Below are 111,474 nucleotides of genomic sequence, written 5' to 3' on the forward strand. Positions count from 1 at the left end.
ACGTTGGCCGATGCGCTCAAGCAGCTTGCCGACGAGGCGGTGTCGCCCGACCGCAAACGCCGCGCGGCCTGAGCGTCGATATCTCGCACGACATGGCGGTGGAGCGATCCACCGCCATTTTCACATGCCTGTCACGCCAAACCTGTAACGAGCCATCCATGCTCAAGCTGAAGATGCGGGAAAGACCGTTTCCCGAGCTCTCCTATGCCAATGCCAGCCAGCCGGCGCTGACGCGCTGGTTCATCCACTCCATCGAAGGCCTGTCCGGCCGCGACCGGTATGCTGCGCTTTATGATTTCTGGCGCCGCCAGGTGGTGCCGAGCGGCGAGCGCGTGTTCAGCCGCATGCTGGAACTGATCGACGTCAAGGTGCGCAGCGCCGATCAGTGGCCGCCGGCGAAGCTGCCTGACACGCCGCTGGTGATTGTCGCCAACCATCCGTTTGGCATCGGCGACGGCATTGCCGTCTTGTCGTTGGCCGAGCAGCTCGGGCGTCCGTTCCGCGTCATGATCCACAAGGATCTGCTCAGGATCCGCGAGATGGAACCGTATTCGCTGCCGATCGACTTTTCGGAAACCAAGGATGCGCTGAAGAACAACATGGCTGTGCGGCACGAGGCCGTGCGCCTGTTGAAGGAAGGGGTCACCATCGTGATCTTTCCCGCCGGTGGTGTCGCCACGGCGCCCAAGGTTTTCGGCCGCGCCATTGACCTTCCGTGGAAGATGTTTCCGGCCAAGCTCGTCCAGGAGGCCAAGGCCTCGGTTATCCCAATGCATTTTTCCGGCCAGAACGGTCGCCTGTTCCATCTCGTCAGCGGCCCGATGAATATGGCCGAGCGTGACAACCGCTTGGCCAAGCTGATCGGCAAGGCATCGTTGACGCTGCGGCTTTCCCTGCTTGTCCGCGAGTTCGCGCGGCTGTCGGGCAAGGCCATCGAGGTGCGTGTCGGCGATGTGCTGCGTTGGGACGAGCTTGCCCCGTTGCGCGACCGCAAGGCGGTGCTCGACCGCCTGTACCGATCGGTGTTCGACCTCTCGACGCCAAGAGCCCAGCGCGGACGCGTGCCTTTCCTGCCAAAACGGATGCGCAAGGCGGCCTGAGGCAGCGCGGTTGCCGGCGATATTGAACCGAAACCCGCCGTTTGACCGCGCCACCTTTGCGCCGGTCAGTCGGCGCCTTCCTCGGGGTCGATGGCCGACGCCTCTGTAGCCAGGACCTCGATCTCCTGGTTCTGTCCGGCGACGACGGTGAAATCCTTCTGGTAGATGCGGTCGCGGTTCTTGGCGATGATGGTGTACTGACCTTCGGCCAGCACCATAGAGGCGAAGGCGCCGACGGCTTCCTTGATCGGGTCGCCGGATTCGTTGAGCAGCGACCAGGATGTATCGGCGATGGCCTCGCCGCCGGTCTCGCGCACCAGCTTCATGGTCATCTCCGCCGCACGGTGCTCGACCGTGGCTTCGGTCAGTTTTCCGGCCTCGACGCGGATGTCGGAGCGGATGACGGCATTCACCGCGCCATAGGTGGAGACGACATGATAGACGCCGGCGTTGAGCCGCACGACGCTGTTCGGTTCGACATCGGGGATGATCAAGGCGCGGTCGCCATTGGCTTCGGCAGTGCCCTCATAGATGGAAAAACGCAGCTTTTTCGACGGAATGCGCACGCCGCCCGACAGCACCGCGTCTAGTTTCAGGCCCCCGGCATCGAGCGCCAGGCTCTCGCGCTTGGCGTCCTTGCCGACGGTGATGCGCTTGGTGGCGCCGGCGCGCCCGTAGGACGCATGGACGAGATAGCTGCCGGGTTGGAGCTGGAATACGGCGGTGCCGCCATGCGCCGAAGCGACCATCGGCAGCTTGCCGTCGCTGGAGGCTTCGGGCTTGAAGACGCGCCAGACGATGCCGCGCGTGATGTCGGCGCCCTTGTCGGTGAGCTGGGCCGAGAGCGTGATGGCGCCACCGCCACCGAGCGCCAGCGACGTATCGTTCCTGGGCGTGGCATAGCTCGAAATGTCGGGGAGTTTAAGATTGGAGATGCCGTCGGCATTCTGCGCCATGGCCATTGAAGCCGGCACCATCAACAGCGCGGCGGCGAGCCAAATCAGGAAAAGGCGCAATGTCCCCTCAAACATGCCTTGCGTTGAAGCCCAAGGCGGTGGCAATTTCAAGGCTTAAGAGTCCGATCCGCCTTGGCACCTGGCTCTTTCGTTCGGCGCGTCCGCGCCGATGCCAGAGCCGCCCCGATCCGCAACGGCGCGCTTCAGCTCAAAATCGAGTGCTTTAGGAGACTAGGCCCCCATGGTGTCGCCGATCATCGACTTCCTGCTGACCCGAAACTCAGCACCGATTCCTGAATTGAAGGAACCCGCGCCAAGCGATGCCGATATCGCGACGATGATCGCCGCCGCGACGCGGGTGCCCGACCATGGCCGGCTGGAGCCTTGGCGCTTCATCCTCTATCGTGGCGAGGCGCGCGTCGAAATCGGGAGGAAGCTGGCCGCCCTTGCCGAGCAGCGCGAAGGGCCGCTGCCGGAAAATCGCCGCAACCAGGAACTGGCGCGGTTTTCGCGCGCGCCCTTGGTGATCGGCGTGGTCTCCAGCCCGAAAGAAAACCCGAAAATCCCGCAGTGGGAAATGTTCCTGTCAGGCGGCATGGCGGCGATGAACCTGATGATCGCGGCCAATGCGCTGGGCTATGGCACCAACATGATAAGCAACTGGTATTCCGACGTGCCGGAGGCCAGGGTGATGCTGGGCCTGGCGCCGCAGGAACGCGTCGTCGGTTTCATCCATATCGGTTCCTACCAGGGGCCGGCGCCGGAACGGCCGCGGCCCGATCCGGCAAAGCTCTATGCCGATTATGCGGGGCCATGGAACGGCTGAACGGCCTGCGGGCGCGTGCCGTCGTGAGCCGGCGTATCCGCGCCGATGAGCGGCCGTTGGGCGGCTTCACACTCAACGGGATTAAGCAGAAACGCCCGCAGCGCCGGCCCGGGCCAGAAGCCGCTCGGCCAGCCGAAGATGCGGCCGGTCGTACATCTTGCCGTCAATGCCGACCACGCCGGGATTTCCGGCAGCTTCGAACGCTGCGACGATGGCCTGCGATCGTTCAATCGCCTCGGCCGACGGTGTGAAAGCGGCATTGATGACCGGCACTTGCGCCGGGTGGATCGCCATCTTGCCGGTAAAGCCGTCGCGCTCGGCTTCGATGCATTCCGCTTCGAAGGCGGCCACGTTACGGAAGGCCGGGAAGACCGTGTCGATCGCCGCGACTTCGGCCGCGCCGGCGGCGAGGATGGTCATGGTGCGGGCGAAGCGGAAGGTATCGGTGTAGCGGCCGTTGTCGTCGCGCGCCGCGCGCGCGCCGATCGCCGCCGACAGATCCTCAGCGCCCCAGGTGAGGCCGGCAAGCCGGGCGCTTGCCCCGGCATAGGTCGCGGCGGCAAGCACCCCGGCAGCCGTTTCAGTGATGATCGGCAGGATTTTTATGCCACCGTCCGGCAATCCGTTTTCGGCTTCGTGCACGCGAAGCTTTGCGGAGAGCTGCTGCACGTCCTGGCCGCTGTTCGACTTCGGCAGCATGATGCCGTCGGGTTTGACTGCCACCAGCACTGCCAGATCGTCGTCGGTCAATCCGGTCGAGAGATCGTTGACGCGGATATAAATGGCGGAGCTTGTCTGCTGTCTGTTGCCGGCAATGAAGCGTGCCGCGATCTCGCGCGCCGCCGCCTTGTGTTGTGGCGCAACGGAATCCTCAAGATCGACGATGACCACGTCGGCGCCGGCGCCAAAGCCTTTCTCCAGCTTCTTTTCGGAATCGCCGGGCACAAACAGCAGCGAGCGCATCAGGCCGCCTTTTTCATCATCATCGCCTGGCGCGTGCATTTGGCGACGAGCACGTCGTTCTGATTGTAGGCGCGATGCTCGAACTCGACGATGCCGCGGTCCGGCTTCGATTTCGAGTCCCTGACCGAGAGCACCGTCGTCTCGACACGGATGGTGTCACCGTGGAAGACCGGGTGCGGGAACACCGTCTCCCTCATGCCGAGATTGGCGACCGTAGTGCCAACGGTGATGTCATTGACAGAGATGCCGATCATCAGGCCGAGCGTGAACAGTGAATTGACCAGCGGCTTGCCCCACTCGCTTTTGGCGGCGAAATCGAAGTCGATATGCAGCGGCTGCGGGTTCAGGGTCATCACCGAGAACAGCATGTTGTCGCTTTCGGTGACGGTCTTGCGCAGCGTGTGCCGGAAGACATGGCCGACGACGAACTCTTCGAGATAAAGCCCGGCCATCATCGTCCTCCTCTGCTGCCTGAAGGTTGATAGGCGCTGCCCAAGCCACCCGCAAGCCAGTTAATAAACATGGTGAACCGTTCGTAAACCTTTTCTGTCTAGGGTCATTCCTGGGGCCGGAAGCTTTCCGGCCAGGGGCGTAAGCAGGCAGTATGGTTGTCTCGCATTTTCTCAAATGGATCTACACGGCGAGGGTTTCGGAGCGTGCCGCGGCGGCGAGTGCGCTGGCCCGCGCCTATATCAATTCCGATCTGCCTTTCGAGGACCGCTGCGCCGCCGAGGCGGCGCTGACGCTGCTGCTCGACGACGCCTCGTCGAAGGTTCGGCAGGCGCTGGCCGAGGCGCTGTCGATGAGCCACCATGCCCCGCTGCAGATTATCTGCGCGCTCGCCTCCGACCAGCCCGAAGTGGCAGCCCTGGTGCTGGCGCGCTCGCCGCTGCTCACCGATGCCGACCTGATCGACCGTGTTGCGGCCGGCCACAAGGCGACGCAAAAACTCATCGCTGACCGGCCGGTCGTCTCGATGGCGGTTGCCGCGGCCATCGCCGAGATCGGCGAACCAGAAGCATGTGCTGCGCTGCTCGCCAACGACGGTGCCGATATCGCATCGCTCAGCTTTCGCCGCATGGCCGAGCGGCATGGCCATATCGCGCATTTGCGCGAGGCTATGGTTACCGATGTCAGGCTGCCTGCCGACTGCCGGCACATGCTGCTGGTCAAGCTCGGCGAAACGCTGAAGGGTTCACCGCTGGTGATGGCGCTGATGGGGGCGGCCAGAGCCGAGCGCGTCACGCGCGATGCCTGCGTAAAGGCTTCGGTTCGGCTGGTCGAAGGCACGCGCACCGAGGAACATGCCGCGCTCATCGAGCATCTGCGTCTGCGCGGCGACCTGACCGCAAGCTTCATCATCCGCACGATTGCCCATGGCAAGGTCGACTTCTTCGGCTCGACGCTGGTCGCGCTCAGCCAGCAGTCGGAGCAGCGGGTGCGGGCGCTGCTTGCCGGCGGACAGGACGTTGCACTGCAGGCGCTGTTTCGCGGTGCCGGCCTTGCCGCGCCCACCCATGGCATCATCCTGCGGGCGCTCAAGATCTGGCGCGAGGTTGCTAATGGCAAGCGCGTCGCCGGCGTGCAGGAAGTTAGCTGGCTGATGCTGAAGGAGCTCGGCGGCCAGTCCACCGAGGGCGATCTCGCCGGCCTCGTCAAGTCGATCCATCTCGACGCGCTGCGCGAAAACGCGCGTGGCCACGCGCTTGCGATCGCAGCGGCCTGACATCCTAACCCCGATCTTTTGCGAAAAAATCCGGGAAATCCTCGATCGCGGCGGCGATGATGCGCAGCGAGGCTGCGATCTGCAGCGTGTCGGCACTGCCGCTGCGCTCGCTCAGGCCGGCTGCATATTGCCGGGCGACAGCGACGGTCGCCGTCTGCGGGTCGCCGGGTGCGCGAAACAGCAGTTCACGCGCCAGGCCGCGCAGGAAATTGCTGATCGAAAGCGCGGTTTCGGAAGGAATGGTCGGGCTCAGCTGCGCGGCGCGCAACCGCAGGATTTCGAGCCCGACGGTGACGGCGGCGACGCCGCCGCCCAGGATGGCATCGCCTTTCCTGCCGGCATTCTGCAACAGCGGCATCAGCTGATTGATCCGGTCATAGGCCAGGCTCTCGAAGGCCGAGCGCCGCGGCACCCGCTCATGCAGGCAAAGCCGGGCCAAATCCTCGCGCATGGCGCGCACGATGCGGTTGGCCGCGAGCCATGGGTCGGCGGGCAGCACGACGATGAAGACGCCGATCGCCAGCAGGATACCGACCAGCACCGACGCCGAGCCGGCCAAGAACGGGCCTGGAGCATAGGTCATCGCCTGGTGCGGGCTGAGGAAGGCGAGGAAATTGATGGCAAAGGCCGTCGCCACGCCGACAGTCCGCGGATTGGCCATGCCTAGCGCCGTCGGTATCAGGATCGGTACGACAAACAGCGTGAACCAGCCGAAGCCGGGCAGCGCAGGCAGCGCGACCTGGCCGACAAGGAAGGCAAAGGGCAAAGCGAGGAGCGTTCCCTTGAAGAAGCCCCAGGACACCTGCACGGGGTCTGGCCGCGCAGCGAAAAGACTGGAGACGACGGCAACGAGAATGACGGTGCCGGCGGCGTCGGACCATTTCGTCGTCAGCCAGAAGGCGGCAACCGCCAGCGTGGCAAGAGCGGCGCGGATGGCATTGCGCGAAGCGCCGGGGTAGTCGCGATGCACCACCAGCGCTGGCGGCTGCCTGTTGCCCCGATCTGGGCGCGTCACTGGCGCGCGCAAAGCGTCGAGACCGCGCAGCACCTGCTTGAAGGCTTCGGCGAAATCGGCGGCGATGGTGAGGCGCGTTATGGTGCCGACCCGGTCGCTGCCTTGATCGGTCGAGGCGTCGGGCATTTGCCGGGCCTTGCCGGCGATCGCATCGAGCCGCGTCACCCAGGGCGACGTATCGTCGAGCGCTTCGGGCGTGGCTGCCAGTTCGCTGACCAGCGACTGCAGTTCGGAGCGCACCGGAATGAGCGCGGCGTTTTTCGGCGCGGCGTGCGAATGCAGCGCGCGTGCCGCCGACAGCGCCGACAGAAGCTGGCCGATGGTGCGGCGCACCGGATGGGCGCGGGTGGCGAAGCTCGGCGCTTCGAGCCGGGCATAGGTGCGCATCTCGGCCAGCGTCTGGGCGTCAGCAATCAGCTTGCGGTGCAGGCCGGCCAGGGTCGCGGGGTCACCGCCTGAGAAAGCGCCGCCGGCATAGATGGCAAGGTCGAGGATGCTACGCTTCAGTCGCGAAATGATCGCGTCGGCCGCCAGCTTGGGCAGGATCAGCCGGCTGGTCAGCCCGGCGCAGACGATGCCGAGCACGATCTCGGCGCAGCGCGCGACAGCGAGATCGACGATCACATGCGGCTGGCCGAAGGCAGGGAGCCCAATGATCATCGCGGTATAGCCGGCTAGCGCTGCGCCATAGGCTTCCGGGTTGCGCAGCAGCGACGAAACCAGCGTGCACAGCCCTATCCAGACGGACAGCGCCGTGACCAGAAGCCAGGGACTGGCACCGAAAACCGAGGTGATGCCGATCGCCGCAAGCCCACCGGCCAGAGTGCCGAGCAGCCGGTAAAAACCTTTCGCCAGCACCATGCCGGCGACCGGCTGGGCGACGATGAAAACCGTCATCATCGCCCATTGCGGGTGGTCGAGTTTCAGCGCGTAGGCAACGAGAAGCGCGATCAGACCGGCCGAAACGGTGCGCAGCGCGAAAATCCAGTCCGAGCGTGTCGGCTGCGTCAGGCCAGCCAAACTGGTTTCGAAGTAGCTCCTCAGCCGCGCCCAGATCACAAGCTGGTCTCCGTATCGGAAGCGCAGGCTAGACCGGCCGGCGCCTAGATATCCAGCACTTCCGTCTCGGCGAATTCGGCGCGTTCCTGAATGAAGCGGAAGCGTGCCTCAGGCTTGGTACCCATCAGCGCGTCGACCGTATCCTTTGTCGCGGCCACGGCATCGATCACGTCGACCCTGAGCAGGGTACGCTTCCTCGGATCCATGGTGGTTTCCTTGAGCTGCGAGGCCATCATCTCGCCCAGACCCTTGAAGCGACCGATTTCCACCTTGGCGCGGCCGGTGAATTCGGTGCGCAAGAGCTCGTCCTTGTGGGCATCGTCACGGGCATAGGCGACCTTGCCGCCCTGCCGGATCGAATAGAGCGGCGGCACCGCCAGATAGAGATGGCCACCATTCACCAGGTTTGGCATCTCTTGGTAGAAGAAGGTTATCAGCAGTGATGCGATGTGGGCGCCGTCGACATCGGCGTCCGTCATGATGATCACGCGGTCGTAGCGCAAATCCTCGTCGCGGTATTTTGAGCGCGTGCCGCAGCCGAGCGCCTGGATCAGGTCCGAAATCTGCTGGTTGGCGGCCAGCTTGTCGTTGCCGGCGCTGGCGACGTTGAGGATTTTGCCGCGCAGCGGCAGCACCGCCTGGCTGGCGCGGTCGCGCGCCTGCTTGGCCGAGCCGCCGGCCGAGTCGCCTTCGACGATGAACAGTTCGGCGCCCGCGGCGGCATTCTGCGTGCAGTCGGCGAGCTTGCCGGGCAGCCTGAGCTTGCGCACCGCGCTCTTGCGCGACACTTCCTTTTCCTGGCGCCGGCGCACCCGTTCGTCGGCGCGCGCGATCACCCATTCGAGCAGCTTCGACGCTTCCTGCGGATTGTCGGCCAGCCAGTGGTCGAACGGATCGCGGATGGCGGTCTCGACAATGCGAATGGCCTCGATCGTCGCCAGCCGGTCCTTGGTCTGGCCGACGAATTCCGGCTCGCGGATGAACACCGACAACATGCCCGCCGCCGAGATCATGACGTCTTCGGAGGTGACGATCGAGGCGCGCTTGTTGCCGACGAGGTCGGCATAGGCGCGAAGCCCGCGCGTCAGCACGTTGCGGAAGCCGGCCTCATGCGTGCCCCCTTCACCGGTCGGGATGGTGTTGCAGTAAGAGTTGATGAAGCCGTCGCCGCCGAACCAGGTCACCGCCCATTCGAGCGAGCCATGGCCGCCCTGTTTCTCGCTCTTGCCGGCGAAGATTTCGCGCGTCACCTGGAAGTCGTCGCCGAGCGATGCCTTGAGGTAGTCCTTCAGGCCGCCCGGAAAATGGAACTCCGCCTTGGCCGGCGTCTGATCCTTTTCCTTGATCAGCGACGGATCGCAGCTCCAGCGGATTTCGACGCCGCCGAACAGATAGGCTTTCGAGCGCGTCATGCGGTAAAGCCGCGCCGGCTCGAAGGCGGCGCCCTTGCCAAAAATCTGCTCGTCGGGATGGAAGCGGATCCTGGTGCCGCGCCGGTTGTGCACTTCGCCGAGTTGCTGCAGCCCGCTCACCGGAACGCCACGGGAGAATCTTTGGCGGTAGAGCTGGCGACCTCGAGCGACTTCGACCTCGAGATGGTCCGACAGCGCATTGACGACGGAGACGCCGACGCCGTGCAGGCCGCCCGAGGTCTCATAAACCTTGGAGTCGAATTTGCCGCCCGAATGCAGCGTCGTCATGATGACTTCGAGCGCCGGCTTCTTGAATTTCGGATGCGGATCGACCGGGATGCCGCGGCCATTGTCGGTAACGGTCAGAAACCCGTCGGCCGAAAGCTCGACATCGATGAAGGTGGCATGGCCGGCGACCGCCTCGTCCATCGAATTGTCGATGACCTCGGCGAACAGATGGTGCATCGCCTTGTCGTCGGTGCCGCCAATATACATGCCGGGACGGCGCCGGACCGGCTCCAGCCCTTCCAGCACCTCGATGTCGGCGGCGCTATAACCTTCGCTGCCATCCTTGGTCGCAACAGCACGTTTCGTGGCCTGCATCAGCGGATCAGCCGGGCGCGCTGTTGTCCGGGTCGGCTGCGGCTGCTTTTCCAGATTGCCGAAAAGATCGTTGTTGTCGTCCATGCCTGCCATTGAATCCGGTGCCGCGAATCACCCGTCGATACTGCCACGCTTTTCAGCGCCAAGCGACGGAAGTTCCTGTTACGTTCGGGGATTTAACCCCTTCTTATCCTAAAACCTTTCGATAACCAAGCCGGCAGAAATAGGTCCGTTCGGACCGGCCGGGATTCCTGAATCTTTAACTATGCGGCCTAGCGTGGGCCTCAACAAACAAAAGACCACATGCGTCAGGGGTTTAGTTGTGAGGGGCAAGGCCATAACGATGATCGGCATCGCCGCCGTTTTCGGCGCGATCTCGATCTTTGCCGCGGATTTCTGGGTCAAGAGCCAGGCCAAGGCCGATGCCGAGGAAAAGACGGCATCGATCCCGGCGCCCGTGACCCCCAAGGTCGAGTTCAAGACCATCGTCGTGGCCAACGCGCCGCTGCGTTACGGCATGCAACTCGACCGCGCACAGCTCACCGAAATCCCGTGGTCGGAAGAATCCGTGCCGCAGGGCGCCTTCACCACCATCAATGCATTGCTCGCCGATGGCAGCCGTGTGGTGTTGTCGCCGATCGAGATCAACGAGCCGGTGCTGCTCAGCAAGCTGTCAGGCCCGAACGGCCGCGCGACGCTGTCCAACATGATGACGCCCGGAATGCGGGCGGTGACCATCCGCACCGACGAGATCGCTGGTGTCGGCGGCTTCGTAACGCCGGGCGATCGGGTCGACGTGGTGCTGACGCGCGACGCCGGCGAAATCCAGGAAGTGGCCAAGAATGCGCAAGGCGCGGCCGGCTCGACCGTTACCTCCGAGATCGTCGTCTCCGACGCCAAGGTGCTGACCGTCGGGCAGGGCGCCGACGAGCGCCAGACCACGCCGCAGATCGCCAACTCCGTAACCATCGAGGTGACAACCGAAGGGGCGCAGAAAGTGGCGCTTGCCCGCACCGTCGGCACCTTGTCGCTGTCGCTCCGCTCGGCCGCCGATGGCGGTGCCGCAAAGGACGGGGTCACCACCATCTCATCCTTCGGCGGCTCGGTCGCCTCCGGTGTCCAGGCGGCAGCCGGCGCGCTGTTCAGCGCCGCGGAGGAGCCGGAGAAGCCGAAATTCAAGACGGTCATCGTGACGCGCGGCACGCAGGCCGAGGAATACCAGGTTCCTGCGCGGGACCAGAAATAACTGCCGGTGGGGACCGGGCGAGGGACGGGACAATGTCTGACTTGAGTGCATATCGGATGACGACACGCGTGCGCCCCATGCGAGCGCTGGCCGTGGCGGCTTGTCTGGCCGCGGCCGGAATGCTCGGCTTCAGCGCGCCGGCCCGGGCAGACAACGACATCGTCTATGTGTCGTCGACCAAGAATGCGTCGATCAAGGTTGCCAAGGGCAAGCCGAAGACGATCATGACCAATGCCGCCTTCTACCAGATCGTCATCGGCGATCCGGAGATCGCCAACGTCAATCCGCTGACCGACAAATCCTTCTATGTGCTGGGCAACAATCTCGGCACCACCGGCATCGCACTGTTCGACGAGAACAAGCAGCTGGTCGGCACCGTCGACATCGAGGTGACGCTGGACACCGACCAGCTGGCCAGCACCATTCGCGCCAGCGTGCCGGACGCCAAGATCAAGGTCGGTTCGGCCAACGGCCGCGTCGTTCTGTCGGGCGAGGCGGACGACGCGGTCGCGGCCGAGAAGGCAAGCAAGATCGCCAGCCGCTTCTCCGGCAATGAGGAAGTGATCAATTCGGTCAACATCTCTTCTTCGCAGCAGGTTCAGCTCAACGTCCGCTTCGTCGAGATCAACCGCCAGGCCGGACAGGATCTCGGCGCCAAATACAGCGCCAATTTCGCTTACGGCCTTGGCGGGCGCGACGTCACCATCGAGCCTGGCGCGGTCCCGGCGGCCGGCAATGGCGAGATCATCGGCCGGCTGCTGTCGAACGGCCTGTCGATCGACGTCGCCATCAAGGCGCTGGAGGAACGCGGTCTCGCCAGACGGCTGGCCGAGCCGAACCTGATCGCCCGTTCGGGCCAGACGGCAAGCTTCCTCGCCGGTGGCGAGTTCCCGATCCCGGTCTCCGAGGACAATGGCAAGATTTCCGTCAGCTACAAGAAATACGGCGTCAGCCTGGATTTCACGCCGACCGTGCTGAAGGACGGGCTGGTGAGCCTCGACATCGCGCCGGAAGTATCTTCGATCGATGCCTCGGCCTCCTACAATATCGGTGAGATTTCGGTGCCGGGCTTTATCGTGCGCCGCGCCAGGACCTCGGTTGACCTGAAGAACGGCCAGAGCTTCATGATCGCCGGTCTGCTGCAATCGCAGAACGACATCACCACGTCGCGTCTTCCCGGCCTCGGCAAGCTGCCGGTGCTCGGCTCGCTGTTCTCCTCGAAATCCTATCAGCGGCGCGAGACGGATCTGGTGATCATCGTCACCCCCTACCTGGTCAAGCCGGTCGATCCGTCGAAGAAGTTGCTCGAGCCGACCGACGGCACGCAGCCGGCCAGCAATGTCGACTATTTTCTCAACAACACCGAGGAAGTGAAAGCGTCCGATGCCAACCGTGCAGTGGCCATGGCCGGCGGCAGCACGGCGCAGCCGGCCCCGGTCACCACGGTCGGGCATTTCCTCGACCTGCCGAAGGATTGAAGCCATGCGGGTTGGACCATGCACTGCCCTGCTGCTCGCCGGCCTCGCCAGCGGTTGCACCAGCGATGACTATATCCGCAGCGAGGGGCCGACGACCGCCGCCGGCAATGCGCAAGCTGCCAATACGGCGATGCAGATGGTCGATCCCTGGAAGTACGGCGTCCAGAACACAAGGCTGCTGGTGCCGGCGCAGCGCAGCGAGGCGGCGGTGAACGCCGCCGATCAGGCGGCCGACGCCAAGGCCGTGCAACCAACGTCGACAACCGATTGATCTGCCTGGTGATTTTGACCGGGAATGACCTGACAGGCTGACAAAATGGCAAGCGGTATCAAGACCAAGAAAATCCTGCTGGTGTCCAGCGACCGGACCTTTGTGCAGGATACGCGCACCGCCTTCGCGGCCTCGGAGGTGATCCAGCTTTCGACCGTCGAGAAGAACATTTCCGAACTGCGCGGCGAGGTCCAGGAAGCCGATTTCGGCGCGCTCATCGTCGACATGGATGCGGCCAAGCTCGAAGAGATCGAGTCGCTGCAGCGCATCATGCGCCGGCTCGAAGGCCGCGTTCCGGTCGTCGTCGTCACCCAGGAGTTCAACGCCGCCGCGGTGCGCATCCTGGTGCAGCTCCAGGTCGCCGATTTCCTGGTCAAGCCGATCACCACGGCCGATCTGGTGCGTTCGGTCGTGCGCGCCCTGCAAGGGCCGGGGCGCGAGGAAAACACCGAGTCGCAGATCTACACCTTCATGCCGGCCGCAGGCGGCGTCGGCACCACGACGCTGGCGCTGCAGACCGCCTTCCAGCTGCATCATTCGGTGACGCGCGGCGCGTCGACCTGCGTGGTCGATCTCAATTTCCAGCAGGGCGCCTGCGCCGAATATCTCGACCTCGAACCGCGCTTCGACATCACCGAAATCGAGAACCAGCCCGAGCGCCTCGACCGGCAGCTGCTGGATGTGATGCTGTCCAAGCATGCGAGCGGGCTCTGTGTGCTGGCCGCACCCACGCGTCCGTCCGAAATGCGGTCATTCAAGACCGATGTCGTGGTGCGCATGCTCGATCTTGTCTCGGCCTATTTCGACAATGTCGTCATCGACATGCCGCGCACCTGGTTCCCGTGGACGGAGACGGTGCTGCTCGGCTCGAACAAGCTCTACATCGTCGCCGAAATGACGGTGCCGTGCCTGCGCCATACGCAGCGGCTGATCCAAGCGGTCTACGAGACGGCCGGCAAGGAAGTGAAGCCGAATGTCATCGTCAACCGGTTCGAGCAGAAGATGTTCGACAACGGCATCAAGCAGGCGGATGTCCAGGAAATCCTTGGCGAGCATTTCGTCGGCGGCATCTCCAACAACTACCGGCTGGTGCGTGAAGCGGTCGACCGCGGCGTGCCGCTGCACGAGATCGACCCGAACGCCAATGTCGTCAACGATCTGAAGAAGATCATCCTGCCCGAAGAAGCCGTCGCGACGCCGGAGAAATCACGCTCGCTGTTCGGCATCGGCAGGGGCCTCCTGAAGAGGAAAGCCGGATGACCAGCCGCTTCTCGACCCTGCAGAACCGTGACGCCCGCCCGCTCAAGCCGGCAGAAGCGCCGGTCGCGCATCATGCGGTGGTCATTCCGACGATCCGCAAGGCCTTGCCGCCGAAGTCAGATACAACACCGGGAAAAAGCGCCAACAAGGTGCTCGACGCCCGCGTGCGCATCCACCGTCTGCTGCTCGAAGAGATCAACCTTGTCGCGCTGGAGCGCCTGCCCAAGGATGAAATGCGCCGGCAGGTGCAGGAATTCGTGTCGGAAAAGACCCGCCAGGAGCGGATGGCGATCAACACCGTCGAGCTCGAGTCGCTGGTCGACGACATCGTCGACGAGATGGTCGGCCTCGGTCCGCTGGAGCCGTTGCTCAAGGACCCCGACATCAACGATATCCTGATCAATGGCCACCAGAACTGCTTCGTCGAAAAGCGCGGCAAGCTGCAGCAGGTCCATATTCCGTTCAAGGACGAGGCGCACCTGTTGCGCATCATCAACAAGATCGTTGCCGCCGTCGGTCGTCGTGTCGACGAATCGCAGCCGATGGTCGATGCCCGCATGCTCGACGGCTCACGCTTCAATGCCGCCATCCGGCCGGTGGGCGTCGACGGGCCGCTGGTGTCGATCCGCAAGTTTTCCAAGAACAAGCTCGGCCTGCACAAGCTGGTCGAGTTCGGAGCCATCACGCAGAATATGGCCGAGGTGCTGGCCGCCGCCGTGCACGCCCGCAAGACCACCATCATCTCGGGCGGCACCGGCACCGGCAAGACGACGATGCTCAACGCATTGTCGGCCTTCATTCCCGAAGACGAACGGCTGATCACCATCGAGGACGCGGCCGAACTGCAATTGCAGCAGCCGCATGTCGCGCGCATGGAAACGCGCCCCGCCAACATTGAAGGTCATGGCGAGCTGAAGCAGCGCGACCTGGTCAAGAACGCACTGCGCATGCGCCCCGACCGCGTCATCCTCGGCGAGTGCCGCGGCGAGGAGGCCTTCGACATGCTGCAGGCGATGAACACCGGCCATGAAGGTTCGATGGCGACCATCCACGCCAACACGCCGCGCGACGCAATTTCACGCCTCGAGCAGATGCTGGGCATGACCGGCATGCCGATGACAGTGCAGTCGATCCGTAGCCAGATCGCCAGCGCGCTCGACCTTATCGTCCAGCTGACGCGTCTGTCCGACGGCAAGCGCAAGGTGACCAGCGTCGCCGAGGTGACCGGCATGGAAGGCGACGTCATCCAGATGCAGGAGATATTCCGCTTCGTGCGCACCGGCATGGAAGCCGACGGCACCATCCTCGGTCATTACGAGGCGACCGGCATTCGCCCGCGCTTTCTTGAGGATCTGCGCAATATGGGCATCGAATTCCCCGGCAAATATTTCGAACCCGGCCGGCCGCAGGAGTAGGCTTGTGTTCGAGAGTTTCAGCCCGATCTATGTCGTCTATGCCGCGGCAGCGCTGACCGGCATCATGATCGCCGAAGGCTGCTTTCTGCTTTATGCCGGACGGAGCGACAAGCGCTTGGCCATCAACCGGCGCATGAAGCTGCAGGAAAACAAGATCAGCCAGGAACAGGTGCTGATCCAGTTGCGCAAGGAGCGCGGCCTGGACGCCGGCACGTCGCTGTTCTCGCCCGACCGCTTCCGCGCACTGCGCACGCAGTCGGGCATGGTGATGCCGTTGCCGAAGTTCCTGACGATCACCACGGGCGTGGCGCTGGCGATGATGCTCACCGCGCTCTGGTACGGCCTGCCGCTGCTGCTTGCCATCTTGCTGTTTGTGATGCTCGCGCCGCTGCTGCCGGTGCTGGTGCTGCGTTCCAAGCGTAACCGGCGGGTGAAACGGTTCGGTGTGCAGTTACCGGAGGCGCTGGAGCTGATCACGCGTGGCCTCAAGGCCGGGCATCCGGTTCCGGTGGCCATCTCCATGGTGTCGCGCGAGATGCCCGATCCGATCGGTACCGAGTTCGGCGTTGTCTCAGACGAGGTGACCTATGGCTCCGACCTGGTCTCGGCGCTGAATTCGCTGTTCGACCGGGTCGGCCAGGAGGATCTTCCGCTATTCGTCACCGCGGTGTCGATCCAGACGAGTTCGGGCGGCAATCTGCGCGAGATCCTCGACGGGCTGTCGACGACCATCCGCGAACGCGGCAAGCTGCGCCGCAAGGTGCGCGCCATTTCGACCGAGGGCCGTATGTCGGCCTATATCCTGACGGCGGTTCCGGCGCTTTTGTTCGCCGCCATCATGGTGATGATGCCGCAATTCTATCAAAGCGTCTGGGACGTGCCGAAGACCTGGTATCTGCTGGGCGGCTCGCTGACATGGCTGATGCTGGGCAACATCATCATGTTCAAGATGTCGAACTTCCGGTTCTAAGATGGAACAGGTGATCCAGTTTCTCGCCTCGCTGGCGCCGACGTCGCTGATGCCGGTGGCTGCGCTGCTCCTGGCATTGGGCGGTAGCGCGGTGGCATGGCCGTTGGTGGTGGCCAAAGGCGACCGCAACGATCTCAAGCGCCGGCTCAAGGTTGACGACAGCAAGGCTCCCGAACAGGTCGAGGCGGCGCCGAAGAAAAGCCAGAGCGTCGTGCGCGAGAAGGCGGTGAAGCGGGCGCAGGAGTTCTACGCCAAGAGCGATCCGGAAAATGTCGCCCGGCTGCGCATGAAGCTGATCCAGGCGGGCTATATGGAGCCGCGCGCCGTCGGCACGTTCTTCCTGATCCGCTTCGCCTGCCTCGTCGGCGCAGCGATCGCCGCGTTCCTGGTCAATCAGTGGATGGCGAGCGCCGATTCCACCGCGACCAGCCGCTGGGCCTTCATCATCCTGTCGGGAGCCGCCGGCTATTTCGTGCCCGGCCTGGTGCTTGGCCAGAAGGTGCGGGAAAAGATGCGCGAATACCGCAACGGCTTTCCCGACTTCATGGATTTGATGATCGTCTGCTCCGATGCCGGCATGAGCATGGAAGCCGGCATCGAGCGGGTCTCGAAGGAACTGGCCAAGACCTATCCGTCTCTCAGCCAGAACCTGCAACTGGTCTCGCTGGAACTGAGGGCTGGCCGCAGCCTCGACGATGCCTTGAAGGCGCTCGCCGATCGCCTCAGCCTGGACGAGGTGCGCTCGTTCGCAACGCTGCTGCAGCAGTCCAAGGAACTCGGCACCAGCCTCGCCGGGGCGTTGCGTGTGTTCTCCGACGAAATGCGCCACAAGCGCATGTCACTGGCGGAGGAAAAGGCACACGCCTTGCCAGCCAAGATGTCGGTGCCGGTGGTGGTGTGCATCCTGCCGGTGGTGCTGATGATCGCCGTCATCCCGATCATCGTCAAAATGACTGCCACGCAGTAGGATATTTCGATATTTGGAGGCGAACTCCTGCCGATGCGTCGCGTAGCGAGCGCCACCGCAATTTAGAACACATCGAAGGGCTGGTGGTTAATGGCTGGTATGCGGGAAACCAAATTTTCAGCGCATTTCAGCACCGAAGCTTAATCGCTCTCCTGTACACATGATTCCCAGAGAATGACCCGGTAAATCGGGCGATTGGGGCCAGGGGCATGCGTCACAGAAGTTTCACGGCAATGGCCGCGCTAGCGGCCGTCCTGGTGGTCAGCGGCTGTACGACCGAGAACGTCGACAAGACCAAGACCACTTCGATCCAACCAACGGCGAAGGACGTCAGCACGTCCGACCTGGCGCAAGGCAAGGCACAGTTCCGCGAGGCCAATTATGGCCTTGCCGAACAGCATTTCCGGAAGGCGGTGGAGCTGAAGGCCGACAGCGCCGAGGGATGGATGGGGCTCGCCGCCTCCTATGATGAGCTCGGCCGCTTCGACTTCGCCGACCGTGCCTACGACCAGCTGTTGAAGGTTGCCGGCCGCAAGCCGCAGATCGTCAACAATATGGGCTATTCGCAGCTGTTGCGCGGCAACAAGAAGAAGGCGAGGGCCTTGCTTATGGAAGCCAGGGCCGGCATGGCCGACCCGACCGTGGTCAACGCCAATCTGGCGCTGCTCAACAAGGGGTGAGGCTCCGCAACCGGGGTTTGCGGTATCGGCCGCGATCAATCGACGGTTTGTAAACCCTGTCGGAAAGTTGCACTGGAAGCCTGGCCAAAAACGGTATCTCGACGCGACCTCTCGCCTATGATGCGGCGCAACCGACGATCCCTGAAGGCTGTCGTTCACCCATGCTTGATTTCAGTTCGCTCCTGCTGGCAGCCGCGCTGTCAGGCACATGCCTGAGCATTACCATGTTTGGGATCTGGTTCACGGCGCCGCGCGCACGCTTCGTGTTGACGGTAGCGTGCGGCATTCTGGTGCTTGTCGCCCACGTCATCGTCTTTTGGCGCTACACCAGGGAGCCCAGCCCCTTGCTTTGCCAGGCGGCGCTGGCGCTGCTCAGCCTCGGTTTCCTGACCCTCTCGCTTTCGGCCATGCAGTATCTCGGCGTGCGCAATCACAGTCGCGCCGTCCTGCCGACCCTGCTTGCAATGGCGGTCTGCGCAGGCGTGACCTATCTCGGCCTCGACGGTGTCGGCTTCATCCTCACCTATACGACGGTGACAGGGCTGCTCGCCTCGATTGGAGTGATGTTCTGGATCAAGGGCGGTCATGATCGCGGCATTCTGCTGGTCGTTTCGGCCTTGAGCGGCGTCTGTGGTCTGTCCTTCGGGCTCTGCGGCGCGGTGCTTCTGGTCAAGGGCCAGTGGGTGCTTGGCGTTGCGCCCGACAATTGGGCCGAGCGATTGAATTCCGTCGTCGCGGTCGCCTGCATGACGGCGCTCGGCGCGCTGACGCTGTCGCTGCACCATTTGCAGGCGCAGATCGAGTTGAAGGCCGAGACCTTGACCGACCCGCTGACCGGCCTGATGAACCGGCGGGCCTTGAATTCGCTCTATGGCGAGCGCGTCTTCGGTCCGTTCATGTCGGTCGCCATGTTCGACCTCGATCATTTCAAGCGGACCAACGATGTCTATGGCCATCCGGTCGGCGACCGGGTGCTGTGCCGTTTCGCCGCAATCATCAGGAAGTATGACAGGGGCGGCGTCGACGCCTTCCGGCTGGGCGGCGAGGAGTTTGCGCTGGTCATGTCGCGGATGACTGAGGACAAGGCCTACGATCTCGCCAGCAAGATCGGCGTCGCTTTCGGTACGGAAGTGGTGCCTACGCCGCGCGGTCCCCTGCGCAGCAGCGTCAGCGGCGGCATCGGCTTCGGCGAAGAGGGCGGCAGCAGCCTCGACGACGTGCTGGCCGAGGCCGACAAGGCGCTATACGCCGCCAAGCACGCTGGGCGAAACCGCGTGCTTGTCCACGACCGTGTGAGCAAGGCCGACGGACCGGCCTTGCGTTCTGCCTGACAAGCCAGAGTGTTACTCGGCGGCGCCGAGATATTCCGACAGCGGCGGGCAGGAGCAGACGAGGTTGCGGTCGCCAGCGACATTGTCGATGCGGGAGACCGGCGGCCAGTATTTGGCTGCGGTATCGACGTCACCGGCGGGGTAGGCCGCTTCCAGCCGTGAATAGGGGTGGGTCCACTGGCCGGCCAGCGTTTCGGCCGCCGTGTGCGGGGCATTGACCAGCGGGTTGTCCTCGAGCGGCCATTCACCCTTCGCCACCTTCGCGGCCTCGCCGGCAATGGCAATCATCGCCTCGCAGAACCGGTCCAGCTCGCGCTTGGGTTCGGACTCGGTCGGCTCGACCATCAGCGTGCCAGCGACCGGGAACGACATGGTCGGCGCATGGAAGCCGTAGTCGATCAGGCGCTTGGCGATATCATCGACACTGATGCCGGCGCTCTCCTTGAGCACGCGGGTGTCGAGGATGCATTCATGCGCGATGCGATCGTGCCTGCCCTTGTAGAGAAGCGGGAAATACGGCGCGAGGCGCGTCGCCACGTAGTTGGCCGAGATGATGGCCGTCTCCGTCGCCTGCTTCAGGCCGGCGGCGCCCATCATGCGAATGTACATCCAGGTGATCGGCAGGATGGAAGCGCTGCCGAACGGTGCTGCCGACACGGCATGCGCCGAACCTTCGGTGACATGGCCCGGCAGATAGGGCTGGAGATGCGCCTTGACGCCGATCGGGCCGACGCCCGGACCGCCACCGCCATGCGGGATGCAGAAGGTCTTGTGCAGGTTCATGTGGCAGACATCCGCGCCGATGTCGGCAGGCCGCGCCAGCGCGACCAGCGCGTTGAGGTTGGCGCCATCGAAATAGACCTGGCCGCCATGCTCATGGATGAGGGCGCACAGGTGCCGCGCGCCTTCCTCGTAGACGCCATGCGTCGAGGGATAGGTGAACATCAGCGCCGCGAGGTTCTTCGAATGCTCGTTGGCCTTGGCCCGCATATCGTCCATGTCGATATTGCCGTCCTCCAGGCAGCGCACGACGACCACGCTCATGCCGGCCATGGCCGCACTCGCCGGATTGGTGCCATGCGCGGACTGCGGGATCAGGCAGATGGTGCGATGGCCTTCGCCGCGCGCGCGGTGATAGGCGCGGATGGCGAGCAAGCCGGCATATTCGCCTTGGCTGCCGGCATTGGGCTGCAGGCTGACGGCGTCGAAGCCGGTGATCTCCGACAGCCATCCCTCGAGTTCGCCGACCATGGCGCGATAACCGGCCGAATGGCTGGCCGGCGCGAAGGGGTGCAGGTTGGCGACGCTCGGCCAGCTCACCGGCATCATTTCAGCCGCGGCGTTGAGCTTCATGGTGCAGGATCCCAGCGGGATCATGGCGCGGTCGAGCGCCAAATCCTTGTCGGCCAGCCGGCGCAGCAGGCGCATCATGTCGGTCTCGGAGTGGTTCTCGCGGAAAACCGGCTGGGTCAAAAACGCCTTGCCGCGTGGCTTGCCGGGCATCGAGCCGGCGTCGGCAGCAGCTGGCTTGGCCCCGAACAGGTCGGCGATCGCCTCGAGGTCCGCCTCGGTCGAGGTCTCGTCGAAGGCGATGCAGATGCGGTCGGCATCGATGACACGCAGCAGCCGGCCACCCTTTTCGGCCGAGGTCGCGATCGAAGCTGCCTTGCCCTTCACCTCGGCCGTTACCGTGTCGAAGCGGCTGGAGCCGAGCACGGAAACACCTGATGCCTTCAGTCCCGCGGCGAGGCGGCCGGCGAGTTCATGGATGCGCGCTGCGATCGCTTGCAGTCCGGCGGGGCCATGCCAGATCGCATAGGCCGTCGCCATGTTGGCGAGCAGAGCCTGCGCGGTGCAGATGTTGGAGGTCGCCTTGTCGCGGCGGATATGCTGTTCGCGTGTCTGCAGGGCGAGACGATAGCCCGGGCGGCCCTGGCTGTCGGTGGACTGGCCGACGAGGCGGCCAGGCATCAGCCGGGTCAATTTGTCCGAGACGGCGCAATAGGCGGCATGCGGGCCGCCAAAGCCCATCGGCACGCCAAAGCGCTGCATCGGGCCGACGGCGATATCGGCGCCGAGCTTGCCTGGCGCATCGGTCAGCGTGAGAGCAAGCGGATCGGCGATGAAGACGACCACCGCGCCGGTGGCGCGGGCCTTGTCGATCGCCGCCTTGTGGTCGCCATAGACACCAAACGTGTCCGGCCAGGAGACAAGCAGAGCAGCAGTGTTGTCGTCGATGGTTTCGCCGTCGATCTCGATGCCGAGCGGCTCGGCGCGGGTGCGCACCACGTCCAGCGTCTGTGGGTGCGGCGTACCGGCCAGCGCCACTTTGGTGCGCTTGTCGCGGTGATAGCGCAAGGCGATGCCGACCGCTTCGGCGACCGCAGTCGCTTCATCGAGCAGCGAGGCCGATGCCACCGGCAGGCCGGTCAGTTCGGTGACCAGGGTCTGGAAGTTGAACAGCATTTCCAGCCGTCCCTGGCTGATCTCGGCCTGATAGGGCGTGTAGGCGGTGTACCAGGCCGGGTTCTCGAACAGATTGCGCTGGATGACCGGCGGCACGTGGACACCGTGGTAACCGGCGCCGATGAAGCTCTTCAGCACTGTGTTTTTTGCCATTGTCGCCGACAATTCGGCCAGCGCTTCGGCTTCGCTGGCCGGCGCGGGCAGGGTCAACGGCAGGTCGAGGCGGATCGACTGTGGCACAGCCTGGCTGATCAGCGTCTCGACTGAGGGAACGCCGATCACGGCAAGCATGGCTCTGACATCATTGACATCAGGACCGATGTGGCGGGCCGAGAAGGGGATAAGTGCTGCGGTCATGGCAATAGGTCCTGATATCAACCGATATGGGCTTTGTAGGCGGCCTCATCCATGAGGCCGGCGAGCTGGCCTTCGTCGGCGAGCTTCATCTTCCACAACCAGCCGTCGCCGGTCGCTGCCGAGTTGACCAGCGACGGGTCGGACGACAGCGTGCCGTTGGCGTCGGTGATCTCGCCATCGACCGGGGCATAGACGTCGGAGGCCGCCTTGACGGATTCGACGACCACGGCGGTATCGCCCTTTCTCAGCTTCGTGCCGATTTGAGGCAGTTCGACGAAGACGAGATCGCCGAGCTGTTCCTGCGCATAGTCAGTGATCCCGACGGTGGCGATGCCGCCCTCGACGCTCAGCCATTCATGATCTGCGGTGAAATAGGTTTTTGCCATCGGGATTATCCTTTGCGGTAGCGATGAGGAGTGAAGGGCAAGGAACTGATATCAATCGGGATTTTTGTCCCGCGAACATCGGCGAAGAGTTTCGTGCCAGGCTTGGCCAATGCCGTTGTGGCATAGCCCATGGCGACGGGATGGCTCGCCGAAGGGCCGAAGCCGCCCGAGGTGACGTGGCCGGCCGGATTGCCATCGGCATCGAACAGGGCAGCACCGGCGCGCACCGGCTGACGGCCGTCCGGCTTCAGGCCGACGCGCTTTTGCGACGGGCCACGCTCGAGGACTGCCCGCAAGGCATCGGCGCCGATGAAGGAACCGGTCGCTCTGATATCCCTAGGGATTGCCCACATCAGGCCGGCGCTGGCCGGATCGATCTCCGGCGTGATGTCCTGGCCATGCAGGCAGAGGCCGGCTTCCAGCCGCAGCGAGTCGCGGGCGGCGAGGCCGATCCACAGCACGCGCTCATCCTCGACCAGTTTCGCGACCAAGGCGCGCGCATCCGCTTCCGGCAGGCCGATCTCGAAGCCGTCCTCGCCGGTATAGCCGGAGCGGCTCATGAACCAGTTCTGCTTCGGCTCGATGCCGTGCATGAACAGCAGCGAGCCGGTCTCGATGCCGGCGCGGGAGAGGGCGGCCCAGGCTTCCGGCCCCTGGATGGCGAGAAAGACGCGGTCGAGCGCATCGACCGTCACATCGAAATCCGCCGCCAGCGTGCGCAGATGCTTTTCGTCCTCGATAGCATTGCCGGCATTGGCGACCACCATGAACCTGGCATCGCCGAGGCGGGTGACGATCAGATCGTCGATGATCCCGGCGGCCTCATTGAGGAAAAAAGTGTATTTGGACTGGGAAATGTCGAGCGCGCCGGCATCGAGCGGGCAGGCGCGGTTGAGAAGTGCCGCAGCGCCCGGTCCGCTGACCTCGAACAGCTTCATGTGCGAAATATCGAACAGGCCGGCATGTTCGCGGGCGTGAAGGTGCTCCTTCATGACGCCGGCCGGATAGGTCAGCGGCATCGACCAGCCGGCAAAGGCGCCAAAGCGCGCGCCGGCGGCGGTGTGCAGATCCTCGAGGGGAAGGTGTTTGGTGTCGTCGCCCGTCATGTTATCTCCAGAGTCGCACGCAATCGGCCGCTGATGCGACCAGTCCGTGCCCCTCTGTCTGAAGCCTGAGAGACTCGCGCAACCGGAACTCTGTCGGCGACGCTTACACCTTCGGCGCGGGGGCAAGCCCCGACTTTCCAGAGTGTCTTTCCCGTCTACGGTTCTTTTGCCTGAGAGATTTCGGGCGATTTCCCCTTCGGCGGCAGCTCGCGCTGCTCTCTCCCGCAAACAGGTAGGACTCAGAACTGAGCCCTCGACGCGCCATCCATAGCTTGTTGGCGACACCTTGTCACCTGTCAGCGACAAGTCTTCGCTAACCACGCCGTTTGCCGGTTTTTCAAGACAATGCTGATAGCTTGGCCGGCAATTGTGTTGGGCACAGCGGACGGGGACTGACAGATGGGCGAACGGATTGGGAGCGCGCCGGTGGCGGGGCTGGCCTCGAAGGACCGCATCTCAGCGGAAGACGTCGTCATGCTGCGTCGCGAAGTGTTTTCCGATGGCGTGGTGACACGCGGCGAGGCCGGAGCGCTGTTCGCGCTCGACGCAGCGGCGACGGACAAATGCCAGGAATGGCCTGAATTTTTCGTCGAGGCCGTCACCGATTACATCGTCCACCAGGAAAAGCCGGCCGGCTATATCTCGGAGGACAATGCCAACTGGCTGGTGAGCACCATCTCGCGCGACGGCATGGTCGACAGCCTGACCGAGCTGGAGCTTCTGGTGCATGTGCTGGAGAGGGCGAAATCGTCGCCTGGCTGGCTCTCCGCCTTCGCGCTGGAGCAGGTCGCCCATGCGGTGGTCGACGGCAAGGGGCCGCTGATTTCAGGCGGCGCGCTGGTTCCCGGGCTGGTCGCCAAGGCCGAGGTCGACCTGTTGCGCCGCATCCTCTATGCCTATGGCGGCGACGGCAACATCGCCATCACCCGCGCCGAGGCCGAAGTGCTGTTCAGGATCAACGAGCAGACGGCGGCGGGCGACAATGATCCGTCCTGGAACGAGCTGTTCGTCAAGGCGCTCGCCAATTTCGTCATGTGTTCGGCCGGCTACGAAGCGCCGACGCGCGAGGTTGCCTTGCGCCGTGACAGTTTCTTCGAACAGGCCGAGCCTGAGATTGGCGGCTTTTTCAGCCGCATGGTGTCGGGCGGGCTCGCCGGCATCATGGAAGCCTATCGCTCGCCCGGTGATATCGAGGCCGAGTGGGAATCGAAGAACCGGGCCGCCGAGGCGCTCGCCCGCCGCGCCGAGACGATCGATCTCGGCGAGGCGAAATGGCTGGCCGAGCGCATCGGCACCGGCCGTCCGCTGCATGACAGTGAGCGTGCGTTGCTGACGCTGATCAAGCACGCTTCGCCGGAGATCCATCCGGCGCTGAAGCCGCTGCTCGACAAGGTTGCCTGACCGGGAAGCGCCGTCGCTGGATTTTGGCAGACCGGAATATACCTATCTGTTTCCAAAGGGTCCGGTCGGCTCGTGGCCTTCCTCGGCCGATCGGCATTTGCGGCGTGACGTTCAGATACCGCCATACCAGTCGTAGCCATTGTCTTCCCAGTAGCCGCCGCGGCCGCCACCGACATTGGCGAAACTGTCGACCAACTCGATCTTGTATAGGTATTTCGGCATCTTGTAGCCGAGCTGGCGTTCGACGCGGACGCGCAGCGGCGCGCCGTTCTCGACCGGCAGCGGCTTGCCGTTGACGCCGTAGGCCAGAATCGTCTGCGGATGGCGAGCATCGATCAGGTCGATGGTGCCGTAATATTTGATCTCGCCGGAGAGAGAACGGTCGATCGTGTCGAGGCAGTGGAACATGACGTAGCGCGCCTCAGGCTTGACCACCGCCTGGTCGAGAACCAGCGACAGCGGCGTTCCGGTCCATTTGGCAATGCAGCTCCAGCCTTCGACGCAATCATGCCTGGTGATCTGGGTGCGGCTCGGCATGTTCTGCAGCTGCTCGCGGCTCAGCGACAACGGCTTTTCGACCAAGCCCGTCACCTCCAGCCGCCAGTCCGCGAAATTGTTGGCGAGCAGGCCTTTGTAGGTGTCGTCGTCGGGAGCGGTGACGCCGTTCGGGCGCTGCGGCTGACGAATGTCAGCCTCGGTGAATTCCGGCGCCAGCGCGTCGCGGCCGGCAAGCCAGCGCTGCGCGCGATAGGTCAGGCCGTTGGCATTTTCGAGGAAGCTGCGCAGGCCGTCGCCCATGCCGAGCTGGCTGTCGAACGCATCGCAGCCCGACAGAATGATGCCGGAAACGCCGAGGCTGGCGCCGGTCAGGAACTTTCTGCGGCTGATCTGGAATTTGGCCATGTCAGGCGCTCCTCTTCGAGGCTTCGTTGCCGTGCGCCGGCGGGTCGGTGCGGTACCAGCCGGTGATGATCGAGCGCAGTTCGTTGATGGGGCCGGCAGCGAGGATCATCAGCATGTGGATGATGAAAAACCCGACCAGCAGCACCATCACCGTGAAATGGATGGTGCGCGCCGTCTGCCGGCCGCCGAGCACCTCGTTGAGCCAGGGCAGTACCGAATTCATGCTTGGCGACATGGCAAGGCCGGTGATGATCATCAGCGGCAACAGCACGAACAGCACACCGCCATAGGCCATTTTCTGCAGCGTGTTGTATTCGCGCGTGTGGTGGAACCTGAGCTTGGCGTGGTCGATAATGTCCTTCGGCAGCCGCTTGAGATCGTCCAGTCGCGGCGCCAGATCGCGGCGCAGATGGCCGTTGACCAGGCTGGCGACCAGCCAGACGACCAAAGTGGTGGTCAGTATCCAGGCGAAGAAGAAATGCACGACGCGGGCGGTGCCGAGGTCGTAGTAGGACGGGATCGTCGCCCAGGACGGGAAGGCGCGCGAGGTTTCCTGACCGGCCGGGCCCGACCAGCCGAGCACGCCGGTGGTGTCGAAGCGATGGCCGAAGATTTCGGTGTAGCCGCGCGGCCCGGTCGCGGTGTTCTCGGCGCCGATGGCAAAGACGGTGTTGTTGTAGCCGAAGCCCGACTGTTCACCGATATAGAGCTGCGGGCGGGCGCCGAAGATCTGCAGGCCGGACAAGAGCATGAAGAACAGCGAAATCGCCCACAGCCAGTGCGTCAGACGCGTCCAGCGCGATTGCCGATAGATGAGCGTCGTGTCCTTCGGAGCGGCGCTATCGGCGCCAGTCTGGCTCATGGCAACGGTATTCATCCTTTTCCTTGCCTTTCGTCTGCGCGATCCTGGCATGGCCGCGTTCGTCCTTGTCCTTCCAATACGTCGCTATCGAAAGCGATGTTTCATGCGATCACGTTTTTATTACGGGCGCGGATTGCTAAGGGTTGCCGAGACTGACCGCGAGATTGACGACGGCAGCGACGATGACCGTGTTGAAGAAGAACGACAGAATCGAGTGGACAAGCACGACGCGGCGCATGTGCGAGGTCGTGATCGCCGTGTCTGCGGTCTGTGCCGTCATGCCGATCACCGTGGCGAAATAGAGGAAATCCCAGCCCTCTGGCCGTTTGCTGCCGGGAAAATCGAGGCCGCCGACCGGCATTTTCTTCCTGGTTTCGGTATCGATTGCGTCGCCGTCCATCCAATAGACGTGGGCGTAGTGAAGTGCGGCCATGGCATGGATAGTGAACCAGCCAAGCGGGACAGACAGCATCGCGATACCCAGCTCGATGGGGTCGCGGTCCTTGTGGTTGATCAGCAGGAACAACAGGATGATGGCGATGCCGACGACGCCGAGCGTGATGGCAAAGATGCCCAGCACCGGCAGGTCGACCTCGCGCGCGTTCTTGCTGAGATAGCGGCCAGACAGCAGCGGCATCTTGGCGATGACCAGCGCAATGAAGACGACGAAGAAGGCGTCGGCGGCAATCGAAATCGAATAGGCAAGCGGTGCGCCCGCGATCAGCGCGATCGCCAGCGCCGGCAGGCCGACACAGGCCGATACCAGGAATTGCTTGTGCCGGTGCAGCGGGTTAGTGATGGGGATATCTGTCGCCATAGTCCGGCCCCTGGTGCCGTTTCTAGCCCGGTGTGACGGATTTCAGCGCGCGCCGCAAGATGCGGTCGAGCTCGCCCAGGAAGCGCGAACGGTCCTGCGGCGCGAAGCTGGCATTGTAGCCCTTGCTCTCGCCGGTCTCGCGCAAATGCTGCTTCAAATCGCGCATCGCCACGGCCATGCCGATGGTTTCGGGCGTGAACGGCCGCCCGGTGGGGCCGAGCACATGCGCACCGAGCGACACCGCGCGGGCGGCAAGCGGGATGTCGGCTGTGATCACGATGTCGTTGGATTTCGCGTTGTCGACAATCCAGTCGTCAGCGGCGTCGGCTCCCTTGGAGACGACGACGTTGCGGATCATCGGATCGCGAGAGGGGCGCAGCCCGCCATTGGAGACGTATGTGACGACGACGCCATGGCGCTCGGCTACCTTTTCGACCTCGGCTTTCACCGGGCAGGCGTCGGCGTCAACGTAGATGGCGGGTGCAGGCATTGTCTCTCCGAAACGAACATGGGGCCGGCATATTGGCCGGCCCCATGCCAGAAATCTCTTACTGTCAGGCCGGCAAGGCGCCGGACTTCTTGGCCGTCCAGGTGGCGATGTAGTCCATCAGGCCGGGATTGAGGCAGTCGTAGGGTTCGAGCCCGATCGACTTCAGTTGCGCGCGGATGCCGTCCATGCGCTTCGGATCGACGCCGGATTCGATGATCGACGAGACAAAAGCGGTGAAGCCTGGCGGTGACCAGCCATCTTCCTCAAAACGCTCGGGATGGATGAAGGACAGGCCCTTGAAGGGATGGTCGCGTTCGACCGGGCCGTGCATGTGGACGCCGCAGCCGGTGCAGGCATGACGCTGGATAAGCGCCGAGGGGTCGACCACTTTCAGCTTGTCGCCGTTCTCGGTGACGGTGACATCGCCGGTGCCGGCGACTGCCACGACCGAGAACACAGCGCCCTCAGGCTTCCAGCACTTGGTGCAGCCGCATGCATGGTTGTGGGCGATCTGGCCCTTGACCTTCACCTTCACCGGCTTGCTGGTGCAAGCGCAGACCAGCGTGCCGCCGGCAAAGCTTGCGCTTTCCTTTGGCAGCCCATTGTCGATTTTCGGATGCAGTTTTTCTGGCATTTCATTCCTCCCTGTTTTGTCATCTCAACTAGGTCTCGATGACTACCTCATTTTCCATGAAGTGCACCTTCAGCAGACGATGCACTTCGGTCAGGCTCCTCCTTAGAAACTGTCCTTGCACGAGGTAAGCGACCTGATCTTGCGCACGGTCAATCTCCTCCAGACTGATCGTGACGCGCTTTTCTTCGCGAAAGCTGCGCCAAAGATCCTCGCCAAAGTTCCGTATTCGATGGATCGTCGACTTCTCGGGGTCGACGAAGCGAATTCGAACCTCCTTCAATAGACGACCACGCTTCTGATCGACTTGCCCTCATGCATGAGGTCGAAGCCTTTGTTGATGTCTTCCAGCTTCAGCAAATGGGTGATCATCGGGTCGATCTGGATCTTGCCGTCCATGTACCAGTCGACGATTTTCGGCACGTCGGTGCGGCCACGTGCGCCGCCGAAGGCGGTGCCCATCCAGGTTCGTCCGGTGACCAGCTGGAACGGCCGGGTCGAAATTTCCTGCCCAGCGCCGGCGACGCCGATGATGACCGACTTGCCCCAGCCGCGATGCGAGGCTTCCAGCGCCTGGCGCATCACCTTGGTGTTGCCGGTGCAGTCGAATGTGTAGTCGGCGCCGCCGATCTGGTCGGCGCCGCGCTTGGTCATGTTTACGAGGTGAGGGACGATGTCGCCGTCGACCTCCTTCGGGTTGACGAAATGCGTCATGCCGAAGCGCTCGCCCCATGCCTTCTTGTCGTTGTTGAGATCAACGCCGATGATCATGTCGGCGCCGGCCAGCTTCAGGCCCTGGATGACGTTCAAGCCGATGCCGCCGAGACCGAAGACAACGGCGGTCGCACCTTGCTCGACCTTGGCGGTGTTGATGACAGCGCCGATGCCGGTGGTGACGCCGCAGCCGATGTAGCAGATCTTGTCGAAGGGGGCGTCCGGGTTGACCTTGGCCACCGCGATCTCGGGCAGCACGGTGAAGTTGGAGAAGGTCGAGCACCCCATATAGTGAAAAATCTTGTCCTTGCCGATCGAGAAGCGCGACGAACCGTCCGGCATCAAGCCTTGGCCCTGGGTGGCGCGGATGGCGGTGCAGAGGTTGGTCTTGCGCGACAGGCAGGACGGGCACTGCCGGCATTCGGGCGTGTAGAGCGGGATGACATGGTCGCCCTTTTTGACCGAAGTGACGCCCTTGCCGACATCGACGACGATGCCGGCGCCTTCATGGCCGAGGATCGCCGGGAACAGGCCTTCAGGGTCGGCGCCCGAGAGTGTGAACTCGTCGGTGTGGCAAATGCCGGTCGCCTTGATCTCTACCAGCACCTCGCCTTCGCGCGGTCCGTCGAGGTCGACCTCCATGATCTCCAGCGGCTTTCCGGCAGCGACAGCGACAGCGGCGCGAGTTTTCATCGGACAGATCCCTCCCAAAGCAATGTGTAAGTGTCAGGTTACGCCAGTCTTGTTCGGCTTGCCTGGCAAGGCGAGACGCCAGTCTGCCGTTTGTTATGAGCCCACGGCCACCTTACCGGGTTCGGGGATGGCGGCCAACTTTTCTTGCGACGTTTTTCGGCGCAGGGGCCACAATCAGGCCGGACGGCAACAAACGTCCACCCCTTGAGACAAGGCTGGATAGTCCATAGAACAGGATGGCTTCGCCGGAGGAACGACGTCTGCATGTTCACGAAAATCCTGATCGCCAATCGCGGCGAGATCGCTTGCCGCGTGATCAAGACGGCGCGCAAGATGGGCATTGCCACCGTCGCGGTCTATTCCGACGCCGATCGTGACGCCGTGCATGTCGAAATGGCTGACCAAGCCGTGCATATCGGGCCTTCGCCAGCCGCGCAGAGCTATCTCCTGCCGGAAAAGATCATCGCCGCGTGCAAGGAAACAGGGGCTCAGGCCGTGCATCCCGGCTACGGCTTTCTCTCGGAGCGTGCGGCCTTCTGCGAGGCGCTGGAGGCTGAGGGCATTGTCTTCATCGGCCCCAAGCCCAAGGCGATCAAGGCGATGGGCGACAAGATCGAATCGAAGAAGTTTGCCAATGCTGCCAAGGTTTCCACGGTGCCCGGCTGGCTTGGCGTCATCGAGAATGCCGACCATGCCGAAAGAATAGCCGGTGAGATCGGTTATCCCGTGATGATCAAGGCTTCGGCCGGTGGAGGCGGCAAGGGCATGCGCATCGCCTGGAGCCAATCGGAAGTGCGCGACGGTTTCGACCGGGCGCGTTCCGAAGCCAAAAGCTCGTTCGGCGACGACCGCGTCTTCATCGAGAAATTCGTCGTCGATCCGCGCCATATCGAGATCCAGGTACTGGCCGACGCACATGGCACCGCGCTCTATCTCGGCGAGCGCGAATGCTCGATCCAGCGCCGCAACCAGAAGGTCGCCGAAGAGGCGCCATCGCCGTTTCTCGATGCCAAGACCAGGAAGGCCATGGGCGAGCAGGCAGTCGCGCTGGCTCGGGCGGTCGACTATCAGAGCGCCGGCACCGTCGAGTTCATCGTCGACGCTGAAAAGAACTTCTATTTTCTTGAAATGAATACGAGATTGCAGGTCGAGCACCCGGTGACGGAGCTCGTCACCGGTATCGATCTGGTCGAGCAGATGATCCGCGTCGCCGCCGGCGAAAAGCTCGCGATAAAGCAGAGCGACGTCAAGCTGAACGGCTGGGCGGTGGAAAGCCGCCTCTATGCCGAAGATCCCTATCGCAATTTCCTGCCGTCGATCGGCCGGTTGACGCGCTACCGGCCGCCAGAGGAGGGCACGTTCGGCGACATCGTCATCCGAAACGACACCGGCGTCACCGAAGGCTCCGAGATTTCTTTGTTTTATGACCCGATGGTGGCCAAGCTCTGCACCTGGGCGCCGACGCGGCTGGCGGCGATCGACGCCATGTCGGAAGCGTTGGACAGTTTCGTCGTCGACGGTATCGAGCACAACATTCCGTTCCTGGCAGCGCTGATGCAGCATCCGCGCTGGCGCGAAGGGCGGATATCGACGGGCTTCATTGCTGAGGAATATCCGGACGGTTTCGCGCCGATCGTTCCGGACGCTGACGAAAAGGCGGTGCTGGCGGCGATCGCCACGGCGGTCGAACTTTTGCGCCGCGACCGGCTCGATCGCTTAAGCGGGCGACTGGCGCCGCATTCGGGGGCGCTCAAGCGTGACTGGGTGGTGAAGGTCGGCGAGGACTATCTCCAGGCTTCGATGACCGAGGGCATGATCTCCATTCCGATGGAAATCGACCTGTCGGTCGATGGCGGCAAGGCGCTGACGGTGACGTCCGACTGGCGGCCGGGCGATCTGATCTGGCGCGGTCAGGTGGGCGCCCGCAAGGTCACGGCGCAGATCAGGCCGCTGCCGAACGGTCTGCGCATCGCCTGGAAGGGCATGTCGGTGATGGCACGCGCCATGTTGCCGCGCACGGCTGAGCTGGAAAAGCTGATGCCGGAAAAGGTGGCGCCGGACACGTCCAAGCTGCTGCTTTGCCCGATGCCGGGGCTGGTCGTGTCGATTGCGGTCCTTGAGGGCCAGGAGGTCAAGGCCGGCGAGACGCTGGCCGTGGTCGAGGCAATGAAAATGGAAAACGTGCTGCGCGCCGACCGTGATCTTGTCGTGTCGAAACTCAACGCCAAACCGGGCGACAGCTTGGCGGTGGACGCGGTGATCATGGAATTCGCCTAGAGATTGTTTGGAAATTCTACTCCGGCGGCCATCTGAAGGCGTTTTCTGCGCTTCCGGTGCTCACGGACCCAAAAGTCCGCTGCGCGCCGGTTCTCGAAACCACCATCATATGACTCGCCGGAGCGAATTTCGAACCAATCTCTGAGTTGAGCTGGCGCGGGCACGGAAGCCTGTGGTCGGTGGTCGTTTGTGCTGGACTGGCATAGCCCGGTCCGGGACAATACATCTCCATCGACTCAAAGCCTTAGGCGCGATAAATCATGGCGGATGACAAACTTCCACGCGACCCCCTGAAGCGCGAAGCAGCGATTGCTGCCGCGCGCCCGGAGACGCCGGCGCGTCCGTTCATCCATCTGCGCGTGCATTCGGCCTACTCGCTGCTCGAAGGCGCCTTGCAGGTCGCCGCCATTGTCGGCCATGCCGTCAAGGACGAGTGCCCGGCAATCGCCGTCACCGACACCAACAATCTGTTCGGCGCGCTGGAATTCGCCCAGAAGGCGGTGAAGGAGGGTATCCAGCCGATCATTGGCTGCCAGGTCGATCTCGCTTTTTCCGGCGAGACGAGCGACGCGCAGCGCGACCGCCGCCGTCATGGTCCGGAGATGCATGCCGTGGTGCTGCTGGCCGCCACCGAGGCCGGTTATGGCAATCTGGTCAGGCTGGTCAGCCAGGTCTATCTGGAGACGCCGCCGGGCGAGCCCGTGCATCTGACGTCAGCAATGCTGGAGGGCCATAGCGATGGCCTGATCTGCCTCAGCGGCGGGCCGCGCGGTCCGATCGGCCGAGCGCTGAAGGAAGACCGCCGCGACCTCGCCGAAGCGAGGTTGCTGGCGCTCAAGGCGCTGTTTGGCGACCGGCTCTATGTCGAGCTGGACCGCGTGTCCGGCTATGACCGCGCCATCGAGAAATCATCGGTCGATCTTGCCTATATCCATGACCTGCCGCTGGTCGCCACCAATGAGGCGTTCTTTTCCGCGCGCGACGACTATGACGCGCATGACGCGCTGATCGCCATTGCCGAAGGTTCGGTCGTTGCCGCCGACAACCGCCGCAGGCTGACATCGGACAATTTCCTGCGCAGCCAGGCCGATATGGCACGACTGTTCGCCGATCTGCCGGAAGCGATCGACAACACCGTCGAGATCGCGCTGCGCTGCTCCTATTATCCGAAGAACCGCAACCCGATCCTGCCGCGCTTTACCGGCGGCGATGTCGCCGACAATGAGGTGGCGCTGAAGGCCGAGGCAGACGAATTGCGCCGCCAGGCCCATGAAGGGCTCGACGCGCGGCTGGCGGCCCATGGACCCACTGCCGGCTATACCGCCGAGCAGTATCGCGAGCGGCTCGATTTCGAGCTTTCCATCATCGAGAAGATGAAGTTCCCCGGCTACTTCCTGATCGTTGCCGACTTCATCAAATGGGCGAAGGCGCAAGGCATTCCGGTCGGGCCCGGCCGCGGTTCGGGCGCCGGATCGTTGGTCGCCTATTCCACCACCATCACCGACATCGACCCTTTGCGCTTCTCGCTGCTGTTTGAGCGCTTCCTCAATCCCGACCGCGTGTCGATGCCCGACTTCGATATCGACTTCTGCCAGGACCGGCGCGAAGAGGTGATCCGCTACGTCCAGCAGAAATACGGCCGCGACCAGGTGGGGCAGATCATCACCTTCGGTACGCTGCAGGCGCGCGCCGTGCTGCGCGACGTCGGCCGCGTGCTGCAGATGCCTTACGGCCAGGTCGACAAGCTGTCCAAAATGGTGCCGCAGAACCCGGCCAATCCGGTCAAGCTGGCGGACGCCATCGCCAACGAGCCGCGTTTTGCCGAAGAGGCCGAGAAGGAGCCGATCGTCCAGACGCTGCTCGATATGGCGCAGAAACTCGAAGGGCTCTACCGCCACGCCTCGACGCATGCCGCCGGCATCGTCATAGGCGACCGGCCGTTGTCGGAGCTGGTGCCGATGTACCGCGATCCGCGCTCGGACATGCCGGTCACCCAGTTCAACATGAAATATGTCGAGCAGGCAGGGCTGGTGAAATTCGACTTCCTCGGCCTCAAGACGCTGACGGTGCTGGAGACGGCGGTGAAGCTGATCCGCCGCCGCGGCATCGAGATCGACCTGGCGACGATCCCGCTCGACGATCCTGAAACCTACGCCATGCTGTCGCGCGGCGAAGTGGTCGGTGTGTTCCAGGTGGAAAGTGCCGGCATGCGCAAGGCGCTGATCGGCATGCGGCCCGACTGCATCGAGGACATCATCGCGCTGGTGGCGCTCTACCGCCCCGGCCCGATGGAGAACATCCCGACCTACAATGCCAGAAAGCATGGCGAGGAGGAGATGGCCTCGATCCATCCCAAGATCGACCATCTGGTGAAGGAGACGCAAGGCGTCATCGTCTACCAGGAACAGGTCATGCAGATCGCGCAGGAGCTTTCCGGCTACTCGCTCGGCGAAGCCGACCTTCTGCGCCGCGCCATGGGCAAGAAGATCCGCGCCGAGATGGACAAACAGCGCGAGCGTTTCGTCACCGGCGCCGTCGAGCGCGGCGTCGGCAAGCCGCAGGCCGACTTCATCTTCGACCTTCTTGCCAAGTTCGCCGACTACGGCTTCAACAAATCGCATGCCGCGGCCTACGCCGTGGTTTCCTACCAGACCGCCTATCTCAAGGCGCATTATCCGGTGGAATTCCTGGCCGCGTCGATGACGCTCGACATGGGCAACACCGACAAGCTCGCCGATTTCCGCCAGGATGCGCTGCGCCTCGGCATCGAGGTGGTGGCGCCTTCGGTGATGTCGAGTTTTCGCGACTTCGAGGTCGGCGAAAACCGGATCTATTACTCGCTGGCGGCGCTCAAGGGCGTCGGCGACGCGGCAGTCGAGCACATCGTCGCGATGCGTGGCGAAAAGCCGTTCAAGAACCTTGCCGACTTCTGCGAGCGAGTCGATCCGAAGATCGTCGGCAAGCGCGTCTTCGAAAGCCTGATCATGGCCGGCGCGCTCGACTGTTTCGGTCATGACCGCGCCCAGATGATGGCCGGCGTCGAACGGATGATGGGACTGGCCTCGCTGGCGCAGCAGAATGCGATTTCGGGCCAGCACGACATTTTCGGTGCGTCGCTCGGCGCGCAGTCGCAGGCGCTCAATCTGCCCCAGACCGATCCCTGGCTTGCCGCCGACCGGCTGCACCGCGAATTCCAGGTGGTCGGCTTTTATCTCTCGGCGCATCCGCTCGACGAGTACAAGGCTGCTTTGCAGAAGATGCGGGTGCAGAACTGGGGCGAATTCTCGGCCGCGGTGAAGCGCGGTGCCGCTGCCGGGCGGCTTGCCGGCACCGTCACCACCAAGCAGGAGCGCAAGACCCGCACCGGCAACAAGATGGGCGTCATCACCTTTTCCGACACATCTGGCCAGTATGAAGCCGTGCTGTTTTCCGAGGGGCTGGCGCAATATCGCGATCTGCTTGAGCCCGGCCGTTCGGTGGTAATCACCGTGTCGGCGGAGGACAGGCCCGAAGGCGTCAATCTTCGCATCCAGACGGTGCAGTCGCTGGAAGACGAGGCAAGCCGCATCCAGAAGGCGCTGCGCATCTTTGTGCGTGACGCGGCTCCGATCAACATGCTGGCTGGCCAGTTGGCGGTGAAGGGCGAAGGGCAGATCAGCTTCGTGCTGATCAAGGAAGCCGGGCAGGGCGAGGTCGAGATCGAATTGCCCAACCGCTACCGCATCTCGCCGCAGATCGCGTCGGCCATGCGGGCCGTGCCGGGTGTGGTGGAAGTGGAACTCGTTTAGCCGATCTTCAGGCCACCCGTGACGCAATTCCGAACGGAAAACCGTTTCACACTTTTCCTGGAATTGCCCTGAAGAACGTCAAAGGAACGCACAATCATGCCCAGCCGCGAACGCGTCGAAGCTTTCCTCAAGGAAGTGGTCGAAGGCAGCCACGTCAAGGCGATCGCCGACTTCTACCATGACGATGCGACCATGCAGGAGAATCTTGGCGTGCCGCGGCGTGGCATCGAAACGCTGATGGCGCATGAGCAGGCCGCGCTCGACCGGATCGAGAGGATGCAGACGCATCCGGTCCAGACATTCCTGGTCGATGGCGACAATGTCGCCATCCGCTGGACCTTCGACAGGATCGACAAGACGGGCACTGTGCGCCGACTGGAAGAGGTGGCCCTGCAGCGCTGGCGCGGCGACCGGATCGCCGAGGAGCGGTTCGTCTACGACACCGCCACGGCCTGGCGCCTTGTCGGGCCCGACGGCGCGGTGGTGCAGAGCTGAGCAATCTCCGGCCTCAACCCATCGGAACGGTTCTTTGTCTGTCGCTATCCCGAGGCCGCGACCTCCGCCGGCCGCTCCGCTTTCCGCTGCAGATTGAGCAGGTTGCCCATCAGGATCAGGAGGGCGCCGGCGGCGGTAAAAATGTCGATTTGCTCGCGATAGAGCAGCCAGCCGATCAGCGCCGATAGCGGCACGCGCAGGAAATCCATCGGCGAGATAACGGTTGCGTCTGCATAGACAAGCGCGCGGGCCATGCAGAAATGCGACGACATACCGGTGAAGGCGATCAGGATGATCCACGGCCACAGTTCGAGCGGCGGATTGCGCCACTCGTAGAGCGCGGGCAGAAGGCCGACCACGGACTGGATGACCAGCATCCAGAAGATGATGCGCACGACGCTGTCGGTCCGCGTCAGCGACTTGACCATGACCACCGAGATGCCGAAACAGACAGCGGCGCCTAGCACGACAATGTGTCCGGGATCGACAGATCCGACGCAGGGGCGCACGATGACCACCACGCCGATCAGGCCGAGCACAATCGCCGCCAGCCTTGGCCGCGACAGTTTTTCGCCAAGGAAGCTGACGGCCAGGATGGCGGTCCAGATCGGCGTGGTGAACTCGATCGAGATCAGCACCGCAAGCGGGATCAGCGTCAGCGCATAGAGCCAGGCTGCCTGGCCGGTATAGTGGATGACATTGCGGGCAATATGGGCAAGCGGCCGCTTCGTGCGCATCGCCGAGAAACCGCCTGATATCATCACCAGCGGCAAAAGAATGAAAAAGCCGATCACCGAGCGCAGTTCGAGCACCTGGAAGACGTTGAGCTCAGCGGTGGTTGCACGGCCGGCGACCGACATCGCCAGGAACGAGGCGATCGACAGCGCCATCCAGAAGGCGGCTTTGGGGATCGAGGGAGCAGGGACCATGGGCGCTATGTCGCAAGACGGCGGTCGCGCCGCAACCGTTAGTCGAGGCATTCGACTGGGCCAGCGGGCGGTGCAAAAACGGTTGTAAAAAAACGGTCACGTCGAAGGCCGAACCTGCTGGCGGGGCGCTCGTTTGATTCCAGCGTCGGCCAGATCCCGGGGGAGTCGCCACCTTTGTGATCGCAAGAGGGGATTCTGGATGAAATCAGTCGTCGGGTTGCTGATTGCCGTCTGCCTGTTGTCAGCGCCAGCGGCACATGCCGACGAAGCGGGCTTTCTGAGTTCGTTGCAGGGAAAATTTGCCGGCAAAGGAACTGTCAGAATCAGGACGAATTCACCTGTCATGAATATTTCCTGCATCTTCAAATCGGATATCACGGATACCTCGCTCTCGCTGGACGGCACCTGCCGTGCCATGATGATCATGACGCGCGAAATCCGCGCCGACCTGACGATCAGTGGGGCGACCTACAGCGGCACCTATGTCGGCTCCAAAAGTGGACCGGCGGCGCTCAGCGGCAGCCGCACCGGCGATGCAATCAACCTCGACATCCGCTGGGCAAAGATCGTCAACGGCGATCGCGACGCCCAGATGATTGTCGAAAAGATCGGCGCCGACGCCATGCGCCTTACCGTGATCGATGTCGATCCCAAGACTGGCAAGACGGTTGTGACAAGCCGCATTGATCTCAACCGCACCTAGGTTTGCTTCCGCCGCAACCGCTAGCGACGCATTCGAACGGGCCAGCCCCTGGGTCGATTAGATCCGACGTTAGAAACAGTCTTATTGAAGCGGAACCCGTTTTGCGGGCAGGCGTTCTAAGTCTGCGTGGTGCCGGTTTCCGCTGGACGCGCAGCATCTCCAACACGTCTCGGGGAGGGTATGATGAAATCACTTGCATGCTTTGTCCTTGCCGGTTGCTTGATGGCTGCGGCGGACGCTCGTGCTGACGAGGCTGATTTCCTGAGTTCCTTGCAGGGGAATTTCTCCGGCAAGGGAACGGTCAAGGTCACCACCGACGCGCCGACGGTGAATGTCTCCTGTACTTTCAATTCCGACGCGACCTCGACCTCATTGTCGCTTGATGGCAACTGCCGTGGTCTTGTCGTGGTGACGCGGGCCATCAGCGCGGATCTGAAGGCCAGCGGGGCGAAATACACCGGCGTCTATGTTGGATCGCGCACCGGACCGGCACAGCTCGCCGGCAGCCGATCGGGCAACGCGATCAATCTCGGCATTAGCTGGGCGACGGAGGTCAATGGCGACCGCAAGGCGCGGTTGACCGTCGAGAAAACCATCGGCGACGGAATGCGGTTGACCGTTACCGACGTCGATCCGAAAACCGGCAAGAGCGTGGTGACGAGCCGCATCGATCTGCGGCGCATCTAGCCGTATTACTCCTCGATCGGCTCGGGCGGGTTGGCGCTGTGGCCCTTGCCGAAGGTGTAGCCTGTTTCCACCGCCTTCTTGCCGAATTTGTCGCGCAGCGTGTCGATTGCGCTTTCGGCCATGGCGCGCTTGCGCGAGCCGACATCGACAAGATCGGGCGGATCGGCCTTCTGGTCATCCGAGAGATCGCTGACACCGATGCCGAGCAGCCGGTATTTCGTCCCGTCCGCTTCCTTGCGCAGGAGGTCGAGGCCGGTCTGGAAGATGCGGTCGGCCAGCCTTGTCGGGTCGCCGAGCTGGCGGTTGCGGGTGCGCAGCTTGAAGTCCTGCGTCTTCAGCTTCAGCACCACGGTGCGCCCGGCAATGCCTGACTTCTTCAGCCTGGCTGAAACCTTTTCTGACAACCCCCGCAGCACCGGGACCAGTTCGTCCATCTCAGCTATATCTGTGTCGAAAGTGGTTTCGGCCGAGACGCTTTTTGCATCCTGATCGGGGTCGACACGGCGGTCATCCTGGCCGCGTGACAGATGGTAAAGCCTTGTGCCCATCACGCCATAGCGGCGCATCAGATCGGCGCGCTCCATGCGCTGCAACTGGGCAATGCTGCGGATGCCGTCACGTTCCAGCGTAGCGGCAAAAGCCTTGCCGACGCCCCAGATCAACGTCACCGGCTGCTCGGCGAGGAAACCCAGCGCTTCGGCCTCGCCGATCACCGAAAAGCCGCGAGGCTTGCGGAAATCGGACGCAACCTTGGCCAGGAACTTGCAGTAGGAGAGGCCGGCCGAAACGGTGATGCCGATTTCCTTTTCCACGGTCAGCGCGAAGCGCGCCAGCACCACCGCCGGCGGCATGCCGTGCAGGCGCTCGGTGCCGGCAAGGTCGAGAAACGCCTCGTCGATGGAGAGCGGCTCGACCAGCGGCGTCAGCGCCTGCATCAGCGCGCGCACCTCGCGGCCGACGCGGACATATTTTTCCATGTTGGGCGGGATGACGATCGCTTCCGGGCAGGCTTCGAGCGCCTTGAACATCGGCATCGCCGAGCGCACGCCCTTGATGCGGGCGATGTAGCAGGCGGTGGAGACGACGCCACGCTTGCCGCCGCCAATGATCAGCGGCTTGTCCTTGAGCGCCGGGTTGTCGCGCTTTTCGATCGCCGCATAAAAGGCATCGCAATCGACATGGGCAAGATGCAGCCGGTAGAGTTCGGGATGGCGGGCAAGCCGCGGGCTGCCGCAGCGCTCGCAGCGTCTGACATCGCTGCGCTGAAGGGTTAGGCAGTCGCGGCAAAAACCGTGCTCGGGATTGTTGACAGGGGCCGCCATCGCTGCGAACATAAAGAGAACAAATGCAATGGTACGTCAGGACGGGAGCCGCCACAAGCGGTTAGCCGGGAGAGAGCTCATGAGCACGACCATAGCGCCGCTGGCGCCCGACCTATGGGCGGATTTCGAGGATCTTTTCGGCAAGCAGGGCGCCTGTTACGGCTGCTGGTGCACCTATTTCAGGCAAGCCCCGGCGGCGCGGCGCGCCAGCGATAAGCAGCGCAACAAAGATCTTATCAAGGCGCGGATCGAGGCCGGGCCGCCGCCGGGGCTTTTGGCCTTCGAGGACGGCGTAGCGGTCGGCTGGATGCAGATCGGCCCACGCGCCGACGTGCCCGAATGGAACAATCGGGGCAGGGGCTCGGCGCCGGTCGATCCGTCGGACGCCGCCGATCCCGGCGTCTGGGCGATCTCCTGCTTCTTCATTCGCGCCAGTGCACGCGGCAAGGGCATCAGCCACCGTCTGGTCGAGGGCGGCATCGCCTTTGCGCGCCAGAACAAGGCGCGGCTGGTCGAGGCCTGCCCGATCGATGTGTCACGCGATTCGCGTTCGATCGGTCTGTTCGTCGGCTCGTCGCGTGTGTTCGAAAAGGCCGGCTTCGAGCGGCTTGTCGAACGCAAGGCCGGCCGGCCGCTTATGCGGCTGGTGCTGTAGCCGCCAGCAATCCAGAGGTCTTGTCTTGCGGCTGTGATGGTATTTCCCTACCAGTGGCAGAAACGGTTTTGACGGCTGTAATAAAGTGGAGGATCGATATGAAGCGCGTTTTGCCAGTTGTTTTGCTTCTAGCCTGCAGTGCACCGGCGTTTGGCCAGACGGTCGACAGCGAGGGCGCCAAGCAGCTTACCGACGATCTGGCGCGTTATTTCAGCAAGAAGCCGTTCGAGATCGGATTTTTGAAGGTTTCGGTCGAAGGCGACGCCTACAAGCTCGCATTCGATTTCAAGCCGCTCGTGGAACTCTTGGCAAAACAGGATGGCCTGAAGCTTGATCTCACCCCTTATGCGCTGTTGACCAAACCACGCAGCGATGGCGCGTGGGATGTCTCAGGCAATCTGGCACCGGAAGGGTCGATGGAGTTCGACGGCCCTCAGGGTCCGCAAAGGATGAAGATGTCGATCAAGGGCGGCAAGTTTGTCGGCGTCTACGATCCTGAACTCGCGGCTTTCAGCAGCGGGACGTCGTCGCTGGAAGGCATGACGATGACGTCGCAGGATGCCAGGCAGCGCACGGATATGAGTTCCGGCGCGGGAGCGGCCACAATAAGCGCCGCCAAGGGTGCGAATGGTGGTGTCGATTTCAACATGGTTCAGACTATCGCCGATTTTGCAGAGTCGGTCACGACCGACAATCCTAGCAACGGTCAGAAACTCCTGCTGACGTTCAAGTCGCCGGCGTTGTCCGTGGATGCAAAAGGCAAAGGGCTGCGCACGAAGCCTCTTCTGGACTTGTTGGCCTTCGCCGTAGCCAATGAGGATGAGGCAAAACTGAAGGCCAACCAGGCCGAACTCAAGTCGCGTCTCCTGTCCGCGCTGCCATTATGGGAGCGGATCGATGGAACCTACAGTTTCAAGGATATCAGCGTCGGCAGCCCGGTCGGCAGTTTCGGCGCGGCAAAACTCGGCATCGCCTTCGGCATGGACGGTGTCGCGCGCAACGGGACGATCAGCTACGGGATCAAGGCATCGGGGCTCTCGATGCCGCAACACCTTGTTCCCGCATGGGGTGTCGCGCTTTTACCCACCGACATCGACCTCAATTTCGGCGGCGCCAACATCGATCTCGACACAATGGCAAAGAAGGCTATCGAAGCCTTCGATCTCAACAAAATGCCGGCGCTATTGCCTGAATTCGGTGACGAGCTCAAGGCGGGTTTCCTGGCAAACGGTCCCAAGGTCGTCATCGGCCACAGCACTATCAAGAATGGCGCCGCGGAAATCGCGTTGGAAGGCGACATGACTTTTCCCGATGGCGAGAAGCCCGATGCCAACGTAACCATCGACGTCACCGGCTATGACAAGATCGTCGCAACCCTGCAGGAAGCTGCCAAGACCGACCCGCAGGCCTCGCAAGCTTTTACCGGCGCGCTGGTGATCAAGGGATTTGCCAAGACGCTGCCGGACGGCCGCATCGAATGGGTGATCAACGCCAGGCACGATGGGTCGGTGACGGTCAACGGCGCCATGCTCAAGGGCCCTGATCCGGTCGTGGAAGACGGCACCGATCAAGGCGCCATCCCTGGCGAGGGCAATAGCGGCGGGGCAGGGGCGAAGCTGCAGCCGTGATCCCAGGCTTGAAAGCGCTTGGGCTTAAAGTCCCAGCGCGCTGGCGATCTTCGGCGCCGCCTCATGCCAATCCTCGACAGAGATGATGTCGTCGGGCACCGGCGGCATGAAGGCGCGCAACGAATTGTCGGCCATCAGATGGAACAGGTGCGCATCGGCGACGGAATTGCGCGCCGAGATGAGGTTGGACGGCTGGTCGTCGACAAAGGCCACCGGCCGCCCTTTGCTGCCGCGCAGTTTCGCAACCGCCGGTCCCTTGGCCATTTCGGTGGTCAACAGCGGATAGGGAAGTCCGAGCGCATCGAGATGGGCGCGGCGCGCCGCGCGATGGCGGTGCGGCATGGCGGTCAAAAGAACGATTTCGGCGCGGTCGCCGAGGCTGGCAAGCGCTTGTTCGGCGCCGTCGGTAACGCTTTGCCAGTCAGCCTGCGCGTCGAAGAAATCGCCAAGCAGTGCCGTCACCTCCGGCTGTTCGATCAGCCGGCCGCTCGCCGTTTCGGCGATGTTGCCGGTGAGGCGGAAGGAGGCCAGCGTGAGGCCAAAACCGCGCGATTTCAGGAAATGCGGAAAAGGCCGGATGAATTCGAGCACGACATCGTCGACGTCGAGGATCAGCAGAGGCCGGTCGTCGGCTGCAAGTTCGGCGATCTGGCGCGCCGTCTCGGGATCGTCGCTCATATCGAACGCTCATGGTCGTCGCCGCCGAGCGGCAGCGCGCGCAAGGCCTTGCCGACTGAGGCCGGCGGGGTGCCGGTTTCCTCGGCAAAGCGCAGCAAGGTTGGCTCGTGGGCGAGGATGAACTGTAGGACGCCGGCAAGGAATCCCGGTTCGGCTGCGGCGCGCCGAATGGCAGAGGCCTCTATGCCCGTGATTGCCAGAAAGCGCGGCAGGAGTTCCGGGTCTGCGGCGACGAAGCCCAGTGCCCTCACGGCAATGGTTTCCGCCTCCTCGCGCATTGACGCTGCGTTTGCCATCATTACCTTCTGGTTTGCGGAAATGAGTCTCTTTTCCGCAGTAATCGCAAGCGTCGCTTGCGGCAAGCCACCGCCCCAATCCGATGTGGTTTTCGAGGTGGAATCCGAATGGCCTTTACAGCTGCGGGTTTCCGTTTCGTCAATCATATTGCCCTAGAGTGAAGGAGGGTTTGGTGTGCTCCGACAGGACGCATGACGGCAGGCTTCGGGCGAAGCCCGGCCGGGACGGGAAATCGATGCCTAAGAAGGTAATGATCGTCGAGGACAATGAGCTCAATATGAAGCTCTTTCGGGACCTCATCGAAGCCAGCGGTTACGAGACGGTGCGCACGCGCAACGGCCTCGAGGCGCTCGATCTGGCACGCCAGCACCGGCCGGACCTGATCCTGATGGATATCCAGCTGCCGGAAGTATCAGGCCTGGAAGTGACGAAATGGCTGAAGGAGGACGACGACCTCCATTCCATTCCCGTGATCGCCGTCACCGCCTTCGCCATGAAGGGCGACGAGGAACGCATTCGCCAAGGGGGCTGCGAAGCCTACATCTCCAAGCCGATCTCGGTGCCGCGTTTCATCGAAACCATCAAATCCTATCTGGGTGATGCCTGATGTCAGCACCGATTCCAGCCGGAGCCTTGTGAAATGACTGCACGGATCCTCGTCGTCGACGACATCCCTGCCAATGTCCGACTGCTCGAGGTTCGGCTGCTGGCCGAATATTTCGAGGTGCTGACCGCCTCCAACGGGCCGGATGCGATTGAGACCTGCGAAAACGGCAAGGTCGATGTCGTGCTGCTCGACGTGATGATGCCCGACATGGACGGGTTCGAGGTCTGCAAGCGGTTGAAAAGCGATCCGGCGACATCGCACATACCGGTGGTCATGATCACCGCGCTCGACCAGGTTGCCGACCGGGTGCGCGGCCTCGAGGCCGGTGCCGACGATTTCCTGACCAAGCCGGTCAATGATTTGCAGCTGATGACGCGGGTGAAGAGTCTGGTCAGGCTGAAGTCGCTGACCGATGAGTTGCGTCTGCGCGCCTCGACCACCCGTAACATCGGCATCGAGGCGCTGTTGAGCCGTACCTTCGCGAGCGACGAGGTGACGCCGAAGGTGCTCTTGATCGACGAGCGCAAACCCTCCTTCGGACGCATCCAGAAGATGCTGCGGGGCAGCGCCGAACTCGACATTGCCACCGATCCGCATACCGGTTTCTTCCAGGCTGCCGAGGCGCCGTATGAATGCGTGCTGATCTCGACCGGTTTTGCCGATTTCGATCCGCTGCGGCTATGTTCGCAATTGCGTTCGCTCGATCGCACCCGCTTCCTGCCGATCATCCTGCTTGCCGAAGAAGGCGAGGAGGGCCGCATCATCCGCGGCCTCGAACTCGGCATCAACGACTATCTGATGCGGCCGATCGATCAGCAGGAGCTGATGGCACGGCTGCGCACGCAGGTGCGCCGCAAGCGCTACAACGACCAGCTCCGCGCCAGCGTCACACAGACCATCGAGATGGCGGTGACCGATGGGCTGACTGGTCTGCACAACCGCCGCTACCTGGACAGCCATCTGCAGACGCTGTTCGACCGTGCCGTGGCGCGGCGGCGACCCTTGTCGGTGATGATCACCGATCTCGACCGGTTCAAGACCGTCAATGACGCGCATGGCCATGACGGCGGCGACGACGTGCTGCGCGAATTCGCCCGGCGGTTGCGCAAAAATGTCAGGGGTATCGACCTGGCCTGCCGCTTCGGCGGCGAGGAATTCGTGGTTGTGATGCCGGACACGGACGCAGCGGTAGCGGCAAAGGTTGCGGAACGCATTCGCGCCGAAATCGCCCAACTGCCGTTTGCCATCGGTCAAGAAGGCAAGACGATCGAAGTCACGGTCAGCGTGGGCGTGTCGTCGGTGCTGAACGGCGCGGATACGGTCGCGGCGTTGATGAAGCGCGCCGACGTCGCTCTTTACGAAGCCAAGAGCGGTGGCCGCAACCGCGTCGTCGCCAAGGCCGCGTAGGTCCGACGCCGAATTATCCAGTCAACCCGATAGGGTTAGGAATTTACCTTAATCCAAGCGATTCCCGAGCCTTGGTTAAGAAACTGTTGATTTTCATACGTTGTTGCGCAAATGTGCAGGGCAAGAACCAAGGCGATGCGGGCACGAGGGTAGACAGCCGTATCGCTCCGAATACCCCATGATGCTCAGGTCCGCCGCATCTCCTGGGTCCGTGGGGTCGGCCGGCCGGCCTTGGCACATAGTGGCCTCCTCGTACCGCTGCCATACGCCGACCGGCCCCCTTTTTTCCAAAAATCACAAGGAGCTTTCCTCGCCAGGGCGCGGAAGGTCTCCGGCTTTCAGAGCCTGCAAAACAAAAACGCCGCCCGAAAGGGCGGCGTTTTTACAGAGCGTGCAGAAACCAGATTACTTGATCTTGGTTTCCTTGAACTCGACGTGCTTCTTGGCGACCGGATCGTACTTGCGGAACGACAGCTTGTCCGTCTTGGTACGGCTGTTCTTGCTGGTCACGTAGAAGAAACCGGTGTCGGCGGTCGACAGAAGCTTGATCTTGATGTTTGCGGCTTTGGCCATTGTATCAGTCCGTTATGTTCGTGGGGTTTTGGCCGCTGGAGCGGGGGAAAACACCCGGACGCGGGAAACTTGGCGCGACACATAAAGAACGTGCCCGGAAAGTCAAGCCCGGCGCGCCAGCTGTGACCAAGTGCAGCCGCCCTTTGGCTTGAAATCACACGGTTTGCGCTACCGGCGCAGCTGCTTTCTTCCAGTCGCCGGTGGTGTTCCACCAGCGATTCGGATTGGCGCGGTCGTCCAGGCCCTTGGAGCGGCTGGCCAGGATCGGCTGAATGCGGATCACCGGCTCCTGGTAGGAATGCGCCTGGAAAATCGCCTCGGCGACGCGGGCGGCGAGCAACTGGTCATCGGGCAATTCGAACGAGACCTCGACCGTGCCGGGACGGCGACGCAAGTCGGCCTCGGCGCCGGCGGCAGCACCTTCGAGCGGCCGGTAGCGTTCGATGCCGTGCGCGGACTGGTAGGCGTTGCGGTCATACTTGCCCATGGCGAGCGGGGCGATCACGACCACGGCATCCATGATGCGGTCGACATCGGCGGCCGGGGCCTGGAAGCTGACAAGCAGCAGGAGCGTCATGCGTAACGATGTGGTTTCAAAGCCGCTGTCGATCATGGCAGTATCCTCGATCTCGGGTGTTTTGGGACACCCTTTTAGCTGAGGCCTCCTGACACGGTTCTGTCAGCAGCCGTGTCTTTGCGTCGTGAAAAAGCGCTTGCCGTCGCCGGCTACAACAGGAGTTTGCGGATCAGCCTGACGCTGACCAGGGCGATGTAGGTACCGAAGAACAGGCCGAGCGACCAGCCGAAGCCGGAGGGCCCGAAGGCATCCATGCCAATGCCGATCGCCTGCGGGCCGAGCACCATGCCGACACCGTAGCAGAGCACGAAGGCGGCGTTGGCCGAGGCCAGTTCGTGGCCGGAAAGCTGGGAGCCGAGATGGGCAAGGCCGATCGTGTACATGGCGGCGACCACACCGCCCCAGACGAACAGGAGCGCTGCCATGAGGTGCCAATTCCCGGCGAAGAACGGCATGAAGATGGTGCCGGCAAGCCCGACAGTGGCGCAGGCTAAAAGCAGGTAGCGGCGGTCGCTGACGCGATCGCTGATCATGCCGATCGGAATCTGCAGCAGTACGTTGCCGAGGCCGATCATGGTCAAGAGAAGGGCCGCGTCGGCCTCGGAGTAGCCTATGCGGTTGCCATAGACAGGAAACAGCGCAAAACCGCCGGTCTCGACGGCGCCGAACACCAGCACGGCGGCGGTCGCCGTCGGCACCAGCCAGATGTAGCGAAGGAAGTTGCTGGTCTCACCGTCGACCACGATGGTGGGGCTTTCGTTCCGCGCGGCCAGCACCGGTACCGCGGCCAGGGCCACCAGGACAATAATGACGCCGAACGGCCTGAAGCCGGCGCTGCCGATATGGGCGAAGATCCACGGCCCGGCGGCAAAACCGAGCGACAGCACGGTGGCGTAGATGCCGAGCACCAGGCCGCGCCGGCGCGGCGGCGCCGAGGTGCTGATCCAGAATTCCGACAGGATGAACAGCACCGTGAGCGCGATGTGCAGCACGATGCGCAGCGGGAACCACATCCAGAAGTCGGGTGCGAAATGGAAGCCGACAAAGGCGAGCGCACCGGCGACGATCATGCCGATCATCGTCCAGGCGACGCCGAAGCGCATGGCCAGTGGCGTGGCCAGCGGGGCGCCGGCGATCGAGGCAAGGCCGGCGACCGCGGTGTTGAGGCCGATCATCGAGGCCGAATGGCCGCGCGTCTCGAGGATGACGCTGAGCAGCGGCATGCCGAGGCCGATGGCGATGCCGACGACGCTGATGGACGAGATCGCGGCGATCATCGGTAGCCAATGGACGCGTTCGTCCCCCTCTTGCTGGGTATCGACCGTCATGGGATGCCTGAATACTCGATGCTAGAGAACTTCGCGAACGAAGCGGTTGCGGACAAGCCGGTAGAACGGCACGGACCCACCGGGTCGCAGGCGTGGATCGTCGGCAAGCCGCTTCTCCAGGTCCTGCAGGATCGTTCGGGTGATATCGGGGATGTCGGCCTCTCTGGCCTTGGCAAGCGGCAGCCAGACCAGTTCTTCCAGCTCATTGGTCGGGCCGCCACCTGGCAACTCGACGACGACGTCGCTGCGCCAGGCGCTGAAGAAGCGGGTGTCGAAACGACGCACCCGATTGGGTGGCGTAATGGCACGGGCGATGAAGCGAAGCGGCGCCAGCGAGGGCTGGACGCCGTGCTCGACAAAGCCATGCCAGTCGCGTTTGTCCGTTGCGAAGGCGCCTTTGGAGCCGATGAGCAGGCCGGCTTCCTCATAGGTCTCGCGGATGGCCGAGAGCGCAATGGCGCGGGCCCGCGACGGGCTGATGCGGCCGACGCTGGCGGTCAGCTTGGCTTCTTCCGCTGGCAGCAGCGGGGTGGCAACGGCAATGCGGCTGTCGGCCGGATCGGTGCGGCCGCCGGGAAAGACGAATTTGCCGGGCATGAAGGCATGGCCGGCATGACGCCGGCCCATCAGCACCAGGACGTCGTCGCCCTTGCGTTCGAGCAGGATCAGGGTGGCGGCGTCGCGCGGACGCATGGGCTGGCCGCCATGGGCGGCCGCGCCACGGTCCATCCTGTCGACTTCCGCCTTGGTCATACCTTCCATGCGCAGGACCTAGCGGAAACTTCTGGCAAGCGAAAGTGGCCTTTCACGGTCGGCATGTTGCGTCAGGCAGCATTGCCCGATGAGCGTCAGGTTCCTGGACGTGACTCGGTTCCGTCCTTTTCGCCGCCGAATCCGTGCATATAGAGCGCCCATTGCAGTCCTATGACGGCGCCCTTGACCGGTTGAAGCAGAGCGACGGACAGCACGATGGTCAGCGGCACCCAGATGGCGATGTGCTGCCACATGGAGAGCGTCGAGGTCGCCTCGACACCCATGAAGGCGCCAAGAACAATGTGGCCGACGATGACGATGACGAGATAGGCGGGCAGGTCGTCGGCGCGGTGGTGGTCAAGCTCTTCGCCACAGACGCTGCATTTGTCGACGCTCTTGGTGAAGCCGGCAAACAATTTGCCTTCGCCGCAATGCGGGCAGCGGCCAAGCGCGCCGCGCTTCATCGCCGTCCACAGCGGACGGGCGGCGCGGCCCGAATGATGTTCGCCGCCGAAAACCTGTTCCTGGATACCCAATTCGCTTGCCATCATCGTCTCCTGCCGCGCGAACCCGGGCGCGATTGCGACGCGCGGGCGCGGCCTTTTGCCTTGTGAAACGACCGCTTGGAGCCGGGCAGGGGCTTCGGGTCGGTCAGCATTTCGAAACGCATCGCGCCGGCCATGGGCGCCACCTCGATCAGGCGAACCTCGACGCGGTCGGCAAGCTGGTAACCCTTGCCGGTGCGTTCTCCGAACAGCGATCGCGCGGTTTCGTCGTATATATAGTAATCGCCGTTCAGACTTGACACCGGGATGAAACCATCTGCGCCAAACTGCGGCAATTGGACAAATAGTCCTGATTTGGTGACGCCGGAGATGCGGGCGTCGAAACGGTCGTCGATGCGCTCGGCGAGATAGGCCGCGATCAGCCGGTCGACCGTGTCGCGCTCAGCCGCCATCGCGCGGCGCTCGGTGGCGGAGATCAGCACCGCCACGTCTTCCAGCCGCGCCGCCTCATCCTGCGTCAGCCCGCCTGGGCCAAGCCCCAGTGCGGCAATCAGCCCGCGATGCACGATCAGATCGGCATAGCGGCGGATCGGTGAGGTGAAATGCGCATAGCGCCTGAGATTGAGACCGAAATGGCCGATGTTCTTGGGCGCGTATTCGGCCTGGCTCTGCGAACGCAGCACCACTTCGTTGACCAGCCCTTCATTGTCGGCGCCGCGCACGCGATCGAGAATGCCGTTGAACTGGGCGGGCCGCATCTGCGCGCCGCGCGCCAGCGACAGGCCGAGTGTTTGCAGGAACTCGCGCAGCGATTCCTGCTTGGCCAGCGACGGCGCGTCGTGGACGCGGTAGACCAGCGCCTGCTTCTTTGCCTCCAGCGTCTCGGCGGCGGCGACATTCGCCTGGATCATGAATTCTTCGATCAGCTTGTGCGCGTCGAGCCGTTCCGGAACGATGACGCGGTCGACAGTGCCGTCCGGCTTGAGCATGATCTTGCGCTCGGGCAAATCGAGCTCGAGCGGCTGGCGGCCGTCGCGGCCGCGCTTCAGGATCGCGTAGGCGTCCCACAGCGGCCTCAGCACCGTGTCGAGGATCGGCCCGGTCTTGTCGTCGATCACGCCGTCGATCGCAGCCTGTGCCTGCGGGTAGGCGAGTTTGGCCGCCGACTTCATCATGACGCGGTGGAAAGAATGGCGCAGCTTGCGGCCATCGGCCGAAAAGGTCATGCGCACGGCGAGCGCCGGCCGGTCCTGGCCTTCGCGCAGCGAACAGAGGTCGTTGGAGATGCGCTCGGGCAACATCGGCACGACTCGGTCGGGAAAATAGACCGAATTGCCGCGCTTCTGCGCCTCGCGGTCGAGTGCGGTGTTATAGCGGACATAGGCCGCGACATCGGCAATCGCCACCGTGGCGATCACGCCACCGGGATTCTTCTCGTCGAGGTCGGGCGTGGCAAACACCGCATCGTCATGGTCCTTGGCATCGGCGGGGTCGATGGTGACCAGCGGCAGGTCGCGCCAGTCCTCGCGGTGATCCATCGTCGCCGGTTTCACCGCTTCGGATTCGGCGATGACGTCGGCCGGGAAGATGTGCGGGATGTCGTGCGCGTGGATGGCGATCATCGAGATCGCCTTTTCGCCGGTCAGCGAGCCCAATACCGCCAGCACTTTCGCGCGCGGCAGACCGTAACGGGAGGCTCGCGCCGGCTCGACCTCGACCAGGTCGCCGTTTTTGGCGCCGTTCTGAAATTCCTTGTCGACGATCAGCTCGGGCTGGCGCCGTTCGACCGGCTCGATGCGGAAAGTGCCGTCCTTGAGGATGCGGAAGATGCCGAGCACGGCATCGGTCCGCTTCTCGAAAATCTTCATCACGCGGCCCGTATAGGCAGGCCCGGTCGGCTCATCGGTGGGGAAGGTCTTGGCCAGCACGCGGTCGCCAATGCCCGGTTGCGGGCCATTGCCGCCGCGCGAGACGCGGATCGAGACGACGGGCGGCTCGCCGGTGCCGACGGCCTCGGCCGGATGCGCCAGCAGGATGCCGTCGCCGTCGCGGCCGAAAATGTCGAGCACTGCGACATGGGGCAAGGCGCCGACGCGGGCCAGCCGCTTGCGCTCCTTGGTCAGGACGCCTTCGTCCTGCAGGTCGCGCAGAATGTCCTTCAGCCAGATGCGGTCGTCGCCGCGCAGCGCAAACGCCTTGGCGATGTCGCGTTTGCCGGCACGGTCGGGATTTTCAGCGATGTAGCGCAGGATCTCGTCACGCGAGGGCCGGTAGTCGTCCTTGACCTTGGCCCTGGTGTCGGCGGTGCGCGGATCGCCGTGGCTTCTACCGGTGATCCTGCGCGCCACGCTTTTATCCCTTTTTCTTCGCCGCCGGCTTTTTGGCTGCCGGCTTCTTGGCTGTGGTTTTCGTGGCCGCCGGGGCCTTGGCTGCTGCCGCCTTGCGGAACGGCTTCTTGCCGCCGCCGCCCTTGGCTTCCTTCTCGGCAATCAGCGCCAGCGCGTCCTCGACGGTCACCGACTGCGGGTCCTTGCCCTTGGGCAGGGTCGCATTGACCTTGCCGTAGTTGACGTAAGGCCCGTATTTGCCGTCGCGCACGACGATCTTGCCGCCGCCATCGGGATGGTCGCCGAGCTCCTTCAGTGCAGCGGCCGTGCCGCCATTGCGGCCGCCCTTGCCCTTCAACTGCTTCTCGGCGATCACCGACACGGCGCGGTTAAGGCCGATCGAGAACACGTCCTCGATGCTGTCGACATTGGCGTAGGTGCCGTCATGCAGCACGAACGGACCGTAGCGGCCGAGCCCGGCCGAGATCATCTTGCCGCTCTCGGGATGCTTGCCGACATCGCGCGGAAGCGACAGCAGAGCAAGCGCCTTCTCATGGTCGATCGATTCTGGCGTCCAGCCCTTGGGCAGGCTGGAGCGCTTGGCTTCCTTGCCGTCGCCGCGCTGGATGTAGGGGCCGAAGCGGCCTGAGCGCAGCGTGATTTCCTCTGAGGTGTAGGGGTCTTTGCCCAGCACCTTGGTGCCGTCCTCGCCGCCGCCATTCTCGCCATTCGGGTTGGCGGCGTCGCCGAGCTGGCGGGTGAAGGAACATTCCGGATAGTTGGAGCAGCCGACGAAGGCGCCGAATTTGCCGAGCTTCAGCGACAGGTTGCCGGTGCCGCATTTCGGGCAGATGCGCGGGTTGGAGCCGTCTTCGCGCGTGGGGAACACAAGCGGCGCCAGTTCCTCGTTCAGCGCGTCGAGCACGTCGGTGACGCGCAGTTCCTTGATGTCGGCGACAGCGCCGGAAAAATCCTTCCAGAAGTCGCGCAACACGTCTTTCCAGGCGAGCTTGCCGTCGGAAATCTCGTCGAGCTTTTCCTCAAGCGAAGCGGTGAAATCGTATTCGACATAGCGCTCGAAGAAGCTTTCGAGGAAGGCCGACAGCAGCCTGCCCTTGGCCTGCGGCACCAGCCGGCGCTTGTCGATGGTGACGTAGTCGCGGTCTTCCAGCGTCTTCAGGATCGCCGTGTAGGTCGAGGGACGGCCGATGCCTAGTTCTTCCAGCTTCTTGATCAGCGACGCCTCGGAATAGCGCGGCGGCGGCTCGGTGGTGTGCTGGGTGGCGTTGATTGCGTCGCGCCTGAGCTGCTCGCCGGCGCGGATCTCGGGCAGGCGGCGGTTTTCCTCGTCTTCCGCGTCATCGTCCTTCTGGTCGGTGTAGGCGGCGATGAAACCGTCGAAGCGGACGACCGAGCCGACAGCGCGCAGTTCCGCGGTGCGGGGGCCGTTGACCGCCTCGATCTCGACCGTGGTCCTTTCGATCTCGGCCGATTGCATCTGGCTGGCGATGGCGCGCTTCCAGATCAACTCGTAAAGCCGTAGCTGGTCGGAATCGAGGTACTGCCTGACCGAAGCCGGGGCGCGAATGAAGTCGGTCGGACGGATCGCCTCGTGCGCTTCCTGGGCGTTCTTGGCCTTGGTCGTGTACTGACGTGGCTTTTCAGGCAGGTATCTTGGGCCGAATTCCTTGGCGATGGCGTCGCGTGCAGCATCGATCGCCTCGGGCGCCATCTGCACGCCGTCGGTTCGCATATAGGTGATCAGGCCGGTGGTCTCGCCACCGATCTCCATACCTTCATAGAGGCGCTGCGCCACCTGCATGGTGCGCGTCGCCGAAAAGCCGAGGCCCGACGACGCGGCCTGCTGCAGCGTAGAGGTGGTGAAGGGTGGGCCGGGATTGCGCCGGGTCGGCTTGGCTTCCACCGACAGGGCCTTGAAGGTCGCACCCTCGAGCATGCCCTTGATATCGTCGGCCTGCGCCTTGTTGGCGATGTCGAGCTTTTGCAGCTTCTTGCGCTCGAAAGCGGTCAGCCGTGCCTCGAAAGTCTCGTTGCGCGGCGTGCCAAGGAGAGCGGCGATCTGCCAGTATTCCTCGCGGATGAAGCGTTCGATTTCGGATTCGCGGTCGCAGACCAGGCGCAGCGCCACCGACTGGACGCGGCCGGCCGAACGGGCGCCCGGCAGCTTGCGCCACAGTACCGGCGACAGGGTGAAGCCGACGAGATAGTCGAGCGCCCGGCGGGCGAGATAGGCATCGACCAGCGGCGCGTCGATCTGGCGCGGATTGGCCATCGCTTCCAGCACCGACGATTTGGTGATGGCGTTGAAGACGACGCGGCTGACCGGCTTGTCCTTCAACGCGCGCTTCTGCTTCAGAACTTCCAGGACGTGCCAGGAAATGGCTTCGCCCTCGCGGTCCGGGTCGGTGGCGAGGATCAGGCCGTCGGCATCCTTGACCGCCTTGGCGATGTCGGCGAGGCGCTTGCCCGACGCGGTGTCGACCGCCCAGGACATGGCGAAATCCTCGTCCGGACGCACCGAGCCATCCTTGGCCGGCAAATCGCGGACATGGCCGAACGAGGCCAGAACCTTATAGTTCTTGCCGAGGTATTTGTTGATTGTCTTTGCCTTGGCCGGCGATTCGACGACGACGACGTCCATGAGTTCTCATATCAGCTGTGGTGCGGCAGGAGGATTCCGCTGCGCGCGACGAAATCTCGTTCTATTTGCCGCTCACATGGCCGCGCTTTTGCATCCGGTCAAGGGGAGGCGGCCAAATTGCCGGCGTGGCCGCAGCAATACACTCTAAGAGTGTATGGAGAAAATCACAGAATTCGAGGACGTCCGGTTTGGGCGTCAAGTCTTGAACAGACGACTCAGAAGCGGCGGCTGGTCCGTCCTTCGAGCTGCCGCAAAACGAAACTGGCCGCCGGGTCGCCTGGAGCCGGCAGCCAGCTTGGTCCCGCCGATCGGCGGGGTAGAGGTTCGAAAGATCAGTCGGCCTTGACGATATGCCAGACTTCGCCGACGCCGTCGCCGGTCGTGTCGCCGGCCTTCTTGTCCTTGATGAAGGTGTAGACCGGCTTGCCGTCATAGGCCCACATCTTAGTGCCGTCGGTGCGGTCGACGATGCTCCATTCGTCGTCCGCCTTGGCGCCGGCCTCGGCCTTCAGCGGCGGCCAGTTGGTGGCGCATTTGTCGTAGCAGTTGGTCTTGCCCTTCTCATCCTTGTCATAGGTATAGAGCGTCATGCCCTTGGCATCGGTGTAGATCTTGGTGCCGTTGACTTCGGCTTCCTTCCACGCTTCGGCAGCGAAGGATGCGGCGGTGCTGAGCAAAAGGGCCGCGAGCCCGACAGTGATCGTTTTCATGGAAATCTCCCTGGGTATTCGAAGAAGCGCGCAGAAATCGCGGGCCTCGCTCTGTCAACGCCTGGCGAGGGGCGTTTCTTCCCCGGCTTGGTCATCTGACGATCGGCCGGTAACAATTCCTCCGGCCAGGCCGTACCTGTAGCCAAAAGCCACACGATGGTGATTGGCGAACATGGTTTTGCGTCGCTATATCGGCGCCAGCGAATCTGGAGTTTCGGAATGGCATTGGACATCGGCTATGTCAGCGCGGTCGGGGCGGGGGCGATCTCGTTCCTGTCGCCTTGCGTGCTGCCGCTGGTGCCGCCCTATCTCTGCTACATGGCCGGCGTGTCGGTCGACGACTTTCGCGGCGGCGGTGCCGGCGTCACGGCCAAAGCCGGTGCGCGCGGCGCATTGCTCTATTCCTCGATCGCCTTCGTGCTCGGTTTCTCCACCGTGTTCGTCGCACTTGGCGCCGGCGCGTCGACCATTGGCCACTGGCTACGCGTCTGGCAGGAGCCGCTGGCGATGGCCGCGGGCGTACTGATCATCCTGATGGGGCTGAATTTCCTCGGCATCTTGCGCATCCCGCTTTTGTCGCGCGAGGCGCGCTTCCAGTCGCAGGGCAAGCCGGCCAGCATGGTCGCCGCCTATGTCATGGGTCTGGCCTTCGCCTTCGGCTGGACGCCGTGCATCGGCCCGGTGCTGGGGCCGATCCTGACGCTGGCCGGCGGTCGCGAGACGGTCGGCGAAGGCGCGCTGCTGCTCGCCGCCTATTCGCTGGGCCTCGGCATACCGTTCCTGATCGCGGCCTTGTTCTCCGGCGCCTTCATGCGCTTCCTAGGCAAATTCCGCGTCCATCTCGGCCGCGTTGAAAAGGCAATAGGCGCGCTGCTGGTCGTCGCCGGTGTGTTCTTCCTTACCGGTGGTGTGCAGACGGTGTCCTACTGGCTCCTGGAGAATTTTCCGGTGCTGGGACGGCTTGGATAGGCTGGCCAGCGGGAACTGTTCGTTTGCCGATCGCGGTCGCTATCCCCGGATCTCCTCTGGAATCAGAAATGCGGCTCCACGCGCTGGAAGACGCAGACGCGTTTGAAGCCGTCCATTTGTGGCTGAACCAGGATAGCCGTCGGGCGCTGGTCCCAATTGGTCGGCTGTGCCAAAAAGTAAAGCTGCCCGTCGATGCGTTGCGTGTCGAAGTGAACGTAACGCCAGCTTACACCGGGGTAGATACCTGGCATGTTTCCGGCGATGACAACCCAACCCGAAGGTAGTTTGTCCGCAGGAGAATTGTTCGTATCGTCTTCAAGCATGCTTTCATTCAGCATTGCCGCAGGGTCGTCTGTAACGGGGGCAAACATCATCAGATCGCCGTCGAAATAGTGGTTTGTCCTGCTCCAACGGACAAGCTTGCGGTTTACGCCAGGAGACACTTCGATCGTTGCGACATCGAGACCATAGTTCACGCTTTGCGCAGGGAAGACGTTGGCGGTGTCGTTGATATCGCCAGCAGACGGAATGCCCTTTGGCCGAAGGCGCAGAAACTTTCGACAAAGGCGCGGTTCCGTCGTCCCTCGCGCCAGAAAAATTCTCCCGACAGGCGGTCGGCTATTTTTCGGCGCATATTCGATGCGGTCGACCTTGTGACGCTCCAGCTGGAGTGGTTCGTCATGGCATGTGACAGGCCCGATCGCGGACTCTGTGTAGTTATGCGGTGCATAGCAATAGCTCAACCTGTCCGGTCGAATGACGACACCGACCATTCGAGGATTGTCACCCAACGCGTAGCCTGGCTTCCATTCCTTGCGTGACAGGACTTTTCGCTTTGCGATCCACAGACTGAAGAAGGCCGGCGGATTCGCGCCGCCCTGCCCATGTGCGAAGGCCTGCCCCTGTCCGTCGCGAATGCGGATCGTCCAGCCATTGGCGATGGTGCAATCGGACCGGCTTAGGGTGGGCGTCGCCGACAAGCCTTCGTCGACTTCGGCAGGCAGTTGCCGATATACAACCGGATCGTCGTTCCAAGTCAGCGTAAACCTGACCAGCGCAATGCTTGAGCCGCGTTTGCAAACAAGCTCGGCGTGTGGGGTGACTTCGTCGGCCTGAGCTGTGTCGGGGCAGATCAGTATCGAAATAAAAAGCAGCAATGCGGCAAGGGTATGCAGCTCACGGTTCAACATTTGCAGCCTCCCTTTTCAGAGCACGTCAGGGCCGATATCCGGCGCGAGCCGAGCAACGAAAGCACTATTCAGCACGAATTTCCCGGAAACTTTTTGCAATACCAAGACCCGCTGATTAAGAGTCAGCTGCTCTCCGCCATCTCACCGGAATTTAACCGCATTGGTGCAGCATGCCGCCGCTGCTATCCTGCCTTGATTCCCAACCCTTTTCATATGGTTGTCCGTCTATGAGCCAGAGATCCTGCCTGTCCGTCATTCTCGCCGCCGGCGAAGGCACGCGCATGAAGAGCGCGTTGCCGAAGGTGCTGCACCAGGTCGCCGGCCTGCCAATGGTCGCCCATGTGGTGAAGGCGGCTGAAGCAGCGGGCGCCGGCAGCCAGGCGCTAGTGATCGGCCATGGCGCCGACGAGATGCGCAAGGCGGCAGCGAAATTCGCACCGAAAGCCGAGACCTTCGTGCAGGAAAAGCGCTTGGGCACCGCGCATGCGGTGCTGGCCGCGCGCGATGCGATTTCAAAGGGTTATGACGATGTCCTCGTGATGTTCGGCGACACGCCGCTGATCGATGCCGAAGCGCTCGCCAATGCGCGGCAAAAGCTGGCCGACGGGGCTGCCGTCGTAGTCGTCGGCTTTCGCCCGCCCAACCCGACCGGTTATGGCCGGCTGATCGAAAAAGGCGGCAAGCTCACCGCCATCCGCGAAGAGAAGGACTGCTCGGCGGAAGAGAAAAAGATCGGCTTCTGTAATGCCGGCATGATGGCGGTTGCCGGCAAGCATGCGCTGAGCCTGCTCGATCGGGTCGGCAACAGGAACGCCAAGGGTGAGTATTATCTGACCGACATCGTCGAGATCGCCAGCGCCAAAGGCCTCGATGTCGTCGCCACCGAAGCCAGCTTCGAGAGTGCGCTCGGCATCAACAACCGGGCCGAGCTGGCCGAGGCGGAAGCGATCTGGCAGCAGCGCAAGCGGCGTGAGGCCATGCTGTCGGGCGTGACGCTGATTGCCCCGGAAACCGTGTATTTCTCGCACGACACGGAGATTGGGGCCGATACTATCGTTGAACCTAATGTCTGGTTCGGTCCGGGCGTGAAGATCGCCGGCGGCGCCAAGATCCACGCCTTCAGCCATATCGAAGGCGCGACCATTGCGTCCAACTGCGATGTCGGGCCGTTCGCGCGGCTCAGGCCAGGCGCCGATCTGAGGACCAAGGCGAAGGTCGGCAATTTCTGCGAGGTCAAGCAGGCGGTTGTCGAGGAAGGCGCCAAGGTCAACCATCTGACCTATATCGGCGATGCAAGGGTGGGCGCGGGGGCCAACGTCGGCGCCGGCACCATCACCTGCAATTATGACGGCTACTCAAAGTTCTTCACCGACATCGGCGAGGGCGCCTTCATCGGCTCGAATTCGTCGCTGGTGGCGCCGGTCACCATCGGCAAGGGCGGCTACATCGCTTCGGGCAGCGTGATCACCGAAAGCGTGCCCGACGACGCGCTGGCCTTCGGCCGCGCCCGCCAGAAGACGATCCCAGGCAAGGGCAAGGAATTGCGCGAGCGGTTTGCCTCGGCCGCGGCAGCGAAAAAGAAAGCCGGTGCCGACCACTAGGGTCAAAACCAATCAGCCGGTTGCCGCCAACGGGCGAGGTGGTGGAAAATGGTCGCGCGCGGGGAACGGCCTAAGTAGCCTCATCTGCCAACAGGGCGACCATTGCGGATCAAGGACGGCGCTATGACGCGCGCTTGCTCGCCCAGGCCTATGGGCGTCCCGGGGGCTGCTCCTGCGGAAACTTGTCTTCATGGATGATTGCCACGGCCCGCTCAAGGTTGCCTCTCACCTCGAAACCGATCCAGTGGCCATACATCAGGTGCGTTTGTCTCGGGCAGGCGAGGAAATAGCTCCCGGCCTGCTGCGCAACAAAGTTGAGTTGTCTCCGCTCATTAATTTTGATCCCATCCAGCGGAGTGGTGTACGCTCCCCAGATCGCGTCCGAAGCCCTCAACTTCACTGGCATCTCCGACTGACCATAGACCCTGGTCAGCATCAGGCCGTGCCAGAAATTCGAGGAGCCGTTAATGAATTCGATCTGTACCGACCATTGCTCTGGCACGATGATCGAGAGGTTGCCGCCCCAGTAGCCGTTGAAGTCGATAATGTCGGTCCGGATGTTGTCCCTGCGGTACCGCTCGATTTGGTTCCAATCGGCAACGATCTCAATAGCCACCTTCCTGGCTGCGGGATCGTTTTTGATCCAGCTCGGGACGAAAGGCTCTCCAGCCAGCGCAATTCCAGGCAACAATCCCAAGGCGAGAGTGAGGACAACGTGGGCAAAGCGTGCCATCGCAAATCAGAGGCTCCTCCGAGGCGGGTTGGCCGAGTGCAATCGACCGCAATCGTGGTCGACTGGGCCATTCCTTTAAGCAGAAACTAATATCACAATTGGAACCCGGGTCACAGCGTCACATGGATGGGTGCTCGGCTGGGTCTGCGATGGTCGAACTCCGTCGTTCAGAGTGATTGGTTCTGACCCTAGCGGTCAGCCGGCAGGCTCCGCATCCTCGCCGAAAGCGGCGGTCACTTCGATCCTGCCGACGATCGCCTTGTTGAAGTCGGCGAGGTCTTCGGCCGGGATCCAGTATTCCAGATGCGCCTTGCTGCCGGCATGTTCGACATGATAGCGATCGAGAAAGCTTTTCAGCACATCGAACCGGGTAACGAAGCCTGCGCCGCTGGCCGGCACGTTCCAGTCGCGGGCGATCTGCGTCGCATAGGCCTCGGTCAAAACCGGATAGAAAATCGGCTGATCGGGCAGGCGCGGCGGGAATTCCCGCATCCCTGACGCCTTGATCAGTTCCAGTTCCTTCGGTCCGACGGGACGCCAGAGTGTGACGGTGGCTTGGCTCATCATGGTCGGACCTTAGCCAGATATTGCGAAAACGAGAACCGGACGCCTCGAAAAATCGAGCAATTGCAGTAACCGGATTGCAAGAGCGATCTGCGATGGTGCATCGGGTTGACAAGCGTTCCGTTACACCAGACGAAACGCAAAGTGACTTTCGCGGCAGGCCGGCAATCCCTAGATAGCGCTGGTTTTCCATCGGGAATCGGGGGCAGGCGTCATGTGCGGTATCGTCGGAATTGTCGGCCAGCAGCAGGTTGCGCCGCTCATTGTCGATGCTTTGAAACGGTTGGAGTATCGCGGCTATGACTCGGCCGGCGTCGCCACCGTCGAGAAAGGCGCGCTCCGCCGCCGCCGTGCCGAAGGCAAGCTGATCAACCTCGAACGCCGGTTGAAGGACGAGCCGCTCGATGGCACGATCGGCATCGGCCATACGCGCTGGGCAACGCATGGCGTGCCGAACGAGACCAACGCGCATCCGCATTTTTCCGACGGCGTCGCCATCGTTCACAACGGCATCATCGAGAATTTCGCCGAACTGCGCGACGAGCTCATTCGCGACGGCTATGCCTTCTCGTCGCAGACCGACACCGAAGTCGTCGCGCATCTGGTGGCGCGCGAACTGGCCAGGGGGCTGAAGCCAGTCGAGGCGGCGCACGCGGCGCTGAAGCGGCTGGAGGGCGCCTTTGCACTGGCCATCATGTTCACGGGCGACGAGGACCTCATCGTCGGCGCTCGCAACGGCCCGCCTCTGGCCGTCGGCCATGGCGACGGCGAGATGTTTTTGGGCTCCGACGCCATTGCGCTCGCGCCCTTCACCAATTCGATCACCTATCTGGAGGACGGCGACTGGGCGGTGGTGCGCCGCGGCGGCGTCACCATCTTCGACATCGACGGCAAGAAGGTTGCCCGCAAGCGCCAGCAGTCGCTGTCGACCAGCTTCATGGTCGACAAGGGCAATCGCCGCCACTTCATGGAAAAGGAAATCCAAGAGCAGCCGGAGGTGATCTCGCACACGCTGGCTCACTATGTCGATTTCGTCTCGGGTGTTTCGAAGCCACTGGATCTGCCGTTCGACTTCGCCAAGATCGGCCGGCTGGCAATCTCGGCCTGCGGCACCGCCTATCTCGCCGGCCTGATCTCGAAATACTGGTTCGAGCGCTATGCACGGCTGCCGGTCGACATCGATGTCGCCTCGGAGTTCCGCTACCGCGAAATGCCGCTGTCGGCTGATGACGCCGCCTTTTTCATATCGCAGTCGGGTGAGACGGCCGACACGCTTGCCTCGCTGCGCTATTGCCGCAAGGCCGGCATGAAGATCGGCGCCATCGTCAATGTGCGGGAATCGACCATGGCGCGCGAATCCGATGTCGTGCTGCCGACATTGGCCGGACCGGAAATCGGCGTCGCCTCGACCAAGGCGTTCACCTGTCAGCTCTCGGTGCTGGCGTCGCTGGCGGTGCGCGCCGGCGTGGCGCGCGGCACGATCTCGAAGGATGAGGAAAAGACGCTGGTTCGCGCGCTTTCGGAGGCGCCGCGCTATGCCAACCAGGTGCTGAAGCTCGAGGAGCAGATCGAGCGCATCGCGCGCGAAATCTCGCGCTACAAGGACGTGCTCTATCTCGGCCGCGACACCAATTTCCCGCTGGCCATGGAAGGCGCGCTGAAGCTCAAGGAAATCTCCTACATCCATGCCGAGGGCTACGCCGCGGGCGAGCTGAAACACGGGCCGATCGCGCTGATCGACGAGAACATGCCGGTGATCGTCATCGCACCGCACGACCGCATCTTCGAAAAGACGGTGTCCAACATGCAGGAAGTGGCGGCGCGCGGCGGCAAGATCATCCTGATTACCGATGCCAAGGGGGCGGCGCAGGTCAGTGTGAAGACGATGGAAACGATCATCCTGCCCGACGTGCCGGAAATCATTTCGCCGATCATCTACGCGCTGCCGATCCAGATGCTGGCCTACTACGCCGCCGTCTTCATGGGCACCGACGTCGACCAGCCGCGTAATCTGGCGAAATCGGTGACGGTGGAGTAGCCAGCGCTCATTGGCGGTCTTAAAAACTTCGCAGTTCCAAAGCGCCGTCTGCTTCACTAATGTTGCGCTGCAACGCGCGCGTCCGGTGAACCATGTCCGATGCTCCCAGAACTTCCGGCATGACCCGGCTGAGGAACTATTTCCTCACAGGCTTCATCGTCTGCGCGCCTCTGGCGATCACCGCCTATATCGCCTGGTCGTTCATCGGCTGGGTCGACTCTTGGGTAAAACCCTACATTCCGGCGCGCTACAGCCCCGACACCTATCTGCCGTTTCCGGTTCCGGGTTTCGGCCTGATCGTTGCGCTGGTCCTGATTACGCTGATCGGCTTCATGACCGCCAACATCGTTGGCCGGGCCATCGTCAATTTCGGCGAGCGACTGCTCGGCCGCATGCCGCTGGTGCGCGGCATCTACGGCTCGCTGAAACAGATTTTCCAGACGGTGCTGTCGAACAAGGGCGACATGTTTCGCCAGGTCGGGCTGGTCGAGTATCCGCGAAAGGGGGTCTGGTCGCTGGTCTTCGTCGCCAGCGAGAAGGAAACCGAGATCAACCAGAAGCTCGACCAGGAAGGCGACCCGATGATCGCCGTCTTCATGCCGTGCACGCCCAACCCGACCACCGGTTTCCTGATGTATGTGCTGAAATCCGACATCGTGCTGCTCGACATGACGATCGAGGACGGCGCCAGACTGATCGTTTCGGCCGGCCTGGTAGCGCCCGAGGTCAAGACCAGGCTCGTCGACCTCAACGGTGAGCCGCTCGAGAGCGCACTTGCCAACCCGTCGGTGGCCGCCCTGGCTCAGCCGGCGCGCAAAAGCCGCACCGCCTCGTCGCGGCCGAACAAATAGAGCAACAGCCTCAGCGCCTCGCCGCGTTCGGATTGCAGTTCCGGATCGCGTGACAGGATCAGCCGCGCATCGTCGCGGGCGGCTTCCAAAAGGTCGGCATGCGCCTCGATGCGCGCCACCTGGAAACCCGGCGTGCCGGATTGGCGGGTGCCCAGCAGCTCGCCTTCGCCGCGCAGTTTCAGATCCTCCTCGGCGATCAAAAAACCGTCCTCGGTCTCGCGCATCACCGACAGCCTACGCTTTGCCGTCTCGCCGAGCGGGTCCTTGTAGAGCAATACGCAAGAGGAGGGCTTGTCGCCGCGCCCGACGCGGCCGCGCAGTTGGTGCAGTTGCGCCAGGCCAAAGCGCTCGGCGTGCTCGATGACCATGATCGTGGCGTCGGGTACGTCGACGCCGACCTCGATGACGGTGGTGGCGATCAGGATGCGGGTTTCGCCGACCTTGAAGGCGCGCATCGCCTCGTCCTTTTCGGCGCCCTTCATGCGTCCGTGAACGAGGCCGATGCGGTCGCCGAACAAGGGTTGCAGCGAGGCGAAACGGTCCTCGGCGGACATCAGCTTGATCTCTTCGGATTCCTCGACCAGCGGGCAGATCCAGTAGATTTTCTGGCCGTCGGCGACGGCGTCGAGCATGCGGCCGACCAACTCGTCCAACCGCTCCAGCGGCAGCGTGACGGTGCGGATCGGCTGGCGGCCGACCGGCTTCTCCGTCAGCTTGGAGACGTCCATGTCGCCGAAGGCGGTCAGCACCAAAGTGCGCGGGATTGGCGTTGCCGTCATCACCAGCATGTCGGGCGCATCGCCCTTGGCGGTGATGGCAAGCCGCTGGTGGACGCCGAAGCGGTGCTGCTCGTCGACGACGGCAAAGACGAGGTCGTGGTAAGTCACCGTTTCCTGGAACAAAGCATGAGTGCCGACGACGATGTCGATGTCGCCGCTGGCGAGACCTGCCAGCGTCTCAGCGCGCTCGCGGCCCTTCTCACGGCCGGTCAGAATCGCGACGCGCAGGCCGGCTTTTTCGGCCAAAGGCGTGATCGTTGCCAGATGCTGGCGCGCCAGGATTTCGGTCGGCGCCATCAACGCCGCCTGGCCGCCGGCCTCGACGGCGCGCGCCATGGCAAGCAGCGCCACCACCGTCTTGCCGGAGCCGACATCGCCCTGCAGCAGGCGCAGCATGCGTTCCGGATCGGCGAGATCGGCGTTGATTTCGGCGAGCGCGAATTCCTGGCTGCCTGTCAATGAATAGGGCAGGGCCGCGCGCAGTTTCTCGACAATGCGGCCGTCGCCGATCAGCGGCCGGCCCGACAGGCGGCGCACTTTTGTCCGCACCAGCGCCAGCGAGACCTGGCCGGCGAGAAACTCGTCATAGGCAAGCCGCCGCCATGCCGAGGCCTCGATGGCGACATCGATCGGGTCCGCGGGATAATGTATGCGGGCGAGTGCATCGGCGAAGGCGGGAAAGGTCTGCTTGCGCATGAAGGCACCGTCCTGCCATTCCGGCAATTCCGGCAGCCGGCCGAGCGCCTGGCCGATGGCGCGGCGCAGCACCTTGCCCGACAGGCCAGCGGTCAGCGGATAGACCGGCTCGACCAGCGGTAGGGTTTCCGCCTCGCTGACCAGCGCGATATGGTCGGGATGGACCATGGTCGGGCGGCCATTAAACCACTCCATACGGCCGGAGACGATGACATGTTCGCCCACCGGCATCGCCTTTTCGAGATAGGCGGCATGGGCGTGAAAAAAGGTCAGCCCGATCTCGCCAGTGTCGTCATGGGCATAGACGCGGTAGGGCACCGACCGGTTGCCGCGTGGCGGTGGCTGGTGGCGGTCGATGCGCACGTCGAGCGTGACGATGGCGCCGGCAGGCGCGAGCGCGATGCCGGGGCGATTGCGGCGGTCGATCACGGTGTGAGGCAGCACGAAAAGAAGGTCGCCGGCGCGTGCCGGCCGTTCGCCGAGATCGGCCGCGACCACCTTCTCGATCAGCCCGCCGACCTTCGGCCCAACGCCGGCAAGCGAGGTGATCGGGACGAATAGGGGATCGAGGAGGGAAGGGCGCATCAGGGCTGCGCCGTAGTTGGAGTGAGAAAAGCTGAGTTCCCTGCCGGACATCTCCCCCGCAAGGGGGGAGATTGGCAGCTCTTGCGCCGGCCCACTCTCTCGACCTTGCAGGTTATCGAAAGCCGAGATGACATCCGATCTCCCCCCTTGCGGGGGAGATGGCCGGCAGGCCAGAGGGGGGTGTGAAAGAATGCAATCATTTCAGATTGATTGTCGGGTGTCTCACTTTGCCTTGCAAGGCTGACACCGCCCTCTATCCACGCTATATGCGCCGCACCACGTAAGGATGCGGCACGATGACCGGGACGAAACGATCAAGCGAGGGGCTGGATACCCGCCGCCGCAAGCTGTTGTTCCGATCCTGGCATCGCGGCATGCGCGAGATGGACCTGATCCTCGGCACCTTTGCCGACAACGAGATCGGCGCCTTGACCGGCGACGAAATCGACCAATATGAAAGGCTCCTCGACATTCCCGACACCGAATTCCTGCCCATGGTCACCGGCGAACGCCCGGTTCCCGGGGATGTCGACTGTGCCGTCCTGCAAAAGATTCTGGCATCGCGCCGGACCATGACTTTCTGAAACACGTGCAATCATGAGCCTCATCCCTAAAATCGGTCTGCCGAAAGGCCGCGCCGGCCAGTTCATCGTCGACGGCGTCGCCGACGGCTACGAAGCCTTTGCGCTGGTGCAGGCGATCCATGAGATCGCGCCGGACAAGCCTGTGCTGTTCGTCGCGCGCGACGGCCAGCGCCTGCCGGCGATCACGGAGGCGCTGACCTTTGCTTCGCCCGGCCTGCCGGTGCTGGAACTGCCGGCCTGGGACTGCCTGCCCTACGACCGCGTCTCGCCCGGTTCGGACGCCGCCGCCAAGCGGCTCGATGCGCTGACGGCGATGATCGCGCTGGCGAAGAAGCCGCATCGCGCCGTCATCCTGACCACCGCCAATGCCTTGCTGCAGCGCATCCCGCCGGCCGATCTGGTCGAAGCGCAGACTTTTCACGCCAGACCCGGCAACCAGATCGACATGAATGCGCTGGTGTCGCGGCTGGAGATTTCCGGCTTCGAACGGGTGCCGACCGTGCGCGGCGTCGGCGAATTCGCGGTGCGTGGCGGCATTCTCGACCTCTACGCGCCCGGCTGGACCGAAGCGCTCAGGCTCGATTTCTTCGGCGAGACGCTGGAATCGATCCGCGTCTTCGACGCCGCCACGCAGCGCACCACCGGTCAGCGCAAGTCGATGGCGCTGCAGGCGATGAGCGAAGTGGCGCTGACGCCGGAAACCATCAGCCGCTTCCGCCGCTCCTATATCGAGGCCTTTGGCGCGCCGCAGCGCGACGACGGGCTTTATGCGGCGGTGAGCGAGGGTCGGCGATTCGCCGGCATGGAACACTGGCTGCCTCTGTTCTACGAGCGGCTGGAGACGGTGTTCGACTATCTGCCTGATGCGCCAGTGATCTTCGACCATCTGGCGCATGAGGCGCTGGCCGAGCGCCATACGCTGATCCTCGACCACTACGAAGCGCGCCGCAAGCAAGCCGACGCCGCCTTGAAGGACGCCGTCCCCTACAAGCCGGTGGCGCCGGACCTGCTCTACCTTTCGCCGGAAAACCTCAAAGCGTCGCTCGGGTCGCGCGAAGACATAGATTTCACTGTGTTCGATGCGCCCGATGTCGGCGCCAAGAAAGTCTTCCATGGCGGTTCGCGCCATGGCCGCAGCTTTGCCGAGGAGCGCGCCGACCCCAACGCCAATGTCTTCGATGTCGTCGTGAAGCACATCGCAAACGAGCGCGCTGCACGGCGCCGCGTCATTGTCGCCGGCTGGACCGAAGGCTCGCTCGACCGGCTCGGCCAGATCCTCGCCGAACATCATCTCGGCAATCTCGTGCCTGTGGCGACGCTCAGTGAAGTGGAAAAGCTGGAACCGGGGCAGGCCGCCCTTGCGGTGCTGCCGCTGGAATCCGGCTTCGAGACCGAACATCTGGTCGTCGTTGCCGAACAGGACATTCTCGGCGACCGGCTGATCCGCCGCTCGAAGCGCAAGAAGCGGGCCTCCGATTTCATCGCCGAGGCCTCGTCGTTGTCGGCCGGTGACATTGTCGTCCATGCCGATCACGGCATTGGCCGCTTCATCGGCCTGCGCACCATCGAGGCGGTCGGCGCGCCGCACGACTGCCTGGAAATCCATTATGCCGGCGATGACCGGCTGTTCCTGCCCGTCGAAAACATCGAGCTTCTGTCGCGCTATGGTTCGGATTCGGCCGAAGCCTCACTCGACAAGCTCGGCGGCGGCGCCTGGCAGTCGCGCAAGGCGCGGCTGAAGAAGCGCCTGCTCGACATGGCCGGCCAACTGATCCGCATCGCCGCCGAGCGGCAGATGCGCTCGGCTCCCACGATGGTGCCGGCGGAAGGACTGTACGGCGAATTCTCGGCGCGCTTCCCTTATGAGGAGACCGACGACCAGCAGGGCGCGATCGATTCCGTCATGGACGATCTCGGCGCCGGCAAGCCGATGGACCGGCTGATTTGCGGCGATGTCGGCTTCGGCAAGACGGAAGTGGCGCTGCGCGCCGCCTTCATCGCGGCGATGGAAGGGTTCCAGGTGGCCGTGGTGGTGCCGACGACGCTGTTGTCGCGCCAGCATTTCAAGACGTTTTCGCAGCGCTTCTCCGGCCTGCCGATCCGCGTCGCCCAAGCCTCGCGGCTGGTCGGCGCCAAGGAACTGGCCGAAACCAAGAAAGGCATCGCCGAGGGCCAGGTCGACATCGTCATCGGCACCCATGCGCTGCTCGGGTCCGCGATCTCGTTCAAGAATCTCGGCCTCTTGATCATCGACGAGGAGCAGCACTTTGGCGTCAAGCACAAGGAGCGGCTGAAGGATTTGAAGACTGACGTTCACGTGCTGACGCTGTCTGCAACGCCGATCCCGCGCACCTTGCAGCTTGCCTTGACCGGCGTGCGCGAACTGTCGTTGATCGCCACGCCGCCGGTTGACCGCATGGCGGTGCGCACCTTCATCTCGCCCTTCGATCCGCTGGTCATCCGCGAAACGCTGCTCAGGGAGCGCTATCGCGGCGGCCATTCCTTCTATGTCGTGCCGCGCATCAGCGATCTCGCCGAAATTCATGATTTCCTGAGGGAATCCGTGCCTGAGCTGAAGGTTGCGGTGGCGCATGGCCAGATGCCGCCCGGCGAACTCGACGACATCATGAACGCCTTCTATGACGGCCAGTACGATGTGCTGTTGTCGACCACCATCGTGGAATCCGGGCTGGATATTCCGACCGCCAACACGCTGATCATCCATCGCGCCGACATGTTCGGCTTGTCGCAGCTCTATCAGTTGCGCGGCCGCGTCGGCCGCTCCAAAGTGCGCGCCTACGCGTTGTTCACGCTGCCGGCCAACAGAAAACTCACCGATACGGCCGAACGCCGGCTGAAAGTGCTGCAGTCGCTGGACACGCTCGGCGCCGGCTTCCAGCTCGCCAGCCACGACCTTGATATCAGGGGCGCCGGCAATCTTCTGGGCGAAGAGCAGTCCGGCCACATCAAGGAGGTCGGCTTCGAGCTTTACCAGCAGATGCTGGAAGAGGCGGTGGCCGAGGTGAAGGATTCCGGCGAAGTGCAGGATGGCGGCTGGTCGCCGCAGATCGCCGTGGGCACGGCCGTCATGATCCCGGAAAGCTATGTGCCGGACCTGCAGCTCAGGCTGGCGCTTTATCGCCGCCTTGGCGACCTCGAAAACACCGAGGAGATCGATGCCTTCGGTGCCGAGCTGATCGATCGCTTCGGGCCGCTGCCGGAGGAGGTGAAGCATCTGCTCAAGATCGTTTTCATCAAGGCGCTCTGCCGCAAGGCCAATGTCGAAAAGCTTGATGCCGGGCCGAAGGGCGTTGTCATCCACTTCCGCAAGCGCGAGTTCTCCAACCCGGTCGGGCTGGTCAAGTACATTGGCGAACAGGGTTCGCTGGCGAAGATCCGGGCCGACCACAGCGTTGTCTTCATCCGCGATTGGCCAACGGCCGAGAAGCGCCTGGCGGGTTCGGCTGTCGTCATGACGCAGCTGGCAAAGCTGGTGGAGAAGGCGGCTTAAGCCGCCCGCCATCATTCGCCAGCGCCTAAATTCCGGTCTAGAATAGGAAATCGGCTTCGTGTATGGAGCCGCGATCCCCATATGGGGCGGGACATGGCGGGCAAAGGCCCCGCTGGAAAGAGCGTTTGGGTGTTGCGATGACGAAATGGTCGCCGAATTCTTGGAGAGCAAAGCCGATCAAGCAGGTTCCTGCCTATCCGGACCTTGCTGCGCTGAAGAACACGGAAGCCCAGCTCGCTACCTTTCCGCCGCTGGTTTTTGCAGGTGAGGCGCGCAAGCTCAAGAAGCAGCTGGCGAGCGTCGCAGCCGGTGATGCATTCCTTCTCCAGGGCGGCGATTGCGCCGAAAGTTTCGCCGAGCATGGCGCCGACAACATCCGCGACTTCTTCCGCGTCTTCCTGCAGATGTCGGTGGTGCTGACGTTTGCAGGTGCGCAGCCGGTGATCAAGGTCGGCCGCGTCGCCGGCCAGTTCGCCAAGCCGCGCTCGTCCGACAATGAGACCAAGAGTGGCGTGACGCTACCGAGCTATCGCGGCGACATCATCAACGGCATCGAGTTCGACCAGAAGTCGCGCATCCCAGATCCGGCCCGCCAGGAGATGGCCTACCGCCAGTCTGCGGCGACGCTCAACCTGTTGCGCGCCTTCGCCCAGGGCGGTTATGCCAGCCTGGAGAATGTCCATCGCTGGATGCTCGGTTTCGTTTCCGACAGTCCGCAGGGCGAGAAATACGGCGCGCTGGCCAACCGCATCACCGAGACGATGGACTTCATGAAGGCCGTCGGCATCACCTCGGAAACCAACTACGCGCTGCGCGAGACCGATTTCTACACCAGCCACGAGGCGCTGCTGCTCGGCTACGAAGAGGCGCTGACCCGCGTCGATTCGACCTCGGGCGACTGGTACGCCACGTCGGGCCATATGATCTGGATCGGCGACCGCACCCGCCAGCCCGACCATGCGCATGTTGAATATTGCCGCGGCATCAAGAACCCGCTCGGCCTCAAATGCGGTCCGTCGCTGACGCCGGACGGTTTGATGGAGCTGATCGACCTGCTCAATCCGGAGAACGAGCCGGGCCGGCTGACGCTGATCGCCCGCTTCGGCTCCGACAAGGTCGCCGACCATCTGCCGAAGCTGGTGCGGGCGGTGCAGAAGGAAGGCCGCAGCGTTGTCTGGTCGTCCGACCCGATGCACGGCAACACCATCGAGGCCGCCGGCTACAAGACGCGGCCGTTCGATCGCATCCTCAAGGAAGTGCAGACCTTCTTCGAGGTGCATCGCGCCGAAGGCACGCATCCTGGCGGCATCCATGTCGAGATGACCGGAAAGAATGTCACCGAATGCACGGGCGGCGCCCGTGCCATCACCGCCGAGGAATTGCAGGACCGCTATCACACCCATTGCGACCCGCGCCTCAATGCCGACCAGGCGATCGAGCTGGCCTTCCTGGTGTCGGATCTCTTGAAGAAGAGCCATCCGGTGCAGCACAAGCAGGCAGCCAACGGCTGAACCTGTCGCAGGTTGAAGAGAAAAGTGCCGGCGAAGTCCGGCGCTTTGTCGTTTTGATCAGCGGCCGCGTTCCCAGCGCAATCCGTCGAGCCGGGGATCATTGGCGAAGGCGGTTCTGGAAAACTCGATCCGCTTCTCCGGGAATTCGCAGATCGCCTGCACGCCGAACGAGCCGAGACGGATGCGCCAGGTATGCGGCTCCAGCGGCCTGGACTTGGTGAAGCCGCGGCACGTCAGCAGCGCTATATTGGCGCCCTTCGGATCGCGCGCCGAGCGGTAGCGGATCGCCTCCAACCCAGCCTCACGCGCGACATCGGCAATCCCCTGGCAGGCGGCATAGTCGGTCGGATGCGTCCACTCAGCCTCATCGCTGTCGAGCGGCGGCCGCGTCAGGTCGACGGCCTTGTCGGTGCGGATCGCGGCGGCGAAGGCAGTGTATTCGGCGGCGTCGTGCGGCCACGGCGTGTCGGGCGAATCGGCAAAGAACAGCAGGCGGTAGAAGGCCATTTCGGCGACCGCCGTCATGATCGTCTCCGCGGCATAATAGACACCGAGGGTGCGGCCGGCGCGGCGGAAGCGCGAGCCGTAGGGATAGATCGAGCCGTAACGGAAGGGGGTCGCCAGGAGGTAGTGGAGATGCCGGCATTCCATGGGGATCTGCGGCTTGGTCTCCTCGATCAAATCCTCGAGCAACGCCTGTTCGTCCAGCGTGTCGACGACTTTCAGCGTCGAGACCCGGTGCTGCGCCTCGACCATGCGCCAATATTTGCCGTCGAGCCGTGCGGCTTCAGACGAGAGCGCGTCGGGAGTCCAGATAGGCAATGACATCGACAAGCCCGGTGATGGTGAGGATCTTTTCAAGCGGGCTGCCGTCGAACGCCGTGTTGGGGTTCTTCAGCCATGCCTTGGCGATCGCCTCGTCACCGCCGACAATGGCGTCGAGCGAACGGAACAACCGCACGAACAACACCGCGAGTTCGAACGGCTTGGTGCCGCGCTCCAGCAGGAATTCCTGCCTGCGCATGCGCGAAACCGTGGCTTCCGAGACGCCGATGATCGACGCCAGCATCCTTGCGGTTATATCCAGAAGCTCGGCAGCACGCAGCGTGGCCTTGGTCAGGACCGCGTTTTCGGCCGTCTTGGCGGCAGCATTGCGTTGTGTAACAGGCATGGTCTCTCTCTTTCCATGGAAAATATAGTCCACGAAAATTCATATGGAAAGAGGTGGTGTCCGATAAATTTGCCTATACCCGCGAACTGGCTGTACGCCGAAGCGTCAGTCTTTCTTGTAGAGCAGCCAGTTCTTGCCGGTACGGCCGGCCATTGTCGAATGCCGGGTGACGCGATTGCGTCCGCCGACCTTAGAGCGATAGAGCGCCCGGTCGGCCTTGGTGTAGAGATCCTCCGGGCTTTCGGCCTCGGAAGCCATGCAGATGCCCATGGAAACGGTCACCGTGCCGTAATTGGTTCCGGTCTGGCTGCTGGTGAACGGCGTCTGTTCGATCAGCACGCGGATGCGTTCGGCGATCTCGTAGGTGGTATCCTCGCTGGCGCCCTCGATGATCAACGCGAATTCCTCGCCGCCGGTGCGGGCAACGAACATGTCTTCGCGGATACTGGTCTGGAAGATTTCGGCGACGATCTGGATGATCTTATCACCGACCGGGTGGCCGTAGCGATCGTTGATGTCCTTGAAACGGTCGATGTCGGCAAGGATCAGCGCGTTGAACAGGATGCCCTTGTTGGAGGTGTAAATCCTTGTGATTTCCTTGTCGAAGGCGCGGCGGTTCCAGATATGCGTCAAGGGATCGGTGTCGGCGAGCCGCTTGTACTCCTCGAGCTTCGACTTGACACTCTCCAGCTCCGCCGTCTTGTCGCTGAGCGTGCTGGCGACCTGCCTGCCATGGTCGAGGGTCGAATTGGTGGCCACCGCCATTGCATTGGCAACCTTCTGCAGCAAATCCTGTGAAAGCAGGCTGCGGTTGGCCAGTCCGCTCGACGTCTCGTCGAGGATCTTGCCGTATTTCTCAATATGGCTGCGTTCGCTTCGCAGCAGCAAGGCGATATCCTCCAGTTCCCTGGCCAACACGTCGCGCGCCTGCTCGACGATGCCGGGACCATGATGCTGGGCAAAGAAGGCGCGACCGATGCGGTCGAGATCGTCCTGCGTCGGCCGGTTGCCGAGCGCGACGACGGCAAGGCTGAGTTCGCGATCGGTGCCTTTCAGCGCTTCGTAGAAGATCTCGTAATTGCGCGGCAGGCCAAGCACGCCGAGCTGGCGCATGGTCGTCACAACAGCTGTTGCAATGTCGCTGTTTCGGTCGGTCTGGGCGGCTGCCGGCTGCATGTTCTGCTCACTCTACCCCTGGGAACCATCGCAGACTTGCGCGTGCGAGATGTCGCCGACCGGGGGAGAACCAGCCGTATTTTGGATCATCTTGCGAAGGACGCGTCCCCAATCGCGACCTTCGCCTGGCACCGACCATAGATGCGCCGGCGCTAAAGTTTCCTTAACGTGCCGCTAGGTAACGCGACTATTCTACCTCAGGCTGCAGCAACGCCCTGCGATGATCCTGAGGAGGAAGTCCGAACACGTCCATGTCGTGTCGCATTTGCTCGTGCCTGGCTCTCGCAAAACTGAAATCCTCTCCGTGGCGGCGAAGCCGTGAACGATGGCCGTTGGAGGGCAGGGATGAGCAACAACCACAGCGGATCTTGCCTGTGCGGAGCAGTGCGTTTCCAGACGCAAGGGCCGTTGCGCGGCGTGATCTATTGTCACTGCTCGCAATGCCGCAAGCAGAGCGGGCATTTCTATGCCGCGACCAATGTCGCGGACGGCGACATCACCATAACCGGCACCGACAACATCAGCTGGTACGAAGCGTCTTCCTTTGCCAAACGCGGCTTTTGCAAGATCTGCGGCTCGGTGCTGTTCTGGAAGCCTGGCCAGGATGCCTATGTCTCGGTTCTCGCCGGGTCGTTCGACGCGCCGACCGGGCTCGAGGGCGAATGCCACATCTTCGTCGGCGACAAGGGCGACTACTACACGATCGACGATGGGTTGCCACAGTTCGAGAAGTCGACGCCGGCGATCAAGGTTGCGGACGAGTGATTTTTGCCGCTGCTGCCTTATTCCCTTGATCCAGCCATTGCGTTATCCCCTGCCGGTGATTCGAAGGGGATGCGGGCCATGCAGCGGCTGATCGATGCTTTCTTCAATTCGGTGCGGGCTTTCCGCAAGCTCGCCGCCAGCGAAAAGGCGTTCCAGCAGGAGTTGATGCTGTTGGTGCTGGCGCTGCCGCTCGGCTGGTTCGTCTCGGTGTCGTGGCGCGGCTACGCGCTCTTGATCGGCGCCGTGTTGCTGTTGATCATGGTCGAAGTGCTGAACACCGGCATTGAGGCTGCCTGCGACGCCTTCAGCCGCGAGTTCAACGTCGACATCCAGCTCGCCAAGGATTGTGGTTCGCTGGCGGTGCTGATTTCGGTTGTGATCGTCGCCGGTGTCTGGGGCATCGCCATCATCGAGCGCATCACAGGGCTACCGATCTAGCGGCTGCGTTCCTATCTGTCGGTTACTAAAGGAGACCGACATGACCGCGCCCGCGAATTCCCTGTTGCTTGAACGTCCCGGCCTTCCGGACGATCTGCGCTGGCTGGTGCAAAAATATCCGCGCGAAAACTGGCAGGGTCACGCCAACATCCATGGCCTTGCCAATATGTGGCTGCAGCGGCACGACATGTTCCGCGAGTTCGGCGGCATGCTCACCAACGGCATTGCCGACTATCGCGAAGGTCGGCTGACGGCGCCGGATTTCGCGCGCTGGTTCGCGCCGCGGCTCAACCATTTCCTCGGAAATCTCGATGGCCACCACAATGTCGAGGACTACCAATACTTTCCGGCTTTCGCCAAGGCCGAGCCGCGCCTGAAGCGCGGCTTCGAGATTCTCGATGCCGATCACCACACCATCCATGAGGGGCTGGAGCGCAACGCCGAAGCTGCGAATGCCTTCATCCGCACGCTTGAGGAGAGCGAGGACAAACAGCGCTTTGCCGCCGATGCCTATGCCGACGAGAACAGCCGGCTGATCGCCATGCTGAAGCGGCATCTTGCCGACGAGGAGGATCTCATCATCCCGCTGATCCTCGACCGCGGCGACCGCGCTCTGGTCGAGGACGACGACTGACCCTTACGACGCGGCTTCGCTGTCGCGGGCGTCCTTGGCGCGTTCCTTGCCGGCGACAGTGCGGGCAATGAGCCAGGCAAGAAGCGCGACGGCGAGCCCAATGGCAAGCGCGATCAGCAGCCGTTCATGATGGAGCAGTGCCTTGCCGATCATCTGCTCGGCGCCGAGGCCGAAAATATAGCCGATACCGCAGAACAAGGCTGCCCAGACCAGCGACGATATGGCGTTGAGGATGACGAAGCGCGGCATCGAAATGCTGGCAAAGCCCGCCGCGATGCCGCCGACCAGGCGCAGGCCATAGATGTAGCGGTTGGACAGCACGAAGATGTTGGGGTGGGACGAGACAAGGCGGTAGGCGTGGTTGAAGCCGGGCCTCGCCTTCAGTTTCAGAACCCTGGGATGGTCGGCAAAGCTGCGGCCGAGGACGAAGAAAAACGTGTCGCCGACGAAGGCGCCAATGGCGGCCGCGAGGAAAGCCTGCCAAGGGACGAAGACATGCTGGTGGGCGAAGAAGCCGCCGAGGATCGCGGCACTTTCGCCTTCGGCGACACAGCCCAGGAAAACCGCGATCAGCCCATATTGCTCGATGAGGTGGTGGACGATCCCGGTCATTGAGATGTTTGCCGGCCCGACAGTCTTTCGTCAATGCGGCTCACCTGCTCAGTCAGGCGGGCTATGTCCTCGCGCACGCCGATGATCTGGCTGTGGCGCAACTCGTCCAGCTTCTCATGCAACGCCATGATCTCGATCTCGGCCTTGAGGTTGACCTCATAGTCGTGCGCGGCATCGATGCGGTCGCGCGCGGCCTGGCGGTTCTGCGACATCATGATCACCGGTGCTTGCAAGGCGGCGATCATCGACAGCACAAGATTGAGGAAGATGAAGGGGTAGGGATCGAACGAGTCCCGTCCCAGCAGCCACCAATTGGCGCCGATCCACAGGACCAGAAAAGCGATGAAGGACAGGATAAACGTCCACGAGCCGCCGACGCGGGCGATAGCATCGGCGATGCGGTCGCCAGCCCCCTGAAGACCGGCGAGACTGTCGTTGATGTCCTGAGAGATCGGCTTGCGGTCGACGGTGCTCTGCAACACCCGCCGCTCGAGCTCGCTGAGGGTCTCAGGTGTTCGCCTCAGCCAGCGGTTGGCCAGTTCTGGCACGGTCTTGTGCATGGTCGCCTCCATGGTCAGCGTCTGGTCTAGACCTAGAGACTACCGGCGCGAACGGGAAGTGGTAGATTGCGCGTCCACCGACAGTGAATCAGGGTGCCAATGGCCGACTTCCAGAGGATTCATGCCCGTGCCGCAAAGCGCAAAGGCGGCGATGCGGTGCTGACGTCGCTGCTCGGTCCTTTGCCCGACAACGCCGCCGTGGCCAGAATCACCGACGACCGCATCCTGTCGACGATGGCCGAGCGCGTGTTTGCCGCCGGCTTCGTCTGGCGCGTCATCGAGCAGAAATGGCCGGGATTCGAGGAAGCCTTCCTCCACTTCGAGCCGAAGCGGCTGTTGTTCCAGCCCGACGATTTCTGGCACGATCTGACGGCCGACAAGCGCATCGTGCGCAATCCGCAGAAGATCAAGTCGGTGCGCGACAACGCCGCCTTTGTCGAGCGCGTGTCGAAGGAGCATGGCAGCTTCGGCAAATTCCTGGCTGAGTGGCCGGCCGACGACCAGGTCGGGCTGATGGCGTATCTCGGCAAGAATGGCAGCCGGCTCGGCGGCAACACCGGCCAGTATTTCCTGCGCTGGCTGGAATGGGACGCCTTCGTCATCTCGGCCGATATGGCCGCTGCCTTGCGCGATGCCGGCCTCGACATCGCCGAAAGCCCGACGTCGAAGAGGGATCTCGACAAGATCCAGGCGCAGATCAACCGATGGGCTGAAGAGACCGGCCTGCCGCGCCGGCACATTTCGCGCATCCTGGCCATGTCGATCGGCGAGAACCATTCGCCGCAGGCGCTGCGCGAATATATGGGCGACGACTGATCACCGAATTGGTCCAAGCGAACGCCATTGCCCGGGCAATTCTGCCGCGCTAAACCGCAGGCATGACCAACAAGACCGCTCCCGATATTCTGCGCATCGCCATTGCCCAGCTCAACCCGACGGTCGGCGATGTCGCCGGCAATCTTGCCAAGGCGCGTGAGGCAAGGGCGGATGCCGCCCGCCAGGGCGCCGACATCGTGCTCTACACCGAGCTTTTCCTGGCCGGCTATCCGCCCGAGGATCTGGTGCTGAAGCCGGCCTTCCTGAAGATCTGCGAAAAGGCCGCGCAGGATTTTGCTGCGGACACCGCAGATGGCGGGCCTGGCGTCATCATCGGCACGCCGCTGAAGCGCAAGAGCGGCACCCACAATTCCATCATCTTCGCCGATGGCGGCAAGATTCTCGCCGAGCGCTACAAGCTCGATCTGCCAAACTATGGCGAGTTCGACGAAAAGCGCGTCTTCCAGGCCGGACCCGAGGCTCAGGGACCCGTCAATTTCCGTGGTGTGCGCATCGGAATTCCGATCTGCGAGGACATCTGGGGCGACGTCGGCATCTGTGAAACCCTGGCCGAAAGCGGCGCCGAAATCCTCCTGGTGCCGAACGGCTCGCCCTACTATCGCGCCAAGATGGACGTCCGCCACCAGGTCGTTATCCGGCAGGTCATCGAAACCGGCTTGCCGATGATCTATGCCAATCAGATCGGCGGCCAGGATGAGTTGATCTTCGACGGCGCCTCTTTTGCGATCGGCGCCGACAAAAGCCTGGCTTTCCAGATGAGCCAGTTCGAGGAGACTGTCGACGTCACCACCTGGAAGCGAACAGATGCCGGCTGGGTCTGCTCGGAAGGGCCGATGTCGAAAATCCCCGAGCGCGAGGAGGCTGATTACCGCGCCTGCATGCTGGGACTGCGCGACTACGTCAACAAGAACGGCTTCAAGAACGTGGTGCTCGGCCTTTCCGGCGGCATCGACTCGGCGATATGCGCCGCCTTGGCCGTCGACGCGCTCGGCGAGGAGCGGTTGCGCGCGGTGATGATGCCCTATCGCTACACCTCGAAAGATTCGCTGAAGGATGCGGAGGACTGCGCCCGCGCGCTCGGCTGCCGCTATGACATCGTGCCGATCTTCGAGCCGGTCGAGGGGTTTTTGCACGCGCTGACGCAGATGTTCGAAGGCACCAAGGAAGGCATCACCGAGGAAAATCTGCAAAGCCGCGCGCGCGGCACCATCCTGATGGCGATCTCCAACAAGTTCGGATCGATGGTCGTCACCACCGGCAACAAGAGCGAGATGTCGGTCGGCTATGCCACGCTCTATGGTGACATGAATGGCGGCTTCAATCCGATCAAGGATCTCTACAAGATGCAGGTCTATGCGCTGTCGCGCTGGCGCAACTCCCATGTGCCGCCAGGCGCGCTCGGCCCTTCCGGCGAGGTGATCCCGAAGAACATCATCGACAAGGCGCCGTCGGCGGAACTACGCGAGAACCAGACCGACCAGGATTCGCTGCCGCCCTATCCGGTGCTGGACGACATTCTGGAATGCCTGGTCGAGAACGAGATGGGCGTCGACGACATCGTCGCACGCGGCCACGACCGGGCGACTGTAACGCGCGTCGAACATTTGCTCTACATTGCCGAATACAAACGCCGGCAGGCGGCGCCCGGCGTGAAGATCACCCGGAAGAATTTTGGCCGCGACCGCCGCTATCCCATTACCAACCGTTTCAGGGATCGCGGCTAAAGCGCAGTTCGCCGTTGTTGCAAAATAACCTCACTGGTTGGACCAGATAGGCTTTGCAGCGCGCTCGCTCTTGGCGATCCGATGGAGCGTCTCTATAAGGACGCCTCCGCAATTGTCTTGCGGGAGGTCCGAATGGCAGTAGTCAACATGGTAATGCGAGGCCGCGAAGCCTAGGTCTCTACCGGCGTCCGGCGAAGGTTTGCCCTTCGCGCCGATGCCGGGTCGAGTACAGGCTTCTGCCGATGCCGGTCGCCGCCCGATATCCAGGGCGCGCCGCCACCTATGCCGAACCTCCGCAGCCCCGGGCGAATTGCCCAGCGCGGTTTTCAATTTTCGACCTTACCGGGACCGGGCATTTTTGCGCCCGGATGACATCATGGCTCGTTTTCGAATCGATCTGCGCGCAAGCGCGTTTCGCAGCGTTCTTGGATTTACGTTCAGCCATTGGCGGCGCCAGCCGTGGCGGCTTTCGCTGGTCATGGGCGGCTTCCTGCTGGCGACCATAGCCGACGTCCTGACGCCGCTCTATTCGGGGCGGCTGGTCGATGCCGTCGCCAGTGGTGCCGCGGCCGACGACATCGCCTGGAATGCGGCGGTAGCGGCTTTCTTTGCGCTCATTGGCCTGGCGCTGGCTGGGCTGGTGGTGCGCAACCTCGCTTTCATGGGCCTGGTCGACCTGACGCTGAAGATGATGGCCGACATCGCCGCCGACGCGTTCCACCGTGTCCAGCGCTTCTCGACCGACTGGCACGCCAACAGCTTTGCCGGATCGACGGTGCGCAAGGTCACGCGCGGCATGTGGGCGCTCGACCTGCTCAACGACACGATCCTGATCGCGCTTTTGCCATCAGTCGCCATGCTGGTCGGCTCGACGCTGCTGCTCGGCTGGTTCTGGCCGGCGATGGGACTGGTCGTAGCAGTCGGCTCGGTGTTGTTCATCCTGGCTACGGCGACGCTGTCGCTCGGCTATGTCGCGCCCGCGGCGCGGCTCGCCAATGGGTGGGATACACGGCTTGGCGGTTCGCTTGCCGATGCGGTGAGCTGCAACGCCGTGGTCAAGGGTTTTGGCGCCGAGACGCGCGAGGAAAAGCGCCTCGCCAAGGTCGTCGCCAAATGGCGGTCGCGCACGAGCCGCACCTGGGTGCGCGGCACCATCAACGGCACGACGCAAGGCGCAATGCTGTTGGTGCTGCGGACGGCGGTGATCGGGCTGTCGCTGATGCTGTGGGCCTGGGGGCAGGCGAGTGCGGGCGATGTCGCCTTCGTGCTGACGTCGTTCTTCGTGCTGCAGGGTTATCTCAGGGATGTCGGCACGCATATCCGCAACCTGCAGCGCTCGGTCAACGACATGGAGGAACTGGTCGACTTCCAGTCCGTACCGCTCGGCATCGAGGACCGGCCCGGCGCTCAGCCGATCCGGATCACGCAGGGCGCTGTCGGCTTCGACGACGTAACCTTCCACTATGGCAGCCATCGCCTGCCGCTCTACCGCGACTTTTCGGTGGAGATAGCGGCAGGCGAACGCGTCGGACTGGTCGGTCATTCCGGCTCGGGCAAGACGACCTTCGTCAAGCTGATCCAGCGACTCTATGATGTCAGCGGCGGCAGGATCCTGATCGACGGCCAGGACATCTCTGACGTGGCGCAGGCGTCGCTGCGCGCGCAGATCGCCGTCGTCCAGCAGGAGCCGATCCTGTTCCACCGCTCGCTGGCGGAAAACATCGCCTATGCCCGGCCGGACGCCACGCATGCCGAGATCGAGCATGCCGCGAAGCTCGCCAGCGCGCACGACTTCATCATCAGCCTGCCGAAGGGCTACGGCACGCTGGTCGGTGAGCGTGGCGTGAAGCTGTCGGGCGGCGAGCGTCAGCGCGTGGCGATCGCGCGTGCGTTCCTGGCAGATGCCCGCATCCTGATCCTGGACGAGGCGACATCGAGCCTCGATTCGGAATCGGAGGTGCTGATCCAGCAGGCGATGGAGCGGCTGATGGTCGGCCGCACGACGCTGGTTATCGCCCACCGGCTGTCGACGGTGCGGGCGCTGGACAGGCTCCTGGTGTTCGATCGCGGCAAGATTGTCGAGGAAGGTTCGCATGACGAGCTGATCAGGCTCAAGGGCGGCATCTACCGCCGCCTGTTTGAACGCCAGGCGCTGGAACTGACCAAGGGTCTGGTTGTCTGAGCTGAATGCAGAGCCCCATCCGAGGGAATCCGGATAGGGCTCTGCGTGTTTATCCGGGCATTCGCTCGAATGGCTGCAAGGACGGGTCCATCTTGTCCCAGGCATAGCTGTGGACGGTGTAGGTGACCACCTGCGGATCGAACTGGCCAGGATCGTCAAGGCTGGCCGCGTGGACCGCTATCAGCTCCGGCATGGCGACGGATATCAGAAAGACCGGCGTTCCGCAGGTTGGACAGAACGCGTGGATCTTTTCGTTGCCGCTGGCGCTCGCTATGCGCCAGGTGCTCACCTCGCCGGTGATTGCCATATCGGCTCGCTGGCCGAAGGTCAGATAGGATCCGTGGCCCGTGCCGCTGCGCTTCTGGCAATCGTTGCATTGGCAGTGGTTCTGGAAGATAGGCTCGTCGCTGGTTTCGTAACGGATCGCGCCGCAAGCACAGCCGCCGGTATAGCGCTTGGTCATTGTGATTCTCCCGCTGGCAGTCAGGCCGATTTCGGCTTGGCGAACAGGTCGATGCCGCTGCCGGTTTCGAGGAAGGATTTCATGCTGGACAGCACGGCCGGCCAGCCCTGGCTGATGCCCTTGGCCATGCCGCTGCCGGCTTCGAGTTCGTCATGGCTGACGGTCAGCTTGACCATGGTGTCGTATTCCTCGATGGCGAACGTCACCCGGCTGTGCTTGGTCGGGTCGTCGGCTTGCGACGCGTTGGCCCAGGTCATGACCAGACGGGTCGGCGGCGAGATTTCGACCACCTTGCCGACGAGTTCGACGGTTCGCTCGTCATTGGCGCGGATGTGTTCCCATTTTGAGCCAGGCTTCCAGTCGGAGACGTTCTCGTGGCCCCAGTAGCGCTTGGCGATATCGGGCTTGGTTATGGCCTCGAACACCTTTTGCGGCGTCGATCTGATGTAGGTCACGTAGACAAAACTGGTGGTTTCTCGGGTCATTGGTCGTCTCCTTCGAGTTCTTGCTTCAGGTCGTGCAGCAGGCTCAGCCGCTGCCGTTCGAATTTGCGCACCCACCGCTCGTAGACTTCGTGCAGCGGCACGGGGTTGATGAAATGCAGCTTCTCGCGGCCGCGCTTGACCGTGCTGATCAGATTGGCCGCTTCCAAAAGATCGATGTGCTGCGTCGCGGATTGCCTTGCCATGTCGAGATTTTCGCAAAGCTGGCCCAGCGTCTGTCCGTTCTTCTCACACAGAAGATCGAGCAGCTTTCTGCGGGTTGGGTCGCCCAGCGCTTTGAAAACCTTGTCGGCGTCCATCGGTCTCACTCATCTTGTAGATATAATATGCAGGTAAATGCCTGCATGTCAACTCGCAGCCAATCGTGGCCGGGAAGGGTGGGGATCTTGTCGATGTCGGATAAGAGTCGGATCGATGGCGCCGCGGGCGAAGCATCGAATGGGATCAATAGGCAGGCATCCCATGCGGGCGCATGAGAACATGCTCTGGTGGCTGTGGAGTTGCGTCTAGGTCCTAGCGACGAATTTCTGCGGGTCCGCGCAGAAATGCGTGATGATCTGGCAGAGATCCGGCTCGTTGATCATGCGCACGGCCTCTGCCGCGTTGACCCATTTGCGGGTGCGCGCGCGCTTTTCCTTCCAGCGGTCGGAAACGCGCTCGACCTGCATTGGAAACACCAGCACTTCGCAAGGCACTTCCTCGCCGGACGCCAACGCCTTGGCGTAGAAATAGCGGCCAGCCTCGAAATGCGAAATCTTGCCGCGCAATCCGGCTTCCTCGCCGGCCTCGCGCGCGGCAGCCTCGCAGAGCGGCTCCCTGGCTTCGGGCCAGCCTTTCGGCAGTACCCAGCGGCCAGTGTCGCGGCTGGTGATCAGCATGATTTCGATGCCGTTTTCGGTGGTGCGCCAAGGTAGCGCGGCAACCTGCAGACGGCACGGCGCGGTGCCGAAGAGTCGCTGGACCCTTTCGGCCATGTGGTTGTGCGTCGTTGGTCTCGTCAGCATCGGAGAAGCTACCCCAGCCCTCAGAATCGTTTGCCGTCATACGAATCTTACGGCGGAGTGTAAGTTATAAAAGTAAAAAACGTCACACCAACCCGTCAAAATCCGCCAACAGGTGTCGATTCAACAGAATATTGTGTCTTGGCGCGCCAGTTTCCACAGCAAACTGCGCGGGCCTTGCCGCTTGGGCAGATAAAGGGGGGCTGCGAATCAGCCGGCGTGATCGTCGGCGATCGGCTTCTGGTAGGTAAAACCCATGTCCCAGGGAAAGTAGATCCAGGTGTCCTGGCTCACTTCGGTGACGAAGGTGTCGACCAGGGGCCGGCCTTTCGGCTTGGCGTAGACGGTGGCGAAATGCGCCTTGGGCATCATGGCGCGCACGATCCCTGCGGTCTTGCCGGTGTCGGTGAGGTCGTCGATGATCAGCACGCCGGCGCCGTCATCGGTGAGCAGTGCCGGCGTGATCTCCTTCAGCACCTGCAATTGCCCTTGGCTGGTGTAGTCGTGATAGGAGGCCACGCAGACCGTCTCGATGACGCGGATGCCGAGTTCGCGCGAGATGATGGCGGCGGGGACAAGTCCGCCGCGGGTGATGCAGACGATCGCCTTCCACTGACCCTTGTTGGCGCCGGCAAGCCGCCAGGCGAGCGCACGGGCGTCGCGGTGGAACTGGTCCCAGGAGACCGGAAAGGCTTTTTCAGGAAGGGACATTGCTGGTGCACTCCGCGCGCGAGCATGATGCCGAAAAGTGCGACGCGGTTTTCGGACGACATCATGCTCTATTTTTAATTCAGAGCCGAATGCGCGCGGAATTAGCCGGAAAGCCTTGGCCTTGGCAAGGGCGATCGATTTAGCGCGACAGGAAAGCCGCCACCGGCACGGTGCGCAAAACGGTGCGGGTGACGCCGCCGAACAAAAGCTGGCGCAGCCAGGAATGGCTGTAGGCGCCGAGCACCAGAAGGTCGGCGCCGGTCTCGGCGATCCGGGTCTGGATGACGTCATCGACAGAGTCGCCGCCCGATGTCTGCACCGACACACTGACGGTCGCGCCATGCCTGGAGAGTGCGGCCGCGATCTCCGAGCCGGCGGCTTCCGGATTGTCGTCCAGCGTATCCGGCGGATCGATGACCAGAATGTCGGTCTTCTCGGCTTCGATGATGAAGGGCAGGGCGTCGAAGGCGGCGCGGGCGGCCTCCTTGCTGCCGTTCCAGGCCAGCAGCACATGCTTGAATGTGGTGACGAGCGGGCCTTCGTGCGGCACCACCAGCACCGGGCGGCCGGCATCGTAGACCAGCGTGTCGACATCGGCGCTCGGATCGCCGCCGGTCTCGCGCTGCGCGGCAATGATCAGGTCGGCGGCGCGCACGCTGGAAATGCCGGTCAGCGCGCTGTCGCCGGAAAAACTCTCGAGGCTGCGCCATTCAAAGGACAGGCCGGATTTTTCGATCTGTCCGAGGAAAAGCGCCTGCAGTTTTTCCGCGCGCTCGCGGTTCATGTCGGCGGAAACCTGTAGGAATTCGGTGTCGGGGAAACCGGTGGCCGAGGTGTAGGGAACGGGAAGCGCTTCGGCATGGATGCCGATGAGATGGCTCTCGAACCGATCGGCAAGCGGAATGGCGCAGTCGAGCACGCGCTCGGCATCCTGTTCGTTCTGCAATATGGCGACGATGGTCTTGAAGCGCATCGGGAATCCCTCAAATCTGCCGGCGCATGGCGCGCCCGAAAGAAAACGTCAGAGTACGGCGCTTGGTTCCGGCTCGGCGATGGGCCGCAAACCCGAAGGTCAATTGGCCGCAGTGAAGCCGGCCACCATCGCTTCGACATCGGCACGCGCCGAATCCAGCGCCTCCTGGCTGCGGGCGCGCACGACCAATTCCGTCCAGAATTTGCCGTCGCCATATTTCGGGTAGGAACCGATGATCGTGTCGGGATGCGCCTTCTGGATGTCGCCCAGGGGGCCGCCGATCAGGCCTTCACCGAACGGACAATGGACAGTGGCTGACAGCATCTTTGTGCCGGCCTTCAGCGTCGGCACGACATTGTCGAGCATGGCCTGGAAGATCGCCGGCACACCGGCCATGACATGGACATTGCCGATGCGAAAGCCGGGCGCGACGGAGACCGGGTTGTCGATATGGTCGGCGCCGCGCGGCATGCGCGACATGCGCTTGCGCGCTTCGGTGTATTCGATGCCGCGCGCGGCATAGCTCTCGCCCAGCATCGCATAGGCCTTGGCGTCGTATTCGCAGGGCACGCCAAAGGCCTTGGAGATCGAATCCGCGGTGATGTCGTCATGCGTCGGGCCAATGCCGCCGGTGGTGAAGACATAGGTGTAGCGCGCGCGCACGGCGTTCACCGCCGCGACGATCTCGTCCTCCTCGTCGGGTACAATGCGCACTTCCTTCAGGTCGATGCCGATGGCCGTCATGATGTCGGCGAGGTGGCCGATGTTCCTGTCCTTGGTGCGGCCGGAGAGAATCTCGTCGCCGATGACGAGCATGGCGGCAGTGACGATTTCAGGCATGGAAGGCTCCGGTGAGGGCGCAGGACAGGCAGGACCGTCTTGGGCAAACAAGGTTGCCTGAGATAGCGCGACATGGAACGGGCGGCAATGCCGACGGAAGCCGCCACCTGCCTTGCCGTGCGTTCGGCAGTGGGTGATGGTGCGCGCCGGTCCGCTCCCGGGTGAAAAATGCTGGTATCGATTCTGCCATGGCTTGTCGCTGGCCTGTTCTTACTGGCTCTCGTCATCGTCGCCTGCCTGGTGGCGGCGACGCTCTGGATTGCCGTCAAGGCCGAAAGGCTGGTGCCGGCTAATGGACGGTTCGTCGAGATCGACGGCAACCGCATCCACTATGTGGACGAGGGCGAGGGCAGGCCGATCGTCTTCGTGCACGGACTTGGTGCCCAGCTCCATCATTTCAGGCACACTTTGTTCGGACGCTTTGGCCCGGGCTACCGGCTGATTGCGCTTGACCGCCCGGGATCGGGCCATTCGGTGCGGCCGAGAGGAGCCAGCGGCCGCTTGCCTGAACAGGCCGAGATCATAAGGCGATTCATCGAAACGCTCGGCCTGGAAAGGCCGCTTGTGGTCGGGCACTCACTGGGCGGCGCCGTCGCGTTGACCATGGCTGTGGACCATCCCGACGCGATTTCCGGCATCGCCTTGCTGGCGCCGCTGACGCATCTGGAAGCCGGCGTGCGCGAAAAGGCGGGCCTGCTCTACATCCGTTCGCCCCTGTGGCGCTGGATCATGGCCTATACGGTCGCGATACCGACAAGTCTCAGATATGCGCAGCCGACAATGGAGTGCATCTTCGCGCCGCAACCTGTTCCCGCCGACTACATGGTCGATGGAGGCGGATGGCTCGGGCTGAGGCCAAGCCATTTCCATGCGACCTCTACCGATTTCGTGGCTCTCGAAGAGGATCTTGGCCGCATCGAGCGGCTCTATGGTGAGATCGCCATACCGGCCGGCATTTTCTTCGGAACCGTCGACCGCGTCATTGATGTGCGCACCCATGGAGAGCCGATGAAGGACAGGATCGAAGGGCTCGATTTCGAGGCCGTCGACGGCCTCGGCCATATGCCGCAATTCGTCGAGCCGGACCGCGTCATCGCTTTCATCAAGCGTATCGCCGAGCGAGCATTCGCGCCGGATTGAGCCCGTCAGGCTGCTGGCGACGAGAAGAAATCAGTCGGAAACTTCGGTCTGCGGCCGGTCGCGGCCGTCGGCCAGTTCGTCGTGCCACTTGCCGTCGGCGTCCTCATACTGGATGCCGTCCGTGGTGCCGGCGACCTGCTGCTCGGCCGAGGCGATCTCGGCCGCGCGCAGCGCGTCCTGGTGGGTGGGGAATGTCTCCGAGAATGTCGAACCGACCTGGTAGGCCCAGCCCCCGTCATGCTCGACGATCTTGTAAGTCAGCTTCGCCATGAAATCCTCCGGTTCGTCCGTTCGTTCAATGCGGTCCGTTCTTCAATGCAATTTGGCGTCGGGCAGCCGGTCTTCCGGAACCAGCACTTCCGATTCCTTGGCCGCTTCGATCAATGCCCGGCGCGCATCGGCCGTCGAACGATAACCTTCCAGCACTTTGAGGCAAGTGTCGAGAGCATCACGATGGCGCGGGCCGCGATTGAGCGGCCAGACCGTCATCAGGCACTCCGCCGCTTCCTGGGTGCTGCGGATCTGGCGATATTTGCCGACATGGCCGAGTTCGACCACGACGGGCGTTTCAAAAGGTTTGTTATCCATGATGGCCGCAACGCAAAGCAGCCAATTTGGTTGCAAAAGTGGCGGTCAGCCTGCGCCCAAACGTCTCAGAGGCCTCTCAGTACCCGCAATCGTTGCGCAGCCAGCGTGCGTTGGCCCAGCCGGTCCGGCCCTTGAAGTCGATCTGGTACCAGTTGCCGCGCCGGTCGAAGATTTCGGTGTGATCGCCGTTGAACAATTGGCCGATCATGCGCGACGACGAGTTCGGCCGCGCCCGAACGGCGAGAAACCCGCTGCCCGTATCCAGATCGTAGTGCCTGGACAGGCCGTGCACCGTGCCTTCGCAATATTGCGCGCCGACCGGAGACGACGCGGCGAACGACAGCGCGACCACCAGAGCGGCGGCCACGGGATAGATTGCCCTTGATGCCATGACTTTGCTCCCAACCCCGGCCGCCAAGGCGGCCTTGCCCCAGGGACTATTGCGGGATGGATTAAAGCGAAGCTGCGGCAACCTGTCCAGCGGATGCGTTTGCGTCCCCCGGTGCAGGCTTCTCAGTCCTTCATCCAGTGCTGCATCGTCGTTACCGAGCGGGCGAGCTGCGGCGCCGGATGGATTTTCTCGTCAAAGGTGGCGGCGGCGCGCCAGCCCCAGCGCGGGTCGGCAAGGAAAGCGCGGGCCAGCGCCACCATATCGGCGCGGCCGTCGGCGACGATCGCTTCGGCCTGGGCGGGATCGTCGATCAGGCCGACTGCCCGCGTCGGGATGCCGGCGCCCTTGCGCACCGCTTCGGCCAGATGCACCTGGTAGCCGGGGCCGATCGGCAGCTTCTGCAACGGCGAATTGCCGCCGCTCGAGCAGCAGAGATAGGCAATGCCCAGCGCTTTCAACGCCTTGGCCACCTCGATCGCGTCCGCGACGTCGAAGCCGCCATCGACCCAGTCCTTTACCGACAGGCGTGCGCCAAGCATCAGGTCTGGAACGGCTTTCCTCACCGATTTGGCGATCTCGAGGAGGAAACGCATGCGGTTCTCCAACGACCCGCCCCAGCGGTCGGTGCGTTGGTTGGAAAGCGGCGACAGGAACTGGAAGATCAGATAGCCGTGCGCGGCGTGCAGTTCGAGGAAGTCGAAGCCGGCTCGCTCGGCCCGCTTTGCGGCTTGAGTGAAGCGCTCGATGAGCTGCAGGATTTCATCCTCCTCCAGCGCATGCGGCACGTTCCAGCCGGTGTCATAGGCGATAGCCGAAGCCGAGACGGTCTGCCAGGGATCTTCGCCCGGCTGCAATGGACCGCCGCCTTCCCAGGGCTTTCTGTTGGAGGCCTTGCGCCCGGCATGGGCAAGCTGGATGCCGAATTTTGTCTCCGGGGCGGCGACGCGCCTGGCCGCATCCAGCGTGCGCCGGGCAGCCGCCTCATTGTCGTCGGAATAGAGGCCGTGGCATCCATGGGTGATGCGGCCGCGCCGCTCGACATCGGTCATTTCGACGGTGACCATGCCGGCGCCCGACATCGCCAGGTTCATCCAGTGATAGAGGTGCCAGTCGCTGGCCGAGCCATCGTCGGCGGAATATTGGCACATCGGCGCCACTGCGATGCGGTTCGGAAAGGTCAGGCCGTCGAGGGTGATCGGCTGGAAAAGCGCTGCGGTCATCAAAAAACTCCGGACAGGGGGCTTCAGCTATGTAGGCGATGGCAGTTGCCGGCACCAGACACGACGCGGTGAAACGGTTGCGCGGGAAGCGGTTCGCGGTTACGCCATGGCGCCGACAGCATGGAGTTCACGCATGGAAGATCGCATCCGCATCCGTTCGGAGGAAGTCCTGTCCGACGACTGGGCGGTCCTGAAGAAGACCGTTCTCGACTATCGCCGGCGCGACGGGCAGTGGGAGACGCAGATTCGCCAGACCTACGATCGCGGCGACGGCGCGGTGATCCTGCCTTTCGATCCTCAGCGTCAGACGGTGCTTCTGGTGCGGCAGTTCCGCTATCCCGCCTATGTCACCGGTCACCGCGAATCGCTGATCGAGGCCTGCGCCGGCCTGCTCGACGAAAACGATCCGGAAACCGCTATTCTGAAGGAGGCTGAGGAAGAGCTCGGCTATCATCTGAAGAACATCGAGCGGCTGTTTTCGCCTTATATGAGCCCCGGCAGCGTCACCGAACGGCTGTGGTTCTTCGTGGCGCGCTATTCACCCGCCGACCGCATTTCGGCCGGCGGCGGCGCGGCGGACGAGGGCGAGGATATCGAGGTGCTGGAAATGCCGCTCGACGAGGCGCTGGCTGGCATCGCCGACGGCCGCATCATCGATGCCAAGACCATCATCCTGATCCAGCATCTGAAGCTGTATCCGATGAAGGGCTAGCTCCGCGAAGCTCGACGTGCCTCACACGGTATGCTGGGGACAGGGCGGCACGTCCATTTCGCGGATGAAGTTGCGCAATTCCTCCATGTCCCCGGACAGGGGCCGATCGTCGGAATAGTGCGCGATGTTTTCCCGGACCATGCGGTAGATGGTGTCGGTGCCGGGCGCCCGCGCACCGCGCCCCGCCAGGAAATCATGGGCCTGCGCGGCAGCCATGAGCTCGATCGCCAGAATGTATTCCGCGTTGTCGATAACGGCGAGCAGCTTGTTGGCGGCGACGGTAGGGTGAGCAAGAAAGTCCTCTTGCAGGCCGGATGTGACGCCGCCGTCGGTCGCCGCCGGGGCGGCTAGGCGCCGGTTGACGTTGCTCAGCGACGTGGCGGTGTATTGGGCAATCATGAAGCCGGAATTGCTGCCGTCCTCATCGGCAAGGAAGGCCGGCAGATTGTTGACCAGAGGATTGACGAGACGGTCGATCCGACGCTCGCTCATTCCAGCGACCTGCGCCAAAGCGATGGTCAGGCCGTCGGCTGCCTGCCCGAGCGCCGGCGCCACCGCATGTGCCTCTGAAACAACCTGGGGATCGTTCAACGATCCGAATACAGCGGGATTGTCGGTGACGGCAGCCAATTCACGGTCCACCAACACAGCGGACCGGTCCAACACCTCGCGGGCGGCGCCATGAACATGCGGCACGGCTCGAAGACTGAGCGCGTCTTGCGTGCGACTGCCGTGAGCAAGCGCGATTAGCTCGCTGCCGTGGAGCCAGCCACGCAACGATTTGCCGACATCCTGAATGCCAGGCGAGGGCCGCATCGCCAGGATGGCTTCGCCAAAGGCCGGCATTTGTGCGCCCGCGGCTTCAAGTGTCAAAGCGGCCGCGGCGTCAGCCCATCCCAACAGGCGCTCCGCGCGCTGAACGGCGATGCTTGTCAGGCCGGTGGCGCACGCCGTGCCATTGACGAGGCTCAAGCCTTCCTTCGCGCCAAGCTCCAGGGGCTCAAGGCCCATTTCGGCAAGCGCTTCCAGACCGCTCATCGAGCGGCCTGCCACGGTTGCGCTGCCTTCACCGATCAAGACCAGGGCCACATGCGCGTTGTGCGTCAAATAGCCGGCCGATCCCCGGGATGGCACATCGGGAACGCAGTCGCGCTCGATAAAGGTGAGCAGATTGCGAACGATCTGAGGGCTTACGCCGGAATGTCCATGCGCGAAATTTGCCACTTGAGCGGCAACGATGGCGCGCACGCCGCGTCGCGGCACCAGGTCACCGACGCCGCATGCGTGACTGCGAATGATGTTGCGCGACAGTTTCTTTTGCAGCGCAGGCGCCACAACCTTGCTTGCCAATGCGCCAACCCCGGTGTTCACGCCATAGGCGCGGATGCCTTTTTCGACGATGGCCGCTACGATCCGGTTCGCAAAGGCGATCCTCTCCCACGCTGCCGGACTGAGCGCCAGGGATTCGCCCTCGCTCACTTGCGCGATGTCGCGCCAGCTGGCCTTGCCATCTATCGTTATTGCCATTGGTCGTTCCGAAAATAGCGCTGCGGTTGCGCAAGCGCTGTTGGCTGGCTCGAAAGGCTGGGTGAGAACCTTGCTCTTGGCTCCGTACCGCACAACCGCGATGCATAATGACGATGGAATCGCCGATTGATGCGACTGTAGCGACGTCACGGGTAATAAAACCCTGATCCGCCACTGAAGCTGAAGCCGCTTTCGGCTGAACCATGGCTCCATTCCAGCGCTTGCATTATCGGGCTTGCCCCGCGAATCCTAGCGAACTGCGCATTGGGATATTGGCGCCTCGAGGTACCTCAGTCGTTTGCCCAGCCGATTTGCCCGACGATACAAGGCAATGCTTGTGGCCGCCGGTTATCTCGACATTTGAGCTCTTCGGTAGGCTTTTGAGCTCGTCAGTAGGCTTTTCGAAGTGCCGCGTCCACTGATCACGAGCAGCGCGAGTAGCGCCTGGCGATCGACGGGGCATTCTCGGGGGTCGAAATGACCGATCAATTTGTCTTGCTGGGATCGATCTTCGTGAGCCGCTTCTTGGCCTCGACCACGCGCCGTTGCGCTGAGCGGATTCGGCAACACAAAGCGAGATTCATGGCGACGCCGCAGTCTTCATCGAGGAGGTTTTCAGCGCGTTCGAGATCCAACTTTGCCCGGCCCACGCGCTGTCGTGCTCTGGCCAGTTCCAGGTCCATCAGGTCCATTGTTCCGCTTCCTTTGGGTTGCGGTCCCTTCGCAACACCAACCCCTGCCGAAAGCTTTGGTTCCTGCGACGTATTGGCCGATCTCCGCCAAGGCTGCCGGCCCCCTCTCGACACTATCCGGAGTGGGCCGCGCTCATTGTGCGAACTCTTTCGGGGTTGTTGGGGTCGATTGTCGCCAGACGCCCGCCGGGCTTCATGACACGCCGCCTCGCCGACCGTATCCTGCTGCACAGGGCGAGGTTCTCAGCCACCATTTGTTCGCTGCGTACAAGCGCGAGCTCGGTCTGTTTGATGCGCTGCTGGGCATCGGCGAGTCGCATCGTCTGAAGATCGGCTGGCATTCTGGGTCCTGGGTCCGCGAGATTCATGGGCATCTAACACATGGCGGGCGAAATCGTTCCCTATTGTCGGGCGAAACTGGCGCTACATCAAGGGGCTGAGGTTGAACTCTACACCCAGTCCCTAGTCGACGTCGTGGGCGCCGACCTACCGGCGAGCCCGTTGGCGATCGGAAAGCCCGCGCCTCGCGGGTGGCGGGCAGTTTGCAATGGTCAGGCTCGCTACAGCCTTGACAGGTATCGTCACGGCCTCACCAAGCGGAGCTATCAATGGTCTCGGCGATTGGAAATCAACATCGGCAGGAAACTCAACCGAAACCCGCAAAGACAGAACCGGGCGAGGTATTTGCGCCAGGCAAAAGCGCAGACAGCGTAGGACATCGCGCCAAAGCTATGGTGGCAGAAAGTGGCGACACAGATCCTGGTGCGCAGGGGCGCGCCGCATCGACAATCGCCAGGATGGATATTACCGTTTTGACTCCACCGAGCGAAGAGCCGCCGTTGGAGTAGCTCGGGCGGCCGTGCGGCTGCCTGACGGTGGCGGGCCTCGGCGGGCTTCAGTCTTTGTGCTGCACGATGTAGCGACTGCTCACCGCATTCGCTCCCATGCCTCGCGTGACAACGACCGTCCTATACCCGGCAGGAAGGGAACCTGTTGCGGATGCGTCGACCGAACGGCATTGCCCCACGATCTCTCCATTGGGGGCGCCTGCGAGCCTGTTGGCCAAAGCTGCCTGGCATTCGTCAAGGGATACGAACATCATGGCCGGCGATGTATCGAGCGGTTTGCAGACAGCCTGACTTGGGCTGCACGACAGCAGAACCATCATTGCTGCAGTTGCCGGATCCATTTGCGAGTGTCTCCCCATCGTGGACGACATCTCAACGCGGAAATAGGGGCTTTGTTTCGCAGCTGCTAAAATATCAGGGCATGTGTGGGAACAAGAGAGTGGCTATATCGGTTCTTTGGGATGCAAGGCAAAATCAAAGATCCGCCGCCGAAACCCAGTCCGGGGAAGACGCCTGTCCGTTCTGACAAGGACGCATCGCCAGAGCCTCGACATGTCGACCCGCCACCGCGAGATGTGCGCGAGGCGCCGGTACCAAATCCAAACGGCGATAAGAAGGCCTGACGGCCGGCCTGGCGACCGGGAAGGAGTGTTGTGTGACTCAATCGGCTCTAGCGCGGGGTTGCGACGTTGTTCAGATACTTGAGTGCGTCCAAAAGCGGGATGAAACCAGCGTTTTCCAACTCGGCCTTCTTCTGCTCTGACGCTTTGTCGAGATTGTCGCTGATGCTCTGCAATTGACAGGTCACGTCTCCAATTGCAATTTCCTTTTGGTTCTCAAATTCATAGAAGATCTTGTAGTTCTTATCCTCCCACCGCTTTGCGGAGTCGGCCCAAGAAACAAACGCTTCCGACGCGTAGGATAGCTCACGGTCGGGCTTGACCCCCAAAACGATCTTATTTACCTCGCTGTTTTCGGTCGAGGCAATTATCGCTCCCAAGCTCCATTGCATCCGCATGAAACCGTCTATTCGAACGTCTATCAACTTATCGATCTCGCCACTTTGAATTATCTTTGTCTGTGCTCCTATAAACGCTGCTTGGCTTTTGGCCTCTGCGGCCTGCTGCTTGGCCACCTCCCGACTTTGCTGAAACTCAAGCCTTGTAAGGCTCAATTCTTCGCGCTGTAGCGCAAGCTCCTGCGACTGAACCATCGTCGCCACAAACAGCCATAAGAACGCCAGCGGCGCGCATACTCCAGCGAGAAAGTCGCCGAGAGTGTTCAATGTAAACTCGACCGGCTGCTTAAGGTGGAGTGCTGCCTCGACATTGTCACTGATCAATACGAAAACTATGCCTCCGAGATAAGAAATGCTTACGATTGCACCAAAGATGACCCAGCCAGAGCGCCTCGCTGGCTTGATTGACAAAGGAACCGGTGCTTCTTGGTTCATTGGTGAGGACATGCTTTCGTGAGGGAAGTATGTCTTTTTGATCCGCGGCCGAGCTTTGCGACTATTTCGATAAATTGTCCAGAAGTGGTCCCGTTAGGCGCGTTGCGCATAAGATATGCGATCGACCTCGGGCCGTCAGGGACGCAAAATCGCCGGCCCGACGAGGAGTCATCCCGGGAGCCCAATCACGTCGATCCGCCACCGCCAGATGTGCGAGAGGCGCCGACGCTGCATCCTGTGATTTGGCCCGGCCAATCCGCTCAAACTCATTTACCATCACCCAGGTCGAGGTCTTGCCGAGCAAGTTCCGTCGGTGATCTATTGCGCTCACTTTAAGGGCAGTTAGGAGCGACAAGGATGCCAACTCATCGTTACAAAGGGTGGCGAATTCAAACTCAACAGACTAGCGGATGGCACGCACTGATGTGGGCGCCGGGGAGTCCATTGGCCAAAAGCGATGTTGCTCAGGCAACGATTGAAGAGGGCGAGTTGGTTTGCCTTGCACGGGCAAAGGCTATGATCGACGGCTGGGAAAACGGAAATGCATGATTTTTCGGCTTAACAATGCGAACGGCCCGCTGCATCGCGGTGGCGGGTCTTTCTTACCAGGGCTGCGAGCGGCCCGGTTGATCGCCCTCTTGTCGGGGCCGCCAATAGCGAGAAGCCCGCAGCCAAACAGCGTTAGGCGTAAGTCGATTGAACTCTTTGAGAACCTCCGGTCTTATCGCCATGTTGCCGTTGGCGTTCCAATAGACGCAGTCTTCTTGAGACTCCATTTGCAAACGATTTACGGCGTCAACCTGGGTTAGATGGCCAAATTGGTTTAGCGCTCCGAGCATCAGCTCAGCACCTTCAAGCGGGGTCATTTTCTTTATCAGTCCCCTCAAAATGGTTTAAAGCGTGAACAGGGGCGGGGCGTTTTACTTGGTCGCCGAGTTAGGACCGCCCAATTGGCCAGAACTCCACATCTCATCTAGCGACCGCCGAATTGCAGCCGACCGCCTGTCCTTCGTTTCCTTTTTAACGCGGGCCTCGTCCATTTTTGCCAGCGTTTCTAGAGCCGAAGCAGCAATCTCGTGCGCTCCCTCCGACTGTTCCGCTTTCGCCATGTTCGCTAACTGCCGAATGGCCTCTGCAAGCTCTTCAGCCATTGGTGTCAAATCCTTCGGTCCGTATCTCATGCGAGCCGGTTTTTTTGCGGGCATTTTTCTTCCTCTACCTTAACGCCAGTTCTGCTTTGAATTGGCCGGTCGTAGCGTCAATGTCGGTCACCCGCATCTGAGGCCCGACGCTTCGGGCTATGATGCGGCTGTGGGCGCTATCGTTCGATGTCACGATAATAGACCTGAACAGGCCGCCACGCTTTGACAAGGCGTGTTGCAGATGCTCTACGCGACGGCGGTTCTCAAATCGGTGCATCCATCCTTTGCCAGGCAGACCAAAGGTGCTGTACTTGGTCTGCTCGACATCTAAGAAGCGATCCGTCCACAAAGTGACGATCACAGACTTCCCGTCGTCCGAAATCGTGGACCACGTCCGCCTAGGATTGCGTACCGTTGCTCCCAACCTGGCATACGCTTCAGTTAGCGTTTTGCAGTAGCCTTGGTTGTCCTTTGCCATCGCATATCCTCCCTTCCTGTCTTTCATTAGCGTTTTCTGAAATCGGCGTCGATGGGTGGCTGCGGCTACCTTGGCGGCTACCCACACGAAGTTCCATCAGGGTAGCCTGTCGCAACGGTATAATTGGAATAAGTAGATAATTTCAACGTGGTGCGGACGACGGGAATCGAACCCGTACGATCAGAGATCGAGGGATTTTAAGTCTATTGCGTGGTTGCCCGGTTCGTTGCTGGCCAAGGGTCTGAGCGTCTAGCTCTCCCACATTCTCCCTCGAAGGGTGGGAATTTCCCACCTAATCCCCACTCGGATACCGCATGTGGGAATGCCTTTTTCGCTTTCCAAACAAGTCGGGGCCGCCTAAGTCTGCCGCAACTGCGGGCGTGGTGAAATTGGTATACACACCGGACTTAAAATCCGGAGGCTTCGGCCATGCGGGTTCAAGTCCCGCCGCCCGCACCACCCAGATCGGCGATGTCTCCATGATCACTTTGAGGGAACTAAACGGCCACTACGACTTTGCAATCGCAGAGATGTCATGGGGTTTTGGCGAGTTTGAGAAGTTGGTGCCATCACCACAGCGCCAAAAATATCTCGACGGCTTCACCTATCGCTATCAAGAGAGGACCGTCCAGCAAGCCTTGATCCTCAAGCTTGCGCGACTAATCAGCACCCTTCGAGGCGCAAAACTTCTATTGGACGCAGGCCACGTAATGGAAGTGGGTGGCCTGCAGAGGTGGCTAGACGAGACCTCCGAAGACATCGCCCTACTCTGTGGACCACTGACGATAGGTAAGGAAGAGCGCATACACTCGGACTATCTAAACCAATTTTGGCAAGAGGAGTTCGACATTCCGGGAGATGCGATCAACTCGACACAGAAGCGCGGAATGGTCAGCCGCGATAAAATCCAAGCTTACGTTGCTCGGACATTCAGCGGTGGCAATCCTTCAACGATGCAGGCGGTTTCTAGAAGCGTCTACAAAGCCTATTCCGGATTTGTACACGGAGCTGCGGTTCATATCCTCGACATCTTTGGCGGACGTCCTCCTTCGTTCCATTTGGCAGGAGTTAGCGGGACGCCACGCCATGAGACTTCCATCGCCGATTTTCTGAACTACGTCTATCGAAGTCTGATGTCGGCTGCGATGATCGCTTCCGCGTTCAAAGCCTATGAAGTCAATGTCAGGCTAACTGAAAGCTATCGCGAACTAGCAAAGCGAGCAGGCCTATGAAACCGCTTCGTCAACAAGCAAAATCCCCACAGACTTTCCCACATAGGCCATGGTGGCGTGCGACAGGTGCTTGAGTGGGAATGTTGCACGTTAGGGGACAATAACATTAGCAAAAACAACTAGTTGGTCGTCTCAATCCTGGGTGGATGAAATGGCCAACACAATCAAGTGTTGTTCGCCGAAGAAGAGGCGAGACCTAAGTATCTGAAATGATTGACGGACAAAATATCCCCTTTTTAAGTCCCTTGCGTCTACCAATTCCGCCACGTCCGCAGGCCAGCCCTTTTCAGACGCCAGCGAAAACCCGTCAAGCCATCTTTTGCCGGCAATCGCCGTTCGGGCCTACAACGGATGCTTCGCTATTTTAAAACAACAGGTTGCGAGGAAAATCTCAGTCGCTGAGGACGATCAGAACTTGTAGCTGAGGTTGATGCCGACCGCGTTCAGCTTCACGTCCTGGTCGCGATCGGTGAAGGGTGCCGGTACGTCATAGTGCTCGGAGCCGAAATCATAGTAGCGATATTGCGCGCCGACGATGAACTTGTCGGTCAGCGCGTAGTCGACGCCGGCACCCACGGTCCAGCCGACGTTGGTGCGCGTGCTGGCGAACGACGCCCCCGCGACTTGCGACGTTTCGATGCCGGCAAAGGCGACGCCGCCAACGCCATAGACCAGCAGTCGGTCCATGGCGAAGCCCGCCTTGGCGTTGACCGACCCGAACCACTTGATGTCGGCGCCAAATGTGCTTCCCAGGCCCGATACCGCCGTGCCGTCGATCGAGGAATAGTTCAGCTCCGCCTCGGCGCCGAGCACCGCCTGGTCGAACTGCCACAGGCCGGCGACATGGCCGCCGACGAAACCGCCGTCTATGTCGGGCGTGCTGGAAAACGGCGCGCCTTCCGTTCCCGTAATGTCGGACTGGCCCCAGCCATAACCCGCTTGCAGACCGGCATAGTAGCCGGTCCAGTCGAAGCCCGGTTCGGTCATCGGTACCGCCATCGGGTCGGCGGCAAAAGCCGGCGCGGCCAGAGCGATCAGAAATCCGGCACTGGTTATCGCCAGACCACGCATCGAACTCTCCGAAATGGCGGTTCAGAAGACTCCTTGCAGCAAGGTAGCTCTATTCGCTGTAAAACGGAACCCATTGTTCAACAATCGAAAAGCGCCTGTTGCTGCGCGCTATGCTCTATTTGGCGTCGATGAAGTCCAGCGCCGCCTGGCTATATTCATCCGGCGCCTGAAGCATGGCGAAGTGGCTGGCGTTGGGCAGGATGATAAGCTTGGCGCCCGGAATGACGGAGGCCATGTATTCGGTGTGTTCGCGCTTGATCGCCTCGTCATGATCGCCCGCGACGATCGCCGTCGGCGTGGTGATCTTGCCGAGCTGTTCCTTGGTCCAGGCCGGCTCCGACTCCCACATGTGGCTGATCTGCGCCACGAAAGCATCGTACTGGTCCGGCGTCTTCGACATCTTCTTGTAGTCGCGCCCCGAGCGTTCGATGTAGGCGGCAAAGGTCTTGTTGGTCATCACGCCGGGATCGACGCCATCGGTGGTGACATTGGCGGCTTGCGCAAAGAGCCTGGTCAACCGCTCCGGATGATGCAGCGCGATGTCGATGCCGATAATGCCGCCATCGCTCCAGCCGACAAGAGCGGTCTTGTCGATCTTGAGGTAGTCGAGCAGGGCCAGATAGTCGGACGCCATGAGGTCATAGCCGTAAGGCTGCTCGGTGCGGGTGGAGCGGCCATGGCCGCGGCTGTCGGCGACAATCACCTTGTGGGTCTTGGACATCGTCGCCACCTGGCTCGCCCAGATGTCGGCGTGGCCAAGCCCGCCATGGATGAGGAGAACCGGATCGCCCTTGCCGAAAACGGCGTAGTACATCTGGATGCCGTTGACCGGCGCATAGCCGCTCTGCTCGGGTTTGGGCATCGCTGCCGGTTCCGGTAGCGTCAGCCAGCGCTCCTCGGCGGATGCAAAGCCGGCCGAGATCAGGAACAGGGTGACGAAGGCGAATGCTTGCAGGATCCGGGTCATGACTTCCCCTCAGGAGGTTTCGGCCTCGGGCCGTTTCGGTCTCGGGGGTCGATTTAACGGCCTTCCCGAGCGCGGAGTCAACGAACGGGGTTTCGACCTGGTGACATGAATTGAAATTTCATGCCGCCATGCGGCAACGCGTCCGTGACGGCAATCGCAACAAAAAACCCGCCTCGCGGCGGGTTGTCGGCGCAAATCAGCACCATGCCCAACACTATAGCATAACTGCCGCCACAAATCACGTTGAATGATCGCGCCGTTGACGCTTGCCATCGCCAGGGTGAGCAGGTGCGGCGCATTCGCCAATGCATCTCATCGAGCGGATTTCGTCCGCAATCGCTGGTCAAAACCTTGCCGGCTTGGCACAGTCGGGCAAACAGGAGTCTTTCATGGCCAAGCAGGCATCGGCGACGAAACCCAAACCGTGGACCGAGATGGCGACGCATCTGGTCGATGTCGCGACCGGGCGCAAACCCGCCGATCTCGTCATCCGCAACGGGCGCTGGGTGAACGTGCATTCGGGCGAGATCATCGCCGGCACCGACATTGCCATAGCCGGCGGCCGCTTTGCCTATTGCGGGCCGAACGCCGGCCACGCCATCGGCCAGGGCACCAAGGTGGTCGATGCCGGCGGCCGCTATCTCGTGCCCGGCCTTTGCGATGCCCATATGCATGTCGAGAGCGGCATGGTGACGGTGACCGAGTTCTGCCGCGCCGTCATTCCGCACGGCACCACATCCATGTTCATTGATCCACACGAGATCGCCAATGTGCTGGGGCTTCCCGGCGTGCGGCTGATGCACGACGAAGCTGTCGCCATGCCGATCAACGTGCACGTCCAGATGCCGTCCTGCGTGCCGTCGGCACCGGGGCTCGAACATGCCGGTGCCGAACTGACTGTCGCCGACGTTACCGAGGCGATGACCTGGGAGAACATCATCGGGCTCGGCGAAGTGATGAATTTCCCCGGTGTCGTGGCCAACGATCCGGTGATGTCGGGCGAGATCGCCGCGACGGTCAAGGCCGGCAAGACGGTCGGCGGCCACTATGCCTCGCGCGATCTCGGCCTGCCGTTCCACGGTTATGTCGCCGGCGGACCGGAGGACGACCATGAGGGCACCCGGGCCGAGGATGCCATTGCCCGCGTGCGCCAAGGCATGAAGGCGATGCTTCGGCTGGGCTCGGCCTGGTACGATGTTGCCTCGCAGATCAAGGCGGTGACCGAGAGCGGCATCGACCCGCGCAATTTCATCTTGTGCACTGACGACAGCCATTCCGGCACGCTGGTGCATGAAGGCCATATGGACCGGGTGGTGCGCCACGCCATTCAACAGGGCTTGAAGCCGGTGACGGCGATCCAGATGGCGACGCTCAACACCGCCCAGCATTTCAAGCTCGAGCGCGAGATCGGTTCGATCGCGCCGGGGCGGCTCGCCGATCTGCTGATCGTTTCCGATCTTGCCGAAATGACCATCGACGAGGTCTACGGACGCGGCGTCAGGCTGGCCAAAAGCGGCAAGCTCGAAGCCGACATTCCGGCCTACAACTACCCGAAGACGGCCAAGAACACGGTCAAGCTCGGCAAAAAGCTCAAGGCAGATGATTTCGACATCGTCGCGCCCAAGGGCGCCAACGAGGTGCGGGTGCGGGTCATCGGCGTCATCGAGAACCAGGCGCCGACGCGGGCACTGGAGGCCGACCTGCCTGTCGAGGACGGGCTGGTCGCCATGGATCGCCGCAACGATGTCTGCCAGATCGCGCTGGTCGAGCGTCACAGGGGCACAGGCAGCGTCACCAACGCCTTCGTCTCCGGCTTCGGCTATATGGGCGACTGCGCTCTGGCGTCGAGCGTGGCGCATGATGCCCACCACATCATTTGCGTCGGCACCAACAAGGAAGACATGGCGCTGGCCGTCAACCGGCTGGGCGAGGTCGGCGGCGGCGTGGTGCTGTTCTCAAAAGGCAAGGAACTGGCGCTGGTCGAAATGCCGATCGCCGGGCTAATGTCGGACGAGCGCGCCGAGATCGTCGCCGCCAAGGCCGAAAAGCTGACCGAGGCGATGCGCAAGATGGGTTGTTCCCTGAACAACGCCTACATGCAGCATTCACTTCTGGCGCTGGTCGTCATTCCCGAACTCAGGATTTCCGATGTCGGCCTGATCGACGTGACGACGTTCCAGAAGGTCGATCTGTTTGTTTAGGTATATCGATACCCCGGCGCTGGGTTGATCAGCCGCCGCCGCCCGTGGCGACCGTCAGCACCTTGAACGGCGTGGTGATGACGACTTCGGCCATGGAGCCGACCGCCTTGCCAATCCCTTGGCCGATATCGTCAAACTCACCCGGATCGTTCGATCGCAGGGCGGCTGGTGTGCGCAGTCGGTCACCGAGCAATTGCACCAGGATCGGATTGTCGGCGAACTTGGCATGGTTCAAACGGTCACCGCCTTTGGTCTTTGTCAGATCCGCCACGACCACACCATAGCTGGCGAGGTCGGCCGCATTGCCGTAGTCGCCGACGCGCGGCTTGTCGCCGGAGATCAGGGACGACAGCTTCAGCGCGCGGTCGTCTCCCGAAAGCAGGATGGCGAACGGCTTGTCGGGCTTGCCGTAGCGGATCATCTGTTTCTTGAAGACGTCGACATCGATGTCCGGCGAAGCGAGGACGACATAGCCGAGCTTGCCGCCGAGATCGCGGTCGCCGGTGATGGCGAGCTGGCGCAACGCCTCCATCGTCACCCAGGTGCCCATCGAGTGCGCGATGATGTCGATGCTCTTGACCTTGGTCCTGGCGAGCATCCTCAGCGTCGCCTCGAGATCGTCGCGCGCGGCGTTGGCGCTTTCCTTGTCGTAGATGTAGCCTGTGGTCTTGCCGCTTGACGCCCATGAGAACAGCACCGGCGTGCCCGGATATTTGGTGTCGTGGGCAATCTGCGTCAGCCGGTAGACGCCGTCGTCGAAACCGTTGTTGAAGCCGTGCACGAAGACCAGTGCCCGTTCGCCACTGATGGCGATGTTGGCGCCTACCGCCTTGGCGAATTGCTGCGCGTCGCCATAGTGGACGACATCGGTGGCGGTGAACTGCTTGGCCGGGTTGGAGTTGGCCGAACCCTTGGCGCGCTCGATGGCACCGATCTGATGCACTTTGGGAACGGCGACGTCGACACGGGCGTAGCTGGTGGTCAGCGAGCGATCGCCGTCGAACACCTGGCGCGGATCCTTGGTCGCCTGCTGGCGGGTGGTGGCGACGAAAATTTCATGCGTCGCGGCTATGTCGGAGGCAGGCGCCGAAACCGTCGTGCTGTTCAGGAGGTCATGCGTGTTCTGGCCGGCGCAGCCGGCGACAGCGAGCGCGAACGCAAGGACGAAGGCAGTCTTCCAACGCACGGTCACGCGGGCTCCCGCTGGCGCATAGCGCCGATTTCAATGTCGATAGAGGCAGAGACCGGCGCGGTCCAGTTGAAAGTGATCCGGGCGCCCGGCATTCGCGAACTCTCGGCGCGACAGTCGCCGCAAGGCAACAGCCTTATTGTCCGAGCGCGCTGATGCGGTCGGTCACCGTCTGGTCGCTGGCAAAGCCGTCATCCTCGCGCAGCCGCTGGCCGATCATCTTCACCAGTTCGGGATTGTCGGCGAATTTGGTGTGGTTGAAGCTGTCGATTCCCTTGACCTTGGACAGATCGACCACCGTGACGCCATAGGCCGCAAGGTCGGCGGCGTCCTTGTAGTCGCCGACGCGCGGCCGCGAGCCGGCGATCAGTCCGGAGAGCCTGAGCGCACGGTCATCGTCAGAGAGCAGCAGGATGAACGGCTTGTCCGGCTTGCCGTAGCGGCGCATCTGGCTCTTGAACACGTCGACATCGATATCGGGCGAGGCTAGCACGACGTCGCCGAGCTTGCCGCCGAGATCGCGGTCGCCGGTAATGGCCATTTGGCGCAGCGTTTCCATGGTGACCCAGGTTCCGAGCGAATGGGCGACGATGTCGATGCGCCGTGCGCCGGACTGCTGCAGCATCCGCAGCGTCACTTCCAGCTGGTCGCGGGCGGCGCTGGCGCTTTCCTTGTCATACACATAGTCGGTGGTCTTGGCGCCTGAAGCCCAGGAAAACAACACCGGGGTGCCGGGATAGCCGGAATCGTGGACGATCTGGGTCAGGCGGTAGACGGCGTCGTCGAAGCCGGTGTTGTAGCCATGCACGAAGACCATGACGCGGCCGCCACGCGCTGCGATGTCGGCGTTGAGCGCACTGGAGAATTTGGGCTGCGCGTCATAGCCGACAACCTCGGACGCCATGAAATACTTCGCCGGGTCGTTGGACTTGCCGCGCGAGCGGCGTTCGATCTGGCCGGTCTGGTGAATGCCGGGAACGGTGACGTTGACGCGGGCATAGTTCAAGGTCGCCGAGCGTTCGCCGTCGAAAACCTTGTTGGGATCGTCGGATTTCTTGCGTGTCGTGGTGATGAAGATCGAGTGATTGCCCGAGATTTCAGTCACCGGCGTGGACATGACGGCGCTGCCGAGCAGTTCCTCGGTTTTGCGGCCGCCGCAGCCGGCGGTCAACAGGGCAAGTGCAAGAATGCAAATCGTCTTCAAACGCACGTCAAAAGTTCCATCGAAAGATGAATTCATTTCGAATTCACTTTGGGGCAACAGCCCGTCACCCTCCGCGACACCTCCCGGACAGGCCAAGTGCGGCAGAAGTAAGTCGTGTCCAGCCGAAATGTGGTCAGCGCCGGGAGACAGTCATCGCACTGTTGCGCGAAAGCCAGAACGGCGGCAGGAACGCCGGGATGTTGGAAAAGGGCAGCACTTCGGGCTTCAGCCTGATGCCGAGCACGTCCACCATGAAGGCACGACGCGCCTCGATGCGGTGCCAGGCCTCGGGATAGCGGGCCGCGATCTCCTCGCGCAGCGCCTCGTCGGCGAGTGCAATGCCGTCCTCGATGTTGGTGGTGAAATAGGCGGTTCCGGTCGCCGGGATGATGTCGACCTGCAGCGCCATGCCCGATCGCAGCCCGATATCCGAGCCGGAAAACACCGGCGAATGCATCCATTCGTCGATATGGACGAGATGGCCGGGATTGAGCGAGACGCCGAAGAACGGATCGCCGATGCGGTCATGCACCGCTTTCCACAGGATACCGCCGGTGACACTAATGCCGATGGTCTCGTACCAGTCGACGACGGCGGCGAAATAGGGCCCGACCAGCTTCTCGACATAATCGTTTATCTCGCGCGGCAGTTCCGCCGCGCTCTCGACGAGGAAGCCGGCGCGGGCGTTGAGCGAGCCCTGGATGCCATAGGCCATGGTGATAGGGTCGCCGCGCTTGACGATGTCGAGGCGGGGGCTCGGCAGTCCGTAGGCCGCGCGCTTGCCGGCGGACAGCATCGGGTGGCAGCACAAGGGCAGGCCGTTGATGCCCATCAGCCGGGCCGCCTGCAATTCACTCATGCCAGGCTCGATGCCTCTGAGCACGTTGCGCAGGCCTTGCGAGGAAAAGGTCGCGGCGAATTCGAAGGCTGCCAGCTGGTCGGCCTCATTGATGGCGCGCAGACCGTCCGCCGGGTTCATCAGAAGGTTTGCGGCATTGATCACCGCGCCTCTGTCGCCGGCCAGTGTGCGCAGCGTATCGGCAATGAAGGAGGGCAGGTCGAGCGTCGTCTCACCAAAACCGGCATCGCCGACGCCGAACGGCTTCCATCCAATGGCGCCGATTGTCTGGCCGGTCTTCAGGCCGCAGGCAGCAAGTGTGTCGGACAGGGAGGCGGAGCGGTCGCGCGGCTGCGCCGGCAGCGAGAAGGTCTGGTAGAGGACGCGCTCATATGGCCCGTCGCAGATCTCGGCATAGCCCCAGCCCTCATTGCCGACGAGAAGTTTGGGCTGGTTGCCTGGAACGATAACCAGCAGCGTCTCTTCGAAACGCGGATCGTAGCCACTGAGATAGGCGACATTGGCGGCATGCTCGCGGTCGCCATAGAGGGCGAATGCATCGAGCCCGGCCTCGGCGCCGCGTGCCAGCAGAGCCTCGATGCGCGCTTCGTAGGTCCGGCGCTGAAGCAGCGGCATGTCAGTCGGCTCGCCGAATTCGGGAAGCGTGACGGTCTTCAGGGCGACAGCCGAAACAGGCATGGAAAGGCGCTCCAGTCTATCTGATGACGCATCGATGAAGCATCAAGCGATCGCATCGGTGGCTGCAAACGGCGATTTGTGCAATAGGCTTCGCGCTCGAACCATTCGATCCAGAGGTGACCGCGCCATGAACAGCTTTTCCTCCCGCGTCGCCACTGCTGCTGGTGCGATCCGCCAAATCTTTCCCGAGACGCCGCTGCAGGAAAACGACTATCTGTCGAAGAAGACAGGAGCGCGGGTGCTGTTGAAGCGCGAGGATCTTTCTCCGGTGCGCTCCTACAAGATCCGCGGCGCGTTCAACTTCTTCCGCAAGGCGCTGGCCGCCGGCAACCAGGCCGAATTGTTCGTATGCGCCTCGGCCGGCAACCATGCGCAGGGCTTTGCTTTCGTGTGCCGCCATTTCGGCAAAAAGGGCGTGGTCTTCATGCCGGTAACGACACCACAGCAGAAGATCGACAAGACGCGATTGTTCGGCGGCGATTTCGTCGAAATCAGGCTGGTCGGCGATTTCTTCGACGACTGCTATCGCGCCGCCTTCGAGTTCACCGAAAGTTCGGGCGCGCATATGGTGCCGCCCTTCGACCACAAGGATATCATCGAGGGGCAGGCCACCGTCGCATATGAGATCGCCGACCAGATGCCTGGCGCGCGCATGCCTGACATCATCATGCTGCCGGTCGGCGGCGGCGGTCTCGCCGCCGGGGTGACGCACTATTTCGCCGACCAGCAGCGCGAAGCCCGCTACGTCTTCTGCGAGCCGGCCGGGGCGCCGAGCCTGCATGAGAGCCTGGCCAGCGGCAAGCGTATCAAGCTCGCCAATGTCTACAATTTCGTCGACGGCGCGGCGGTGGCCGAGATCGGCCGCGAGCCGTTGCGGCACCTCAGGGAGTTTGCCGCTGACGCCGTGCGGCTGATCCCGGAGAATCGGCTCTGCGCCACCATGATCGAAATGCTCAACATCGAAGGCGTGGTGCTGGAGCCGGCCGGCGCGTTGGCGATCGATGCGCTAAAGGATTTTTCGCGGAAAGAAATCCGCGGCAAGACCATTGTTGCGGTGGTGTCGGGCGGCAATTTCGATTTCGAGCGACTGCCCGACGTGAAGGAGCGGGCGCTGCGTTTCGAGGGCCTGAAGAAATACTTCATCATCCGTTTCCCGCAGCGGCCCGGTGCGTTGCGCGACTTCCTCGAAATGCTCGGTCCTGACGACGATATCGCCCGCTTCGAATATCTGAAGAAATCGGCGCGCAATTTCGGGTCGGTGCTGATCGGCATCGAAACCAAGGACCGGCGCAATTTCGACCTGCTGAAGGCGAATTTCGAGGCCGAGGGCGTGCACTACCAGGACATCACCGACAACGAGACCCTGGCGGGGTTCATCATATGAGCGGCACGGTTTTCGTCGCGCTGTTTTCCGGCATCAATGTCGGCGGCAACCGCATCGTCAAGATGGCTGAGTTGCGGGCGTTTTTCGACGAACTCGGCTTCACCGACGTCGCCAGCTACGTGCAGAGCGGCAACGTCGTGTTCCGGGCGAAGAAGGGCGACGCAGCCGCGCTGACCAAACAGATCGAAGCCGCCTTCGAGAAAAAATGGGGCTTTCATTCGCGCATCATGGTGCGCGATCGCGACTGGTTCGAACGGCTGGTGAGTGGAAATCCCTATCCCGAATTGGCCGGCGATCCGACCAAGTTGCATGCCTACACGCTGGAGCGCCAGCCGACGGCCGACGAGATCGCCAGGCTTGCCGAAAAATGCACCGGGCCCGAAAGCTTCGAGGTCAAGGGCGACGTGCTCTACCTCAAAGCGCCGGACGGGCTCGGCAAATCGGTGTTCGCCAACCTTATTCCGCGCGCGCTGAAAGTGCCGGGAACCGCGCGCAACTGGCGTTCGGTGATGGCATTGCTGGAGATGGCCGGCCAGGCCGGCGCAAAATAGCGTTACGCGGCCGGAGCGGGCTTCCAGTCGAAGGCCAGCTCCTCGCGGAAGGCAAAGCGCTTGATGTGATCTGCAACAACGCTTTCCAGGCGCTCCAGCGATCCAGCTTCATCCGTCGACACGGTGATATGCAGCGCTGCCGCATCGGCATCGAGAACCGTGCGGCCGAGCGAAAGATCGATGGTGCCGTGGTTCGGATCGAACTCGACGGGAAATTTGTGTGCCCAGTGCTTGCACAGCTGCTGCAGATAACGGCTGGCATAGGCGGTGGTAACATCGACACGGCTGGTCGGCATGAAGGGATCTCCTGGATGGGGCGCTGGCTATGCCTGGCTGGCGCGTCCGGCAATTACATAGGTGCAGTCGCCCGGAACGGCAAAGGCGGCCGCATGTCCACGCGGCCGCCTTTGCTCAAGAATGGCGTGATCGCTACCAGGTGCCGGTGTTGGGCATCGAGGCCCACGGTTCGGCCTTTGGCTTGGCCGGGCCCTTCTGCAGCAGCTCGAACGAGATGCCGTCCGGCGACTTGACGAAAGCCATGTTGCCGTCGCGCGGCGGCCGGTTGATGATGACGCCATTGTCCATCAGATGCTGGCAGGTCGCGTAGATGTCGTCGACCTCATAGGCGAGGTGGCCGAAATTGCGGCCGCCCTTGTAGTCCTCAGGATCCCAATTGTAGGTCAGCTCGATCAGCGGCGCCTTGTCGGCAATGCCGCTCTCTACGTCCTCGGAGGCGGCGAGGAAGATCAGCGTGAAGCGGCCCTGCTCGTTTTCATAGCGGCGCACTTCCTTCAGGCCGAGCTTGTTGACATAGAAATCGAGCGAGACATCGACGTCGGCGACACGGACCATTGTGTGGAGGTAGCGCATGGGATTTCCTCGGGGATATTTGGGTTGCGAGGCAACATAGGGTCCACCCCGCCGAAGGGCAACGAGCATCGGACTGAAAAAGTGGTCGCCGATTTTGGAAAAGTCAGATTGCTCTGACAAAAGCGTTGGACGCAAAGTGGTTGCCGATTCCGGCAAAATCCTACGCAGATTGCCGACCGGTTGACGGCCTGACGGGATCGTTATTGCGGCCGGCAGCAACGCCGGCAAACAACAAATCAGCTATTCCTGTATCCAACTATGAAAAAAGGCACGGCAGGTCTTGCACACACCGGAAGCGGCGGTGTTAATCTGATGTCAAGAATCACTTGCGGTTTTCTTGAAAAAAAGGGGGCATTCTTATGGGGGATAGGGCCTCTTTCACGAGGCGGGATGAGAACCTTGACGACGCCCTGACGCGCGACAGTGGCGGCGATACCGCCGGTCTGGTCGAAATCGCCGGCGCCATCAAATGGTTCGACGTGGCCAAGGGCTACGGCTTCATCCTTCCCGATGACGGTTCTTCGGGCGACATCCTCCTCCATGTGACCTGTCTTCGAAAGGACGGTTTCCAGACTGCATTGGAGGGCGCGCGCGTCGTGTGCCTCGTCAAGCATGGCGACCGCGGCTTGCAGGCATTCCGGGTGCTGTCGATGGACACCACCACGGCGATCCATCCGGCCGAGATGCAGGAACAGCGCACCCACGTGTCGGTGACACCGGAAAGCGGTCTCGAACGGGCGCTGGTGAAGTGGTTCAACCGCACCAAGGGCTTCGGCTTCCTGACCAGGGGCGAGGGCACCGAGGATATCTTCGTCCATATGGAGACGCTGCGCCGCTACGGCATTACCGAGCTCAGACCCGGACAGGTCGTGCTGGTGCGTTTCGGACGCGGTGACAAAGGCCTTATGGCGGCCGAGATTCATCCCGATATGGGCACCTTGCCGGTCGCGCATTAGGACGCGAGCCATCCCGATAAAATTCGGGACGGCTGTCTTTACCTTGTTTTCTTGGTTTCACCACGATCTTATCCGAATACCTGAGACCATTTTTCGGGATCATGGTCTTCGGTCGAGGATTTCCAATGGCGCACAGGAACTGGCTGACTGCGGGCGCGCTCAGCGTCATCGTTGCCGTGGCCGCCGGCGCTTACTTCTATTCCGGGCTGCCGACCGCATCACAGCAGACGATCGCTGGCGGCCAGGCGATGATCCTTCCTGTCGATCCGACGCCGCTGGTTGTGGCGACGAAGGGCGGAGACAAGTCCTTTTCGATCGAAATCGCCGACACCGACTCCGAGCGCGAGGGTGGGCTGATGTATCGGCAAGACATGGCCGACGACCACGGCATGCTCTTCGTCTTCGAGATGCAGAAGCAGGTCGGTTTCTGGATGCACAACACGCCGATGCCGCTCGACCTGGTCTTTGTCGGCCAGGACGGCAAGATCCGCGCCGTCAAGCACGGCGATCCGTTCTCCGATGCAGTCATCTCGCCAGGGGTGCCTGTGCGTTTCGTGCTTGAGCTCAAGGCCGGCACCGCCGCCAAGAACGGTATCGAATATGGCAATCTGCTGCGCCATCCGGCCGTCGGTACGGTCTCTGGCCCGGGCATGCCGCCGGCGGACAAGGGTGATGCGCCCACACCCGGCGCCGGGTGAGGGGCGCTGATGCAGTTCTTCTCGCATAATGGGTTCGATCTCGCCTTCCTCGACCGCCAGCCGGCGTCGGGCGAGGGTGATCCGGTGCTGATGATCCACGGCTTCGCCTCGAGCCACTATGTGAACTGGGTGTCTCCGGGCTGGTTCAAGACGCTGAATGATGCCGGCTACCGCGCCATCGCCTTCGACAATCGCGGCCATGGTTCGTCGTCGAAGAGCTATGACGAGGCCGACTACACGCCGGCGAAGATGGCCTCGGATGCGGCAGCGCTGCTCGACCATCTCGGCATCGGGCGTGCGCATGTCATGGGCTATTCGATGGGCGCGCGCATCTCGGCGTTCCTGGCGCTGTCCGATCCTGACAAGGTGGCGACGCTGGTGTTCGGCGGCCTCGGCATCGGCATGGTCGATGGTGTCGGCGACTGGGACCCGATCGCCGAAGCGCTGCTGGCCGACGATCCGGCCGCCACCAGCCATCCGCGCGGCCGCTCGTTTCGTGCCTTTGCCGATCAGACGCGCAGCGACCGCCGGGCGCTGGCGGCCTGCATCGCAAAGTCGCGTGAATTGCTCAGCGAAGAAGACATGACGCGCATCGCCCAGCCGACTCTGATTGCGGTTGGGACGACAGACGATATTGGCGGTTCGCCCGACCAGCTTGCCGCGCTGATGCCGAACGCCAGGGCGTTTCACATCGAGGGACGCGACCATATGCTGGCGGTCGGCGACAAGACCTTCAAGCAGCGCGTGCTGGAGTTTTATGCCGAAAATCCGCTCTGAGGCGGATGGCAAGGGGGCAATGTGGCACAATGGGGAAGGGGCGCGGCCGCCGTTCCAGGCGAGGTCGTGCAGACTAAACTCGGCAAACGTTCAGTTATACTGGCGCTGGCTGCCTTCAGTGCAGGAGCGGTTGCGATCGTCATCATGGTGGCGATGCCGAGCGACGCATCGGAGCTTACGCAGAGCGTTGCGACGGGTTTCTTCATGCTGATGTTTCTGCTCGCAGCCCCCGTGGCGCGCATCACCGGCGTGGTCTTCGGCGTGATGGCGCTGGTGCGCTCCAACGACAGGCGCGGGCTCGGACTGCTGGGGATTGTCCTGAACGGGCTGTCGGTGGCGGGAGGCCTGGCGCTGCTGGAGGCGATGGCGTCGACGATCGGCGCTTTTACGTGATCCTGCGCGAGCTGCCGCCTTGCCGCTTGTCGCGGTACCGGTGCCGCCTTGGTTGACCTTCTCGTCACCTACATGGAGATGCGCCAGGCCAATCCGGCGCCTGCCCGCGTCAGCCCGGCAGCCGGCGCCACGGTTGCGCGTGAAAGGCTGGACCGCGCCGCCTATCTCAGCCTCTACCGTGCCGTCGGCGAGCCCGTACAATGGGGCCAGCGGTTGCGCATGGCGGCCGAAGACCTCAAGCGCCTGCTGGCGTTATCGTCGACACATATCCATGTGCTGCGCGTCGAGGGCGAAGCCGCCGGCCTGTGCGAATTCAACGGCGTCGGCCAACCTGACGTCGAGTTGACCCACTTCGGTCTGGTTCCCGCTTTCCAGGGCCGCCGGCTCGGGCCGTTCCTGCTCGACCAGGCGCTTCGTGCCGTCTGGTGGCATGCACCGCAAAGGGTCTGGCTGCATACGGACACCTACGACCATCCGTCCGCGCAATCGGTCTACGGGCGGGCAGGTTTCAAGCCGTATGAGCAGCGCATGGAAACCTTTCCAGACTAGCCGGGGCCTCCCTCCGGAGTTTCCGGTCAGCCAGCCGCGAGAGCTTCGATTGAACGCGCGATGTTTTGCCTGGCTTGCGGTTCGAACCGGCGCCGGAATTCATCGGTATGGAAGATGTGGTCGCGGGCGAGAAAACTCTTCAGGACTGCGCTGCGGCCGGCGCGCCACATCGGCTCCTCGACCCAGGCATATTCCTGTCGGACCGCAAGCTCGTAGTCGTCGAACGCATCCGGCGCGGTGCCCAGGATCGACAGGTCCATGTCGAGGAACAGGCTGGCGTCCCGCATCGCCGCCGGATCGTCAAACGACGGCAGCTGGTGCGTGGCGGTGGCGAGGATCATCGCGGTGATGCGCCTGAGCCGCACGGGATCGGCGCGTCCGGCCAGCATCTTTTCGGCTAGAGCGGAGCTTTGCGCCTCATTGTCCTTGGCCTTGCTGTCGTAGATGGCATCGTGGAACCAGATCGCGGCCTCGACGGCTTCGGGATCA

The 111,474-nt window shown here is 62.6% G+C and carries 108 protein-coding genes, 1 tRNA gene and 1 riboswitch (2 of these 110 running past the window's edge); of the genes, 48 read left to right on the top strand and 61 right to left on the bottom strand.

Features of this window, described 5'->3' with window-relative positions; translation table 11 throughout:
* Both thrS and ACWGTI_RS18510 read left to right on the top strand, forming a co-directional pair.
* Window positions 1-72, top strand: the end of a protein-coding gene (gene thrS, locus ACWGTI_RS18505; protein WP_454588444.1) for a threonine--tRNA ligase. The gene continues 1,902 nt to the left of window position 1, outside the view; the window shows 72 of its 1,974 coding nt (coding positions 1,903-1,974); the start codon falls outside the window, past its left edge; the stop codon is at window positions 70-72.
* An 86-nt stretch (window positions 73-158) separates the two neighbouring features.
* Window positions 159-1,100, top strand: coding sequence for a lysophospholipid acyltransferase family protein (locus tag ACWGTI_RS18510; protein ID WP_454588445.1), 942 nt, complete (start codon window positions 159-161; stop codon window positions 1,098-1,100).
* 65 nt (window positions 1,101-1,165) lie between these two features.
* Here ACWGTI_RS18510 and ACWGTI_RS18515 read toward each other — a convergent pair whose 3' ends face one another.
* Window positions 1,166-2,131 (bottom strand): hypothetical protein, encoded by a 966-nt coding sequence (locus ACWGTI_RS18515; RefSeq protein WP_454588446.1) that lies wholly within the window; start codon window positions 2,129-2,131, stop codon window positions 1,166-1,168.
* 166 nt (window positions 2,132-2,297) lie between these two features.
* Here ACWGTI_RS18515 and ACWGTI_RS18520 point away from each other — a divergent pair, with 166 nt between their 5' ends.
* Entirely contained in the window at window positions 2,298-2,882 is a 585-nt protein-coding gene (locus ACWGTI_RS18520) for a nitroreductase family protein (RefSeq protein ID WP_454588447.1), read from the top strand.
* 81 nt (window positions 2,883-2,963) lie between these two features.
* Here ACWGTI_RS18520 and ACWGTI_RS18525 read toward each other — a convergent pair whose 3' ends face one another.
* Window positions 2,964-3,845, bottom strand: a complete 882-nt coding sequence (locus tag ACWGTI_RS18525) for an HpcH/HpaI aldolase/citrate lyase family protein (protein WP_454588448.1) — start codon at window positions 3,843-3,845, stop codon at window positions 2,964-2,966.
* A complete protein-coding gene (locus ACWGTI_RS18530; protein ID WP_454588449.1) occupies window positions 3,845-4,297 on the bottom strand; it encodes a MaoC family dehydratase in 453 nt (150 codons plus the stop codon). The genes ACWGTI_RS18525 and ACWGTI_RS18530 overlap by 1 nt, the downstream gene beginning before the upstream one ends.
* Before the next feature lie 152 nt (window positions 4,298-4,449).
* On the opposite strand from ACWGTI_RS18530, the gene ACWGTI_RS18535 reads away from it, so the two are divergent.
* Window positions 4,450-5,571: a DUF2336 domain-containing protein gene (locus tag ACWGTI_RS18535; protein ID WP_454588450.1), complete on the top strand. Its 1,122-nt coding sequence runs from the start codon at window positions 4,450-4,452 to the stop codon at window positions 5,569-5,571.
* Between the two features lie 4 nt (window positions 5,572-5,575).
* On the opposite strand, the gene ACWGTI_RS18540 is transcribed toward ACWGTI_RS18535, so the two are convergent.
* Complete coding sequence (locus ACWGTI_RS18540) at window positions 5,576-7,645, bottom strand: FUSC family protein (RefSeq protein WP_454588451.1); 2,070 nt, start codon at window positions 7,643-7,645, stop codon at window positions 5,576-5,578.
* Window positions 7,646-7,689: 44 nt separating this feature from the next.
* Window positions 7,690-9,744 carry a DNA topoisomerase IV subunit B gene (parE, locus tag ACWGTI_RS18545; protein ID WP_454588452.1) on the bottom strand — a complete coding sequence of 685 codons (2,055 nt, stop codon included), beginning with the start codon at window positions 9,742-9,744 and terminating at the stop codon, window positions 7,690-7,692.
* A gap of 238 nt (window positions 9,745-9,982) precedes the next feature.
* Here parE and cpaB point away from each other — a divergent pair, with 238 nt between their 5' ends.
* The 9 genes from cpaB (at window position 9,983) to ACWGTI_RS18590 (ending at window position 19,278) form a co-directional block, all read left to right on the top strand.
* The gene (gene cpaB / locus ACWGTI_RS18550) at window positions 9,983-10,906 is read left to right on the top strand and encodes a Flp pilus assembly protein CpaB (protein WP_454588453.1); all 924 of its coding nucleotides are present in this window, start codon (window positions 9,983-9,985) and stop codon (window positions 10,904-10,906) included.
* Between the two features lie 32 nt (window positions 10,907-10,938).
* Window positions 10,939-12,384, top strand: coding sequence for a type II and III secretion system protein family protein (locus tag ACWGTI_RS18555; RefSeq protein WP_454588454.1), 1,446 nt, complete (start codon window positions 10,939-10,941; stop codon window positions 12,382-12,384).
* A gap of 4 nt (window positions 12,385-12,388) precedes the next feature.
* Entirely contained in the window at window positions 12,389-12,655 is a 267-nt protein-coding gene (locus ACWGTI_RS18560) for a hypothetical protein (RefSeq protein ID WP_454588455.1), read from the top strand.
* A 45-nt stretch (window positions 12,656-12,700) separates the two neighbouring features.
* Window positions 12,701-13,915, top strand: coding sequence for an AAA family ATPase (locus ACWGTI_RS18565; RefSeq protein ID WP_454588456.1), 1,215 nt, complete (start codon window positions 12,701-12,703; stop codon window positions 13,913-13,915).
* The gene (locus ACWGTI_RS18570; protein WP_454588457.1) at window positions 13,912-15,330 is read left to right on the top strand and encodes a CpaF family protein; all 1,419 of its coding nucleotides are present in this window, start codon (window positions 13,912-13,914) and stop codon (window positions 15,328-15,330) included. Before ACWGTI_RS18565 ends, ACWGTI_RS18570 begins: the two co-directional genes overlap by 4 nt.
* Before the next feature lie 4 nt (window positions 15,331-15,334).
* Entirely contained in the window at window positions 15,335-16,300 is a 966-nt protein-coding gene (locus tag ACWGTI_RS18575) for a type II secretion system F family protein (protein WP_454588458.1), read from the top strand.
* 1 nt (window position 16,301) lies between these two features.
* On the top strand, window positions 16,302-17,267 hold the full coding sequence (locus ACWGTI_RS18580) for a type II secretion system F family protein (protein WP_454588459.1): 966 nt from the start codon (window positions 16,302-16,304) through the stop codon (window positions 17,265-17,267).
* Window positions 17,268-17,476: 209 nt separating this feature from the next.
* Window positions 17,477-17,947 (top strand): hypothetical protein, encoded by a 471-nt coding sequence (locus ACWGTI_RS18585; RefSeq protein WP_454588460.1) that lies wholly within the window; start codon window positions 17,477-17,479, stop codon window positions 17,945-17,947.
* A gap of 224 nt (window positions 17,948-18,171) precedes the next feature.
* On the top strand, window positions 18,172-19,278 hold the full coding sequence (locus ACWGTI_RS18590) for a GGDEF domain-containing protein (protein ID WP_454588461.1): 1,107 nt from the start codon (window positions 18,172-18,174) through the stop codon (window positions 19,276-19,278).
* Between the two features lie 12 nt (window positions 19,279-19,290).
* Here the strand turns inward: ACWGTI_RS18590 and gcvP are convergent, their stop codons facing one another.
* From gcvP to gcvT, 3 genes are read right to left on the bottom strand one after another with little or no spacing between them, the layout of a single operon-like run.
* A complete protein-coding gene (gcvP, locus tag ACWGTI_RS18595; protein WP_454588462.1) occupies window positions 19,291-22,101 on the bottom strand; it encodes an aminomethyl-transferring glycine dehydrogenase in 2,811 nt (936 codons plus the stop codon).
* Between the two features lie 17 nt (window positions 22,102-22,118).
* Window positions 22,119-22,487 (bottom strand): glycine cleavage system protein GcvH, encoded by a 369-nt coding sequence (gene gcvH / locus ACWGTI_RS18600; protein ID WP_454588463.1) that lies wholly within the window; start codon window positions 22,485-22,487, stop codon window positions 22,119-22,121.
* A 5-nt stretch (window positions 22,488-22,492) separates the two neighbouring features.
* Window positions 22,493-23,593, bottom strand: a complete 1,101-nt coding sequence (gene gcvT / locus ACWGTI_RS18605; RefSeq protein ID WP_454588464.1) for a glycine cleavage system aminomethyltransferase GcvT — start codon at window positions 23,591-23,593, stop codon at window positions 22,493-22,495.
* Window positions 23,594-23,741: 148 nt separating this feature from the next.
* Window positions 23,742-23,828, bottom strand: a riboswitch (glycine riboswitch).
* 164 nt (window positions 23,829-23,992) lie between these two features.
* On the opposite strand from gcvT, the gene ACWGTI_RS18610 reads away from it, so the two are divergent.
* Window positions 23,993-24,994, top strand: coding sequence for a hypothetical protein (locus tag ACWGTI_RS18610; protein WP_454588465.1), 1,002 nt, complete (start codon window positions 23,993-23,995; stop codon window positions 24,992-24,994).
* A gap of 111 nt (window positions 24,995-25,105) precedes the next feature.
* Here the strand turns inward: ACWGTI_RS18610 and ACWGTI_RS18615 are convergent, their stop codons facing one another.
* From ACWGTI_RS18615 to ACWGTI_RS18645, 7 genes are all read right to left on the bottom strand, one after another.
* Window positions 25,106-25,897 carry a molybdopterin-binding protein gene (locus tag ACWGTI_RS18615; RefSeq protein WP_454588466.1) on the bottom strand — a complete coding sequence of 264 codons (792 nt, stop codon included), beginning with the start codon at window positions 25,895-25,897 and terminating at the stop codon, window positions 25,106-25,108.
* A 1-nt stretch (window position 25,898) separates the two neighbouring features.
* Complete coding sequence (locus ACWGTI_RS18620) at window positions 25,899-26,774, bottom strand: cytochrome b/b6 domain-containing protein (RefSeq protein WP_454588467.1); 876 nt, start codon at window positions 26,772-26,774, stop codon at window positions 25,899-25,901.
* Between the two features lie 121 nt (window positions 26,775-26,895).
* Window positions 26,896-27,576 (bottom strand): DUF1345 domain-containing protein, encoded by a 681-nt coding sequence (locus ACWGTI_RS18625; RefSeq protein WP_454588468.1) that lies wholly within the window; start codon window positions 27,574-27,576, stop codon window positions 26,896-26,898.
* A gap of 22 nt (window positions 27,577-27,598) precedes the next feature.
* Complete coding sequence (locus ACWGTI_RS18630; protein WP_454588469.1) at window positions 27,599-28,066, bottom strand: YaiI/YqxD family protein; 468 nt, start codon at window positions 28,064-28,066, stop codon at window positions 27,599-27,601.
* 64 nt (window positions 28,067-28,130) lie between these two features.
* Window positions 28,131-28,700 (bottom strand): S-(hydroxymethyl)glutathione synthase, encoded by a 570-nt coding sequence (gfa, locus tag ACWGTI_RS18635; RefSeq protein WP_454588470.1) that lies wholly within the window; start codon window positions 28,698-28,700, stop codon window positions 28,131-28,133.
* Window positions 28,701-28,728: 28 nt separating this feature from the next.
* A complete protein-coding gene (locus ACWGTI_RS18640) occupies window positions 28,729-28,980 on the bottom strand; it encodes a hypothetical protein (protein ID WP_454588471.1) in 252 nt (83 codons plus the stop codon).
* Complete coding sequence (locus tag ACWGTI_RS18645; protein ID WP_454588472.1) at window positions 28,977-30,104, bottom strand: S-(hydroxymethyl)glutathione dehydrogenase/class III alcohol dehydrogenase; 1,128 nt, start codon at window positions 30,102-30,104, stop codon at window positions 28,977-28,979. Before ACWGTI_RS18645 ends, ACWGTI_RS18640 begins: the two co-directional genes overlap by 4 nt.
* A 264-nt stretch (window positions 30,105-30,368) precedes the next feature.
* Here ACWGTI_RS18645 and ACWGTI_RS18650 point away from each other — a divergent pair, with 264 nt between their 5' ends.
* The 3 genes from ACWGTI_RS18650 (at window position 30,369) to ACWGTI_RS18660 (ending at window position 36,664) form a co-directional block, all read left to right on the top strand.
* Window positions 30,369-32,381, top strand: a complete 2,013-nt coding sequence (locus ACWGTI_RS18650) for an acetyl-CoA carboxylase biotin carboxylase subunit (protein WP_454588473.1) — start codon at window positions 30,369-30,371, stop codon at window positions 32,379-32,381.
* Window positions 32,382-32,641: 260 nt separating this feature from the next.
* Entirely contained in the window at window positions 32,642-36,169 is a 3,528-nt protein-coding gene (gene dnaE, locus ACWGTI_RS18655; RefSeq protein WP_454588474.1) for a DNA polymerase III subunit alpha, read from the top strand.
* A gap of 96 nt (window positions 36,170-36,265) precedes the next feature.
* Complete coding sequence (locus tag ACWGTI_RS18660) at window positions 36,266-36,664, top strand: nuclear transport factor 2 family protein (RefSeq protein ID WP_454588475.1); 399 nt, start codon at window positions 36,266-36,268, stop codon at window positions 36,662-36,664.
* Between the two features lie 44 nt (window positions 36,665-36,708).
* Here ACWGTI_RS18660 and ACWGTI_RS18665 read toward each other — a convergent pair whose 3' ends face one another.
* Window positions 36,709-37,593 carry a DMT family transporter gene (locus ACWGTI_RS18665; RefSeq protein WP_454588476.1) on the bottom strand — a complete coding sequence of 295 codons (885 nt, stop codon included), beginning with the start codon at window positions 37,591-37,593 and terminating at the stop codon, window positions 36,709-36,711.
* Between the two features lie 199 nt (window positions 37,594-37,792).
* Between ACWGTI_RS18665 and ACWGTI_RS18670 the strand changes: the two genes are divergently transcribed.
* Complete coding sequence (locus ACWGTI_RS18670; RefSeq protein WP_454588477.1) at window positions 37,793-38,296, top strand: hypothetical protein; 504 nt, start codon at window positions 37,793-37,795, stop codon at window positions 38,294-38,296.
* Between the two features lie 183 nt (window positions 38,297-38,479).
* Window positions 38,480-38,983, top strand: coding sequence for a hypothetical protein (locus ACWGTI_RS18675; protein ID WP_454588478.1), 504 nt, complete (start codon window positions 38,480-38,482; stop codon window positions 38,981-38,983).
* Window positions 38,984-38,988: 5 nt separating this feature from the next.
* Here ACWGTI_RS18675 and ACWGTI_RS18680 read toward each other — a convergent pair whose 3' ends face one another.
* Window positions 38,989-40,317: a DNA polymerase IV gene (locus ACWGTI_RS18680; RefSeq protein WP_454588479.1), complete on the bottom strand. Its 1,329-nt coding sequence runs from the start codon at window positions 40,315-40,317 to the stop codon at window positions 38,989-38,991.
* Between the two features lie 67 nt (window positions 40,318-40,384).
* Between ACWGTI_RS18680 and ACWGTI_RS18685 the strand changes: the two genes are divergently transcribed.
* Both ACWGTI_RS18685 and ACWGTI_RS18690 read left to right on the top strand, forming a co-directional pair.
* Complete coding sequence (locus ACWGTI_RS18685) at window positions 40,385-40,960, top strand: N-acetyltransferase family protein (RefSeq protein ID WP_454588480.1); 576 nt, start codon at window positions 40,385-40,387, stop codon at window positions 40,958-40,960.
* A 98-nt stretch (window positions 40,961-41,058) separates the two neighbouring features.
* Window positions 41,059-42,588 carry a hypothetical protein gene (locus ACWGTI_RS18690; protein WP_454588481.1) on the top strand — a complete coding sequence of 510 codons (1,530 nt, stop codon included), beginning with the start codon at window positions 41,059-41,061 and terminating at the stop codon, window positions 42,586-42,588.
* 24 nt (window positions 42,589-42,612) lie between these two features.
* Here the strand turns inward: ACWGTI_RS18690 and ACWGTI_RS18695 are convergent, their stop codons facing one another.
* Entirely contained in the window at window positions 42,613-43,266 is a 654-nt protein-coding gene (locus tag ACWGTI_RS18695; protein WP_454588482.1) for a hypothetical protein, read from the bottom strand.
* A complete protein-coding gene (locus ACWGTI_RS18700) occupies window positions 43,263-43,562 on the bottom strand; it encodes a DUF3572 domain-containing protein (protein ID WP_454574119.1) in 300 nt (99 codons plus the stop codon). The genes ACWGTI_RS18695 and ACWGTI_RS18700 overlap by 4 nt, the downstream gene beginning before the upstream one ends.
* A 236-nt stretch (window positions 43,563-43,798) precedes the next feature.
* Here ACWGTI_RS18700 and ACWGTI_RS18705 point away from each other — a divergent pair, with 236 nt between their 5' ends.
* Together ACWGTI_RS18705 and ACWGTI_RS18710 are read left to right on the top strand one after the other, a co-directional pair.
* Complete coding sequence (locus ACWGTI_RS18705) at window positions 43,799-44,170, top strand: response regulator (protein ID WP_023667574.1); 372 nt, start codon at window positions 43,799-43,801, stop codon at window positions 44,168-44,170.
* Between the two features lie 33 nt (window positions 44,171-44,203).
* Complete coding sequence (locus tag ACWGTI_RS18710; RefSeq protein WP_454588483.1) at window positions 44,204-45,577, top strand: PleD family two-component system response regulator; 1,374 nt, start codon at window positions 44,204-44,206, stop codon at window positions 45,575-45,577.
* A 405-nt stretch (window positions 45,578-45,982) separates the two neighbouring features.
* Here the strand turns inward: ACWGTI_RS18710 and rpmG are convergent, their stop codons facing one another.
* The 8 genes from rpmG to ACWGTI_RS18750 form a co-directional block, all read right to left on the bottom strand.
* Entirely contained in the window at window positions 45,983-46,150 is a 168-nt protein-coding gene (rpmG, locus tag ACWGTI_RS18715) for a 50S ribosomal protein L33 (protein WP_006201775.1), read from the bottom strand.
* A 154-nt stretch (window positions 46,151-46,304) separates the two neighbouring features.
* Window positions 46,305-46,763: a hypothetical protein gene (locus tag ACWGTI_RS18720; RefSeq protein WP_454588484.1), complete on the bottom strand. Its 459-nt coding sequence runs from the start codon at window positions 46,761-46,763 to the stop codon at window positions 46,305-46,307.
* Between the two features lie 113 nt (window positions 46,764-46,876).
* Entirely contained in the window at window positions 46,877-48,055 is a 1,179-nt protein-coding gene (locus ACWGTI_RS18725; RefSeq protein ID WP_454574116.1) for an MFS transporter, read from the bottom strand.
* Between the two features lie 21 nt (window positions 48,056-48,076).
* Complete coding sequence (locus ACWGTI_RS18730; protein ID WP_454588485.1) at window positions 48,077-48,817, bottom strand: NUDIX hydrolase; 741 nt, start codon at window positions 48,815-48,817, stop codon at window positions 48,077-48,079.
* 86 nt (window positions 48,818-48,903) lie between these two features.
* Window positions 48,904-49,356 (bottom strand): DUF983 domain-containing protein, encoded by a 453-nt coding sequence (locus ACWGTI_RS18735; RefSeq protein WP_454588486.1) that lies wholly within the window; start codon window positions 49,354-49,356, stop codon window positions 48,904-48,906.
* Window positions 49,356-51,662 carry a ribonuclease R gene (gene rnr, locus ACWGTI_RS18740; RefSeq protein ID WP_454588487.1) on the bottom strand — a complete coding sequence of 769 codons (2,307 nt, stop codon included), beginning with the start codon at window positions 51,660-51,662 and terminating at the stop codon, window positions 49,356-49,358. The genes ACWGTI_RS18735 and rnr overlap by 1 nt, the downstream gene beginning before the upstream one ends.
* 4 nt (window positions 51,663-51,666) lie before the next feature.
* Window positions 51,667-54,303, bottom strand: a complete 2,637-nt coding sequence (gene topA, locus ACWGTI_RS18745; RefSeq protein WP_454588488.1) for a type I DNA topoisomerase — start codon at window positions 54,301-54,303, stop codon at window positions 51,667-51,669.
* A 332-nt stretch (window positions 54,304-54,635) separates the two neighbouring features.
* Complete coding sequence (locus ACWGTI_RS18750; protein WP_454588489.1) at window positions 54,636-55,013, bottom strand: COG4315 family predicted lipoprotein; 378 nt, start codon at window positions 55,011-55,013, stop codon at window positions 54,636-54,638.
* Window positions 55,014-55,232: 219 nt separating this feature from the next.
* Here ACWGTI_RS18750 and ACWGTI_RS18755 point away from each other — a divergent pair, with 219 nt between their 5' ends.
* The gene (locus ACWGTI_RS18755; RefSeq protein WP_454588490.1) at window positions 55,233-55,982 is read left to right on the top strand and encodes a cytochrome c biogenesis CcdA family protein; all 750 of its coding nucleotides are present in this window, start codon (window positions 55,233-55,235) and stop codon (window positions 55,980-55,982) included.
* Window positions 55,983-56,044: 62 nt separating this feature from the next.
* Here ACWGTI_RS18755 and ACWGTI_RS18760 read toward each other — a convergent pair whose 3' ends face one another.
* On the bottom strand, window positions 56,045-57,172 hold the full coding sequence (locus tag ACWGTI_RS18760; protein ID WP_454588491.1) for a hypothetical protein: 1,128 nt from the start codon (window positions 57,170-57,172) through the stop codon (window positions 56,045-56,047).
* A 227-nt stretch (window positions 57,173-57,399) separates the two neighbouring features.
* Between ACWGTI_RS18760 and glmU the strand changes: the two genes are divergently transcribed.
* Entirely contained in the window at window positions 57,400-58,773 is a 1,374-nt protein-coding gene (glmU, locus tag ACWGTI_RS18765; RefSeq protein ID WP_454588492.1) for a bifunctional UDP-N-acetylglucosamine diphosphorylase/glucosamine-1-phosphate N-acetyltransferase GlmU, read from the top strand.
* A 148-nt stretch (window positions 58,774-58,921) separates the two neighbouring features.
* On the opposite strand, the gene ACWGTI_RS18770 is transcribed toward glmU, so the two are convergent.
* A complete protein-coding gene (locus ACWGTI_RS18770) occupies window positions 58,922-59,506 on the bottom strand; it encodes a sulfocyanin-like copper-binding protein (protein ID WP_454588493.1) in 585 nt (194 codons plus the stop codon).
* Window positions 59,507-59,701: 195 nt separating this feature from the next.
* Window positions 59,702-60,070, bottom strand: coding sequence for an ADP-ribosylation/crystallin J1 (locus ACWGTI_RS18775; RefSeq protein WP_454588494.1), 369 nt, complete (start codon window positions 60,068-60,070; stop codon window positions 59,702-59,704).
* A gap of 214 nt (window positions 60,071-60,284) precedes the next feature.
* Between ACWGTI_RS18775 and glmS the strand changes: the two genes are divergently transcribed.
* A complete protein-coding gene (gene glmS, locus ACWGTI_RS18780) occupies window positions 60,285-62,108 on the top strand; it encodes a glutamine--fructose-6-phosphate transaminase (isomerizing) (RefSeq protein ID WP_454588495.1) in 1,824 nt (607 codons plus the stop codon).
* 92 nt (window positions 62,109-62,200) lie between these two features.
* Window positions 62,201-62,959: a DUF502 domain-containing protein gene (locus tag ACWGTI_RS18785; protein WP_454574106.1), complete on the top strand. Its 759-nt coding sequence runs from the start codon at window positions 62,201-62,203 to the stop codon at window positions 62,957-62,959.
* Here the strand turns inward: ACWGTI_RS18785 and recG are convergent.
* The gene (gene recG, locus ACWGTI_RS18790; protein ID WP_454588496.1) at window positions 62,911-65,019 is read right to left on the bottom strand and encodes an ATP-dependent DNA helicase RecG; all 2,109 of its coding nucleotides are present in this window, start codon (window positions 65,017-65,019) and stop codon (window positions 62,911-62,913) included. The two genes, ACWGTI_RS18785 and recG, sit on opposite strands and share 49 nt — an antisense overlap.
* A 296-nt stretch (window positions 65,020-65,315) precedes the next feature.
* Here recG and ACWGTI_RS18795 point away from each other — a divergent pair, with 296 nt between their 5' ends.
* From ACWGTI_RS18795 to ACWGTI_RS18805, 3 genes are all read left to right on the top strand, one after another.
* Complete coding sequence (locus tag ACWGTI_RS18795) at window positions 65,316-65,603, top strand: succinate dehydrogenase assembly factor 2 (RefSeq protein ID WP_454588497.1); 288 nt, start codon at window positions 65,316-65,318, stop codon at window positions 65,601-65,603.
* A 13-nt stretch (window positions 65,604-65,616) separates the two neighbouring features.
* Entirely contained in the window at window positions 65,617-69,114 is a 3,498-nt protein-coding gene (gene mfd, locus ACWGTI_RS18800) for a transcription-repair coupling factor (protein WP_454588498.1), read from the top strand.
* A gap of 137 nt (window positions 69,115-69,251) precedes the next feature.
* Window positions 69,252-70,625: a class II 3-deoxy-7-phosphoheptulonate synthase gene (locus ACWGTI_RS18805; RefSeq protein WP_454588499.1), complete on the top strand. Its 1,374-nt coding sequence runs from the start codon at window positions 69,252-69,254 to the stop codon at window positions 70,623-70,625.
* Window positions 70,626-70,682: 57 nt separating this feature from the next.
* On the opposite strand, the gene ACWGTI_RS18810 is transcribed toward ACWGTI_RS18805, so the two are convergent.
* The 3 genes from ACWGTI_RS18810 to ACWGTI_RS18820 form a co-directional block, all read right to left on the bottom strand.
* Window positions 70,683-71,453: an RES family NAD+ phosphorylase gene (locus tag ACWGTI_RS18810; protein ID WP_454588500.1), complete on the bottom strand. Its 771-nt coding sequence runs from the start codon at window positions 71,451-71,453 to the stop codon at window positions 70,683-70,685.
* A complete protein-coding gene (locus ACWGTI_RS18815; protein WP_454588501.1) occupies window positions 71,413-71,796 on the bottom strand; it encodes an MbcA/ParS/Xre antitoxin family protein in 384 nt (127 codons plus the stop codon). Before ACWGTI_RS18815 ends, ACWGTI_RS18810 begins: the two co-directional genes overlap by 41 nt.
* 105 nt (window positions 71,797-71,901) lie before the next feature.
* Window positions 71,902-72,972 (bottom strand): diguanylate cyclase domain-containing protein, encoded by a 1,071-nt coding sequence (locus tag ACWGTI_RS18820; protein WP_454588502.1) that lies wholly within the window; start codon window positions 72,970-72,972, stop codon window positions 71,902-71,904.
* Window positions 72,973-73,317: 345 nt separating this feature from the next.
* Between ACWGTI_RS18820 and ACWGTI_RS18825 the strand changes: the two genes are divergently transcribed.
* The 3 genes from ACWGTI_RS18825 (at window position 73,318) to ACWGTI_RS18835 (ending at window position 74,809) form a co-directional block, all read left to right on the top strand.
* On the top strand, window positions 73,318-73,737 hold the full coding sequence (locus ACWGTI_RS18825; protein ID WP_454588503.1) for a GFA family protein: 420 nt from the start codon (window positions 73,318-73,320) through the stop codon (window positions 73,735-73,737).
* A gap of 78 nt (window positions 73,738-73,815) precedes the next feature.
* Entirely contained in the window at window positions 73,816-74,175 is a 360-nt protein-coding gene (locus ACWGTI_RS18830) for a diacylglycerol kinase (RefSeq protein ID WP_112625108.1), read from the top strand.
* Window positions 74,176-74,215: 40 nt separating this feature from the next.
* The gene (locus ACWGTI_RS18835; RefSeq protein ID WP_454588504.1) at window positions 74,216-74,809 is read left to right on the top strand and encodes a hemerythrin domain-containing protein; all 594 of its coding nucleotides are present in this window, start codon (window positions 74,216-74,218) and stop codon (window positions 74,807-74,809) included.
* Window positions 74,810-74,812: 3 nt separating this feature from the next.
* Here ACWGTI_RS18835 and ACWGTI_RS18840 read toward each other — a convergent pair whose 3' ends face one another.
* Together ACWGTI_RS18840 and ACWGTI_RS18845 are read right to left on the bottom strand one after the other, a co-directional pair.
* Window positions 74,813-75,421: a DedA family protein gene (locus ACWGTI_RS18840; protein WP_454588505.1), complete on the bottom strand. Its 609-nt coding sequence runs from the start codon at window positions 75,419-75,421 to the stop codon at window positions 74,813-74,815.
* Complete coding sequence (locus ACWGTI_RS18845) at window positions 75,418-75,981, bottom strand: DUF1003 domain-containing protein (RefSeq protein WP_454574096.1); 564 nt, start codon at window positions 75,979-75,981, stop codon at window positions 75,418-75,420. Before ACWGTI_RS18845 ends, ACWGTI_RS18840 begins: the two co-directional genes overlap by 4 nt.
* Before the next feature lie 99 nt (window positions 75,982-76,080).
* Here ACWGTI_RS18845 and ACWGTI_RS18850 point away from each other — a divergent pair, with 99 nt between their 5' ends.
* The 3 genes from ACWGTI_RS18850 (at window position 76,081) to ACWGTI_RS18860 (ending at window position 80,724) form a co-directional block, all read left to right on the top strand.
* Window positions 76,081-76,797, top strand: a complete 717-nt coding sequence (locus ACWGTI_RS18850) for a DNA-3-methyladenine glycosylase I (RefSeq protein ID WP_454588506.1) — start codon at window positions 76,081-76,083, stop codon at window positions 76,795-76,797.
* Window positions 76,798-76,859: 62 nt separating this feature from the next.
* Window positions 76,860-78,542, top strand: a complete 1,683-nt coding sequence (locus ACWGTI_RS18855; protein ID WP_454588507.1) for an NAD+ synthase — start codon at window positions 76,860-76,862, stop codon at window positions 78,540-78,542.
* Between the two features lie 376 nt (window positions 78,543-78,918).
* Window positions 78,919-80,724, top strand: coding sequence for an ABC transporter ATP-binding protein (locus ACWGTI_RS18860; protein ID WP_454588508.1), 1,806 nt, complete (start codon window positions 78,919-78,921; stop codon window positions 80,722-80,724).
* Window positions 80,725-80,773: 49 nt separating this feature from the next.
* Here the strand turns inward: ACWGTI_RS18860 and ACWGTI_RS18865 are convergent, their stop codons facing one another.
* The 7 genes from ACWGTI_RS18865 to ACWGTI_RS18895 form a co-directional block, all read right to left on the bottom strand.
* Complete coding sequence (locus ACWGTI_RS18865; protein ID WP_454588509.1) at window positions 80,774-81,187, bottom strand: GFA family protein; 414 nt, start codon at window positions 81,185-81,187, stop codon at window positions 80,774-80,776.
* Window positions 81,188-81,207: 20 nt separating this feature from the next.
* Window positions 81,208-81,672, bottom strand: coding sequence for an SRPBCC family protein (locus ACWGTI_RS18870; protein ID WP_454588510.1), 465 nt, complete (start codon window positions 81,670-81,672; stop codon window positions 81,208-81,210).
* Window positions 81,669-81,989, bottom strand: a complete 321-nt coding sequence (locus ACWGTI_RS18875; RefSeq protein WP_142864953.1) for an ArsR/SmtB family transcription factor — start codon at window positions 81,987-81,989, stop codon at window positions 81,669-81,671. The genes ACWGTI_RS18870 and ACWGTI_RS18875 overlap by 4 nt, the downstream gene beginning before the upstream one ends.
* A 207-nt stretch (window positions 81,990-82,196) precedes the next feature.
* Window positions 82,197-82,694: an NUDIX hydrolase gene (locus ACWGTI_RS18880; protein ID WP_454588511.1), complete on the bottom strand. Its 498-nt coding sequence runs from the start codon at window positions 82,692-82,694 to the stop codon at window positions 82,197-82,199.
* Window positions 82,695-82,901: 207 nt separating this feature from the next.
* Window positions 82,902-83,402 carry a xanthine phosphoribosyltransferase gene (gene gpt / locus ACWGTI_RS18885; protein WP_181061551.1) on the bottom strand — a complete coding sequence of 167 codons (501 nt, stop codon included), beginning with the start codon at window positions 83,400-83,402 and terminating at the stop codon, window positions 82,902-82,904.
* Window positions 83,403-83,541: 139 nt separating this feature from the next.
* Complete coding sequence (locus tag ACWGTI_RS18890) at window positions 83,542-84,375, bottom strand: universal stress protein (RefSeq protein WP_454588512.1); 834 nt, start codon at window positions 84,373-84,375, stop codon at window positions 83,542-83,544.
* A 99-nt stretch (window positions 84,376-84,474) separates the two neighbouring features.
* Window positions 84,475-85,215, bottom strand: coding sequence for a competence/damage-inducible protein A (locus ACWGTI_RS18895; protein ID WP_454588513.1), 741 nt, complete (start codon window positions 85,213-85,215; stop codon window positions 84,475-84,477).
* 168 nt (window positions 85,216-85,383) lie between these two features.
* Here ACWGTI_RS18895 and ACWGTI_RS18900 point away from each other — a divergent pair, with 168 nt between their 5' ends.
* The gene (locus tag ACWGTI_RS18900; protein WP_454588514.1) at window positions 85,384-86,355 is read left to right on the top strand and encodes an alpha/beta fold hydrolase; all 972 of its coding nucleotides are present in this window, start codon (window positions 85,384-85,386) and stop codon (window positions 86,353-86,355) included.
* Between the two features lie 30 nt (window positions 86,356-86,385).
* On the opposite strand, the gene ACWGTI_RS18905 is transcribed toward ACWGTI_RS18900, so the two are convergent.
* The 4 genes from ACWGTI_RS18905 to ACWGTI_RS18920 all read right to left on the bottom strand — a co-directional run bounded on the left by ACWGTI_RS18905 (window position 86,386) and on the right by ACWGTI_RS18920 (window position 88,554).
* Entirely contained in the window at window positions 86,386-86,625 is a 240-nt protein-coding gene (locus ACWGTI_RS18905) for a DUF2188 domain-containing protein (protein ID WP_454574085.1), read from the bottom strand.
* Between the two features lie 42 nt (window positions 86,626-86,667).
* On the bottom strand, window positions 86,668-86,946 hold the full coding sequence (locus ACWGTI_RS18910) for a DUF982 domain-containing protein (RefSeq protein ID WP_032891817.1): 279 nt from the start codon (window positions 86,944-86,946) through the stop codon (window positions 86,668-86,670).
* Window positions 86,947-87,019: 73 nt separating this feature from the next.
* Window positions 87,020-87,334, bottom strand: coding sequence for an SH3 domain-containing protein (locus tag ACWGTI_RS18915; protein ID WP_454574084.1), 315 nt, complete (start codon window positions 87,332-87,334; stop codon window positions 87,020-87,022).
* Between the two features lie 122 nt (window positions 87,335-87,456).
* Window positions 87,457-88,554 (bottom strand): NADH:flavin oxidoreductase/NADH oxidase, encoded by a 1,098-nt coding sequence (locus ACWGTI_RS18920; RefSeq protein WP_454588515.1) that lies wholly within the window; start codon window positions 88,552-88,554, stop codon window positions 87,457-87,459.
* A 133-nt stretch (window positions 88,555-88,687) separates the two neighbouring features.
* Here ACWGTI_RS18920 and ACWGTI_RS18925 point away from each other — a divergent pair, with 133 nt between their 5' ends.
* A complete protein-coding gene (locus ACWGTI_RS18925; RefSeq protein ID WP_454588516.1) occupies window positions 88,688-89,266 on the top strand; it encodes an NUDIX domain-containing protein in 579 nt (192 codons plus the stop codon).
* A gap of 21 nt (window positions 89,267-89,287) precedes the next feature.
* Here ACWGTI_RS18925 and ACWGTI_RS18930 read toward each other — a convergent pair whose 3' ends face one another.
* The 6 genes from ACWGTI_RS18930 to ACWGTI_RS18955 all read right to left on the bottom strand — a co-directional run bounded on the left by ACWGTI_RS18930 (window position 89,288) and on the right by ACWGTI_RS18955 (window position 95,406).
* Window positions 89,288-90,793: an HAL/PAL/TAL family ammonia-lyase gene (locus ACWGTI_RS18930; protein ID WP_454588612.1), complete on the bottom strand. Its 1,506-nt coding sequence runs from the start codon at window positions 90,791-90,793 to the stop codon at window positions 89,288-89,290.
* A 485-nt stretch (window positions 90,794-91,278) separates the two neighbouring features.
* Window positions 91,279-91,485 (bottom strand): hypothetical protein, encoded by a 207-nt coding sequence (locus tag ACWGTI_RS18935; RefSeq protein WP_454588517.1) that lies wholly within the window; start codon window positions 91,483-91,485, stop codon window positions 91,279-91,281.
* A 1,518-nt stretch (window positions 91,486-93,003) separates the two neighbouring features.
* Window positions 93,004-93,786, bottom strand: coding sequence for a hypothetical protein (locus ACWGTI_RS18940; RefSeq protein ID WP_454588518.1), 783 nt, complete (start codon window positions 93,784-93,786; stop codon window positions 93,004-93,006).
* A 602-nt stretch (window positions 93,787-94,388) separates the two neighbouring features.
* Window positions 94,389-94,652 carry a DUF6953 family protein gene (locus tag ACWGTI_RS18945; protein WP_454588519.1) on the bottom strand — a complete coding sequence of 88 codons (264 nt, stop codon included), beginning with the start codon at window positions 94,650-94,652 and terminating at the stop codon, window positions 94,389-94,391.
* 54 nt (window positions 94,653-94,706) lie between these two features.
* Window positions 94,707-94,937, bottom strand: coding sequence for a hypothetical protein (locus ACWGTI_RS18950; protein ID WP_454588520.1), 231 nt, complete (start codon window positions 94,935-94,937; stop codon window positions 94,707-94,709).
* A gap of 64 nt (window positions 94,938-95,001) precedes the next feature.
* Entirely contained in the window at window positions 95,002-95,406 is a 405-nt protein-coding gene (locus ACWGTI_RS18955; protein ID WP_454588521.1) for a hypothetical protein, read from the bottom strand.
* A 374-nt stretch (window positions 95,407-95,780) separates the two neighbouring features.
* Here ACWGTI_RS18955 and ACWGTI_RS18960 point away from each other — a divergent pair.
* Both ACWGTI_RS18960 and ACWGTI_RS18965 read left to right on the top strand, forming a co-directional pair.
* Window positions 95,781-95,865: transfer RNA gene (locus ACWGTI_RS18960), tRNA-Leu, on the top strand.
* Window positions 95,866-95,885: 20 nt separating this feature from the next.
* The gene (locus ACWGTI_RS18965) at window positions 95,886-96,638 is read left to right on the top strand and encodes a hypothetical protein (protein WP_454588522.1); all 753 of its coding nucleotides are present in this window, start codon (window positions 95,886-95,888) and stop codon (window positions 96,636-96,638) included.
* 408 nt (window positions 96,639-97,046) lie between these two features.
* Here ACWGTI_RS18965 and ACWGTI_RS18970 read toward each other — a convergent pair whose 3' ends face one another.
* Window positions 97,047-97,709, bottom strand: coding sequence for an outer membrane protein (locus ACWGTI_RS18970; protein WP_454588523.1), 663 nt, complete (start codon window positions 97,707-97,709; stop codon window positions 97,047-97,049).
* A 115-nt stretch (window positions 97,710-97,824) separates the two neighbouring features.
* Window positions 97,825-98,676, bottom strand: coding sequence for an alpha/beta fold hydrolase (locus ACWGTI_RS18975; RefSeq protein WP_454588524.1), 852 nt, complete (start codon window positions 98,674-98,676; stop codon window positions 97,825-97,827).
* 389 nt (window positions 98,677-99,065) lie between these two features.
* On the opposite strand from ACWGTI_RS18975, the gene ade reads away from it, so the two are divergent.
* Window positions 99,066-100,877, top strand: coding sequence for an adenine deaminase (gene ade / locus ACWGTI_RS18980; RefSeq protein WP_454588525.1), 1,812 nt, complete (start codon window positions 99,066-99,068; stop codon window positions 100,875-100,877).
* 28 nt (window positions 100,878-100,905) lie between these two features.
* On the opposite strand, the gene ACWGTI_RS18985 is transcribed toward ade, so the two are convergent.
* The 3 genes from ACWGTI_RS18985 to ACWGTI_RS18995 form a co-directional block, all read right to left on the bottom strand.
* Window positions 100,906-102,069, bottom strand: coding sequence for an alpha/beta hydrolase (locus tag ACWGTI_RS18985; protein WP_454588526.1), 1,164 nt, complete (start codon window positions 102,067-102,069; stop codon window positions 100,906-100,908).
* 133 nt (window positions 102,070-102,202) lie between these two features.
* Window positions 102,203-103,306, bottom strand: a complete 1,104-nt coding sequence (locus ACWGTI_RS18990) for an alpha/beta hydrolase (RefSeq protein WP_454574073.1) — start codon at window positions 103,304-103,306, stop codon at window positions 102,203-102,205.
* Window positions 103,307-103,403: 97 nt separating this feature from the next.
* Window positions 103,404-104,807 (bottom strand): aminopeptidase P family N-terminal domain-containing protein, encoded by a 1,404-nt coding sequence (locus ACWGTI_RS18995; RefSeq protein WP_454588527.1) that lies wholly within the window; start codon window positions 104,805-104,807, stop codon window positions 103,404-103,406.
* Window positions 104,808-104,934: 127 nt separating this feature from the next.
* On the opposite strand from ACWGTI_RS18995, the gene ilvA reads away from it, so the two are divergent.
* Window positions 104,935-106,191: a threonine ammonia-lyase IlvA gene (gene ilvA / locus ACWGTI_RS19000; RefSeq protein ID WP_454588528.1), complete on the top strand. Its 1,257-nt coding sequence runs from the start codon at window positions 104,935-104,937 to the stop codon at window positions 106,189-106,191.
* Window positions 106,188-106,742, top strand: coding sequence for a DUF1697 domain-containing protein (locus tag ACWGTI_RS19005; RefSeq protein WP_454588529.1), 555 nt, complete (start codon window positions 106,188-106,190; stop codon window positions 106,740-106,742). The genes ilvA and ACWGTI_RS19005 overlap by 4 nt, the downstream gene beginning before the upstream one ends.
* Before the next feature lie 2 nt (window positions 106,743-106,744).
* Here the strand turns inward: ACWGTI_RS19005 and ACWGTI_RS19010 are convergent, their stop codons facing one another.
* Complete coding sequence (locus tag ACWGTI_RS19010; RefSeq protein WP_454588530.1) at window positions 106,745-107,038, bottom strand: DUF2218 domain-containing protein; 294 nt, start codon at window positions 107,036-107,038, stop codon at window positions 106,745-106,747.
* A 133-nt stretch (window positions 107,039-107,171) separates the two neighbouring features.
* Window positions 107,172-107,612: a VOC family protein gene (locus ACWGTI_RS19015; RefSeq protein ID WP_454588531.1), complete on the bottom strand. Its 441-nt coding sequence runs from the start codon at window positions 107,610-107,612 to the stop codon at window positions 107,172-107,174.
* Window positions 107,613-107,971: 359 nt separating this feature from the next.
* Between ACWGTI_RS19015 and ACWGTI_RS19020 the strand changes: the two genes are divergently transcribed.
* The 5 genes from ACWGTI_RS19020 (at window position 107,972) to ACWGTI_RS19040 (ending at window position 110,985) form a co-directional block, all read left to right on the top strand.
* Entirely contained in the window at window positions 107,972-108,568 is a 597-nt protein-coding gene (locus ACWGTI_RS19020) for a cold-shock protein (RefSeq protein ID WP_454588532.1), read from the top strand.
* Between the two features lie 125 nt (window positions 108,569-108,693).
* Window positions 108,694-109,266: a DUF192 domain-containing protein gene (locus ACWGTI_RS19025; protein ID WP_454588533.1), complete on the top strand. Its 573-nt coding sequence runs from the start codon at window positions 108,694-108,696 to the stop codon at window positions 109,264-109,266.
* A gap of 9 nt (window positions 109,267-109,275) precedes the next feature.
* The gene (locus ACWGTI_RS19030; protein ID WP_454588534.1) at window positions 109,276-110,043 is read left to right on the top strand and encodes an alpha/beta fold hydrolase; all 768 of its coding nucleotides are present in this window, start codon (window positions 109,276-109,278) and stop codon (window positions 110,041-110,043) included.
* A 66-nt stretch (window positions 110,044-110,109) separates the two neighbouring features.
* Entirely contained in the window at window positions 110,110-110,436 is a 327-nt protein-coding gene (locus ACWGTI_RS19035) for a hypothetical protein (protein WP_454588535.1), read from the top strand.
* 48 nt (window positions 110,437-110,484) lie between these two features.
* The gene (locus tag ACWGTI_RS19040; RefSeq protein ID WP_454588536.1) at window positions 110,485-110,985 is read left to right on the top strand and encodes a GNAT family N-acetyltransferase; all 501 of its coding nucleotides are present in this window, start codon (window positions 110,485-110,487) and stop codon (window positions 110,983-110,985) included.
* 26 nt (window positions 110,986-111,011) lie between these two features.
* Here ACWGTI_RS19040 and ACWGTI_RS19045 read toward each other — a convergent pair whose 3' ends face one another.
* Window positions 111,012-111,474: the 3' portion of an HD domain-containing protein gene (locus ACWGTI_RS19045; RefSeq protein ID WP_454588537.1), read on the bottom strand. 149 nt of this gene lie beyond the right edge of the window; 463 of the gene's 612 nt are visible here — the last part of the coding sequence; the start codon falls outside the window, past its right edge — the gene reads right to left on this strand; the stop codon is at window positions 111,012-111,014.

The sequence above is a fragment of the Mesorhizobium sp. ArgA1 genome (assembly GCF_053714375.1).

Bases quoted from the DNA above. Each gene is read 5' to 3' on its own strand.
- ACWGTI_RS18750 (WP_454588489.1), bottom strand. From the start codon at position 55,013: ATGAAAACGATCACTGTCGGGCTCGCGGCCCTTTTGCTCAGCACCGCC.
- ACWGTI_RS18955 (WP_454588521.1), bottom strand. From the start codon at position 95,406: ATGGCAAAGGACAACCAAGGCTACTGCAAAACGCTAACTGAAGCGTAT.
- ACWGTI_RS18940 (WP_454588518.1), bottom strand. From the start codon at position 93,786: ATGAACCAAGAAGCACCGGTTCCTTTGTCAATCAAGCCAGCGAGGCGC.
- ACWGTI_RS18515 (WP_454588446.1), bottom strand. From the start codon at position 2,131: ATGTTTGAGGGGACATTGCGCCTTTTCCTGATTTGGCTCGCCGCCGCG.
- ACWGTI_RS18895 (WP_454588513.1), bottom strand. From the start codon at position 85,215: ATGCCTGAAATCGTCACTGCCGCCATGCTCGTCATCGGCGACGAGATT.
- ACWGTI_RS18510 (WP_454588445.1), top strand. From the start codon at position 159: ATGCTCAAGCTGAAGATGCGGGAAAGACCGTTTCCCGAGCTCTCCTAT.
- ACWGTI_RS18900 (WP_454588514.1), top strand. From the start codon at position 85,384: ATGCTGGTATCGATTCTGCCATGGCTTGTCGCTGGCCTGTTCTTACTG.
- ACWGTI_RS19020 (WP_454588532.1), top strand. From the start codon at position 107,972: ATGGGGGATAGGGCCTCTTTCACGAGGCGGGATGAGAACCTTGACGAC.
- ACWGTI_RS18835 (WP_454588504.1), top strand. From the start codon at position 74,216: ATGACCGCGCCCGCGAATTCCCTGTTGCTTGAACGTCCCGGCCTTCCG.
- ACWGTI_RS18720 (WP_454588484.1), bottom strand. From the start codon at position 46,763: ATGATCGACAGCGGCTTTGAAACCACATCGTTACGCATGACGCTCCTG.
- ACWGTI_RS18785 (WP_454574106.1), top strand. From the start codon at position 62,201: ATGTCCGATGCTCCCAGAACTTCCGGCATGACCCGGCTGAGGAACTAT.
- gcvT (WP_454588464.1), bottom strand. From the start codon at position 23,593: ATGACGGGCGACGACACCAAACACCTTCCCCTCGAGGATCTGCACACC.
- topA (WP_454588488.1), bottom strand. From the start codon at position 54,303: ATGGACGTCGTCGTCGTCGAATCGCCGGCCAAGGCAAAGACAATCAAC.
- dnaE (WP_454588474.1), top strand. From the start codon at position 32,642: ATGGCGGATGACAAACTTCCACGCGACCCCCTGAAGCGCGAAGCAGCG.
- ACWGTI_RS18840 (WP_454588505.1), bottom strand. From the start codon at position 75,421: ATGACCGGGATCGTCCACCACCTCATCGAGCAATATGGGCTGATCGCG.
- ACWGTI_RS18520 (WP_454588447.1), top strand. From the start codon at position 2,298: ATGGTGTCGCCGATCATCGACTTCCTGCTGACCCGAAACTCAGCACCG.
- ACWGTI_RS18915 (WP_454574084.1), bottom strand. From the start codon at position 87,334: ATGGCATCAAGGGCAATCTATCCCGTGGCCGCCGCTCTGGTGGTCGCG.
- ACWGTI_RS18770 (WP_454588493.1), bottom strand. From the start codon at position 59,506: ATGGCACGCTTTGCCCACGTTGTCCTCACTCTCGCCTTGGGATTGTTG.
- ACWGTI_RS18795 (WP_454588497.1), top strand. From the start codon at position 65,316: ATGACCGGGACGAAACGATCAAGCGAGGGGCTGGATACCCGCCGCCGC.
- ACWGTI_RS18710 (WP_454588483.1), top strand. From the start codon at position 44,204: ATGACTGCACGGATCCTCGTCGTCGACGACATCCCTGCCAATGTCCGA.
- ACWGTI_RS18645 (WP_454588472.1), bottom strand. From the start codon at position 30,104: ATGAAAACTCGCGCCGCTGTCGCTGTCGCTGCCGGAAAGCCGCTGGAG.
- ACWGTI_RS18580 (WP_454588459.1), top strand. From the start codon at position 16,302: ATGGAACAGGTGATCCAGTTTCTCGCCTCGCTGGCGCCGACGTCGCTG.
- ACWGTI_RS19015 (WP_454588531.1), bottom strand. From the start codon at position 107,612: ATGCGCTACCTCCACACAATGGTCCGTGTCGCCGACGTCGATGTCTCG.
- ACWGTI_RS18930 (WP_454588612.1), bottom strand. From the start codon at position 90,793: ATGGCAATAACGATAGATGGCAAGGCCAGCTGGCGCGACATCGCGCAA.
- ACWGTI_RS19005 (WP_454588529.1), top strand. From the start codon at position 106,188: ATGAGCGGCACGGTTTTCGTCGCGCTGTTTTCCGGCATCAATGTCGGC.
- ACWGTI_RS18860 (WP_454588508.1), top strand. From the start codon at position 78,919: ATGGCTCGTTTTCGAATCGATCTGCGCGCAAGCGCGTTTCGCAGCGTT.
- ACWGTI_RS18925 (WP_454588516.1), top strand. From the start codon at position 88,688: ATGGAAGATCGCATCCGCATCCGTTCGGAGGAAGTCCTGTCCGACGAC.
- ACWGTI_RS18805 (WP_454588499.1), top strand. From the start codon at position 69,252: ATGACGAAATGGTCGCCGAATTCTTGGAGAGCAAAGCCGATCAAGCAG.
- ACWGTI_RS18705 (WP_023667574.1), top strand. From the start codon at position 43,799: ATGCCTAAGAAGGTAATGATCGTCGAGGACAATGAGCTCAATATGAAG.
- ACWGTI_RS18625 (WP_454588468.1), bottom strand. From the start codon at position 27,576: ATGGCGACAGATATCCCCATCACTAACCCGCTGCACCGGCACAAGCAA.
- ACWGTI_RS18590 (WP_454588461.1), top strand. From the start codon at position 18,172: ATGTTTGGGATCTGGTTCACGGCGCCGCGCGCACGCTTCGTGTTGACG.
- ACWGTI_RS18810 (WP_454588500.1), bottom strand. From the start codon at position 71,453: ATGTCATTGCCTATCTGGACTCCCGACGCGCTCTCGTCTGAAGCCGCA.
- ACWGTI_RS18650 (WP_454588473.1), top strand. From the start codon at position 30,369: ATGTTCACGAAAATCCTGATCGCCAATCGCGGCGAGATCGCTTGCCGC.
- ACWGTI_RS18680 (WP_454588479.1), bottom strand. From the start codon at position 40,317: ATGTTCGCAGCGATGGCGGCCCCTGTCAACAATCCCGAGCACGGTTTT.
- ACWGTI_RS18695 (WP_454588482.1), bottom strand. From the start codon at position 43,266: ATGAGCGACGATCCCGAGACGGCGCGCCAGATCGCCGAACTTGCAGCC.
- ACWGTI_RS18825 (WP_454588503.1), top strand. From the start codon at position 73,318: ATGAGCAACAACCACAGCGGATCTTGCCTGTGCGGAGCAGTGCGTTTC.
- ACWGTI_RS18820 (WP_454588502.1), bottom strand. From the start codon at position 72,972: ATGCAGCCGGCAGCCGCCCAGACCGACCGAAACAGCGACATTGCAACA.
- ACWGTI_RS18845 (WP_454574096.1), bottom strand. From the start codon at position 75,981: ATGCACAAGACCGTGCCAGAACTGGCCAACCGCTGGCTGAGGCGAACA.
- rpmG (WP_006201775.1), bottom strand. From the start codon at position 46,150: ATGGCCAAAGCCGCAAACATCAAGATCAAGCTTCTGTCGACCGCCGAC.
- ACWGTI_RS18565 (WP_454588456.1), top strand. From the start codon at position 12,701: ATGGCAAGCGGTATCAAGACCAAGAAAATCCTGCTGGTGTCCAGCGAC.
- ACWGTI_RS18660 (WP_454588475.1), top strand. From the start codon at position 36,266: ATGCCCAGCCGCGAACGCGTCGAAGCTTTCCTCAAGGAAGTGGTCGAA.
- ACWGTI_RS18725 (WP_454574116.1), bottom strand. From the start codon at position 48,055: ATGACGGTCGATACCCAGCAAGAGGGGGACGAACGCGTCCATTGGCTA.
- ilvA (WP_454588528.1), top strand. From the start codon at position 104,935: ATGAACAGCTTTTCCTCCCGCGTCGCCACTGCTGCTGGTGCGATCCGC.
- recG (WP_454588496.1), bottom strand. From the start codon at position 65,019: ATGCGCCCTTCCCTCCTCGATCCCCTATTCGTCCCGATCACCTCGCTT.
- ACWGTI_RS18970 (WP_454588523.1), bottom strand. From the start codon at position 97,709: ATGCGTGGTCTGGCGATAACCAGTGCCGGATTTCTGATCGCTCTGGCC.
- parE (WP_454588452.1), bottom strand. From the start codon at position 9,744: ATGGACGACAACAACGATCTTTTCGGCAATCTGGAAAAGCAGCCGCAG.
- ACWGTI_RS18950 (WP_454588520.1), bottom strand. From the start codon at position 94,937: ATGGCTGAAGAGCTTGCAGAGGCCATTCGGCAGTTAGCGAACATGGCG.
- ACWGTI_RS18560 (WP_454588455.1), top strand. From the start codon at position 12,389: ATGCGGGTTGGACCATGCACTGCCCTGCTGCTCGCCGGCCTCGCCAGC.
- ACWGTI_RS18890 (WP_454588512.1), bottom strand. From the start codon at position 84,375: ATGCGCTTCAAGACCATCGTCGCCATATTGCAGAACGAACAGGATGCC.
- ACWGTI_RS18905 (WP_454574085.1), bottom strand. From the start codon at position 86,625: ATGGCGAAGCTGACTTACAAGATCGTCGAGCATGACGGGGGCTGGGCC.
- ACWGTI_RS18815 (WP_454588501.1), bottom strand. From the start codon at position 71,796: ATGCCTGTTACACAACGCAATGCTGCCGCCAAGACGGCCGAAAACGCG.
- ade (WP_454588525.1), top strand. From the start codon at position 99,066: ATGGCCAAGCAGGCATCGGCGACGAAACCCAAACCGTGGACCGAGATG.
- ACWGTI_RS18535 (WP_454588450.1), top strand. From the start codon at position 4,450: ATGGTTGTCTCGCATTTTCTCAAATGGATCTACACGGCGAGGGTTTCG.
- ACWGTI_RS18880 (WP_454588511.1), bottom strand. From the start codon at position 82,694: ATGCTGACGAGACCAACGACGCACAACCACATGGCCGAAAGGGTCCAG.
- ACWGTI_RS18855 (WP_454588507.1), top strand. From the start codon at position 76,860: ATGACCAACAAGACCGCTCCCGATATTCTGCGCATCGCCATTGCCCAG.
- ACWGTI_RS18870 (WP_454588510.1), bottom strand. From the start codon at position 81,672: ATGACCCGAGAAACCACCAGTTTTGTCTACGTGACCTACATCAGATCG.
- ACWGTI_RS18755 (WP_454588490.1), top strand. From the start codon at position 55,233: ATGGCATTGGACATCGGCTATGTCAGCGCGGTCGGGGCGGGGGCGATC.
- ACWGTI_RS18760 (WP_454588491.1), bottom strand. From the start codon at position 57,172: ATGTTGAACCGTGAGCTGCATACCCTTGCCGCATTGCTGCTTTTTATT.
- ACWGTI_RS18585 (WP_454588460.1), top strand. From the start codon at position 17,477: ATGCGTCACAGAAGTTTCACGGCAATGGCCGCGCTAGCGGCCGTCCTG.
- ACWGTI_RS18690 (WP_454588481.1), top strand. From the start codon at position 41,059: ATGAAGCGCGTTTTGCCAGTTGTTTTGCTTCTAGCCTGCAGTGCACCG.
- ACWGTI_RS18570 (WP_454588457.1), top strand. From the start codon at position 13,912: ATGACCAGCCGCTTCTCGACCCTGCAGAACCGTGACGCCCGCCCGCTC.
- glmS (WP_454588495.1), top strand. From the start codon at position 60,285: ATGTGCGGTATCGTCGGAATTGTCGGCCAGCAGCAGGTTGCGCCGCTC.
- ACWGTI_RS18830 (WP_112625108.1), top strand. From the start codon at position 73,816: ATGCAGCGGCTGATCGATGCTTTCTTCAATTCGGTGCGGGCTTTCCGC.
- ACWGTI_RS18665 (WP_454588476.1), bottom strand. From the start codon at position 37,593: ATGGTCCCTGCTCCCTCGATCCCCAAAGCCGCCTTCTGGATGGCGCTG.
- ACWGTI_RS18735 (WP_454588486.1), bottom strand. From the start codon at position 49,356: ATGGCAAGCGAATTGGGTATCCAGGAACAGGTTTTCGGCGGCGAACAT.
- ACWGTI_RS18525 (WP_454588448.1), bottom strand. From the start codon at position 3,845: ATGCGCTCGCTGCTGTTTGTGCCCGGCGATTCCGAAAAGAAGCTGGAG.
- ACWGTI_RS19025 (WP_454588533.1), top strand. From the start codon at position 108,694: ATGGCGCACAGGAACTGGCTGACTGCGGGCGCGCTCAGCGTCATCGTT.
- ACWGTI_RS18850 (WP_454588506.1), top strand. From the start codon at position 76,081: ATGGCCGACTTCCAGAGGATTCATGCCCGTGCCGCAAAGCGCAAAGGC.
- ACWGTI_RS18670 (WP_454588477.1), top strand. From the start codon at position 37,793: ATGAAATCAGTCGTCGGGTTGCTGATTGCCGTCTGCCTGTTGTCAGCG.
- ACWGTI_RS18700 (WP_454574119.1), bottom strand. From the start codon at position 43,562: ATGGCAAACGCAGCGTCAATGCGCGAGGAGGCGGAAACCATTGCCGTG.
- ACWGTI_RS18975 (WP_454588524.1), bottom strand. From the start codon at position 98,676: ATGACCCGGATCCTGCAAGCATTCGCCTTCGTCACCCTGTTCCTGATC.
- ACWGTI_RS18620 (WP_454588467.1), bottom strand. From the start codon at position 26,774: ATGAATACCGTTGCCATGAGCCAGACTGGCGCCGATAGCGCCGCTCCG.
- ACWGTI_RS18555 (WP_454588454.1), top strand. From the start codon at position 10,939: ATGTCTGACTTGAGTGCATATCGGATGACGACACGCGTGCGCCCCATG.
- ACWGTI_RS18675 (WP_454588478.1), top strand. From the start codon at position 38,480: ATGAAATCACTTGCATGCTTTGTCCTTGCCGGTTGCTTGATGGCTGCG.
- gpt (WP_181061551.1), bottom strand. From the start codon at position 83,402: ATGTCCCTTCCTGAAAAAGCCTTTCCGGTCTCCTGGGACCAGTTCCAC.
- ACWGTI_RS19010 (WP_454588530.1), bottom strand. From the start codon at position 107,038: ATGCCGACCAGCCGTGTCGATGTTACCACCGCCTATGCCAGCCGTTAT.
- mfd (WP_454588498.1), top strand. From the start codon at position 65,617: ATGAGCCTCATCCCTAAAATCGGTCTGCCGAAAGGCCGCGCCGGCCAG.
- ACWGTI_RS18965 (WP_454588522.1), top strand. From the start codon at position 95,886: ATGATCACTTTGAGGGAACTAAACGGCCACTACGACTTTGCAATCGCA.
- glmU (WP_454588492.1), top strand. From the start codon at position 57,400: ATGAGCCAGAGATCCTGCCTGTCCGTCATTCTCGCCGCCGGCGAAGGC.
- ACWGTI_RS18945 (WP_454588519.1), bottom strand. From the start codon at position 94,652: ATGACCCCGCTTGAAGGTGCTGAGCTGATGCTCGGAGCGCTAAACCAA.
- ACWGTI_RS18530 (WP_454588449.1), bottom strand. From the start codon at position 4,297: ATGGCCGGGCTTTATCTCGAAGAGTTCGTCGTCGGCCATGTCTTCCGG.
- ACWGTI_RS18630 (WP_454588469.1), bottom strand. From the start codon at position 28,066: ATGCCTGCACCCGCCATCTACGTTGACGCCGACGCCTGCCCGGTGAAA.
- ACWGTI_RS18935 (WP_454588517.1), bottom strand. From the start codon at position 91,485: ATGGACCTGATGGACCTGGAACTGGCCAGAGCACGACAGCGCGTGGGC.
- ACWGTI_RS18990 (WP_454574073.1), bottom strand. From the start codon at position 103,306: ATGAATTCATCTTTCGATGGAACTTTTGACGTGCGTTTGAAGACGATT.
- ACWGTI_RS18730 (WP_454588485.1), bottom strand. From the start codon at position 48,817: ATGGAAGGTATGACCAAGGCGGAAGTCGACAGGATGGACCGTGGCGCG.
- ACWGTI_RS18615 (WP_454588466.1), bottom strand. From the start codon at position 25,897: ATGGCCAAATTCCAGATCAGCCGCAGAAAGTTCCTGACCGGCGCCAGC.
- gcvP (WP_454588462.1), bottom strand. From the start codon at position 22,101: ATGACCGCAGCACTTATCCCCTTCTCGGCCCGCCACATCGGTCCTGAT.
- ACWGTI_RS18610 (WP_454588465.1), top strand. From the start codon at position 23,993: ATGGGCGAACGGATTGGGAGCGCGCCGGTGGCGGGGCTGGCCTCGAAG.
- gcvH (WP_454588463.1), bottom strand. From the start codon at position 22,487: ATGGCAAAAACCTATTTCACCGCAGATCATGAATGGCTGAGCGTCGAG.
- ACWGTI_RS18685 (WP_454588480.1), top strand. From the start codon at position 40,385: ATGAGCACGACCATAGCGCCGCTGGCGCCCGACCTATGGGCGGATTTC.
- ACWGTI_RS18875 (WP_142864953.1), bottom strand. From the start codon at position 81,989: ATGGACGCCGACAAGGTTTTCAAAGCGCTGGGCGACCCAACCCGCAGA.
- ACWGTI_RS18775 (WP_454588494.1), bottom strand. From the start codon at position 60,070: ATGAGCCAAGCCACCGTCACACTCTGGCGTCCCGTCGGACCGAAGGAA.
- ACWGTI_RS18920 (WP_454588515.1), bottom strand. From the start codon at position 88,554: ATGACCGCAGCGCTTTTCCAGCCGATCACCCTCGACGGCCTGACCTTT.
- ACWGTI_RS19030 (WP_454588534.1), top strand. From the start codon at position 109,276: ATGCAGTTCTTCTCGCATAATGGGTTCGATCTCGCCTTCCTCGACCGC.
- ACWGTI_RS18995 (WP_454588527.1), bottom strand. From the start codon at position 104,807: ATGCCTGTTTCGGCTGTCGCCCTGAAGACCGTCACGCTTCCCGAATTC.
- ACWGTI_RS18865 (WP_454588509.1), bottom strand. From the start codon at position 81,187: ATGACCAAGCGCTATACCGGCGGCTGTGCTTGCGGCGCGATCCGTTAC.
- gfa (WP_454588470.1), bottom strand. From the start codon at position 28,700: ATGCCAGAAAAACTGCATCCGAAAATCGACAATGGGCTGCCAAAGGAA.